This is a genomic window from Streptomyces sp. NPDC018693 (genome assembly GCF_044391385.1).
Taxonomy (GTDB): Bacteria; Actinomycetota; Actinomycetes; order Streptomycetales; family Streptomycetaceae; genus Streptomyces.
Window position 1 is genome coordinate 1 of the sequence record NZ_JBIRZZ010000011.1, and the last position, 115,343, is coordinate 115,343.

88 protein-coding genes (1 of these 88 running past the window's edge) are annotated in these 115,343 nt (G+C 71.5%); 35 read left to right on the forward strand and 53 right to left on the reverse strand.

The window, feature by feature from the left end; translation table 11 throughout:
- Positions 1 to 266 precede the first annotated feature (266 nt).
- From ACH5AC_RS26160 to thyX, 3 genes are all read right to left on the reverse strand, one after another.
- A complete protein-coding gene (locus ACH5AC_RS26160; RefSeq protein WP_398864616.1) occupies positions 267 to 1,952 on the reverse strand; it encodes a ribonuclease J in 1,686 nt (561 codons plus the stop codon).
- Between the two features lie 154 nt (positions 1,953 to 2,106).
- The gene (gene dapA / locus ACH5AC_RS26165) at positions 2,107 to 3,006 is read right to left on the reverse strand and encodes a 4-hydroxy-tetrahydrodipicolinate synthase (protein WP_398864617.1); all 900 of its coding nucleotides are present in this window, start codon (positions 3,004 to 3,006) and stop codon (positions 2,107 to 2,109) included.
- Positions 3,007 to 3,218: 212 nt separating this feature from the next.
- Positions 3,219 to 3,929 (reverse strand): FAD-dependent thymidylate synthase, encoded by a 711-nt coding sequence (gene thyX, locus ACH5AC_RS26170; protein WP_398864829.1) that lies wholly within the window; start codon positions 3,927 to 3,929, stop codon positions 3,219 to 3,221.
- 182 nt (positions 3,930 to 4,111) lie between these two features.
- Here thyX and ACH5AC_RS26175 point away from each other — a divergent pair, with 182 nt between their 5' ends.
- Positions 4,112 to 4,666 (forward strand): hypothetical protein, encoded by a 555-nt coding sequence (locus ACH5AC_RS26175; protein WP_398864618.1) that lies wholly within the window; start codon positions 4,112 to 4,114, stop codon positions 4,664 to 4,666.
- Between the two features lie 51 nt (positions 4,667 to 4,717).
- On the opposite strand, the gene ACH5AC_RS26180 is transcribed toward ACH5AC_RS26175, so the two are convergent.
- The 5 genes from ACH5AC_RS26180 to rpsO all read right to left on the reverse strand — a co-directional run bounded on the left by ACH5AC_RS26180 (position 4,718) and on the right by rpsO (position 10,192).
- Entirely contained in the window at positions 4,718 to 5,161 is a 444-nt protein-coding gene (locus ACH5AC_RS26180; protein ID WP_398864619.1) for a hypothetical protein, read from the reverse strand.
- A 13-nt stretch (positions 5,162 to 5,174) separates the two neighbouring features.
- Positions 5,175 to 5,927: a 4-hydroxy-tetrahydrodipicolinate reductase gene (gene dapB / locus ACH5AC_RS26185; protein WP_398864620.1), complete on the reverse strand. Its 753-nt coding sequence runs from the start codon at positions 5,925 to 5,927 to the stop codon at positions 5,175 to 5,177.
- A 76-nt stretch (positions 5,928 to 6,003) separates the two neighbouring features.
- The gene (locus ACH5AC_RS26190; RefSeq protein ID WP_398864621.1) at positions 6,004 to 7,383 is read right to left on the reverse strand and encodes a M16 family metallopeptidase; all 1,380 of its coding nucleotides are present in this window, start codon (positions 7,381 to 7,383) and stop codon (positions 6,004 to 6,006) included.
- The gene (locus ACH5AC_RS26195; RefSeq protein WP_398864622.1) at positions 7,380 to 9,602 is read right to left on the reverse strand and encodes a polyribonucleotide nucleotidyltransferase; all 2,223 of its coding nucleotides are present in this window, start codon (positions 9,600 to 9,602) and stop codon (positions 7,380 to 7,382) included. Before ACH5AC_RS26195 ends, ACH5AC_RS26190 begins: the two co-directional genes overlap by 4 nt.
- A 302-nt stretch (positions 9,603 to 9,904) precedes the next feature.
- The gene (rpsO, locus tag ACH5AC_RS26200) at positions 9,905 to 10,192 is read right to left on the reverse strand and encodes a 30S ribosomal protein S15 (protein WP_398864623.1); all 288 of its coding nucleotides are present in this window, start codon (positions 10,190 to 10,192) and stop codon (positions 9,905 to 9,907) included.
- A gap of 281 nt (positions 10,193 to 10,473) precedes the next feature.
- Between rpsO and ACH5AC_RS26205 the strand changes: the two genes are divergently transcribed.
- Positions 10,474 to 10,788: a DUF397 domain-containing protein gene (locus ACH5AC_RS26205; RefSeq protein ID WP_398864624.1), complete on the forward strand. Its 315-nt coding sequence runs from the start codon at positions 10,474 to 10,476 to the stop codon at positions 10,786 to 10,788.
- 76 nt (positions 10,789 to 10,864) lie between these two features.
- Here the strand turns inward: ACH5AC_RS26205 and ACH5AC_RS26210 are convergent, their stop codons facing one another.
- Genes ACH5AC_RS26210 through eccD form a run of 4 tightly spaced genes read right to left on the reverse strand, consistent with a single transcriptional unit; the run spans position 10,865 to position 13,745 of the window.
- Positions 10,865 to 11,143 carry a hypothetical protein gene (locus ACH5AC_RS26210; protein ID WP_398864625.1) on the reverse strand — a complete coding sequence of 93 codons (279 nt, stop codon included), beginning with the start codon at positions 11,141 to 11,143 and terminating at the stop codon, positions 10,865 to 10,867.
- Positions 11,140 to 11,745, reverse strand: a complete 606-nt coding sequence (locus ACH5AC_RS26215; protein ID WP_398864626.1) for a PQQ-binding-like beta-propeller repeat protein — start codon at positions 11,743 to 11,745, stop codon at positions 11,140 to 11,142. Before ACH5AC_RS26215 ends, ACH5AC_RS26210 begins: the two co-directional genes overlap by 4 nt.
- Positions 11,742 to 12,203, reverse strand: coding sequence for a hypothetical protein (locus ACH5AC_RS26220; RefSeq protein ID WP_398864627.1), 462 nt, complete (start codon positions 12,201 to 12,203; stop codon positions 11,742 to 11,744). The genes ACH5AC_RS26215 and ACH5AC_RS26220 overlap by 4 nt, the downstream gene beginning before the upstream one ends.
- 27 nt (positions 12,204 to 12,230) lie before the next feature.
- Positions 12,231 to 13,745: a type VII secretion integral membrane protein EccD gene (eccD, locus tag ACH5AC_RS26225; RefSeq protein WP_398864628.1), complete on the reverse strand. Its 1,515-nt coding sequence runs from the start codon at positions 13,743 to 13,745 to the stop codon at positions 12,231 to 12,233.
- A 236-nt stretch (positions 13,746 to 13,981) separates the two neighbouring features.
- On the opposite strand from eccD, the gene eccCa reads away from it, so the two are divergent.
- Positions 13,982 to 17,965, forward strand: a complete 3,984-nt coding sequence (gene eccCa, locus ACH5AC_RS26230; RefSeq protein WP_398864629.1) for a type VII secretion protein EccCa — start codon at positions 13,982 to 13,984, stop codon at positions 17,963 to 17,965.
- Positions 17,966 to 18,091: 126 nt separating this feature from the next.
- On the opposite strand, the gene ACH5AC_RS26235 is transcribed toward eccCa, so the two are convergent.
- The 4 genes from ACH5AC_RS26235 to eccB form a co-directional block, all read right to left on the reverse strand.
- Positions 18,092 to 18,394: a WXG100 family type VII secretion target gene (locus ACH5AC_RS26235; RefSeq protein ID WP_398864630.1), complete on the reverse strand. Its 303-nt coding sequence runs from the start codon at positions 18,392 to 18,394 to the stop codon at positions 18,092 to 18,094.
- Between the two features lie 26 nt (positions 18,395 to 18,420).
- Entirely contained in the window at positions 18,421 to 18,759 is a 339-nt protein-coding gene (locus tag ACH5AC_RS26240) for a WXG100 family type VII secretion target (protein WP_398864830.1), read from the reverse strand.
- A gap of 162 nt (positions 18,760 to 18,921) precedes the next feature.
- Positions 18,922 to 20,166, reverse strand: coding sequence for a type VII secretion-associated serine protease mycosin (gene mycP / locus ACH5AC_RS26245; protein WP_398864631.1), 1,245 nt, complete (start codon positions 20,164 to 20,166; stop codon positions 18,922 to 18,924).
- Between the two features lie 10 nt (positions 20,167 to 20,176).
- Positions 20,177 to 21,706 (reverse strand): type VII secretion protein EccB, encoded by a 1,530-nt coding sequence (eccB, locus tag ACH5AC_RS26250; RefSeq protein ID WP_398864632.1) that lies wholly within the window; start codon positions 21,704 to 21,706, stop codon positions 20,177 to 20,179.
- A gap of 194 nt (positions 21,707 to 21,900) precedes the next feature.
- Here eccB and eccE point away from each other — a divergent pair, with 194 nt between their 5' ends.
- From eccE to ACH5AC_RS26265, 3 genes are all read left to right on the forward strand, one after another.
- Positions 21,901 to 23,220, forward strand: a complete 1,320-nt coding sequence (gene eccE / locus ACH5AC_RS26255; RefSeq protein ID WP_398864633.1) for a type VII secretion protein EccE — start codon at positions 21,901 to 21,903, stop codon at positions 23,218 to 23,220.
- The gene (locus ACH5AC_RS26260; protein ID WP_398864634.1) at positions 23,217 to 24,065 is read left to right on the forward strand and encodes a hypothetical protein; all 849 of its coding nucleotides are present in this window, start codon (positions 23,217 to 23,219) and stop codon (positions 24,063 to 24,065) included. The genes eccE and ACH5AC_RS26260 overlap by 4 nt, the downstream gene beginning before the upstream one ends.
- Positions 24,066 to 24,400: 335 nt before the next feature.
- Positions 24,401 to 27,565 (forward strand): SCO5717 family growth-regulating ATPase, encoded by a 3,165-nt coding sequence (locus ACH5AC_RS26265; protein ID WP_398864635.1) that lies wholly within the window; start codon positions 24,401 to 24,403, stop codon positions 27,563 to 27,565.
- Positions 27,566 to 27,642: 77 nt separating this feature from the next.
- Here ACH5AC_RS26265 and ACH5AC_RS26270 read toward each other — a convergent pair whose 3' ends face one another.
- The 9 genes from ACH5AC_RS26270 to rimP all read right to left on the reverse strand — a co-directional run bounded on the left by ACH5AC_RS26270 (position 27,643) and on the right by rimP (position 39,878).
- Positions 27,643 to 28,587 (reverse strand): bifunctional riboflavin kinase/FAD synthetase, encoded by a 945-nt coding sequence (locus ACH5AC_RS26270; RefSeq protein ID WP_398864636.1) that lies wholly within the window; start codon positions 28,585 to 28,587, stop codon positions 27,643 to 27,645.
- Between the two features lie 129 nt (positions 28,588 to 28,716).
- Positions 28,717 to 32,724 (reverse strand): trypsin-like peptidase domain-containing protein, encoded by a 4,008-nt coding sequence (locus ACH5AC_RS26275; protein ID WP_398864637.1) that lies wholly within the window; start codon positions 32,722 to 32,724, stop codon positions 28,717 to 28,719.
- Positions 32,725 to 32,972: 248 nt separating this feature from the next.
- Positions 32,973 to 33,878 (reverse strand): tRNA pseudouridine(55) synthase TruB, encoded by a 906-nt coding sequence (gene truB / locus ACH5AC_RS26280; RefSeq protein ID WP_398864638.1) that lies wholly within the window; start codon positions 33,876 to 33,878, stop codon positions 32,973 to 32,975.
- A complete protein-coding gene (rbfA, locus tag ACH5AC_RS26285) occupies positions 33,875 to 34,324 on the reverse strand; it encodes a 30S ribosome-binding factor RbfA (protein WP_398864639.1) in 450 nt (149 codons plus the stop codon). The genes truB and rbfA overlap by 4 nt, the downstream gene beginning before the upstream one ends.
- Positions 34,325 to 34,357: 33 nt before the next feature.
- Complete coding sequence (locus tag ACH5AC_RS26290) at positions 34,358 to 34,651, reverse strand: DUF503 domain-containing protein (RefSeq protein ID WP_398864640.1); 294 nt, start codon at positions 34,649 to 34,651, stop codon at positions 34,358 to 34,360.
- 136 nt (positions 34,652 to 34,787) lie between these two features.
- The gene (infB, locus tag ACH5AC_RS26295) at positions 34,788 to 37,841 is read right to left on the reverse strand and encodes a translation initiation factor IF-2 (protein ID WP_398864641.1); all 3,054 of its coding nucleotides are present in this window, start codon (positions 37,839 to 37,841) and stop codon (positions 34,788 to 34,790) included.
- Positions 37,842 to 37,987: 146 nt separating this feature from the next.
- Entirely contained in the window at positions 37,988 to 38,284 is a 297-nt protein-coding gene (locus ACH5AC_RS26300; RefSeq protein WP_398864642.1) for a YlxR family protein, read from the reverse strand.
- A 101-nt stretch (positions 38,285 to 38,385) separates the two neighbouring features.
- The gene (gene nusA / locus ACH5AC_RS26305) at positions 38,386 to 39,372 is read right to left on the reverse strand and encodes a transcription termination factor NusA (protein WP_062156523.1); all 987 of its coding nucleotides are present in this window, start codon (positions 39,370 to 39,372) and stop codon (positions 38,386 to 38,388) included.
- Between the two features lie 2 nt (positions 39,373 to 39,374).
- A complete protein-coding gene (gene rimP / locus ACH5AC_RS26310) occupies positions 39,375 to 39,878 on the reverse strand; it encodes a ribosome maturation factor RimP (RefSeq protein WP_398864643.1) in 504 nt (167 codons plus the stop codon).
- Between the two features lie 182 nt (positions 39,879 to 40,060).
- On the opposite strand from rimP, the gene ACH5AC_RS26315 reads away from it, so the two are divergent.
- From ACH5AC_RS26315 to ACH5AC_RS26325, 3 genes are all read left to right on the forward strand, one after another.
- Positions 40,061 to 40,615 carry a hypothetical protein gene (locus ACH5AC_RS26315; protein WP_398864644.1) on the forward strand — a complete coding sequence of 185 codons (555 nt, stop codon included), beginning with the start codon at positions 40,061 to 40,063 and terminating at the stop codon, positions 40,613 to 40,615.
- Positions 40,612 to 41,130 carry a ferritin-like domain-containing protein gene (locus ACH5AC_RS26320; RefSeq protein ID WP_398864645.1) on the forward strand — a complete coding sequence of 173 codons (519 nt, stop codon included), beginning with the start codon at positions 40,612 to 40,614 and terminating at the stop codon, positions 41,128 to 41,130. The genes ACH5AC_RS26315 and ACH5AC_RS26320 overlap by 4 nt, the downstream gene beginning before the upstream one ends.
- Positions 41,131 to 42,019: 889 nt before the next feature.
- Positions 42,020 to 42,919: an aminoglycoside phosphotransferase family protein gene (locus ACH5AC_RS26325; protein WP_398864646.1), complete on the forward strand. Its 900-nt coding sequence runs from the start codon at positions 42,020 to 42,022 to the stop codon at positions 42,917 to 42,919.
- 134 nt (positions 42,920 to 43,053) lie between these two features.
- On the opposite strand, the gene ACH5AC_RS26330 is transcribed toward ACH5AC_RS26325, so the two are convergent.
- From ACH5AC_RS26330 to ACH5AC_RS26360, 7 genes are all read right to left on the reverse strand, one after another.
- Positions 43,054 to 44,757 carry a proline--tRNA ligase gene (locus ACH5AC_RS26330; RefSeq protein ID WP_398864647.1) on the reverse strand — a complete coding sequence of 568 codons (1,704 nt, stop codon included), beginning with the start codon at positions 44,755 to 44,757 and terminating at the stop codon, positions 43,054 to 43,056.
- A gap of 72 nt (positions 44,758 to 44,829) precedes the next feature.
- Positions 44,830 to 45,363 carry a GNAT family N-acetyltransferase gene (locus ACH5AC_RS26335; protein ID WP_398864648.1) on the reverse strand — a complete coding sequence of 178 codons (534 nt, stop codon included), beginning with the start codon at positions 45,361 to 45,363 and terminating at the stop codon, positions 44,830 to 44,832.
- 20 nt (positions 45,364 to 45,383) lie between these two features.
- Positions 45,384 to 46,232 carry a GNAT family N-acetyltransferase gene (locus ACH5AC_RS26340; protein ID WP_398864649.1) on the reverse strand — a complete coding sequence of 283 codons (849 nt, stop codon included), beginning with the start codon at positions 46,230 to 46,232 and terminating at the stop codon, positions 45,384 to 45,386.
- 169 nt (positions 46,233 to 46,401) lie between these two features.
- Complete coding sequence (gene ispG / locus ACH5AC_RS26345; RefSeq protein WP_398864650.1) at positions 46,402 to 47,559, reverse strand: flavodoxin-dependent (E)-4-hydroxy-3-methylbut-2-enyl-diphosphate synthase; 1,158 nt, start codon at positions 47,557 to 47,559, stop codon at positions 46,402 to 46,404.
- A gap of 170 nt (positions 47,560 to 47,729) precedes the next feature.
- Positions 47,730 to 49,022 (reverse strand): M50 family metallopeptidase, encoded by a 1,293-nt coding sequence (locus ACH5AC_RS26350; RefSeq protein ID WP_398864831.1) that lies wholly within the window; start codon positions 49,020 to 49,022, stop codon positions 47,730 to 47,732.
- An 8-nt stretch (positions 49,023 to 49,030) separates the two neighbouring features.
- Entirely contained in the window at positions 49,031 to 50,284 is a 1,254-nt protein-coding gene (gene dxr, locus ACH5AC_RS26355; protein ID WP_398864651.1) for a 1-deoxy-D-xylulose-5-phosphate reductoisomerase, read from the reverse strand.
- A gap of 1,014 nt (positions 50,285 to 51,298) precedes the next feature.
- Positions 51,299 to 53,230, reverse strand: coding sequence for an acyl-CoA dehydrogenase family protein (locus tag ACH5AC_RS26360; RefSeq protein ID WP_398864652.1), 1,932 nt, complete (start codon positions 53,228 to 53,230; stop codon positions 51,299 to 51,301).
- 321 nt (positions 53,231 to 53,551) lie between these two features.
- Here ACH5AC_RS26360 and ACH5AC_RS26365 point away from each other — a divergent pair, with 321 nt between their 5' ends.
- The 3 genes from ACH5AC_RS26365 to ACH5AC_RS26375 all read left to right on the forward strand — a co-directional run bounded on the left by ACH5AC_RS26365 (position 53,552) and on the right by ACH5AC_RS26375 (position 57,939).
- Positions 53,552 to 54,559, forward strand: a complete 1,008-nt coding sequence (locus ACH5AC_RS26365) for a LacI family DNA-binding transcriptional regulator (RefSeq protein ID WP_398864653.1) — start codon at positions 53,552 to 53,554, stop codon at positions 54,557 to 54,559.
- Between the two features lie 62 nt (positions 54,560 to 54,621).
- Positions 54,622 to 56,667, forward strand: a complete 2,046-nt coding sequence (locus tag ACH5AC_RS26370; RefSeq protein ID WP_398864654.1) for a TIM-barrel domain-containing protein — start codon at positions 54,622 to 54,624, stop codon at positions 56,665 to 56,667.
- Positions 56,668 to 56,751: 84 nt separating this feature from the next.
- A complete protein-coding gene (locus ACH5AC_RS26375) occupies positions 56,752 to 57,939 on the forward strand; it encodes a sulfotransferase family protein (RefSeq protein ID WP_398864655.1) in 1,188 nt (395 codons plus the stop codon).
- Between the two features lie 31 nt (positions 57,940 to 57,970).
- On the opposite strand, the gene ACH5AC_RS26380 is transcribed toward ACH5AC_RS26375, so the two are convergent.
- The 7 genes from ACH5AC_RS26380 to ACH5AC_RS26410 form a co-directional block, all read right to left on the reverse strand.
- Complete coding sequence (locus ACH5AC_RS26380; RefSeq protein WP_398864656.1) at positions 57,971 to 58,702, reverse strand: hypothetical protein; 732 nt, start codon at positions 58,700 to 58,702, stop codon at positions 57,971 to 57,973.
- 38 nt (positions 58,703 to 58,740) lie between these two features.
- Complete coding sequence (locus ACH5AC_RS26385; protein ID WP_398864657.1) at positions 58,741 to 60,942, reverse strand: glycosyl hydrolase family 95 catalytic domain-containing protein; 2,202 nt, start codon at positions 60,940 to 60,942, stop codon at positions 58,741 to 58,743.
- Entirely contained in the window at positions 60,939 to 62,921 is a 1,983-nt protein-coding gene (locus ACH5AC_RS26390) for a beta-galactosidase (protein WP_398864658.1), read from the reverse strand. The genes ACH5AC_RS26385 and ACH5AC_RS26390 overlap by 4 nt, the downstream gene beginning before the upstream one ends.
- On the reverse strand, positions 62,918 to 65,134 hold the full coding sequence (locus tag ACH5AC_RS26395; protein ID WP_398864659.1) for a WD40/YVTN/BNR-like repeat-containing protein: 2,217 nt from the start codon (positions 65,132 to 65,134) through the stop codon (positions 62,918 to 62,920). The genes ACH5AC_RS26390 and ACH5AC_RS26395 overlap by 4 nt, the downstream gene beginning before the upstream one ends.
- Positions 65,135 to 65,313: 179 nt before the next feature.
- A complete protein-coding gene (locus tag ACH5AC_RS26400) occupies positions 65,314 to 66,279 on the reverse strand; it encodes a carbohydrate ABC transporter permease (protein ID WP_398864660.1) in 966 nt (321 codons plus the stop codon).
- Complete coding sequence (locus ACH5AC_RS26405) at positions 66,276 to 67,310, reverse strand: ABC transporter permease (protein WP_398864661.1); 1,035 nt, start codon at positions 67,308 to 67,310, stop codon at positions 66,276 to 66,278. Before ACH5AC_RS26405 ends, ACH5AC_RS26400 begins: the two co-directional genes overlap by 4 nt.
- Before the next feature lie 26 nt (positions 67,311 to 67,336).
- A complete protein-coding gene (locus tag ACH5AC_RS26410; RefSeq protein WP_398864662.1) occupies positions 67,337 to 69,028 on the reverse strand; it encodes an extracellular solute-binding protein in 1,692 nt (563 codons plus the stop codon).
- 386 nt (positions 69,029 to 69,414) lie between these two features.
- Between ACH5AC_RS26410 and ACH5AC_RS26415 the strand changes: the two genes are divergently transcribed.
- Entirely contained in the window at positions 69,415 to 72,234 is a 2,820-nt protein-coding gene (locus tag ACH5AC_RS26415; RefSeq protein WP_398864663.1) for a glycoside hydrolase family 3 C-terminal domain-containing protein, read from the forward strand.
- A 181-nt stretch (positions 72,235 to 72,415) separates the two neighbouring features.
- On the opposite strand, the gene ACH5AC_RS26420 is transcribed toward ACH5AC_RS26415, so the two are convergent.
- The 3 genes from ACH5AC_RS26420 to gabT form a co-directional block, all read right to left on the reverse strand.
- Complete coding sequence (locus tag ACH5AC_RS26420) at positions 72,416 to 73,861, reverse strand: aldehyde dehydrogenase family protein (RefSeq protein ID WP_398864664.1); 1,446 nt, start codon at positions 73,859 to 73,861, stop codon at positions 72,416 to 72,418.
- A 97-nt stretch (positions 73,862 to 73,958) separates the two neighbouring features.
- A complete protein-coding gene (locus ACH5AC_RS26425; protein WP_398864665.1) occupies positions 73,959 to 74,660 on the reverse strand; it encodes a phosphatase PAP2 family protein in 702 nt (233 codons plus the stop codon).
- 554 nt (positions 74,661 to 75,214) lie between these two features.
- Complete coding sequence (gene gabT, locus ACH5AC_RS26430) at positions 75,215 to 76,549, reverse strand: 4-aminobutyrate--2-oxoglutarate transaminase (RefSeq protein WP_398864666.1); 1,335 nt, start codon at positions 76,547 to 76,549, stop codon at positions 75,215 to 75,217.
- Positions 76,550 to 76,787: 238 nt separating this feature from the next.
- Between gabT and ACH5AC_RS26435 the strand changes: the two genes are divergently transcribed.
- Both ACH5AC_RS26435 and ACH5AC_RS26440 read left to right on the forward strand, forming a co-directional pair.
- The gene (locus tag ACH5AC_RS26435; RefSeq protein WP_398864667.1) at positions 76,788 to 79,157 is read left to right on the forward strand and encodes an ATP/GTP-binding protein; all 2,370 of its coding nucleotides are present in this window, start codon (positions 76,788 to 76,790) and stop codon (positions 79,155 to 79,157) included.
- Positions 79,158 to 79,260: 103 nt separating this feature from the next.
- Positions 79,261 to 80,901, forward strand: coding sequence for a PucR family transcriptional regulator (locus ACH5AC_RS26440; protein WP_398864668.1), 1,641 nt, complete (start codon positions 79,261 to 79,263; stop codon positions 80,899 to 80,901).
- Between the two features lie 61 nt (positions 80,902 to 80,962).
- Here ACH5AC_RS26440 and ACH5AC_RS26445 read toward each other — a convergent pair whose 3' ends face one another.
- The 6 genes from ACH5AC_RS26445 to ACH5AC_RS26470 are packed head-to-tail and all read right to left on the reverse strand — an operon-like array spanning position 80,963 to position 88,131.
- A complete protein-coding gene (locus tag ACH5AC_RS26445) occupies positions 80,963 to 82,381 on the reverse strand; it encodes an NAD(P)/FAD-dependent oxidoreductase (RefSeq protein WP_398864669.1) in 1,419 nt (472 codons plus the stop codon).
- A gap of 22 nt (positions 82,382 to 82,403) precedes the next feature.
- The gene (locus tag ACH5AC_RS26450; RefSeq protein WP_398864670.1) at positions 82,404 to 83,204 is read right to left on the reverse strand and encodes an ABC transporter permease; all 801 of its coding nucleotides are present in this window, start codon (positions 83,202 to 83,204) and stop codon (positions 82,404 to 82,406) included.
- Entirely contained in the window at positions 83,205 to 84,134 is a 930-nt protein-coding gene (locus tag ACH5AC_RS26455) for an ABC transporter permease (RefSeq protein WP_398864671.1), read from the reverse strand.
- Positions 84,134 to 85,300 (reverse strand): ABC transporter ATP-binding protein, encoded by a 1,167-nt coding sequence (locus ACH5AC_RS26460; RefSeq protein WP_398864672.1) that lies wholly within the window; start codon positions 85,298 to 85,300, stop codon positions 84,134 to 84,136. Before ACH5AC_RS26460 ends, ACH5AC_RS26455 begins: the two co-directional genes overlap by 1 nt.
- Before the next feature lie 5 nt (positions 85,301 to 85,305).
- Complete coding sequence (locus ACH5AC_RS26465; RefSeq protein WP_398864673.1) at positions 85,306 to 86,556, reverse strand: PotD/PotF family extracellular solute-binding protein; 1,251 nt, start codon at positions 86,554 to 86,556, stop codon at positions 85,306 to 85,308.
- A 54-nt stretch (positions 86,557 to 86,610) separates the two neighbouring features.
- A complete protein-coding gene (locus tag ACH5AC_RS26470; protein ID WP_398864674.1) occupies positions 86,611 to 88,131 on the reverse strand; it encodes a gamma-aminobutyraldehyde dehydrogenase in 1,521 nt (506 codons plus the stop codon).
- A 211-nt stretch (positions 88,132 to 88,342) separates the two neighbouring features.
- Between ACH5AC_RS26470 and ACH5AC_RS26475 the strand changes: the two genes are divergently transcribed.
- Positions 88,343 to 88,912, forward strand: coding sequence for an NADAR family protein (locus ACH5AC_RS26475; protein ID WP_398864675.1), 570 nt, complete (start codon positions 88,343 to 88,345; stop codon positions 88,910 to 88,912).
- A gap of 589 nt (positions 88,913 to 89,501) precedes the next feature.
- Here the strand turns inward: ACH5AC_RS26475 and ACH5AC_RS26480 are convergent.
- Positions 89,502 to 90,239: a DUF4190 domain-containing protein gene (locus ACH5AC_RS26480; protein WP_398864676.1), complete on the reverse strand. Its 738-nt coding sequence runs from the start codon at positions 90,237 to 90,239 to the stop codon at positions 89,502 to 89,504.
- 184 nt (positions 90,240 to 90,423) lie between these two features.
- Here ACH5AC_RS26480 and ACH5AC_RS26485 point away from each other — a divergent pair, with 184 nt between their 5' ends.
- From ACH5AC_RS26485 to ACH5AC_RS26505, 5 genes are all read left to right on the forward strand, one after another.
- A complete protein-coding gene (locus ACH5AC_RS26485; RefSeq protein ID WP_398864677.1) occupies positions 90,424 to 91,539 on the forward strand; it encodes an adenosine deaminase in 1,116 nt (371 codons plus the stop codon).
- Positions 91,540 to 91,576: 37 nt separating this feature from the next.
- Positions 91,577 to 92,260: a glycerophosphodiester phosphodiesterase gene (locus ACH5AC_RS26490; RefSeq protein ID WP_398864678.1), complete on the forward strand. Its 684-nt coding sequence runs from the start codon at positions 91,577 to 91,579 to the stop codon at positions 92,258 to 92,260.
- Between the two features lie 560 nt (positions 92,261 to 92,820).
- Positions 92,821 to 94,482, forward strand: coding sequence for a LuxR C-terminal-related transcriptional regulator (locus ACH5AC_RS26495; protein ID WP_398864679.1), 1,662 nt, complete (start codon positions 92,821 to 92,823; stop codon positions 94,480 to 94,482).
- A 115-nt stretch (positions 94,483 to 94,597) separates the two neighbouring features.
- Entirely contained in the window at positions 94,598 to 95,500 is a 903-nt protein-coding gene (locus tag ACH5AC_RS26500; protein ID WP_398864680.1) for an alpha/beta fold hydrolase, read from the forward strand.
- A gap of 17 nt (positions 95,501 to 95,517) precedes the next feature.
- Positions 95,518 to 96,399 (forward strand): class I SAM-dependent methyltransferase, encoded by an 882-nt coding sequence (locus ACH5AC_RS26505; RefSeq protein ID WP_398864681.1) that lies wholly within the window; start codon positions 95,518 to 95,520, stop codon positions 96,397 to 96,399.
- Here ACH5AC_RS26505 and ACH5AC_RS26510 read toward each other — a convergent pair.
- On the reverse strand, positions 96,344 to 98,029 hold the full coding sequence (locus tag ACH5AC_RS26510) for an RNA polymerase sigma factor (protein ID WP_398864682.1): 1,686 nt from the start codon (positions 98,027 to 98,029) through the stop codon (positions 96,344 to 96,346). The two genes, ACH5AC_RS26505 and ACH5AC_RS26510, sit on opposite strands and share 56 nt — an antisense overlap.
- A gap of 169 nt (positions 98,030 to 98,198) precedes the next feature.
- Between ACH5AC_RS26510 and ACH5AC_RS26515 the strand changes: the two genes are divergently transcribed.
- A complete protein-coding gene (locus tag ACH5AC_RS26515; RefSeq protein WP_398864683.1) occupies positions 98,199 to 99,155 on the forward strand; it encodes a Scr1 family TA system antitoxin-like transcriptional regulator in 957 nt (318 codons plus the stop codon).
- On the forward strand, positions 99,103 to 99,216 hold the full coding sequence (locus tag ACH5AC_RS26520; protein ID WP_398864832.1) for a DUF397 domain-containing protein: 114 nt from the start codon (positions 99,103 to 99,105) through the stop codon (positions 99,214 to 99,216). Before ACH5AC_RS26515 ends, ACH5AC_RS26520 begins: the two co-directional genes overlap by 53 nt.
- On the opposite strand, the gene ACH5AC_RS26525 is transcribed toward ACH5AC_RS26520, so the two are convergent.
- The gene (locus tag ACH5AC_RS26525) at positions 99,173 to 99,730 is read right to left on the reverse strand and encodes a hypothetical protein (protein WP_398864684.1); all 558 of its coding nucleotides are present in this window, start codon (positions 99,728 to 99,730) and stop codon (positions 99,173 to 99,175) included. The two genes, ACH5AC_RS26520 and ACH5AC_RS26525, sit on opposite strands and share 44 nt — an antisense overlap.
- Before the next feature lie 119 nt (positions 99,731 to 99,849).
- On the opposite strand from ACH5AC_RS26525, the gene ACH5AC_RS26530 reads away from it, so the two are divergent.
- The gene (locus ACH5AC_RS26530) at positions 99,850 to 100,809 is read left to right on the forward strand and encodes a hypothetical protein (protein WP_398864833.1); all 960 of its coding nucleotides are present in this window, start codon (positions 99,850 to 99,852) and stop codon (positions 100,807 to 100,809) included.
- Positions 100,810 to 100,816: 7 nt separating this feature from the next.
- On the opposite strand, the gene ACH5AC_RS26535 is transcribed toward ACH5AC_RS26530, so the two are convergent.
- Positions 100,817 to 101,818, reverse strand: a complete 1,002-nt coding sequence (locus tag ACH5AC_RS26535) for a LacI family DNA-binding transcriptional regulator (protein WP_398864685.1) — start codon at positions 101,816 to 101,818, stop codon at positions 100,817 to 100,819.
- A gap of 173 nt (positions 101,819 to 101,991) precedes the next feature.
- Here ACH5AC_RS26535 and iolC point away from each other — a divergent pair, with 173 nt between their 5' ends.
- From iolC to ACH5AC_RS26580, 9 genes are read left to right on the forward strand one after another with little or no spacing between them, the layout of a single operon-like run.
- Positions 101,992 to 102,978 carry a 5-dehydro-2-deoxygluconokinase gene (gene iolC, locus ACH5AC_RS26540; RefSeq protein WP_398864686.1) on the forward strand — a complete coding sequence of 329 codons (987 nt, stop codon included), beginning with the start codon at positions 101,992 to 101,994 and terminating at the stop codon, positions 102,976 to 102,978.
- 7 nt (positions 102,979 to 102,985) lie between these two features.
- Positions 102,986 to 103,858, forward strand: coding sequence for an aldolase (locus tag ACH5AC_RS26545; protein WP_398864834.1), 873 nt, complete (start codon positions 102,986 to 102,988; stop codon positions 103,856 to 103,858).
- The gene (iolB, locus tag ACH5AC_RS26550) at positions 103,855 to 104,727 is read left to right on the forward strand and encodes a 5-deoxy-glucuronate isomerase (RefSeq protein WP_398864687.1); all 873 of its coding nucleotides are present in this window, start codon (positions 103,855 to 103,857) and stop codon (positions 104,725 to 104,727) included. The genes ACH5AC_RS26545 and iolB overlap by 4 nt, the downstream gene beginning before the upstream one ends.
- Positions 104,724 to 106,601: a 3D-(3,5/4)-trihydroxycyclohexane-1,2-dione acylhydrolase (decyclizing) gene (gene iolD, locus ACH5AC_RS26555; RefSeq protein WP_398864688.1), complete on the forward strand. Its 1,878-nt coding sequence runs from the start codon at positions 104,724 to 104,726 to the stop codon at positions 106,599 to 106,601. The genes iolB and iolD overlap by 4 nt, the downstream gene beginning before the upstream one ends.
- 12 nt (positions 106,602 to 106,613) lie before the next feature.
- The gene (locus ACH5AC_RS26560) at positions 106,614 to 108,104 is read left to right on the forward strand and encodes a CoA-acylating methylmalonate-semialdehyde dehydrogenase (RefSeq protein WP_398864689.1); all 1,491 of its coding nucleotides are present in this window, start codon (positions 106,614 to 106,616) and stop codon (positions 108,102 to 108,104) included.
- 34 nt (positions 108,105 to 108,138) lie between these two features.
- Positions 108,139 to 109,089, forward strand: coding sequence for a TIM barrel protein (locus ACH5AC_RS26565; RefSeq protein ID WP_398864690.1), 951 nt, complete (start codon positions 108,139 to 108,141; stop codon positions 109,087 to 109,089).
- 11 nt (positions 109,090 to 109,100) lie between these two features.
- Complete coding sequence (locus tag ACH5AC_RS26570; RefSeq protein WP_398864691.1) at positions 109,101 to 110,525, forward strand: sugar porter family MFS transporter; 1,425 nt, start codon at positions 109,101 to 109,103, stop codon at positions 110,523 to 110,525.
- 22 nt (positions 110,526 to 110,547) lie between these two features.
- Positions 110,548 to 111,567, forward strand: a complete 1,020-nt coding sequence (locus ACH5AC_RS26575; protein ID WP_398864692.1) for a Gfo/Idh/MocA family protein — start codon at positions 110,548 to 110,550, stop codon at positions 111,565 to 111,567.
- A complete protein-coding gene (locus ACH5AC_RS26580; protein WP_398864693.1) occupies positions 111,564 to 112,433 on the forward strand; it encodes a sugar phosphate isomerase/epimerase family protein in 870 nt (289 codons plus the stop codon). Before ACH5AC_RS26575 ends, ACH5AC_RS26580 begins: the two co-directional genes overlap by 4 nt.
- Positions 112,434 to 112,530: 97 nt before the next feature.
- Here ACH5AC_RS26580 and ACH5AC_RS26585 read toward each other — a convergent pair whose 3' ends face one another.
- On the reverse strand, positions 112,531 to 113,979 hold the full coding sequence (locus tag ACH5AC_RS26585) for a gamma-aminobutyraldehyde dehydrogenase (RefSeq protein ID WP_398864694.1): 1,449 nt from the start codon (positions 113,977 to 113,979) through the stop codon (positions 112,531 to 112,533).
- Between the two features lie 164 nt (positions 113,980 to 114,143).
- Here ACH5AC_RS26585 and ACH5AC_RS26590 point away from each other — a divergent pair, with 164 nt between their 5' ends.
- Together ACH5AC_RS26590 and ACH5AC_RS26595 are read left to right on the forward strand one after the other, a co-directional pair.
- Entirely contained in the window at positions 114,144 to 114,641 is a 498-nt protein-coding gene (locus tag ACH5AC_RS26590; protein ID WP_398864835.1) for an Lrp/AsnC family transcriptional regulator, read from the forward strand.
- Positions 114,642 to 114,660: 19 nt separating this feature from the next.
- Positions 114,661 to 115,343: the 5' portion of an aspartate aminotransferase family protein gene (locus ACH5AC_RS26595; protein ID WP_398864695.1), read on the forward strand. It continues 682 nt past the right edge of the window; only the first 683 of its 1,365 coding nucleotides appear in the window; its start codon is at positions 114,661 to 114,663; its stop codon lies beyond the right edge, outside the window.

The following is a 115,343-nucleotide window of genomic DNA, read 5'->3' on the forward strand; positions in this document are numbered from 1 at the left end:
TTCCGACTCTATCAGATCCTTTTCCGATCCGATTTCCTCGGTGCTTTCCGGGCTTCCGCTTTGTTTTCGCGGTTTCCCTTCCGGCGGTTCCGACTTTATCAGAAGTTCTGAGTCGGTTTTTCCGGCCCTCTGGAGGCTGATGCCTGGCGCGCAAGGCGTCCGGGCTTCCCCGTCGGGCGGAGCCGTAAACGTACTGGAGCGGGGCGCCCCGATGCAAATCGAGGCGCCCCGCTCCTAGTTCACGCGTACGAGGAGTCGTACGTCGCTCAGACCTCCACCACGACGGGGAGGATCATCGGCCTGCGGCGATAGGTGTCGGAGACCCACTTGCCCAGCGTCCGGCGGACGAGCTGTTGCAGCTGGTGGGGCTCGACCACACCGTCCTGGGCCGAGCGTTCCAGCGCCTCGGTGATCTTCGGGAGGACGTCCGCGAAGGCCGAGTCCTCGATGCCGGAGCCACGGGCCTGGACGTGGGGGCCGCCGGTGATCTTGCCGGTGGAGGCGTCCACGACCACGAAGACCGAGATGATGCCCTCGTCGCCGAGGATCTTGCGGTCCTTCAGGGCCGGCTCGCCGACGTCGCCGACGGAGAGGCCGTCGACGTAGACGTATCCCGCCTGGACCTTGCCGGAGATTCTGGCCTTGCCCTCGATGAGGTCCACGGCGACGCCGTCCTCGGCGATGACGATCCGGTCGTGCGGGACGCCGGTCATGGCGCCCAGCTCGGCGTTGGCCCTGAGGTGGCGCCATTCGCCGTGGACCGGCATCAGGTTCTTCGGGCGGCAGATGTTGTAGAAGTACAGCAGCTCGCCCGCGGAGGCGTGGCCGGAGACATGGACCTTGGCGTTGCCCTTGTGGACGACGTTGGCGCCCCAGCGGGTGAGGCCGTTGATCACGCGGTAGACCGCGTTCTCGTTGCCGGGGATCAGTGACGACGCCAGGATCACCGTGTCGCCCTCGACGATCCGGATCTGGTGGTCGCGGTTGGCCATGCGGGACAGGGCCGCCATCGGTTCGCCCTGGGAGCCCGTGCAGACCAGGACCACCTCGTCGTCCGGCAGGTCGTCCAGTGTCCTGACGTCGACGACCAGGCCCGCCGGGACCTTCAGATAGCCGAGGTCACGGGCGATGCCCATGTTGCGGACCATCGAGCGGCCGACGAAGGCGACCCGGCGGCCGTACTCGTGCGCCGCGTCCAGGATCTGCTGGATGCGGTGGACATGGCTGGCGAAGCTCGCCACGATGATCCGCTTGCGGGCGCCGGCGAAGACCTGGCGCAGGACGTTGGAGATGTCCCGCTCGTGCGGCGTGAAGCCGGGGACCTCGGCGTTGGTGGAGTCGCTGAGGAGGAGGTCGATGCCTTCCTCGCTCAGTCGTGCGAAGGCATGCAGATCCGTCAGGCGGTTGTCCAGCGGGAGCTGGTCCATCTTGAAGTCGCCCGTGTGGACCGCCATGCCGGCGGGCGTGCGGATGGCCACGGCGAGGGCGTCGGGGATGGAGTGGTTGACCGCGACGAACTCGCAGTCGAAGGGGCCGATGCGTTCGCGGTGCCCCTCGGCCACTTCGAGGGTGTAGGGGCGGATGCGGTGCTCCTGGAGCTTGGCCTCGATGAGGGCGAGGGTGAGCTTGGAGCCGATCAGCGGGATGTCCGGCTTCTCGCGGAGCAGGTACGGCACACCGCCGATGTGGTCCTCGTGGCCATGGGTGAGGACGATGCCCTCGATGTCGTCGAGGCGGTCCCGGATGGACGAGAAGTCCGGCAGGATGAGGTCGATTCCGGGCTGCTCCTCCTCGGGGAAGAGCACTCCGCAGTCGACGATCAGGAGGCGGCCGCCGTACTCGAAGACGGTCATGTTCCGGCCGATCTCGCCGAGGCCGCCGAGCGGGGTGACTCGCAGGCCGCCTTCGGGGAGCGGCGGGGGCGGGCCCAGTTCAGGATGCGGATGACTCAAAAGACTCTCCTCACCACGCGCGCCACGTACCGGTCGGGCACGTGGCGCGCGTGACGTTCGTGCAAAGCAGTTGTCGTGTGGGGTGCAGGCACCGGTGGCCTGCGTATTCAGTTGTGAAGTCCAAGCGCGCGCAGTCGTCGCGCGAAGTCTGGTGTTAGAGCTGTACCCCGCCTGCGGCAAGATCGATCTTGAGCTGCTCGACCTCTTCCGGAGTGCACTCGATCATGGGCAGGCGCAGGGGCCCGGCGGGCAGGCCCTGGAGGGCGAGCGCGGCCTTGGTGGTCATGACGCCCTGGGTGCGGAACATGCCGGTGTAGACCGGGAGCAGCTTCTGGTGGATCTCGGTGGCCTTCTGTACGTCGCCGGAGACGAAGGCGTCGACGAGGGCGCGCAGGTCGGGCGTGACGACATGGCCGACGACCGAGACGAAGCCGACCGCGCCCACGGAGAGCAGCGGCAGGTTGAGCATGTCGTCGCCGGAGTACCAGGCGAGGCCGGAGCGGGCGATGGCCCAGCCGGCGCGGCCGAGGTCGCCCTTGGCGTCCTTGTTGGCGACGATGCGCGGGTGCTCGGCGAGCCGGACGATGGTCTCGGTGTTGATCGGGACGCCGCTGCGGCCGGGGATGTCGTAGAGCATGACCGGCAGCCCGGTGGCGTCGGCGACCGCCGTGAAGTGCCGGTACAGGCCCTCCTGCGGGGGCTTGTTGTAGTACGGGGTGACGACGAGCAGGCCGTGGGCGCCGACGCGCTCGGCTTCGCGGGCCAGCTCGATGCTGTGGTGGGTGTCGTTGGTGCCGACGCCGGCCACGATCTGGGCGCGGTCGCCGACCGCCTCCAGTACGGCTCGTACGAGGTCCGATTTCTCCGCGTCGCTGGTGGTCGGGGACTCGCCGGTGGTGCCGTTGATGATCAGGCCGTCGTTGCCTGCGTCCACCAGGTGGGTTGCGAGCCGCTGAGCGCCGTCGAGGTCGAGCGCGCCGTCCGCCGTGAAGGGCGTGACCATGGCGGTGAGGACCCGCCCGAAGGGGGTCTGCGGAGTGGAGGTCGGAGCCATGGGTTACACGCTACTCGTTGCGCACCGCGCGGTCTGCCCTCGGGGTGGACGGAAGAGTCAGGACAAAGGTGGATCCCGGCACTGCCTGCTCGGGGGTTCAAGCAGTGCCGGGTCCGTTTGATCAGGCTAGATGAACTTCTCCAAATGCCGCAATACGGACACTTCAGGCAGGTGATCCGCACACGTGTGCCGCGCGGTGGAACAGGGCCCCGTTACGGGGCCACACGCCCGTTCGCATTGAAGGCGGCGTACGTGAGCGGCATGAGCTTCGCCCACTCGGCTTCCATCTTCTCGCCGACCATCTCGATCTCCCGCTGCGGGAAGGACGGCACCTTCGCCAGCTCGTGCTGGGTGCGCAGGCCGAGGAAGTGCATCAGGGAGCGGGCGTTGCAGGTGGCGTACATCGAGGAGTACAGGCCGACGGGGAGGACCGAGCGGGCGACCTCGCGGGCGACGCCCTCCGCGAGCAGCTTCTGGTAGGCCGCGTACGCCTGCTGGTAGGAGTCCTCCAGCACCGAGCGCACGGTGGCGTGCTGTGACGGGCTGCCGTCGACGAAGACGTACTTGCCGGGGCGCCCCTCCTGGACGAGCTTGCGAGACTCGTCGGGGACGTAGAAGACCGGCTGGAGCTCCCGGTAGCGGCCCGACTCCTCGTTGTACGACCAGCCCACGCGGTGCCGCATGAACTCGCGGAAGACGAAGATCGGGGCGCTGATGAAGAAGGTCATCGAGTTGTGCTCGAAGGGGCTGCCGTGCCGGTCCCGCATCAGGTAGTTGATCAGGCCCTTGGAGCGCTCGGGGTCCTTCTGCAGCTCCTCCAGGGACTGCTCGCCGAGGGTCGAGACGCGGGCAGCGAAGAGGACGTCGGCGTCCGAGGCGCTGGATTTCACCAGCTCAACGGTCACGTCACTGCGGAACGGCATGGGGGCATCGCCGGGAGTCACGGAAGGTCCTTCCCTCACATCTGTGCTTCGCGCCCACTGTACGGGGCGCCGTACACGTCCCCCGGACACCGACCCGTCCGGCCCCCGATGGTGGTGAGCCGGGACACGGACGGATAGCCTCACCGGGCACAGCCCACGTTCGGATCGAGTGAGGACCAGCCGTGCCCCTGCCCTTCCTGACGGCCGATCGCGCCTTCGAGACCACCGACGATGTCGCGCTGCCCCACGAGGACCAGGAGCGCTGGCGGCGCCCCTACCGCCCCGGGCCCTGGCGGGTGGGGCTGGCCGCGGTGTGCCTGCTGCTCGCCTCGTTCGTGCTGTTCGCGGCGGTCGTGATCGCGCTGACCGGGTCGCTGTCCGACGCCGGCACGGTTTTCGGGCTCTCCCTGGTGGTCATCGTCTGCGCCCTGCGGCTGCTGCGGGTGGGCGTGTGGGTGAGCGCGCGCGGGGTGCGGCACGTGGGCTTCTTCCTCACCCGTACGGTGCCCTGGGACCAGGTCGTCGCCGTGCGGACCGTACAGCAGCCGGTGCGCTGGCTGGGGCTGCCGCGCACCGTGCAGGGGCAGGCGCTGACCCTCGTACGTCAGGGGCGCGCGCCGCAGGACGCCGTGGCGCTGCTGACCACGCACAACGCGGACTTCCTGGCGCGCCCCGAGGCGTTCGACCGGGCGGCGGACACGGTCGAGGCGTGGGCCGCGGAGCACGGACGCCGCTGACCAGCGTGTGGGTGGGGCCCGGTCCCGTGTGCGGACCGGGCCCCACCCCTGTCAGCGTGCGGTTTGGCGCAGGGTGATGGCCCGCTGCATCGCCTTGCGGGCGCGCGGGGTGTCCCGGGCGTCGTGGTAGGCGACGGCGAGGCGGAACCAGGTGCGCCAGTCGTCGGGGGCGGCTTCCGTCTCGGCCTTGCGTGCGGCGAAGACCTCGTCGGCCGAGTCACGGTCGATACGGCCGCTGGGCAGCCGCTTCAGTTCGTCGACGGGCAGGCCGCCCTCGGCGTCGAGTTCGGCGGCGAGGGCGTTGGCCCTGCGGACGAACTGGGTGTTCTTCCACAGGAACCACACGCCGATGACCGGCAGGATCAGCACCGCCACACCGAAGGTGACGGTGATGAGCGTGCCGGACTGGATGAGCATGACGCCGCGGCTGCCGACCAGGAGGAAGTAGAAGACCAGGACGGCGGCCGTGACGGCGTAGGAGATCTTCGCGCGCATGTACGGGCCTCGGTCAGCCCAGGTCCAGGAAGTGCTCCAGGCCGAAGGTCAGGCCCGGAGTCGTCACCACCCGGCGGGCGCCCAGCAGGATGCCCGGCATGAAGCTGCTGTGGTGCAGGGAGTCATGGCGGATGGTGAGGGTCTCGCCCTCGCCGCCGAGCAGGACCTCCTGGTGGGCCAGCAGGCCGCGCAGACGGACGGAGTGGACCGGGACCCCGTCGACGCTCGCGCCGCGCGCGCCGTCCAGGGCCGTCTGCGTGGCGTCCGGCGCCGGAGCCGTGCCCGCCTCGCGCCGCGACTCGGCGATCAGCTGGGCGGTGCGCGTGGCGGTGCCCGAGGGGGCGTCGACCTTCTTCGGGTGGTGCAGTTCGACGACCTCCACCGACTCGAAGTAGGGCGCGGCGATCTGCGCGAACTTCATGTTGAGGACGGCCCCGATGGAGAAGTTGGGCGCGATGAGCACGCCCGTCTCCGGGGAGGCGGCCAGCCAGCCGTTCAGCTGTGCGAGGCGCTCGTCGGTCCAGCCCGTCGTACCGACGACGGCGTGGATGCCGTGGCCGACGCAGTACTCGAGGTTGGCCATCACCGAGTCCGGCGTGGTCAGTTCGACGGCGACCTGGGCGCCGGTCTCGGCCAGGGTCTCCAGCTTGTCGCCCCGGCCCAGGGCGGCGACCAGCTCCATGTCCTCGGCGGCCTCCACGGCCCGTACCGCCTCGGAACCGATCCGGCCCTTGGCACCGAGGACCGCCACGCGCAGCTTGCTCATCTTCTTGATTCCTTAACGGGGTTCCGTCATTCCGGGGTTCCGGGGTTTTCTGGGTTCCGGGGTTTTCGGGGTCTGATCAGGCCACGGCCTCGTGCAGTCGGGCCGCCTGCTTGTCCTTCAGCGGGCCGATGACCGACAGCGAGGGACGCCGTCCCAGGATGTCGCGGGCGACCGCGCGGACGTCGTCCGGGGTGACCGCGGCTATCCGGGCCAGCATGTCGTCGACGGACATCTGCTCGCCCCAGCACAGCTCGCTCTTGCCGATGCGGTTCATGAGCGCGCCGGTGTCCTCCAGGCCGAGGACCGTGGAGCCCTTCAGCTGGCCGATGGCGCGGTCGATCTCGTCGTCGGACAGTCCGTGCTCGGCGACGTGGTCCAGTTCGTCGCGGCAGATCTTCAGCACGTCGTGGACCTGGCTGGGGCGGCAGCCGGCGTAGACGCCGAAGAGGCCGCAGTCGGCGAAGCCGGAGGTGTACGAGTACACGCTGTAGGCCAGGCCGCGTTTCTCGCGTACCTCCTGGAAGAGGCGGGAGGACATGCCGCCGCCCAGGGCGGTGTTGAGCACGCCGAGGGCCCAGCGGCGCTCGTCGGTGCGGGACAGGCCGGGCATGCCGAGGACGACATGGGCCTGCTCGGTCTTGCGGCCGATCAGTTCGACGCGGCCGGCGGTGCGCAGGGCGCGGCTGCCGACGCGCGGGGCGAGGGGGGTGGCGTCCGGGTTCTTCAGGGCGCCGGCCTTCTCGAAGGCGGCGCGGACCTGTCGTACGACCTTGTTGTGGTCGATGTTGCCCGCGGCCGCCACAACCAGGTGGGTGGGGTCGTAGTGCTTCTTGTAGAAGCGGCGGATGCGGTCGGCGGTGAGGGCGTTGACGGTGTCGACCGTGCCGAGGACCGGGCGGCCGAGGGCGCTGTCGCCGAACATGGTGTGCGCGAACAGGTCGTGCACACAGTCGCCCGGGTCGTCCTCGGTCATCGCGATCTCTTCGAGGATCGCGCCGCGCTCGACGTCGACGTCCTCCTCGCGGATGAGGGAGCCGGTCAGCATGTCGCAGACGACGTCGATGGCGAGGGGCAGGTCGGTGTCGAGCACGCGCGCGTAGTAGCACGTGTACTCCTTTGCCGTGAAGGCGTTCATCTCGCCGCCGACGGCATCGACGGCGGAGGAGATGTCCAGGGCGGAGCGCCGCTGGGTGCCCTTGAAGAGCAGGTGTTCCAGGTAGTGCGTGGCGCCGTTGAGGGACGGCGTCTCGTCGCGGGAGCCGACGTGGGCCCAGATCCCGAAGGTCGCCGAGCGGACCGAGGGCAGGGTCTCGGTGACGATGCGCAGGCCGCCCGGGAGGGTGGTCTTGCGGACCGTGCCGATGCCGGCCGTGCCCTTGATCAGGGTTTGGGTACGGGCGACGGCCCGCGCCTCCGAAGAGGGGCGGGCCGTCACCTTGGTGCTACGGGACGTCACTGGTCGGCGTCGTCCTTCTGGTCGGCCTCGGAGCCTTCTTCGCCCTCGATGACGGGGACGAGGGAGAGCTTGCCGCGGGAGTCGATCTCGGCGATCTCGACCTGGACCTTCTGGCCCACGCCGAGGACGTCCTCGACGTTCTCCACGCGCTTGCCGCCGGCGAGCTTGCGGATCTGCGAGATGTGCAGCAGACCGTCCTTGCCGGGGAGCAGGGAGACGAAGGCGCCGAAGGTGGTCGTCTTCACGACCGTGCCCAGGTAGCGCTCGCCGACCTCGGGCATCGTCGGGTTGGCGATGCCGTTGATCGTGGCGCGGGCGGCCTCGGCGGAGGGGCCGTCGGCGGCACCGATGTAGATGGTGCCGTCGTCCTCGATGGTGATCTCGGCGCCGGTGTCCTCCTGGATCTGGTTGATCATCTTGCCCTTGGGGCCGATGACCTCACCGATCTTGTCGACCGGGATCTTCACGGTGATGATCCGCGGCGCGTTCGGGGACATCTCGTCGGGCCGGTCGATGGCCTCCATCATCACGTCGAGGATGTGGAGACGGGCGTCACGGGCCTGCTTGAGGGCGGCGGCCAGGACGGAGGCCGGGATGCCGTCCAGCTTGGTGTCGAGCTGGAGGGCGGTCACGAACTCCTTGGTGCCGGCGACCTTGAAGTCCATGTCGCCGAAGGCGTCCTCCGCACCGAGGATGTCGGTGAGGGTGACGTAGTGCGTCTCGCCCTCGATCTCCTGGGAGATCAGGCCCATGGCGATACCGGCGACCGGGGCCTTCAGCGGCACACCGGCGTTCAGCAGCGACATGGTGGAGGCGCAGACCGAGCCCATGGACGTCGAACCGTTGGAGCCGAGGGCCTCGGACACCTGCCGGATCGCGTACGGGAACTCCTCGCGGGTCGGCAGGACCGGGACGAGCGCGCGCTCGGCGAGGGCGCCGTGACCGATCTCGCGGCGCTTCGGGGAGCCGACGCGGCCGGTCTCGCCGGTGGAGTACGGCGGGAAGTTGTAGTTGTGCATGTAGCGCTTGCGGGTCACCGGGGAGAGGGTGTCCAGCTGCTGCTCCATGCGGAGCATGTTGAGGGTGGTGACGCCCAGGATCTGGGTCTCGCCACGCTCGAACAGCGCGGAGCCGTGAACCCGCGGGATGGCCTCGACCTCGGCGGCGAGCGTACGGATGTCCGTGACGCCGCGGCCGTCGATGCGCTTCTTCTCCTTGATGACGCGCTCACGGACCAGGGTCTTGGTCAGCGAGCGGTACGCGGCGGAGATCTCCTTCTCGCGGCCCTCGAACTCCGGCAGGAGCTTCTCGGCGGCGAGCGCCTTGACGCGGTCCAGCTCGGACTCGCGCTCCTGCTTGCCGGCGATGGTCAGCGCGGAGGCGAGCTCCGGCTTGACGGCGGCGGTCAGCGCCTCCAGGACGTCGTCCTGGTAGTCCAGGAAGATCGGGAACTCGGCGGTCGGCTTGGCGGCCTTCGCGGCGAGGTCGGCCTGGGCCTTGCACAGGACCTTGATGAAGGGCTTCGCGGCGTCCAGACCGGCCGCGACGACCTCCTCGGTCGGCGCGTCGGCGCCGCCCTCGACCAGCTTGATGGTCTTCTCGGTGGCCTCGGCCTCCACCATCATGATCGCGACGTCGCCGTCCTCCAGGACGCGACCGGCGACCACCATGTCGAAGACGGCGTCCTCGAGCTCGGTGTGCGTCGGGAAGGCGACCCACTGGCCGCGGATCAGCGCGACGCGGACGCCGCCGATCGGGCCGGAGAAGGGCAGACCGGCCAGCTGCGTGGACGCGGAGGCGGCGTTGATCGCCACGACGTCGTACAGGTGGTCGGGGTTGAGGGCCATGATCGTGGCGACGACCTGGATCTCGTTGCGCAGGCCCTTCTTGAAGGACGGGCGCAGCGGGCGGTCGATGAGGCGGCAGGTGAGGATGGCGTCCTCGGAGGGCCGGCCCTCACGGCGGAAGAAGGAACCGGGGATCTTCCCGGCCGCGTACATGCGCTCCTCGACGTCCACCGTCAGGGGGAAGAAGTCGAGCTGGTCCTTGGGGTTCTTGGAGGCGGTGGTGGCCGACAGCACCATGGTGTCGTCGTCCAGGTACGCCACGGCGGAGCCGGCGGCCTGCCTGGCCAGGCGGCCCGTCTCGAAACGGATGGTACGGGTGCCGAAGGCGCCGTTGTCGATGACGGCCTCGGCGTAGTGGGTCTCGTTCTCCACTAGCGTTTTCTCCTCGTCTTCGTCCCCTGGGCTGCCCGTGTGGCAGGGGGACGGTGGCGGAGAAGCGCGCCGTGCTGTGCGGGCCGGTCTTCGATCGAAGCACCCGGGGCTCGCTTCCCCCCGGGGGCCACTACCGAGGACCGGCGGCGGCGTGGTGCGCTCCTCCTCGTTCTGTGTCGTACGTACTGCGTTTGCGTTGTGCTACCACACTACAAAGCGTGAGTGACACTCCGCATGTTTCCGCACGTACGGCAAAGGGAGCGGTCCCCGATCGTCCCGGGAACCGCTCCCCTCACGGCGTCTTACTTGGCGCCCGCCGCACCGCGGCGGATGCCGAGGCGGTCGACCAGCGTACGGAAGCGCTGGATGTCCTTCTTCGCCAGGTACTGCAGCAGGCGACGGCGCTGACCGACCAGGATCAGCAGGCCACGGCGGCTGTGGTGGTCGTGCTTGTGGGACTTGAGGTGCTCGGTCAGGTCGGAGATCCGACGGGACAGCAGGGCGACCTGGACCTCGGGGGAGCCGGTGTCACCCTCCTTGGTACCGAACTCGGCGATGATCTGCTTCTTCGTAGCGGCGTCGAGCGACACGCGTACTCCTCATGGTCTGTGAGTGGCCACCGAGTGCCCCCGGTCTGCTTCTCGGGGGAGCTTCCGTGACTCGGAAGGCGGGGATCCGCTGAGCGCTACCTCCAGGGCTCCCTTGGGAGGCTCCGGGGGTGCGTACACAAACGGCCGAGGGCAAGGGTACCAGCCTGGGGCGATGCGCCTGTCCGAGAGGCTGGATCGTCCGACAAAACGCTCAGTGGCGGTGTGGTGACGGCTAGGGTGACCGGCGGATCATTCATACGTCGTGAGAGGACCGCTCCACCATGGCTGAAGCGCCGGACCAGGCAAGGGAAACGGACGAGGAACGCAAGGCCCGCAAGGAACGCGAGCGGGACGAGCTGTACGCCCTCGACATCTCCGGCGTCGAATGGCACTGCGCGCCGGGGACCGAGGAGCACGAGGAGCGGGTCGAGATCGCCTACCTCCCCGAGGGCGCGGTGGCCATGCGGTCGTCCCTCGACCCGGACACGGTACTGCGGTACACGGAGGCCGAGTGGCGGGCGTTCGTGCTGGGGGCTCGGGACGGGGAGTTCGATCTGGAGCCGACGCCGCAGAACGGGGGCGTCGCGGCCGAGTAGTGGATGGGGCGAGGGGGTGGCGGCGCCGACCACCGGGGAGACCGCACCGGCGCCCCCCGTTCGCTCAGCCCCTCACTCAGCCGTTCGCCTTGAGGCTCTGGATGCCGAGGACGAACCAGATCCACTGCTTGGGCTTGCCGGTCGGCCCGTTGGCGACCTTGACGCCGAAGAAGAGACGGCCGTTCTGCACGATGACGTCGTGGGAATCCGTCAGGATGAACATCGCGGCCTCCTCGGGAAGGCTGAAGTACCGGTACGGGGTCTCCTCACCGCTCTCCGGGTCGAGGCTGACCAGGGCTGTCGGCGTGATCCGGTCCTCGCTGGTGCGCAGGGCCAGCAACTGGTCGCCGCTCATCCGGAGACGACCAGGTAGTCGAGGTGGGACGCCCCCACATATGTGCCGTTCTGGAAGCCGATCGTGGCGCGGTGGCGGCCCTTGTCGTCGAGGGAGAGCAGATCGGTGATGGCGGTCCCGCCGGCGGACACCGCCAGGACGGGCGGTTCGGCCGAGGGGATCCCGAGCAGGAGGGCACCTCGTGCGGCGGTGTACGTCCATGAGGTCCTGCCGGTGGCGAGGTCCACCCTGCGCACCGAGTAGGTGCCGCCGCTCGTGTCTCCCTCGGTCCAGCACACCTGGCGGATCAGCAGCCCGCGTCCGCCCGCGGCGCCCTCGTCCTTGCAGGAACCAGTGGCGGTCGTACGCCAGCTCTGCTTGCCGCCGTCCATGTCATGGGCGCTGGTGCCGCCGCCCCAGGTGACGACGACCGTGCCGCGGGTCAGGGTGACGCTCGGTGTCCGCTGCGGGGCGCTCGCGAGGGAGCCCGAGGTGGAGACCGGGATGGTGTGCGCCCAGGTCTCCTTTCCGTCGTCGAGGTCGAAGAAGGCGACGTGGTCGCAGTGGGCTTCCTCGCGGTCGCTCGCCCTGTACAGCACGGCGGTGCGGTTCTCGACGGTCACGCGCGGGTGTAGCCGCAGATCGGGCCGCCGAGGCGGAGTTTCCAGCGCTCGTCCTGCTCGCCGGGTGAGGCGTCGCTGCCGATGGCGCAACCGACGAGCGTCCGGTTGACGCCCTTGGCGAGGATCCTGTCGGTGGCCCACATGCCCGGCATCTCGACGTGCTCGCCCGGGCTCATGGTGTCCGTGGAGTAGCGGAAGGCCATCGCGCCGGTGGTGCTCGCCGGCCGCTGCTCGACCGTCTCCCGGATGTCCAGGCGGCTCTGCGCGGCGGGCTGCGGCTTGCGGTCGGGCTCTGGGCCGCCGTCGCCGCCCCGCATGAGCCAGGTGCCCGCGCCCAGCGCCGCGACCAGGAGTACGGCGGCCGCCGCCAGCAGTCTCGCCGTACGGCGCTGCTTGCGGCGGTTCTCCGCGGCAAGCGTCGACTGGGTGTGGACGGAGGGGGGTGGGCCGAAGCTCATGCGAAGTCCTTCTGCTTCACGTCCGACTCAGCCCGTCATCGATCGAACTGTCGCGTACACATCGAAGACGGCGAGGGTCAGGGGCACCAGCGTCAGCAGGACGAAGCCTTCGGCGATCTCCATGAAGCGGCCCCAGAAGGGGCTCAGACCGCTGCGCGGCACGATGAGCCCGATCGCGGTGACGAGGGCGGCTGTCGCCGCGATGGCCGCGACCAGCCAGATGGTGCGGAGGTCGAGGTCGGCGCGGTCCCCCATGAGGGCGTCGCGCATCAGGGAGGCCGGCGGCTGGAGGGCGAGGCCGAGTCCGAGGAGGACGAGGGAGCCGAGCCCCGCGGCAAGGGCGGGAGCGATCTGGGCGGTGTAACGGAAGAGCTGGGCGCGCATCAGCAGGGCCGTCCCTGTCGCGAAGGCGAGGAGCCGGGCCCAGAGGTCGTCGGAGAAGCCGAGCACGCCTGCGGAGACGACGGCGACCAGCGCGCAGCCGCTGACCAGGCCGACGAGGAGTTCGTGCCCGCGCCGGGCCTGGGCGGCGATCCGGTCGGCGTCGGCCGGTTCCGGGGGCTCGGGGTCGGCGGTGTACGCCCCGCGCGGGGCGCTGTTCGGCGGGTCGAAGCCGATGGGCAGGCGGGCGAACCGCATCGACAGCCCCGGCAGGAAGGCAAGCGAGCCGACGGCGACGGGGGCGCACAGCGCGGCGGTCTCGGTCGGGCTCCAGTGCGCGAGCAGTGCCGCGAAGGCCGCGAGCAGTCCGATGGCCGAGGCGAAGACGAACGCGACGAACGGCCCGTCCCTGCGCGGCGAGCAGAGCGTGAGAACCACGGAGGCGACCAGGACCGCGGCACAGGCGAGGAGGAACTGGAGCTTTCCGACGCCCTGTCCGTCGGCCAGGGGCAGCAGTCCGGAGCCGGCCACGCCCGCGTTCGGGAGGGCGCCGAGGCCCAGGGCGACGGCCGAAGCACGGTCGTCGTAGACACGGGCGCGTACCGCGGCGAAAACGGTCAGGGTCAGGCCCACGACGGCGGCGAGGATGCCGGGCAGGCTGTGCATGTCGTGACGCGGGCCGGAACTCCAGGCGACGAACGCCAGCAGCGCTGCCAGGACACCGCCGCCCACCAGGCCCGCGACCTTGGTGAGTTCGCCGCTCCACAGCGTGCGATCACGGGCGACCGCAGCGGCGACCGCCTCCGACACGTCGTCGAAGACGGCGGGTGGCAGCGACGCGGAGAAGGGCCGCAGGGTCAGCAGCTCACCGTCGAGGATGCGCTGTGCCGCGAAGGAGCGCGAGCTGTCGAGGACGGCGCCGTCCCGGCGGACCAGGTGGTAGCCGACCGGTGCGCCTTCCGCGGGGCTCTGCCGGGACAGTCTGAGGATCTCAGGGTAGATGTCGGCGACCGGGATGTCGTCGGGCAGGGCCACGTCGATCCGGCTGTCCGGCGCGACGATGGTGACCCTGCAGAAGCCGATGCCGGTTCCCGGTCCGGCAGGGGCTGCCGGACCGGCTCCTGCGGTCCCGCCGGCTCCCGCGGAGGCCGTCATGCTCACCTGCTGCTCCCCCTCAGTGATGTCCGTGAAGCGCCGACGGTCCAGGGGGTTCCGCGCAGACGCATCGCACGTATCGCCCTGGTTCCCGCCCCCGTTCGCATGTGCTCACGCGAACATCCCGCACCCTACCGCCCACCGGTGTCATGGGCAGTCAGTAGGATCACGCGGCGGCCTGTGTCCGCCCGACACGGGGAGGCGGACGGAACATCAGGGCCCGACAAGGGAATTGGTGAGCAGTGAGCCACATCGTCGTGAAGCGCCCGCCTCGGGCGCTGCCGCCCGAGGTGCCGACAGGGGAGGTCGTCCTCCAGCCTCCGCCCGAACTGCCCCGGGGGCATCAGGAGAGCGTGCTTCTCCAACTGCTGCCGACCCTCGGCATGGGCGGCTCCGTGGTCTTCTTCTTCACGAACGGCCAGCCGTTCATGAAGATCATGGGAATGGTGATGATCGCCTCGACGGTGGCGATGGCGATCGCGATGGTGGTCCGCTTCCGCCGTGGCTCCCAGGGCCAGCTCGCCGATCTGCGCCGCGACTATCTGAACTACCTGTCCCGCACCCGGCGTTCCGCACAGGACACGGCGCGGGCGCAGCGCGACGCGCAGTTCTACCTCCATCCGTCGCCCGATCAGCTGTGGGCCTTGGTGGCCGAGGGAAGCCGGGTGTGGGAACGCCGGGCGGGCGACGAGGACTTCGCCCAGGTGCGCGTCGGACTGGGGTCGCAGTCGCTGGCCACCGCGCTCATCGCGCCCGAGACGGGCCCCGTCGCCCAACTGGAGCCGCTGACCGCAGGAGCGATGCAGCGCTTCCTCGCCCTGCACGGCACCTTGGACGGTCTGCCGATGTCGGTGTCGCTGCGGGCCTTCTTCCATGTCACGGTCGGTGGTGACCCTCAGTCCGTACGATCCTCCCTGCGGGCGCTGACCGGTTCGCTCGCCTCCCTGCACTCCCCGGAGGACCTGGTCGTCGCGGTCGCCGCCGGACCGGGCTGTCTGGCGGACTGGGAGTGGGCCAAGTGGCTGCCGCACGTCGAGGCACGCGGTGTCCTGGACGGGGCGGGTACTCGTCGGCTGATCAGCGGCGACCCGCGCGAGGTGGAGGGTCTGCTGGCCTCGCGTCTGAGCGGCAGGCCGCGATTCCATCCGAACGCGGCGCCGCTGCCTGAGGAGCCGCACATCGTCGTCGTCCTCGACAATGTCTCGCTGCCGCCGGACTCGATGCTGGCCGGCCCCGAGGGACTGCAGGGTGTGACCCTGATCGAGGTCGTATCCGGGGACCGGGCGGGGATCCGCGGCGACCTCTCCATCGTCGTGCAGCCCACGTCGCTGCACCTGGAGTCGGCGCACGGACTTGTCTACGAGGGGACGCCCGACACCCTGTCGTACGAGTCCGCCGAGGCGTTGGCCCGGCAGCTCGCGCCGCTGCGGATGGCCACGGGTGGGGAGGACGAGGAGCCGTTGCTGGCGAATCTCGAGTTCACCGACCTGCTCAATCTCGGTGACGCGGCGTCCGTCGACACCCGGCGGACCTGGCGCCCGCGCGCGCAGTCCGAACGGCTGCGTGTCCCGATCGGTCTGGGCGAGGACGGCCGTCCGGTGCTGCTGGACCTGAAGGAGGCCGCGCAGGGCGGCATGGGCCCGCACGGTCTGTGCGTGGGTGCCACCGGCTCCGGCAAGTCGGAGCTGCTGCGTACGTTGGTGCTCGGGCTCGCGGTCACGCACTCCTCCGAGACGCTGAACTTCGTGCTCGCGGACTTCAAGGGCGGTGCCACCTTCGCGGGCATGTCGCAGATGCCGCATGTGGCCGCCGTGATCACGAACCTCGCGGACGATCTGACCCTGGTCGACCGTATGGGTGACTCCATCCGCGGCGAGCTCAATCGCCGTCAGGAGTTGCTGCGGGACGCGGGCAACTACGCCAACATCCACGACTACGAGAAGGCACGTGCCGCGGGCGCGCCCTTGCAGCCCGTTCCCTCGCTGGTGATCGTCATCGACGAGTTCAGCGAGCTGCTGACGGCGAAGCCGGACTTCATCGAGATGTTCGTCCAGATCGGCCGGATCGGGCGGTCCCTGGGAGTGCATCTGCTGCTGGCGTCGCAGCGGCTGGAGGAGGGGCGGCTGCGCGGTCTGGAGACCTATCTGTCGTACCGGATCGGTCTGCGCACCTTCTCGGCAGCGGAGTCACGTGCGGCGCTGGGTGTGCCCGACGCCTATGAGTTGCCCAATGTGCCCGGTTCCGGGTTTCTGAAGTTCGGCACGGACGAAATGGTGCGGTTCAAGGCGGCGTATGTGTCCGGGGCGTACCGCTCCGGCTCGCAGCAGGCCGCCACGGCGGGTGGCCCGCTGCCGGTGGAGCGGCGGCCAGTGCTGTTCACGGCGACGGAGGTGCCGCTGCGGTACGTTCCGCTGCCGCCGCAGCCTGCGGCGGATGCCGACGAGCCGGACGACGCCCTCGCCGACACAGTGCTGGACGTGATCGTGCGCCGGCTGGAGGCGCAGGGTCCGGCGGCCCACCAGGTGTGGCTGCCGCCGCTGGACAGCCCGCCTTCGCTGGACGGCCTGCTGCCGGGGCTCACGGCGGTGCCGGGGCGGGGCCTGACCCAGCCGGGGTACGAGGGAGCGGGGCGCCTGGTCGTGCCGGTCGGTCTGCTCGACAAGCCGTACGAGCAGCGCCGGGATCCGCTGTGGCTCGACTTCTCCGGCGCGGCCGGCCATATGCAGATCGTCGGTGGTCCGCAGTCCGGCAAGTCGACGCTGCTGCGCACGCTGATCTGCTCCTTCTCGCTCACCCACACACCGCACGAAGTGCAGTTCTACGGACTCGACTTCGGCGGGGGCGGCATGGTGGCGGTGGCCGGACTGCCGCATGTGGGAGGGGTCGCCTCGCGTCTGGACCCGGAGCGGGTGCGGCGTACGGTCGCCGAGGTGTACGGCGTGATGACGCGCCGGGAGGAGTACTTCCGGGCGTCCGGCATCCCCTCGATCGCGGACTTCCGGGCGCGCCGGGCGCGCGGCGACATCTCGGTCACGGACCAGCCGTGGGGGGATGTCTTCCTCGTCGTCGACGGATGGCAGGCGTTCCGTACGGAGTACGAGGGACTGGAACCGGTCGTCCTGGACATCGCGGCCCGGGGGCTCGGGTTCGGCATTCACGTGATCCTCACCGCGTCGCGCTCGATGGAGGTCCGCTCCAACCTCAAGGACCACCTGATGAACCGCCTGGAGCTGCGGCTGGGCGACACGATGGACTCCGAGATCGACCGCAAGGTGGCGGTGAACGTCCCGACCGGGGTGCCCGGCCGAGGGCTGTCGCCGCAGAAGCTGCACTTCATGGCGGCGGTGCCGCGCATCGACGGGCTGACGTCCGACACGGACCTCGCCGACGCCACCGCGGCGCTGGCCACGGAGGCGGCACGGCACTGGCAGGTGCCCGGTGCGCCCGAGGTCCGGCTGCTGCCCCGTCTGCTGCCCGCGGGTCAGCTGCCGCCCGGAGACCGTTTCCCGGAGCGCGGTGTGGCCTTCGCGTTCGACGAGGACAACCTCGAGCCGGTTTTCGTCGACTTCGACCAGGATCCGTTCTTCCTGGTCTTCGGGGAGAGCGAGTCGGGCAAGTCGAACCTGCTGCGGCTGCTGATCCGGCAGGTCTCCCAGCGATACCCGGGAGATGTGGCGAAGTTCTTCGTCGTGGACAACCGGCGGTCGCTGCTGGGCGTCACTCCGGACTCGCACCTGGCCGAGTACATCCCGATGTCCAACCAGATGGATCACCACATGGTGGCGCTGGCGGACCTGATGAAGCGCCGGACACCGACGGCCGAGGTGACCGCGCAGCAGCTGCGGGAACGCAGTTGGTGGCAGGGGCCGCAGGTCTTCGTGGTCATCGACGACTACGACCTCGTCTCCACGTCCAGCGGCAATCCGCTGAGCGGTATCACGGAGTTCCTGCCGTTCTCCCGGGACGTGGGGGTCAGGTTCATCATCGCGCGTTCGTCGGCCGGCGCGGGGCGGGCCGCGTACGAGCCGTTCATGCAGCGGATCAAGGAGCTCGGTGCCCAGGGTGTGGTCCTCGCGGGAGATCCCTCGGAGGGCGATGTGCTGGGCGGGGTGCGGCCGCGTCCGATGCCCGCGGGGCGGGGGACCTTCGTGTCCCGGCGGAAGGGCAAGCCGCTGGTCCAGACGGGACGTGTGGAGGACGCCGAGGGTGCGGGGGGCGCGGGATGAGGTGGGCGACGGCTGCCTGAGGCGGCGATGGGGTGGGCACCTCCCGTGCGTGCCCACCCCGGGTGCGCTGCTTCGCGCGGGTTCCAGTCGCTCGGCGCGCGGCCGCTCCGCGTCGCGCCCCGTCGGCTAGAGGTAGTAGCTGGCGGCCTTCTTGTCGCCGCCGAGGTAGTCGCCGCCGGCGCTCTGCACGACGCGGGCGATGGCGACCAGCGCGTCGTGGATGCCCTGGGCCTCGGTGTCCCACGCCTTCTGCTGAATGGTGAACGTCTCGTGCGCCTGGCCCTCCCACTGACCGGCGATGCCGTCCACCTTGGCCTTCATCGCCGCGAGGCCGTCCTCGAGCTGCTTGGCCTCGTCGGCCAGTCTGGTGGCCAGCACGTCGAGTCCGTGATAGCTGACCGACGTCACACCGTTGTTGTTCACACCCATGTCTGCTCCCTTGATCGTGGGGTCGTTCAGAAGCCGGAGAGTGCCGACTTGGCGCCGAGGTTCACGTCGATGCTCTGGACCTGCGCGCGCACCGCGTCATCGGTCTGGGTGTTGATCTTGCTGTTGGTGTCCATCGCCTCGATGAACTGCGCCAGGATGTTGCCGATCTTGACAATGCGCTGGTTGATCTCGGTCTGCTTGCCGTCGAACGCGCCGGCGCCGATACCCTGCCAGTACACCTCGATGCCGTCGATCGTCCCCTGGAGCCGCTGCAGCTGGCCCCTGATTCCCTCGAAACCCTCCACGAGCTCTTTCTTGAGGTGGAAGAACGGGTCTTCTTCCAACCTCTGACGGTCTGTCACCATGGTCACCTCTCTGTCCCCGTTGTCCCCCCGTACCGTGCGGTGCCGCCGGCTCCGGAGGTGTCTCTGCCAAGAGTGCGCGTTCGCAACGCCATCACCTTAACCGCTCCCCCTGACACCCCCAACTGCCGTACCAGGCAGGCTCAGTGACTGTGACGTGCCACGTCAGGCAGTCTCGCCCACCCGGCCCCTTCTGCGCCGGGCGTCCCGGACGGCGACCGATGTCCCGCCGAGCGCCCCCACCACGACCGTCGCTCCGACGACCACATAGGTCGCCAGCCGGGCGTTGCGTTCGTCGGCGGTCTCGCCCAGCCGGAGTTCGGCCGGGGTCGGGGCCTGCCCCTTCGCCAGACCCTCACGGGGATCCGGGGACTCGATCGGACGGTCGTCCTCGGTCAGGGCGCGCACCGGGTCCACCACGCCCCACCCGACGAGCCGGTCACGGCCGGCGATCGAGCGCTCCGCGGTCTGCTCGATCTGCGCGACGATCTGGCGCGCAGTCCAGTCCGGGTGCTTCGCCTTGATCAGTGCCGCGACGGCCGCCACATAGGGCGCGGAGAAGCTCGTACCGTTGTCGGAGCCGTGGCCGCAGGTCGGAACAGTGGAGACCATGTCGACACCGGGAGCGGCGACCCCCACGAAGTCACCGGACTGGGAGAAGGCCGCGCGTTCGTTGTTGCGGTCGGAGGCGGCAACGGCCAGGACACCCTCGTAGGACGCCGGATACGTCTTCTTGACGTTGCCGCCGAGGCCGTCGTTGCCCGCGGAGGCCACGACGACGATGTCGCGTTCCAGTGCCTCGTCGACGGCCCGCTTGAGGTCGGGCGCCGGCTCCACCGCGTTCGAGGTGTCCTGGGAGATGTTGATGACGCCCGCGCCCTTGGCGATGGCGTGGCGGATGGCGTCGGCCAGTGTCTTCGCCGTGCCGTGGCCTTCGGCGTCGTTCTGTTTGACGGGGATGATCGTCGACTCGGGGGCCAGTCCGACGAAGCCCGTGCCGTCGGCGGGGCGCGCGGCGATGATGCCGGCCACGCGCGTGCCGTGGCCGACCGTGTCCGTCGTGCCGTCGGCCCTGCCGCGGTCGATCGCCTCTCCCTTGTCGTCCTTCGAGGGAAGGAAGTTGGCGCCCAGGGACGCATCCACGGCGGGGGTGAGCTGTGGGTTCCGTGTGTCCACACCCGTGTCGATCACCGCCACGCGTACGCCTTTGCCCTTGGACTGGCTCCAGAGCTCGTCCAGGAGGACGCGTTGCAGGGCCCAGGGGCGGCCAGGGTACTTCTTGTTGGGGGGCGCGCACGCCGCGTCCGCCGCGCCGGCCGGTACGACGGCGGCCGTGCTCGCGAGGAGCGTCGCCGCCGCGATCGCCGGGACGCGGGCCGCCCGGGAGGCGACCCTGGGTGTGTGTGCCATGCCGTTCTCCCTAGGAACCCTGGGGCTGGCTCGCCGCCGCCGTCGACAGACGTGGGCCCGTCGGCAGGAACAGGGACCAGGCGGCGGGTACCGGAGCGGGGTCCACGTCGGCGTAGCCCAGGCGGATCTGGGCGAGCTGGGCCTCCTGCTGGAGCTTCTTGCGCCGCTCGTCCGTCATGCCGATGCCCGCGTCGTCGGTGGCGCTGTCGGCGTTGGACTGCATGGCGTAGCGCAGGCCGGTGTCGGTGACCAGGAAGACGCCGCCCGCCTTGGTCTCCTCGCCCTGGAACTGGCGGTAGAGCAGGCCCGAGCCGGGGGTGACATACGCACTGGACGAGCCGATGGGCAGGGGGGCGGGAAAGTCGGAGCCCGCCCAGGTGCTGAGCGTGGTGGTGCCGTCGTCCTTGTCGACGTCGCGCAGTGTGTTGCAGACGGTGTTGCGGCTACCGTCGGCGGCGCTCGCTTCGTTCACCGCCTTCGGTGCCGAGGTGGGCCATGTGCGGTCCGCGGCGAACGCGGTCTCGGTGGGCACGAACGCGCCCGCGCTGACGTCGAGTGCCTTGCCCGCCTGGCCGAGGCTCACCAGTTCCCGGCTGTTGAGGAGCAGTTTCGCGGTGAAGTCCGAGACCGGGGAGACCTTGCCCGGTTCGACGAGGTAGTACCGCTCGCTGTCACCGTCGGGGGCCTTGAGGACCATGCCGACCTTGTTCGCCTCGGCGGGGAGACTGCCGGTGATCTCCGCCGGGGCGCCGATCTGTCCCGTGAGCTCAGGGAACGCGACCGGGTCGCCCGAGTGGAGGGTGGCCAGCCATTCCTGGGAGACCCTCTGGGGGTCACGGCCTGATCCGACGAGGGTGCGCAACAGGAGCTCGTCGTCCTTGTCGACCTGGTACGAGGTGCCGGACGCGTCCACGACGAGCCGGGTGCCGTCGGGCGCGGCGACGTACAGCAGTTCGCCGCCGCGCAACTTCTCGCCACGGCCCTCGGTCCTGTCCATGTCCCGGGAGGCGAGGACGAAGGCCGCCTTCTGGATGGCCCCGCCCCCGCTGCTCGGCCGCTCGCAGACGGCCCAGCGCTTCTTCGCGCCCGCTTCCTTCGCCGACGGCAGACGGTCGGGGGCGTACGGGATGCCGACGGTGACGCCGTGCGGGATCCTGCCGCTGTCGAGGACCGACTCGTCGACGGTGACCACTTCCCCCTTGCCATCGTCCAGGAGGAGTTTCGCCGACGCCATGTTGAGGACGGGGTGCAGCTGTGTCTTGCCGTCGGTCTTGAGTACGACGTACCGGGTGGTGGACTCGCTGGCGATGATCACCTTCTCACCGGGCTTGTCCCACCCTTGCGGCGCGGTCGGCTTGAACATGCCCCAGGCACCGAAGGCCGCCATGACGACGACGCCGACGATGACACCCGGCACGACGGCGCGCAGCGGACGCGGAGCACCCTCCTCCGAGCCCTCTGGTGACGACTGGACGAAGGCGGCGAGCATACGACGCTTCGCAAAGGTGTAGGCGTTGAGCTGGTCCCGCCGAGATGCCATCTATGTCCGTGTCTCCCCGTGTGCCGCCGGTTGACGCGGGGGCCGACGTCCCCCGTCCTGCGTTGTCAGACCGGCCCCCTACTATGCCTTGTATCAGGCGCGACTTGTGGGGCGGGTAGGGTACTGGCGCCCTCAAGGGCCTTGTGCGGTGCTGGAATTCCAGCGCTTTTGAAGCGAGACGGGGGGATGGAGTGATGGCTTCCGGGACACGGCCGCGGTCGCGGACGCGGGGTGCCTCCGCGCCCCCGACGCCGTCGCGGCAGCCGTCCTCGCCCGTCCCCGCTCCGCGCGGCCGAGGCGTCGATCTCACACTGCGAGCCGGACGCACCGGCTCGTTCCGGCTGCAACGCGTCGTTCTGCTCGAACTGGCCGCCGCTGTCCTGCTAGTCGGGTGGGTCGTCGCCCCCATGGCGCTGGCCCTGACCGCGCCCGTCGCCCTCTTCCTCGTGCTCGGCGCCTTCGTACGCCGGCGGGGCCGCTCACTGCCCGAATGGATCGCCACGGCGCGGGCGTTGCGGGCTCGGCAGCGGCAGGCCGTGAATACGCGCATACCGCCGGACACGGAAGCCGGACTCAGCCCGGTCACCGAGTGCGATCCCAGTCTGCGGACATACACGTACGACGGCCGGGACCAGCAGGCCGTCGGACTGATCGGGGACGGCACGTTCGTCACCACCGTGCTGCACGTCGAGGCCGGCGCGACCGCGCTGCGGGCCGAGCGCACCCGGCAACCGCTGCCGCTGGGCCTGGTCGGCGACGCCCTTGAGGTGGACGGCATCCGGCTGGAGTCTGCGCAGGTCGTGCTGCACACCCAGCCCGCGCCCGCACTGAGCCTGCCGCAACAGTCCGTCGCCGTCGCCAACTACGCGCCCTTGCAGGAGCAGACGGGTGCGCCGGCGGTACGTATCACCTGGATCGCGCTCAAGCTGGATCCCGAGTTGTGCCCGCAGGCCGTGGCCGCGCGCGGTGGCGGGCTCCTCGGAGCGCAGAAGTGTGTCGTCCGCGTGGCCGATCACCTGGCGAGCCGTCTGACGGGGGCCGGTTTCCGTGCCACCGTGCTGAACGAGGAGGAGTTGGTCGCCGCCCTGGCCACCTCGGCCTGCGCGAATCCACTGGTGACCGCGGACGCCGGGCGGACCGGGACGCGGGAGCGGCGAACCGAGGAGTCAGACCGCAGCTGGCGCTGCGACAACCGCAGGCACACAACGTACTGGATACGCCGTTGGCCCCGACTGGGCGGCGACGGCGGGCTGTCGCTGCCGCAGCTCGTGGCCCGCGTCACCACCGTACCGGCGCTGGCCACGACCTTCAGCCTGACCCTCGCCCGCGGGGAGGCGAAGGACGTGTCGCTCTGCGGCCATCTGCGGGTGACCGGGCGCGGAGAGGAGGAGCTGGCGGCGGCCCGGCGGGCGCTGGAGGGCGCGGCCCGGGAGGCGGGCGTGGGGCTCGCCCGCCTGGACGGGGAACAGTTGCCCGGGATGCTGGCCACTCTGCCTCTTGGGGGTGTGCGGTGACAGCTGCGACGACTCGGCCGGCGGGTGGTGTGGGGGTCTACGGTCCTCAAGGAGGCACAGGAACCCACGGTGTTCAAGGCGACCCCGGTGGCCACGGCGATCAGGGCGACGGCCCGTCCTCAACGGGACGGTGGACCTGGGAGCGGCTGCGCAGTGGTTTCGGACTTCTCGGGCCTCGCCACGCACGGCACAGCGTGACGACGCGCCACCTGGACGCGCTCGCCCTACCCATAGGCGACGACGGTGTCGTGGCCGGGGTGGACGCCGAGGGGCAGCCCGCTGTGCTGGGGCTCAGCAGACCCACCCCGTACGACGTGGTGTTGATCGGCGGTCTCTGGACCGCGCAGGTGCTCGCCCTGAGGGCGGCGGCGACCGGGGCTCGGGTCGCCGTGGAGACCGGGCGGGCCCATGCCTGGGCTCAGATGGTGCACGCCATGGGGGGCGGACAGAACGGGCTGGCCGTGTACGACGTGGGGCGCGTGCCGCCGCAGGGTGCGTCGGCCGGTACGCCCGTGCTGGTGGTACGGGACTGCGGCATGCGGCCGCCGCGTGGCCGTGTCGTGTCCGGGCCATGGCAGTCGGTGCTGACGCTCCTGCCGTATCTCAGTCCGGTCGCACCGCGGTTGGTGCGGCAGGCGCGGCTCGTGGGCGTGCAGCGGGTCTCCCCGGATGAGGCGGCCGAGCTGGGGCGCACCATGGCGCTGAGCCGGTACGAGCTGGAGTCGCTGCCCTCGCTTCCCGACGGCGTCACGCTCTGGTGCGCCGATGGTGACCGGCGGTATGTGATGACGCAGCCCACGGATACCGAGGTCGGGCTCTTGGGTTCGCCGCGGAGAATCGACTGAGGGCGGGCGGGACGGCAACACCCGGCCACGTTTGAACAGTTGGAGTCCTTTCACCCTATTTGGCGGCGAGTGCACGCTTCTGGGCAAGTCGGCGTGCGGCAACCGGGCGTTGAGGGGTGGGCAGGCATGCCCGAGTGGGGCGGCTGATGATTAGGCTGGGTGCGGGCGCGATGTCAGGACCCGTGGACACGGCGTCGGCGGCCCAGGGAAGACATAGGGACGGCACCGTGCTCACTGTCCGGACCGTCCCGGTTTCGTGCAACTTCGGACGATATACGAACGACACAGGGCCGCCCGGCACGGTATGAGGGTGAGCGGCCGCACCAGGAGGAATTGTGAGCAGCGATCGGGACGGGATCCGCGGGGGCTGGGCCACACCCGGCGATGACCAGCCCGACGCGGAGTCCGACATCGAGATGACGGGCGAGTTCACCATCGACTACGCGCCGCCTGCCTGGTACACGCAGAGCACGTCCGGAGGTGGCGGGGGTGGTACGCCGGGGGCGCCGCCTGGTGGGGAGGCGGGGGCGCCAGGCGTTGGTGGGCCCGCCGCCGGAGGGCCGGCTGCCGATGGGTCGGCCGGCGGGGTGGTTCCGCCGGTGACACCCGGTGACGCCGCGCCGTATGCTCCGCCGGTTCCGCCGGGGCCGGGGGCGCCTTTCGTGCCAGCGCAGGCGCCCGCGCCTGGGCCGGCGCCGTTCGCCGCTCCTGCGCCACCCGCGCCCTTTGCTCCACCTGCGCCCCCTGCTGCTCCTCCGGCTGCGCCCCCTGCTGCTCCTCCCGCTGCCGAGGCTTCCGTTGCCGTGCCCGGGATTCCTCCGGAGAGCGGGTTCGAGCTGCGGCCGCCGCAGCCTGTGCAGCCCGCCGTCGCGCCGGTGGGCGAGCAGGAGAGCGGCTCCGGTTCGGGTGATCTGGAGAGCGGGGCCACGATCAGGTTCTCGCCGGCCGCGCTGAAGCAGGGGATCGCGGAGCAGCTCGCGGGGGCGGCGGCTGCGCCCACCCCTGCGGACGGGGGTGAGCAGGCGGGGGATGCGGACGCCGCCTCCGAGGCTCCCGCCGAGGCGTCCGACCAGGCGGACGCCGAAGCGCCCGCCGAACCCGAGGTCACCTTCCCCACCTTCCCGGTCTTCTCCGTGGAGGACGCCGAGTCCTCTGCCGAGGGTGAGGAGGCCGGTTCCGCGAGCGGTGCGGGCGCGGAGGCGACCGATGACGGTGAGGCTCAGGGCGCCGGTGACGCGCAGAACGTGACGGCGGCAGAGGCGGAGGCAGAGGCGGCCGCGGCAGCTTCCGAGCCCGTTTCCTCCACCGACCCCGAGGCGCCCTCGGCTGCCCCCGAGCCCGTTTCCTCCACCGACCCCGAGGCGCCCTCGGCTGCCCCCGAGCCCGTTTCCTCCACCGACTCCGCGGCGGCTCCGGAGTCCCCCGAGTCTCCCGAGCCGGTGGACCCCGCCGCGCAGAGCCCGTGGGCTCCCCCGCCGGCCCCGCAGAGCAATGTGCCCCCGCTGCCGCCGTCGTACCAGCCCGCCGCGCCCGCTCCCGCCGCCGAGTGGCCCGCACAGCCGCAGCCCGCGCATGCCGCCGCCCAGGCCCCGGCGGCGGCAGCCGCGCAGCCGCAGCCGCCCGTTCCGCCACAGGCCCCGGCCCAGCCACAGGCCCCGGCCCAGCCACAGGCCCCTGTCCCGCCGCAGGCGCCCGCACCCGTGCCCGCGCCGGGCCCGCAAGGTGCACCGGCCACCCCGCCCGGCTCCGAGGCCGCCCCCGCCGCGCCCCAGCCCACCCCCAACGCCCAGCCCGGGTACGGCTTCCCGCAGCCCCCCGCGCCGAACACCGGGGCCCCCGCCGCGCAGTCGGGCGCCCCCAACCCTCCGGTCCAGCCGAGCGGCTACGGCTTCCCGCAGCAGCCCCCTGCCCCCAACACCCCCGGCGGCTACGGCTTCCCGCAGCAGCCGGGGCCCAACACCGCACCCCCCGCCCAGCCGGGCATCCCCAACCCCCCGGCCCAGCCGAGCGGCTACGGCTTCCCCCAGCAGCACGGGGGTCCGCACGCGGCCCAGCCGAACCCGGCCGCGGCTCCCCCTGCGCCTCAGCCGCAGCCTCAGCCCCACCCCCAGGCGCCCGCCGGTGCCGGCGCGCAGCACGGGTACGGCTTCCCTCAGCCGCCCGCGCCCAACCCCCCGGCCCAGCCCACCGGTTACGGCTTCCCGCAGGGCCAGCCGGGGCAGCAGCCGCCCCACGCCCCGACCGGCGCCGTCGACCCGCGCACCGGGGCCGCCTGGCCGCAGCCCGTTCAGCACGACCAGCGGCAGCCGGTCAACCCGGGGGCCGCGCCGCTCGGTTACACCGCGGCCGTCGAGCTGTCCTCGGACCGGCTGCTCAACAACAAGAAGCAGAAGGCCAAGAGCAGCCGGCCGGCCGCCGCGGGCGGGCGGTTCAAGATCGGCGGGAAGAAGGAGGAGGCCGAGCGGCAGCGGAAGCTGGATCTGATCCGGACGCCGGTGCTGTCCTGCTACCGAATCGCCGTCATCAGCCTCAAGGGCGGCGTCGGCAAGACCACGACGACCACCGCGCTCGGCTCCACGCTCGCCACCGAGCGGCAGGACAAGATCCTGGCCATCGACGCCAACCCGGACGCCGGTACGCTCGGGCGGCGCGTGCGCCGGGAGACCGGGGCGACCATCCGTGACCTCGTCCAGGCGATCCCCTACCTCAACTCCTACATGGACATCCGGCGGTTCACCTCCCAGGCGCCCTCCGGCCTGGAGATCATCGCCAACGACGTCGACCCGGCCGTGTCCACGACCTTCAACGACGAGGACTACCGCCGCGCCATCGACGTGCTGGGCAACCAGTACCCGATCATCCTCACCGACTCCGGCACCGGTCTGCTCTACAGCGCCATGCGCGGTGTGCTCGACCTCGCCGACCAGCTGATCATCATCTCCACGCCGTCCGTGGACGGTGCGAGCAGCGCCAGTACGACGCTGGACTGGCTGTCCGCGCACGGGTACGCCGATCTCGTCGCACGGTCCCTCACCGTGATCTCGGGTGTCCGCGAGACCGGCAAGATGATCAAGGTCGAGGACATCGTGGCCCACTTCGAGACCCGCTGCCGCGGTGTCGTGGTCGTCCCCTTCGACGAGCACCTCGCCGCCGGTGCCGAGGTCGACCTCGACATGATGCGGCCCAAGGTGCGGGAGGCGTACTTCAACCTCGCGGCGATGGTCGCCGAGGACTTCGTACGCCACCAGCAGATGCACGGTCTGTGGACCAGCGACGGCAACCCGCCCCCGGTCGCCGCGCCGCCACTGCCGGGCCAGGCCATGCCCGGACAGCCCTACCCACAGCAGCCGCAGGGCGGCTACCCGGCGGCACCCCAGCCCCAGCCCGGGCAGCCGTACGGCCAGCCGTACCCGCCCCAGCAGCCCGGTCAGCCGTATCCGCAGCAGCCTCAGCAACCCCAGCAGCCGTACCCCGGCCATCCCCAGCCGCCGCAGCAGTAACTCCCCGGCAAGAACGAGGGCGGCCGGTGTCCGAAAGACACCGGCCGCCCTCGCCGTTCCGTCGGCCCCGCGAAGCGCTACGCCTGCGCGATCAGCTCCTTGCACCGCCGCACGTCCTCGGCCATCTGCTCCAGCAGCGCCTGCAACGTGTCGAACTTCGCCTGTCCGCGCACGAAGGCCAGGAAGTCGACGGCGACATGCAGGCCGTACAGATCGAGCCCGACCCGGTCGATGGCGTATGCCTCCACCGTGCGCTCCGTGCCGTCGAACTGCGGGTTCGTGCCGACGGAGATCGCGGCGGGCATCGCCTCGCCGTTCGCGTGCAGCCAGCCGGCGTAGACGCCGTCGGCCGGGATCGCGGTGTGCGGGAGCGTCTCCACGTTGGCCGTGGGGAAGCCGAGTTCGCGGCCGCGCTGCGCGCCGCGCACGACCACCCCCTCGACGCGGTGCGGGCGGCCGAGGATCTCGGCGGCGCCGGTCACATCGCCCTCGGCGACCAGGCGCCGGGTCAGCGTCGAGGAGAACGGCCGGCCGCCGCCCGCCTCACCGGTCACGAACAGGTCCACGACCTCGACCTCGAAGTCGTACACCTTGCCCTGCTCGGTCAGGAACTCCACGTCGCCCGCGGCCCGGTGGCCGAAGCGGAAGTTCGGGCCCTCGACGACCGCCTTGGCGTGCAGCTTGTCGACGAGGACCTTGACGACGAAGTCCGCCGGGGACAGCTTCGAGAACTCGGTCGTGAAGGGCAGGATCAGCACGGCGTCCACGCCCAGCTCGCCCATCAGCTCGGCCCGACGGTGGTGCGGGGCGAGCAGCGGCGGGTGGCTGCCGGGGCGGACGACCTCGCTGGGGTGCGGGTCGAAGGTGACGACGACCGACGGCACGCCCAGCTCACGGGCGCGGTCCACGGCATGCTGGAGGATCAGCTGGTGCCCGCGGTGGACGCCGTCGTACGAGCCGATGGTGACGACGCTGCGCCCCCAGTCCTGGGGGATGTCCTCCAAGCCACGCCAGCGCTGCACTGTGACCGCTCCTCGAACCCGTGTCCGTATCTGTCCTTACCGCTTACGCAGGTTCTAAGGGTGCCATGCCGGGTGCCCGGTGCTCTCATCGGCATCGGAGCTGTGATCCGGCGCACGTGCCCGTACGGGTCACGCGGGCACCCGTACGCCCGCCAGGTTCTCGATCATGCGGCGAGCGCTGGGGCCGACCACGGCGGCCCACTCCTCCGGCTCGCCGGTGAGCCAGCCCGTCACCCGCGCGGCGAATCCGGGCACATGACGGCCCAGGTCGACCAGGCCCCGGTCGAAGAGGGTGGCACCCTCCGGGGTGCGGACCAGGAGGAGCCCGGTGCGGTGCACCAGGGCGCGCGCCTCCTCACCCTCGTACGGGGCGATCGCGTGCAGCACGGCCGCCAGCACCGACGGCTCCCGCTCGTGCGCCAGCTGGAACCTGCGCAGCTCGTCGCGCAGGGGCCGGGACTCAGGGGTGCCGGGCACGGCCAGTACGGCGGCCAGGGCGGCCCGCACCCGTACGGGACCGCCGTCCAGCAACCCCGTGACCAGCGGGAACAGCACCGCGCGGGCGGCGTGCCCGTGCTCCAGGCGCCGGTCCACGTACGCGGCGACGTCGGCCGCCGTCTCCGGGCGGTGGTCCAGCGCCTCCCGGACGAGCGCGGCGACCCTGCCGGCCGGCGCGGGGGTGGTGACATCGGCGAGCGCGCGCAGCGTCCGGCCGGTGTCCGCGTCCGGGCGGCGCAGCCGGGTCCGGAAGGCGTCCAGGACCGGCTCGGGGTGGGTGTCGAGGGCTGCGAGGAGAGCGCTCGCCGGCAGCTGGGGATCGCCCGCGGCGAAGCGGTCCAGGGTCTGCGGGAGGTACCGGGCGCGCGTCTCCGGATCCCGTACGAGCAGGGCGAGCGCGCCGCTGTGCAGGGTGACGTCGGCGGGCCGGGCGAGCAGCGCGAGGGCCGCGTAGCGCAGCAGGTGGCGGTCGGCGTCGGTGCGGACATGGGCTGCGGCGCGCAGTCCGTACGCCACCGCCGCGACCCGGCGGGCCGGCCGCTCGTCGTGCGCCCAGCGGTCCACCGCGCGGCACAGCGCCGACGGCTCCTCCTCGGCCAGCACCGCCAGCAGCTCGTCGGCCCGCCGATGCCCACAGCCGACCAGCACCTCGGTCAGCTCGTCCAACGCGCGGTGCCGGTGCGTGTGCAGCAACGCCTGCGCGGCCGTCGCCACGGTGGCGTGCGGGGTCGCGGGCAGCGGGCGCTCGTCGTCGAACCAGCGGGTGAGGTGCGGTTGTACGGCAGTGGGGTCGGCGGCGAGCAGCCGCGCGACGGCGTCGAGGTAGCGGGGGGTACCGGTGTCCTGCGGGGCGGGGTCGGCCAGGACCAGTCGGCGCAGGACGTCCAGGCGGCTGTCGACGGGAAGGCTGACGGAGGTCCAGAAGTGGGGCGCGAACTCCGGGGGGACGCGGGATGGGGGTGGGGGCTCGGTCGGTGCTGCGGGGATGTGCGGCGGCCGGGCCGACGTCTCGTCCGGCGACCGCCGATGGGCCGGGATCCGGTGCGGCGGCGCGTCCTCAGCTCGCGGCCGGTGGGCCGCGATCCGGTCCGGCGTCACCATCGCCACTCGGTGCCCGTGCGCCGCACCCCCGTCCGGCATCGCCTCCCCCGATCCCCGCCCATGCGCCGCACCCCCGTCCGGCATCGTCTCCCCCGATCCCCGCCCATAGGCCACAACCCCATCGGGGATCGCCTCCCCCACTCGCTGCCCATACGCCACACCGCCGTCCGACATCGCCTCCCCCGATCCCCGGCCATACGCCACACCCCCGCCCGACACCGCCTCCCCCACTCGCTGCCGATGCGCCGCGATCCGGTCCGCGAGCAGGCGCAGTTCTTGGGTGTAGGGCGTGGCGTCCGGTACTCGTAGCAGGGTCTCGGCGAGCAGGCGGGAGGCCCACCAGGTGTCCGGGGCGGCGTCCCATGCCGCGATCAACTCCCGCAGGCGGAGGGCGAGTTCCGCGGGTCCCTGCTGGCGGGCGAGGTGGAGCAGGGACTCCACGACCGGTCCGATGCGGTGGCGCGGGACGGGCAGCGGGTGCCGGGAACGGGGTGTGCGGGGGCGGTGGACCAGGGCGCGCAGTGCCTCGTCGAGGTCGAGGTGCATGCCCTGGATCCAGTCGGCGAGTTCCTCGTGGGCGAAGCGGAAGCCGCTGCCCGCGGGGACGAGCAGGCCCTCGGTGAGCACGGCGGACGCCCAGCCGGTGCCGCCGCCGAGGCGGGCGGGGGCCTGGCCCCAGGGGAACACCGCCTCGAACGACGCGCGGTCCAGCTCACCCCGGCCGGGGCCGAGGCTGCGCCGCGCGGCCTCGTGCACCTGACCGGACACCTTGGCGGCGAGGCGGCGTACGGCGGTGCCGCGCAGGCCGTTGTCGGCGGCGAGCCGGACGGCGATGCGCAGGCACATCAGGTCGAGGTAGGCGGCGAGGACGTCGTCGCGGTCGACGGGCGGCTGCTGCTCCAGGTGCGGGCAGGCGGCTCGGACCTCGGAGAGGAGGCGGAGGGTGAGGGGGTGACGGGCGGCGGGGTCGGTGAGGGCGCCGTCGGGGAGGGCGTAGCGGGTGCGGGCCTCGGCGGCCTCGGGCGGGGTGAGGTCGGCGAGGTGGACGCGGGGTGGAAGGGATTCGCCCCCGCCGCCCCTACCCGTCCCATCCCCAGGGGCTTCGCCCCTTCGACGCCACCAGGGGGCTGCCGCCCCCTGGACCCGCGCTTCGGCCTGAACGGCCTCGTCCTCAATCGCCGGACGGGCCGAGATGACCAGCCGTTCCTCGTCAACAGAAGCCGGATGAACCGAATGATCTGGCTGTTCCTCGACATTCGGCCGGTACAGCATCCCCTCCGGGAACTCCGCCCCCGCCGCCTCCCAGTACTCCGGGCGGCACGCCACGATCAGGCGGGCGCCCGTCTCGTGGAGCCAGGTCGCTGTGCCGTGGGTCCAGGTCGGGAGGCGCTGAGCGAGGACGGGGGGCATCTCCTCGGGGCCGTCGAGGAGGAGGTAGAGGGTGCGGCCGGCCGCGGTGGCCAGGTGGGCGACGCGGTCCGGGCCGATGTCGCCGAGGTCGTCGGCGGACTCGGGGCGGGACGCGGCGACGATACGCGCGGCCCGCGCCAGCGCCCGGTGGGCCGCGTCCGCGATCGACGTGTCCGCGTCGCCGAGGTCCGCGCCGCGCAGCCACAGGGTGGGCGTCGGTTCCGGCCCGCGCCCGCGCCGTGCCGCGAGGGCCGCCAGTTCCGTCGTACGACCGCTGCCCGGGGCCCCGACGAGGGCCAGGACGGCCGCGGACCGGCTCGCGGCGAAGGCGGCGAACTCCCGCGCCGGTGCGGCGCGCTCCACCGGCTCCACCGCCGCGCCGACGAGCCCCGGCTGGGCGGTCGGTGGGCCGTCGGAGCCGACGGAGGTCGCGGTGAGCTCCAGGACGCCGGCGAGGTTGAGGTCGGTGCCGTAGGCGGGGACGGTCGCCGCGTTGCGGGCCAGGAGGTCGGCCAGGGCGTCCGGGCCGGCCGGGCGGAGCGGGACCGCGAAGCCGATGTCGTTGTGGCCGGAGTGCAGGGCCGTGCCGAGGACTGCGACGACGGCGCCGGTCGCCGCGTCCAGGACCGGTCCCCCGGACGCCGGGCCGCCCAGCCGCAGCGCGTCCCGCCCGGCCGTGCCGATCGCCAGTTCCAGGGCGTCGTCGAGGAGGTGGAAGCGGTCGGTGGCCGTGTACGTCGCGGAGGTCGCGGCCAGCACCCGCGCCTCACGCCAGCGTCCGGCGGCGATCCGCACATAGGTACCGCGGTCGACGCGGTCCCGCACGGTGATCGGGAGCGGGTCCCCGCCCAGGCCCTCGGTGCGGATCAGGGCCAGGTCGCGCTCCGGCAGCGCGGTGACCGCGTCGGCCGGTACGACGCAGGTGCGGTCCCCGGGGCCGTGCAGGACCAGGCGGGCCAGGCCGTCGACGGCCTCGTGGCTGGTGACCACGGTGCCGTGGTGGTCGGCCACGAAGCCGGTGCCGCGGGTGCGGCCTGCGAGGTCGCGGATGCGCACGAGGGATGTGTCGGGGCCGGAGCCGGCCGTGGAGGCCGTGGCCTCCGTGGTCGGTGGGACGGTTCCCGCCATCGTCGTACCTCCCGCCGCGCGCCCTACCTGTGTTCGACGGTAGGCGGGTGTTGATCAGCGGGACAGATCGCCGGACGAAAGCGCCCCCTTGCGCTCCCTCGGTTCACTCCGAGCGCCCGCCCGGACGGGTGAACGGAAGGGGGTCCTTGGATACACCCTAGGGTGGGGGAACCGAGGGGGGACCGTGGAGCGGCGGGGACGTACCCCGTGTCCGCCGCTCCACGGACAGGCCGTCAGCAGCCATGGCCCTACGCGAGGACGGTCAGGCTCTTCGCCTTGCCCTTCTGTTCCTCGACCAGGGCGAGGAAGCGGCCCTCGGGGTCGAAGACGGCGACCGGGCCGGCGCCCGCGTACTCGTCGGGCATCTCCAGGCGGACGCCGTTGGTGAGCAGCCGGGCTCGCCTGGCGTCGACGTCCCAGCGCGGGAAGGCGGCCGAGGCCGCCTCGGCGATCGGCATCACGGTCAGCTCCTGCTGGAGCTGGTCGAGCGTCCTGGCCGTGTCCAGCTTGTACGGGCCCACGCGGGTGCGTCGCAGGGCCGTGAGGTGGCCTCCGACGCCCAGGTCGGCGCCCAGGTCGCGGGCGAGGGCGCGGATGTAGGTGCCGGAGGAGCAGACGACGGAGACGACCAGGTCGAGGACTGGCGTGCCGTCCTCGGCGACGGCGTCCCGGACGTCGTGGACCGTGAAGGAGGAGACGGTGACCGGGCGGGCGGGGATCTCGAAGTCCTCGCCCTCGCGGGCCCGCTTGTAGGACCGTACGCCGTCGATCTTGATGGCGCTGACCTTGGACGGGACCTGCATGATGTCGCCGGTGAGCTTGGCGATGCCGGAGTCGACGGCGTCGCGGGTGACCTTCGAGGCGTCGACCGACCCCGTGATCTCGCCCTCGGCGTCGTCGGTCAGGGTCGTCTGGCCCAGGCGGACCGTGCCCAGGTACTCCTTCTCGGTGAGGGCGAGGTGCCCGAGGAGCTTGGTCGCCTTCTCCAGGCCGAGGACGAGGACGCCCGTCGCCATCGGGTCGAGGGTGCCGGCGTGGCCGACGCGGCGGGTGCGGGCGATGCCGCGCATCTTGGCCACGACGTCGTGCGAAGTGAAGCCCGACGGCTTGTCGACGATGACAAGGCCGTCGGGCGCGGTGGTCTTGCGGTTCATTCGGCGGTGTCGTCCGTCTCGTCGTCACCGGGCTTGCGGTACGGGTCCGCCTCGCCGGCGTAACCCGCGCCCGCGGACGCCTCACGCACCTTGGCGTCAGAGGCGCGCGCCTTGTCGAGGAGGTCCTCGATGGTGCGGGCGTTGTCCGGGAGGGCGTCGGCGACGAAGGTGAGGGTCGGCGTGAACTTCACGCCGGCCGCGCGCCCGACCTCGGAGCGCAGGATGCCCTTCGCGCTCTCCAGGCCCGCCGCGGCGGCCTTACGCTCCTCCTCGTCGCCGTACACCGTGTAGAAGACGGTCGCCTCCCTGAGGTCACCGGTGACCCGGGTGTCCGTGATGGTGACGTGCGAGCCGAGCCGCGGGTCCTTGATCCCGCGCTGCAGCTTCTGGGCCACCACCTCTCGGATGAGGTCCGCCAGTCTCTTGGCCCGCGCGTTGTCGGCCACTGGTCCGTCTCCTTAAGTGTCTTGCTCGTTGCTTCAGTCTTCGTCGCTGTGGAGTCTGCGTCGAACCGAGAGCAGCTCCACCTCGGGCCGCCCGGCGACCAGCCGCTCACAGCGGTCCAGTACGTCGCTGAGGTGCCCGGTGTCCCCCGAGACGAACGCGAGCCCGATCTGGGCCCTGCGGTGGAGGTCCTGGTGGTCCGTCTCCGCCGCGCTCACCGCGTACTTGCGCTGGAGCTCGGCCACGATCGGACGGACCAGGGAACGCTTCTCCTTGAGCGAGTGGACGTCGCCGAGGAGCAGATCGAAGGACAGAGTCCCCACATACATGTGTTGTCCGGATGTCCCGCCGGTTCGGGGTACGGGCGCCAGGCTTCCGCGGCGCCGATACGGGAACCGTACACGCAACGGCCAGGGCCGATCGACGGAAATAATCTCCGCCGACCGGCCCCGGTCGCGTGTCAGGTCACCCGCGCGGCTTCTCCCGCATCTCGTACGTCGCGATGACGTCGTCGACCTTGATGTCGTTGAAGTTGCCGAGGTTGATACCGCCCTCGAACCCTTCGCGGATCTCGGTGACGTCGTCCTTGAAGCGACGCAGGCCCTCGATGTTGAGGTTCTCCGCGACCACCTTGCCGTCGCGGATGAGGCGCGCCTTGGTGTTGCGGCGGACCTCGCCCGAGCGGATGAGGACACCGGCGATGTTGCCCAGCTTGGACGACTTGAAGACCTCGCGGATCTCCGCCGTACCGAGCTCGACCTCTTCGTACTCCGGCTTGAGCATGCCCTTGAGGGCCGCCTCGATCTCCTCGATCGCCTGGTAGATGACCGAGTAGTACCGGACGTCCACGCCCTCGCGCTCCGCCATCTGCTGCGCACGGCCGGCTGCCCGGACGTTGAAGCCGATGACGATCGCGTCGGAGCCCATGGCCAGGTCGATGTCGGACTCCGTGACCGCACCGACGCCGCGGTGCAGGACGCGGATGTCGACCTCTTCGCCGACGTCCAGCTGGAGCAGGGAGGACTCCAGGGCCTCGACGGAACCAGAGGCGTCACCCTTGATGATCAGGTTCAGCTGCTGGACCTCGCCGGCCTTGAGCACCTTGTCCAGGTCCTCCAGGGACACACGGCGCGTGCGCTTGGCGAAGGCCGCGTTGCGCTCACGGGCGGCGCGCTTCTCGGCGATCTGACGGGCCGTACGGTCCTCGTCGACCACCAGGAAGTTGTCGCCCGCACCCGGGACGTTGGTCAGGCCCAGGACCTGGACCGGCGTCGACGGGCCCGCCTCGGCGACGGTGTTGCCGTTGTCGTCGAGCATGGCGCGGACTCGGCCGTAGGCGTCGCCCACGACCATCGTGTCGCCGACCCGCAGGGTGCCTCGCTGGACGAGGACCGTCGCCACGGCACCGCGGCCGCGGTCGAGGCGGGACTCGATCGAGATGCCCTGCGCGTCCTGGTTCGGGTTGGCCCGCAGGTCGAGCGAGGCGTCGGCCGTGAGGATCACGGCCTCCAGCAGGCTGTCGATGTGCAGGCCCTGCTTGGCGGAGATGTCGACGAACATGGTGTCGCCGCCGTACTCCTCGGCCACCAGACCGTACTCGGTCAGCTGACCGCGCACCTTGGTCGGGTCGGCGCCCTCGACGTCGATCTTGTTGACCGCGACGACGATCGGCACATCGGCGGCCTTGGCGTGGTTGAGCGCCTCGACCGTCTGCGGCATGACGCCGTCGTTGGCCGCGACGACCAGGATCGCGATGTCCGTCGACCGGGCACCACGGGCACGCATGGCGGTGAACGCCTCGTGACCCGGGGTGTCGATGAAGGTGATCGCGCGGTCCTCTTCGTTGACCTGGGTCGAGACCTGGTAGGCACCGATGTGCTGGGTGATGCCGCCGGCCTCGCCCGCGATGACGTTCGTCTTGCGGATGGCGTCGAGGAGTCGGGTCTTACCGTGGTCGACGTGACCCATGACGGTGACGACCGGCGGACGGACCACCAGGTCCTCCTCGTCGCCCTCGTCCTCGCCGAACTCGATGTCGAAGGACTCGAGCAGCTCGCGGTCCTCCTCCTCCGGGCTGACGATCTGAACGTTGTAGTTCATCTCGTCGGCGAGGAGCTGCAGCGTCTCGTCGGAGACGGACTGCGTGGCGGTGACCATCTCGCCGAGGTTCATCATCACGGCGACGAGCGACGCCGGGTTGGCGTTGATCTTCTCCGCGAAGTCGGTGAGCGACGCGCCGCGGGAGAGACGGATGGTCTCGCCGTTGCCGCGCGGCAGCATCACGCCGCCGACGCTCGGGGCCTGCATGGCCTCGTACTCCTGGCGCCTCTGCCGCTTCGACTTGCGGCCACGACGCGCGGGACCACCGGGACGGCCGAAGGCGCCCTGCGTGCCACCGCGGCCACCGGGACCGCCGGGACGGCCACCGAAGCCGGGACGGCCACCGCCGCCACCGCCGCCACCGGGACCGCCGCCGAAGCCGCCGCCACCGGGACGGGCGCCGAAGCCACCGCCACCGCCGGGACGGGCACCGCCGCCACCGGGACGGGCGAAGCCGCCGCCACCGGGACGACCGGCGCCGCCGCCGGGACGACCCGCACCGCCGCCCGGACCACGGCCGCCGGGGCCGGGACGCGGGCCGGCAGCGGGACGCTGCGGCATCATGCCGGGGTTCGGACGCGGACCGGCCGGGCCGGGACGCGGGCCGCCGCCCTGCGGGCGGGGCATGCCGGCCGGGCTCGGACGGGCACCGCCGGGAGCCTGCGGACGGGGACCGCCGCCCTGGGCGCCGGGCGCCTGGGGACGCGGGCCGCCGCCGGGGGCACCACCGGGGCCGCCGGGACGCGGGCCACCCTGCGGGCGGGGAGCCTGCGGGCGAGCCATACCGGCGTTGCCGCCGGAGGTGAAGGGGTTGTTGCCCGGACGCGGACCGGCCGGACGGGCGCCCGGACGCGGTGCGCCGGCGCCACCCTGGCGCGGGCCCTGGGCGGGACGCTGTCCCTGACCGCGGTCCTGGCCAGGTCCGCCCGGACGGGCACCACCGGGCTTCGGGCCGGGACGGGCACCGGGACGCGGGCCCTGGGCGGCGGGCGCCTGGGGAGCCGGGGCCGACGGCGGAGCGGTGAACTCCGGGGCGGCCGGGGCGGGGCGCGGCGCGGGCTTGGGGCCCGGCACCGGACGCGGGCCCGGGGTCGGGGCGGCCGGGGCGGGGGCCGCCGGAGCGGCGGGCGCCTGGGCCACGGAGGGCTTGGGGGCGGCCGGCCGCGGGGCAGCCGGACGTGCCGCCTGCGCCGGGGAGGGCGCGGGGGCGGGCTTGGGGGCGGCCTTGCGCGGGGCGGGCTTGGCGGACTTGCCGCTGCCGCCGCCCTGGAAGGCGTCAGTCAGTTTGCGTACCACCGGCGCTTCGATCGTCGAAGACGCCGAACGGACGAATTCACCGAGTTCCTGGAGCTTGGCCATGACGACCTTGCTCTCCACACCGAACTCCTTGGCGAGTTCGTATACCCGGACCTTAGCCACTTCGCTCCTTTTAGGTCCGGGTTGCGGCCGGACCGTCGCTACTTCATGGGCGTACTCATCGCGTACTCATCGAGTGCTCATCGCAATCTCGACCTGCTTTCGACTCGCGAGGTACCAGGGCCGCACGGGGTTCCGTACGACGCTTCTTACGGTGTTGCCTGCTCAGCAACTGTTGTCTGCTCGACGTACCGGCGCAACGCCTTTGTGTCGAGCGCGCCCGGGGCACGCAGTGCCCGGGTGAACGCCCGGCGGCGGACCGCCTGGTCGAGACAGACCACGGCGGGGTGTACATAGGCACCCCGGCCGGGCAGCGTACCGCGAGGATCAGGGACACACTCGTCCTCGATCGCCACGATGCGCAGCAGATCACTCTTGGCCGCTCGCTCCCGGCACCCCACACAGGTGCGTTCAGGGCATGCTCCGGCGTGCGTCCGGCCAGACACAGCTAAGTCTACCTCCCCGTACGGTCCTCACCCTTTTGGGGCAGGAATCGAACAGTTGCCGCGAGTAATCTGTCGTGATCCAAGCGCTTCGCGTCCGGGATCTATTCCCCGGCCTGCTCGGTGTCGGGCCGGATGTCGATGCGCCAGCCGGTCAGACGGGCGGCGAGGCGGGCGTTCTGTCCCTCCTTGCCGATCGCCAGTGACAGCTGGTAGTCGGGCACGGTCACCCGGGCGGACCGGGACGCCATGTCCACGACCTCGACCTTGGACACCCGCGCGGGCGACAGCGCATTCGCCACCATCTCGGCCGGGTCGTCCGACCAGTCGACGATGTCGATCTTCTCGCCGTTCAGCTCGCCCATGACGTTGCGCACCCGGCCGCCCATGGGGCCGATGCAGGCGCCCTTGGCGTTCAGGCCGCTGCGGGTGGACCGTACGGCGATCTTCGTGCGGTGGCCGGCCTCACGCGCGATGGCGGCGATCTCGACGGACCCGTCGGCGATCTCCGGCACCTCCAGGGCGAAGAGCTTCTTCACCAGATTGGGGTGCGTACGGGAGAGCGTGACCGACGGTCCGCGTACGCCCTTGGCCACCCGGACGACGTACGAGCGCAGACGCATGCCGTGCGGGTACGTCTCGCCGGGGACCTGCTCCTGCACCGGCAGGATGGCCTCCAGCTTGCCGATGTCGACGAGCACGTTCTTCGGGTCGCGGCCCTGCTGGACCACGCCGGTGACGATGTCGCCCTCGCGGCCCGCGTACTCGCCGAGCGTGGCGTCGTCCTCGGCGTCGCGCAGGCGCTGCAGGATCACCTGCTTGGCGGTGGTCGCGGCGATCCGGCCGAAACCGGACGGCGTGTCGTCGAACTCCCGGGGCTCCTGGCCCTCTTCGAGGTCCTCGGGGTCCTCCTTCGCCCACACGGTCACATGTCCGGTCTCCCGGTTGAGCTCCACGCGCGCGTGGCGGCGGCTTCCCTCGGTGCGGTGGTAGGCGATGAGGAGGGCCGACTCGATCGCCTCGACCAGCAGGTCGAAGGAGATCTCCTTCTCCCGTACCAAGCCCCGCAGGGCACTCATGTCGATGTCCACGGCTACGCCTCCTCTGCTTCTTCGTGCTTGTCCTTGCGGCTGAACTCGACCTGCACGCGCGCCTTGGCGACATCCGCGAAGGCGAGTCTGCGTGCGGTGGGCTTGCGGCCCTTGACTCCCGGCACCTCCAGGTCGACGCCCTCGTCGTCGACCTTCAGGATCCTGGCCACCAGGTCGCCGCCCTCGGTGAGCTGGAACTTCACCAGGCGGCCGGTGGCCCGTACGTAGTGGCGGTGCTCGGTCAGGGAGCGCTCCGCTCCCGGCGTGCCGACCTCCAGGTCGTACGCCCCCGCGCCCATCGCGTCCGTCTCGTCGAGCTTCGCCGAGAGCGCGCGGCTCACATCGGCGATCTGGTCCAGGTCCGCCCCGGTGTCGGAGTCGACGACGACGCGCAGCACTCTCTTGCGTCCTACGGAGTCCACGGCGATCTCCTCGAGATCGAGGCCCTGTGCCGTGACGAGCGGTTCGAGCAGTTCTCGCAGCCTCTCGCTGGGGGTGGTGCTCATCCGGGTGACTCCTCGGCCGCGTGTGCTGTTGTGGGATGGGTCGCGTGTCTGGTCAAAGGGTATCCGGTCGCGGGGAGTGTTGCCGTCCACCTGGGCACGGAGAGTGCACGGTACGGTGATCACGGGCCCGCGGCCCGCCTTCTGAAGCCTTCCGCCGTACGAGCTCCCCGAGGACGTCTGCAGTGCCGTACCCCTCGCCGCCGCGCACCCTCTCGGGGCCGCGCAGAAGATCCCTGTTCGCCACGGCCGCCGGGGCCGCCCTGCTCATGGGCTGCTCGCCGGGGTCCGGCGGTTCCTCGGAGGAGGAGAGCGCGGGCGGCCCCTCGGTGAGCGACCGGGTACGCGCGCGTGCGGCGCGGGACAGCGCCGCTCTGTCGGAGCGCTACGCCGCCGTGCTCGCCGCGCATCCAAAGCTGGCGGGGCGGCTGTCGCCGCTGCGGGCGGAGGTGGTGCGGCATGTGGAGGCGTTCGGGGACGTGGAGAAGGGCGGCAAGAAGGACAGGCAGAAACCCTCCCCGTCACCTTCCCCCTCCCCTGCCCCTTCGGCTGCTACGACGGCCCCCGTGCCCGTGGACGAGAAGGCCGCCCTGGCCGGTCTCGCCGAGGCCGAGCGGGCGCTGGCCGACGCCCGGACGACCGCGCTGCTGGAGGTGCCGGGCGAGCTGGCGCGGCTGTTGGCGTCGGTGGCGGCGGCCGGTGCGGCGCACGCGTTTCTGCTGACGGAGGGGGCCCGATGAGCAGGGCGAGCGAGGAACTTCAGGCACTGCAGGCCGCGCTGGCGGCCGAGCACGCCGCCGTGTACGGGTACGGCGTGGTCGGCGGGCGGATCCTTGAGGGACGGCGCACGGAGGCGCGGGCGGCGTACGACGCGCACCGGGCGCGCCGGGACGCGCTGGCCCGCGAGGTGCGCGACCGGGGTGCGACGCCGGTCGCGGCGAGCGCCGGGTACGCGCTGCCGTTCCCGGTGGCGGATTCCGCGGCGGCGGTCCGGCTCGCCGCCGAGCTGGAGGACCGTGTGGCCGGGGTCTACTCCGACCTGGTGCGGGCGTCGGCGGGGGCGCGGCGGCGGGAGGCGGCCGGGGCGCTGCGGGAGGCGGCGGTGCGGGCGGTGCGCTGGCGCGGCGACAGCGTAGCCTTCCCTGGGCTGGCCGAACGGGCGGGCAACACGGCTGCGGCCGGCGCGTCGGCTCCGCCGTCGGGCCGGACATCGCCCCCGGCACCGGGCTCCTCTCCGGCGACGCCGCCGGAGTGAGGGGGCAGCAGGGCCGTCGCCACGGCGTTGAGACGGCCGCCGGTACGGCGTCTGGCAGGCCGTCGACACGACGTTGAGACGGCCGCCGGTACAGCAGGGTTCAGGCTGCCGAAGCGGCCTGAAGCGGGCCGTTCCGTGCGGCTTGGCTTAGGGCCGTCATTGCGGCCTGAGGCAGGCCGTCCATGCGGCCCGAGACAGGCCGTCGGTGCGGTCTGGAGCAGGGCCGTGGGTGCGGCCTGAGGCAAGCCGTCCGTGTGACGGCAAGCAGGCCGTCCGTGCGGTCCGGAACAGGCCGTCCGTGCGGCCTGAGGCAAGCCGTCCATGCGACGGCAAGCAGGCCGTCCGTGCGGTCCGGAACAGGCCGTCCGTGCGGCCTGAGGCAAGCCGTCCATGCGACGGCAAGCTGGCCGTCCGTGCGGTCCGGAACAGGCCGTCCGTGCGGTCCGGAAGCAGGGCAGCCCGTGCGGTCCGAGACAGGCCGTCCGTACGGCCTGGAGCAAGCCGCCCCTGTGGCGGGAAGCAGGCCGTCCGTACGGCCTGGGGCAGGGCTGTCGGTGCGGTCTGAGGGCCGCCCGTGCGGTCCGGAGCAGGCCGTCCATGCGGTCCGGAAGCAGGGCAGCGCGTGCGGTCCGAGACAGGCCGTCCGTACGGCCTGGAGCAAGCCGCCCCTGTGGCGGGAAGCAGGCCGTCCGTGCGGCCTGGGGCAGGGCTGTCGGTGCGGTCCGGAAACAGGGCCGTCCGTACGGCCTGGAACAGGCCGCCCCTGTGGCGGGAAGCAGGCCGTTCGTGCGGCCCGAGGCGGGCCGTCCGTGCGGTCTGGGGCAGGCCGTCTGTGTGACGGGAAGCAGGTCGTCGGTGTGGCCGGGGGCAGGAAGGGAACGACTCGCGCATGGCTTTCGAACCGCCGCAGCGTCTGGTGAGGGCGCTCGGTGAGACGGCACCGGACGGTGACGCCTGGTTGGAGAAGCTGCCGGAGGCGGCGCAACGGGCTGTCGCGCTACGCGAGTTGACCGTCGAGCGGGTGCAGGTGCCGGGCGGCCGCAGCAGCCTGGTGCTGCTGGTGCGGCGCGCGGACGGAACCCCGGCCGTGCTGAAGCTGGCCCCGCCCCGGTTCCGGCCGGGGGCGGAGCGGGCCGCGCTCGCGCACTGGGGCGGCCTGGGCGCCGTAGAGCTGCTGGAGGAGGCGTCCCCCGACGGGGCGCTGCTGCTGGAGCGGCTGCACCCTGATGTGTCGGTGCGGTCGCTGCCGGAGGCGAAGGCGCTGCTGGAGGCGGCGGGGACGCTGCGCCGGCTGTGGGGGGCGCCGCCGGCCGGGCACGCCTTCGAGACGGTGGCCGGGCGGACCGGGCGGCAGGCGGAGGTGATGCGGGCGAGCGCGGAGCGTGACCCGGAGGTGGCGCCTCTCGTGGAGACGGCGCTCGCGGCCCGCGCGGAGCTGTTGGCCGGGCCGCCGGAGGAGCTGCTGCTGCACGGCACGTTCCGGCAGAGCAAGGTGCTGGCCGGGGAGCGGATGCCGTGGCTGGCGGTGGGGCCTGACCCGGTGGTGGGCGAGTGCGCCTTCGACCTGGCGCGGCTGGTGCGCGACCGGGTGGAGGACCTGATCGCCTCGCCGTCCGGGGCGACGACCACCCGGCGGCGGGTGAGGAAGCTCGCGGAGTCCCTGGAGGTCGACCAGGAGCGGCTGCGCGGCTGGACGCTGTTCCGGGCGGTGGAGTCGGGGGTGCGGGCGCGCCGGGTGGGGCGCGAACGGGACGCGGAGCTGCTGCTGGAGTTCGCCGGCTGGCTCTGAACCGCGCCGGCCCGGCTGGTGGCGACCGCACGTGGGACGTCCTGAGGGCGCGGTCGCCATTCCGGCGAGTACCCAGGTCGCGGGAGCGTAGACAGGGGCCCGAGGGTGTGCCTCGGGCCCCTGTCCCGCGGGTCTCAGGCCGTCAGGCGGGCGATCGCCTCGTCGACGGTCAGTTCCTCGCGTTCGCCCGTGCGGCGGTCCTTCAGCTCCACGACGCCCTCGGCGGCGCGGCGGCCCGCCACCAGGATCTGGGGTACGCCGATCAGCTCGGAGTCGGTGAACTTCACGCCCGGGGAGACGCCCGCCCGGTCGTCGACGAGGACGCGCAGGCCGACCGCGGCGAGCTTCTCGGAGACGTCGAGAGCGAGTTCCGTCTGCAGGGCCTTGCCGGCGGCGACGACGTGGACGTCGGCCGGGGCGACCTCGGCGGGCCAGCACAGGCCCTTGTCGTCGGCGGTCTGCTCGGCGAGGGCGGCGACCGCGCGGGAGACGCCGACGCCGTAGGAGCCCATGGTGACGCGGACCGGCTTGCCGTGCTGGCCGAGGACGTCGAGCTTGAGGGCGTCGGCGTACTTGCGGCCCAGCTGGAAGATGTGGCCGATCTCGATGGCGCGGTCCAGCTTCAGGCCGGTGCCGCACTTCGGGCAGGGGTCGCCCTCCTGGACGACCACGACGTCGACGTACTGGTCGACCTCGAAGTCACGGCCCGCGACGACGTTCTTCGCGTGCATGTCCGGCTTGTTGGCGCCGGTGATCCAGGCGGTGCCGGGGGCGACGCGCGGGTCGGCAAGGTACGTGACCTTCTCGCCGAGGCCCTGCGGGCCGACGTAGCCCCGGACCAGGTCCGGGCGGCCCGCGAAGTCGGCCTCGGTGACCATCTCGACGGTCGCCGGGGCGAAGTGCGCCTCGACCTTGTCCATGTCGACCTCGCGGTCACCGGGCACGCCGACGGCGATGATCTCGCCGTCGACCTTGACCAGGAGGTTCTTCAGGGTGGCGGAGGCGGGGACGCCGAGGGAGGCGGCCAGGGTCTCGATGGTGGGTGTGTCCGGCGTCGGGATCTCCTCGGCGGCCGGCACACCGTCGGCGTCCATCGGCTTCAGCTCGTACGAGATCGCCTCGGTGTTCGCCGCGAAGTCGCAGTTCGGGCAGTCGGCGAAGGTGTCCTCGCCGGCGTCGGCCGGGGCGAGGAACTCCTCCGACTTGGAGCCGCCCATCGCGCCGGCGGTCGCCGCGCAGATGCGGTAGTCGAGGCCGAGGCGCTCGAAGATCCGCTGGTACGCCTGGCGGTGCAGGGCGTACGACTGGGACAGGCCGTCGTCGTCCAGGTCGAAGGAGTACGAGTCCTTCATCAGGAACTCACGGCCGCGCAGAATCCCGGCGCGGGGGCGGGCCTCGTCCCGGAACTTGGTCTGGATCTGGTAGAGGATCACCGGCAGGTCCTTGTAGGAGGACGCCTGGTCCTTCACCAGCAGGGTGAAGATCTCCTCGTGGGTCGGGCCGAGGAGGTAGTCGCCGCCCTTGCGGTCCTTCAGGCGGAACAGTTCGGCGCCGTACTCGTCCCAGCGGCCGGTCGCGTCGTAGGGCTCACGCGGCAGCAGGGCGGGGAGCAGGACCTCCTGGGCGCCGATGGCGTCCATCTCCTCGCGGACGATCCGCTCGACGTTGGCGAGGACCTTCTTGCCGAGGGGCAGCCAGGTCCAGACGCCGGCGGCGGTACGGCGGACGTAGCCGGCGCGGACGAGCAGCTTGTGGCTGAGGACCTCGGCGTCGGCCGGGTCGTCGCGCAGCGTCTTCGCCATCAAGTTCGACATGCGCTGGACCGGTGCGTTCGCCATGGTTCTCGTACTCCTGCCGGGTAAGGGTGATGGCTAGGAGGTTAGCGGGGGGCGTGGCCCGGCCGGAAATCCTTACTTGCGCAGCAGGGGGAGGTGGGCGCCCATCACGGCGTACGGGCGGGGGGCGCTGGGGAAGAGGACCTGGCGGGCGAGGTCGCGGTAGCCGAGGGAGCGGTAGAGGGCGCGGGCGGGGCTCTCGGTGTCGATCGCGGAGAGGATCGAGCGGGGCTGGGTGGCGCTGTCGGTGATCGTGGTGATCAGGGCGCGGCCCGCGCCGCGGTTCTGGTACGCGGGGTGGACGTGGAGTTCGGTGATCACGAACGAGTCGTCCAGCCAGTGCTCGTGGCCCTGGGCCCGCAGGTAGGGCTCCACGACGGTGGACCACCAGTGGGTGCGGTCGTTGGGCATGCCGTAGACGAAACCCACGAGCCGGCCCTCGGATGTGGTGGCGCCGAGGGCCCTGGCGCCCGGGTTGGTCATGTGGCGCAGGACGATCTGGCGGCGGACGGCGACTTCGTCCGGGCCCAGACCGAAGGCCACGGCTTGGACCGCCAGTGCCTCGTCTACGTGGGCGGGGAGGTCCAGGGGGCCGATGGCGAGGTCCATGGCGGGAGCGTACAGGGGGGTCAGAACAGCACGCTCATGAAGGCGCCGACCTCCTGGAAGCCGACGCGGGTGTACGTCCTTCTCGCGGCCGTGTTGAAGTCGTTGACGTAGAGGCTGACGACCGGGGCGACGTCCGCGAGGGCGTAGCGCAGGACCGCGGTCATGGCGGGGGCCGCCAGGCCCCTGCCCCGGTGTTCGGGGGCCACCCAGACGCCCTGGATCTGGCACGCCCGGGAGGTCGCGGCGCCGATCTCCGCCTTGAAGAGGACCTTGCCGTGCTCGTCGAAGCGGGCGAAGGAGCGGCCGGAGCCGACGAGTTCGGCGACCCTGGCCTGGTAGAGGAGGCCGCCGTCGCCGGCCATCGGGGAGACGCCGACCTCCTCGGTGAACATCGCCACGCAGGCCGGCATGATCCGTTCCATCTCGTCCTTGCGGACGCGGCGGACGTACGGGTCGGGGGTGATGTGGGCCGGCAGGCGGTCGGTGACCATCAGGGGCTGGTGGCGGCGGACGTCGCGGGCGGGGCCCCAGTGGGGTTCCAGCAGGCGCCACAGGGCGGCGGTGGGTTCGGCCGGGCCGACGACGGAGGAGCAGCGGCGGCCGGCCCGGCGGGCGCGGTCGGCGAAGGCGCGGACGGCACGGGGGGTGGCGCAGATGGGGACGAGATTGGCGCCCGCGTAGCACAGGGACGTCAGCATGCCGTCCTCGTACCAGCCCCACATCTCGCCGCCCAGGCGCCAGGGGTCGAGGCCGGCGACCTGGACACGGGACGTCACGAAGGCGTTCGCGACGGGCTCGCGGTCGAGGACGGCGAGGGCGGCGTCCAGGTCGCTCGGTTCGAGGACCCGGGAGGTGGTCTGGGTCAACACGTGCGGGGCCCTCCGGGGGAACTGCTGGTTTCCGCACTGTACCTGCGGATGCTGGGGCACGCCGCCCTGCGCCCATGAGCTCGGAGGGGTTCTGTGAGTGCGCGAGTGCGGGTTGTACGGGGCTGGTCGCGCAGTTCCCCGCGCCCCTTGGGGGCTGCCCCAAGCCTGGTCAGCCCGCCACCGACACCGACGGCTCCCCGCTCGTCACGCCGTCCGCCTCCATCTGCTCGGCGATCTTCATGGCCTCTTCGATGAGGGTCTCGACGATCTTGGACTCGGGGACGGTCTTGATGACCTCGCCCTTGACGAAGATCTGGCCCTTGCCGTTGCCGGAGGCGACGCCGAGGTCGGCCTCGCGGGCCTCACCGGGGCCGTTGACGACGCAGCCCATGACGGCTACGCGGAGGGGGACCTCCATGCCCTCCAGGCCGGCGGTGACCTCCTCGGCGAGCTTGTAGACGTCGACCTGGGCGCGGCCGCAGGACGGGCAGGAGACGATCTCCAGGCGGCGGGGGCGCAGGCCGAGGGACTCCAGGATCTGGCTGCCGACCTTGATCTCCTCGACCGGCGGGGCGGAGAGGGAGACGCGGATGGTGTCGCCGATGCCCTGGGAGAGGAGGGCTCCGAAGGCGACCGCCGACTTGATGGTGCCCTGGAAGGCCGGGCCGGCCTCCGTGACGCCGAGGTGGAGGGGGTAGTCGCACTGGGCGGCGAGCTGCTTGTACGCCTCGATCATCACGACCGGGTCGTTGTGCTTGACGGAGATCTTGATGTCGCGGAAGTCGTGCTCCTCGAACAGGGACGCCTCCCAGAGGGCGGACTCGACGAGGGCCTCCGGCGTCGCCTTGCCGTACTTCTGCAGCAGGCGCCGGTCCAGGGAGCCCGCGTTCACGCCGATGCGGATCGGGGTGCCGTGGTCCTTGGCGGCGCGCGCGATCTCCTTGACCTGGTCGTCGAACTTCTTGATGTTGCCGGGGTTCACCCGGACCGCCGCGCAGCCCGCCTCGATCGCGGCGAAGACGTACTTCGGCTGGAAGTGGATGTCGGCGATGACCGGGATCTGCGACTTGCGCGCGATGACCGGGAGCGCGTCGGCGTCGTCCTGGGTGGGGCAGGCGACGCGGACGATCTGGCAGCCGGAGGCGGTCAGTTCGGCGATCTGCTGGAGGGTGGCGCCGATGTCGGACGTACGCGTCGTCGTCATCGACTGGACCGAGACCGGCGCGTCTCCGCCCACCGCCACGGATCCGACCTGGATCTGCCGGCTCCGGCGGCGCTCGGCGAGCTTGGTCGGAACGGACGGCATGCCGAGAGAAATCGCAGTCATCTGCTGTGCAACCCCAAGTCGTGGATCAAGGTCCGGTCCCGTGTCAGCGGCGGGCTCCGAGCTCCGAGATTACGGCACAGGCTTGGGGCAGAGCACATCCCGGCCGTAAACCCACCCGATGGAGGACGGCCCGGCAGGGAGCCTGCCGGGCCGTCGCGAACGCCGTGTGGCTAGGAGATTCTCACCGGGTTAACCACGTCCGCGATGAGGACGAGGATGGTGAAGCAGATGAAGATCCCGGCCACCACGTAGGCCACCGGCATCAGCTTCGCCACGTCGAACGGTCCCGGGTCGGGCCGGCGCAGCACCTTGGCGGTGTTGCGGCGCAGCGACTCCCACAGCGCGCCCGCGATGTGCCCGCCGTCGAGCGGGAGCAGCGGGAGCATGTTGAACAGGAACAGGGAGAGGTTGAAGCCGGCCAGCAGCATCACGAACATCGCGACCTGCTGGGAGGCGGGGATGTCGAGGGTGGCGATCTCACCGGTGACCCGGGCCGCGCCGACGACGCCCATCGGGGAGTCCGGCTCGCGGGGTCCGTCGCCGAAGGCGGCGTCCCACAGGGCGGGGATCTTGGCGGGCAGCGCGGCGAGGGCGTCGACGGCGTCGCCGACCCGGTCGGTCATCCAGGTCACGGACTCGCCGAAGTCCTGTTTGACGACGCCGGTCGCCGCGCTGAAGCCGAGGAAGCCGGCCTTGACGAACTCGCCCTCGACGTACGCCCCGGTGGAGTCCTTCTTGGCGACCTCGTTGGTGGCGATGGTCGCGTTCAGGGTCACTTCCTGGCCGTCGCGGTCGACGACGATCGCCACGTCCTTGCCGGCGCTGTCGCGGATGAGGTCGGAGAGGGTGTTCCAGTCGTCGGTCCTTACCCCGCCGAAGGCGACGATCCTGTCGCCGGCCTTCATGCCGGCGGCCTCGGCCGGGGACTTGGGGTCGGACGCCTTGCACTCGTCGCGGTTCTCGGTCTGCGAGATGACGCAGGGGGAGACGGAGCTGACGGTGGTGGTCTGCTGCTGGATGCCGAAGCCCATCAGCACGGTGAGGAACAGGCCGATCGCGAGGACCAGGTTCATGAAGGGGCCGGCGAACATGACGATGACGCGTTTCCACGGCTTGCGCGTGTAGAACAGGCGCGTCTCGTCGCCCGGCTTGAGCTCCTCGAAGGCGGCCGAGCGGGCGTCCTCGATCATGCCGCGCCAGGGTGAGGTGGAGCGGGCCACGAGCCGGCCGTCGTCGCCCGGCGGGAACATCCCGATCATGCGGATGTAGCCGCCGAGCGGGATGGCCTTGATGCCGTACTCGGTCTCGCCCTTCCTGCGTGACCAGACGGTGGGGCCGAAGCCGACCATGTACTGGGGGACGCGGATGCCGAAGAGTTTGGCCGTGGACAGGTGTCCCAGCTCGTGCCAGGCGATCGACGCCAGCAGGCCGACGGCGAAGACCGCTATGCCGAGGAAGAACATCAGGGTCGTCATGCACGGGCCTCCGCCGTCTGTGCCGCCAGTTCCCGGGCCCGGTCGCGCGCCCAGGTCTCCGCTTCGAGGACGTCCGACACGGTGAGTGAGGTTCCCGTGACGGGGGTGCCGTGCTCGTCGACCACCCGGGTCACCGTCTCCATGATCCCGTTGAACGGCAGCGCGCCCCTGCGGAACGCCTCGACGCACTCCTCGTTGGCGGCATTGAACACCGCCGGGGCGGTGCCCGCGAGCTCACCCACGTGCCGGGCGAGGTTCACCGAGGGGAACGCCTCGTTGTCCAGGGGGAAGAACTCCCATGTCGACGCCTTGCTCCAGTCGAAGGCGGGCGCGGCGTCGGGGATGCGCTCGGGCCAGCCGAGGCCGATGGCGATCGGGCCGCGCATGTCGGGGGGCGTCGCCTGGGCCAGTGTCGATCCGTCCGTGAACTCAATCATCGAGTGGACATACGACTGCGGGTGCACGACCACCTCAATGCGGTCGAAGGGAATGTCGTAGAGGAGGTGGGCCTCGATCACCTCCAGGCCCTTGTTGACGAGAGTCGCGGAGTTGATGGTGATCACCGGGCCCATGGCCCAGGTGGGGTGGGCGAGGGCGTCCTCGACGGTGACGTGGGCCAGCTGTTCCCTGGTACGGCCGCGGAAGGGGCCGCCGGACGCGGTGACGACCAGCTTGCGCACATCGGCGCGGGTGCCGGCCGCGAGAGCCTGGAAGAGGGCCGCGTGCTCGGAGTCGACGGGGATGATCTGGCCGGGCTTGGCGAGCGCCTTCACCAGGGGGCCGCCCACGATGAGCGACTCCTTGTTGGCGAGCGCGAGGGTGCGGCCCGCCTCCAGGGCGGCGAGGGTGGGGGCGAGGCCGATGGAGCCGGTGATGCCGTTGAGCACGGTGTGGCAGTCGGAGGCGGCGAGCTGGGTGGCCGCGTCCGGGCCGGCCAGGATCTCGGGCTGCGGCTCACCGCCGTACTCGCTCTTCAGCGCCTCTCGCAGGGCCGGGACGACGTCCTCGCGGGCGACCGCGACGGTCCGCACCCGCAGCTTGTACGCCTGCTCGGCGAGGAGCGCGACCCGGCCACCGTTGGCGGACAGGCCGGTCACCCGGAAGCGGTCCGGGTGGCGCAGCACGAGGTCGATGGCCTGGGTGCCGATCGAGCCGGTGGAGCCGAGGATCACCACGTCCTTCGGGCCGTCGCCCGCGACGGGGTCGTAGACGAGGTGCGGGTCGGCGAGGGGGGCAGGACTGTCGCTCATGACCCCCATTGTGTCCGCAACGACTGCGCGCCAGGACAGGGTGTCCCTCTCCCGGGTGCTCGCGAGTCCACCGCGGCCACTCCCAGAACGCCCCGGCAGCCCCCGATCCCTCGGCGGCCACCACGCCGGCCGGGGTCATTCCGAGCGGGCCCGGGTCATCCCGAGCGGGGCCAGGTCCTTCCGTGAGCAGCAACGGGGTGAGGCCCGGGACGAGGTCGAGGTGGAGCAGCCGGGCCGAGGCATCCCAAGCGAGCCTGGCGGCTCCCGGGGGCCACAGCGCATACCCCACCAGACCCACCCCACGGCCGACGCCCCCACCGCCCTGCGCGCCTCCCGGAAGCCACACCGCATACCCCCACCACCAGACTCACGACCCCGGAGACCCACAGCCGACGCCCCCACCGCCCCGGCGACTCCCTGAGGCCCACGGCGGATGCCCGGCCATCCCCCACGCCCCCACAGCCCACGACGGCTGCCCCCACCGTCCCCGCGCACCCCGGAAGCACGGCGCACGCCCCCACCATCCCCACGCCCCCCCGGGGGACCACGACGGCAGGCCCCCCACCAGACCCACGACCCCGGAGACCCACAGCCGACGCCCCCACCGCCCCGGCGACTCCCTGAAGCCCACGGCGGATGCCCGACCATCCCCACGCCCCCGGCGGCCCACGGCGGCTGCGCCCACCGTCCCCACGCACCCGGAAACACGGCGCATCCCCCCACCAGACCCACGACCCCGGAGACCCACGGCCGACGCCCCCACCGCCCCGGCGACTCCCTGAGGCCCACGGCGGATGCCCGGCCATCCCCACGCCCCGGCGGCCCACGGCGGCTGCGCCCACTGTCCCCGCGCACCCCGCAAGCACGGCGCACGCCACCCTCCCCACGCCCCCCGGGGGCCACGACGGCAGGCCCCCGTCCCGGTGGTTACCGCGGCCTTGGGAGGCTTGCGGGCTTGGGGAGTTTCCGAGGGGTGCCGGTGGCGCTCGGAGGGACCCCCGCCGGGATGTTCGGTCAGCGGATCGGGCGGTGGACGTTTTGCTTCGTCGACGGGCCGGGGGTGGCGTCGGCGATCCAGGGGCCGGCGCCGGAGGGGTCGATGACGCCCTGTTCCAGCCACTCGTAGGTGCCGGTCATGACGCCCTTGACGACCTTGCGGTCCAGGTCGTCGGTGTTGGCCCAGAGGCGGCCGAAGAGTTCCTCGACGCGCAGCCGGGACTGGTGGCAGAAGGCGTCGGCGAGCTGGTACGCCTCGCGGCCGTTCTCGCCGCGGCCGCGCAGCAGCTCCGCGCGCACGCAGGCGGCGCTCATGGCGAAGAGCTCGGCGCCGATGTCGACGATCCGGCCGAGGAAGCCCTGCTTGGTCTCCATCCGGCCCTGCCAGCGGGACATGCCGTAGAAGGTGGCGCGGGCGAGCTTGCGGGCGTGCCGCTCGACGTAGCGCAGATGCGGGGAGAGGTCGATGCCGTGCTTGAACTGGTGGTATGACGACGGCAGCTGGCCGGGGCCCGCGACCAGCTTCGGCAGCCACTTGGCGTAGAAGACGCCGGCGTTCGCGCCCGCCCTCGCCTTGTCGGACAGGGGCTTGTCGGGGTCGATGAGGTCGCCGGCGACGGAGAGGTGGGCGTCGACGGCCTCGCGGGCGATGAGGAGGTGCATGATCTCCGTGGAGCCCTCGAAGATGCGGTTGATGCGCAGATCGCGCAGGACCTGTTCGGCGGGGACGGCGCGTTCGCCGCGGGCGCGCAGGGACTCGGCGGTCTCGAAGCCGCGGCCGCCGCGGATCTGGACGAGCTCGTCGGCGATCCGGCAGCCCATCTCGGAGGCGTAGAGCTTGGCGAGCGCGCCTTCGATGCGGATGTCGTTGCGGTCCTCGTCGGCCATCTGCGCGGCGAGGTCGGTCACGGCCTCCAGGGCGAAGGTGGTGGCGGCGATGAAGGAGATCTTGGTGCCGACGGCCTCGTGGTGGGCGATGGGCTTGCCCCACTGCTCGCGGGCCGCCGACCACTCGCGGGCGATCTTCAGACACCACTTGCCGGCGGCGACGCAGGACGCGGGCAGGGAGAGCCGCCCGGTGTTCAGCGTGGTGAGGGCGATCTTCAGGCCGGCGCCCTCGGGTCCCACGCGGTTGGCGGCGGGGACGCGGACCTGGTGGAAGCGGGTGACGCCGTTCTCGATGCCGCGCAGGCCCATGAAGGCGTTGCGGTTCTCGACGGTGACGCCGGGCGAGTTGGTCTCGACGACGAAGGCGGTGATGCCGCCCTTGTGGCCCTCGGACTTCGGCACGCGGGCCATGACGACGAGGAGGTCGGCGACCACGCCATTGGTGGTCCACAGTTTCACCCCGTCGAGGACGTAGTCGTCCCCTTCGGGCACGGCGGTGGTGGCGAGGCGGGCCGGGTCGGAGCCGACGTCGGGCTCGGTGAGGAGGAAGGCGCTGATGTCGGTGCGGGCGCAGCGCGGCAGGAAGCGTTCCTTCTGCTCCTGGGTGCCGAACATCTTAAGCGGCTGGGGCACGCCGATCGACTGGTGGGCGGAGAGCAGCACGCCGATCGCGGGGCTGGCCGAGCCGACCAGGGCGAGCGCCTTGTTGTAGTAGACCTGGGTGAGGCCGAGCCCGCCGTACTTCGGGTCGATCTTCATGCCGAGGGCGCCGAGTTCCTTGAGCCCGTTGATCACGTCGTCCGGGATCCGGGCGTCCCGCTCGATCACGGCCGGGTCGATCTTCGTCTCGCAGAAGTCGCGCAGCTTGGCGAGGAACTCCTCGCCGCGCTGGACGTGCTCGTCGGCCGGGACGGGGTGGGGGTGGATGAGGTCGAGCCGGAAGCGGCCGAGGAACAGTTCCTTGGCGAAGCTGGGCTTGCGCCACTCCTGTTCCCGGGCCGCCTCGGCGACCTGACGGGCTTCACGCTCCGTGACCGTGGGCTGGGAGGGTGCTGCGGACATGAGGTTCACCTCGCCGCGAAGAGGGATCAACGGGACTGTGCGTCACCGACCGGTGCTACTGGATCGTTGGTACCCGAATCCGCGCGGACCCACCACCCCTCGCGCGGCCGTTCGGCCGATACCACCCGGTACCGTTCCGCACAGAGGCCCGCACCGGCGCCCACCGGGACACCCACGAAAGACCCCCGTCGAAGAAAGCTATCGAAGCGCTTCGACATCCTATGGACACCCACCCCCACTGAAGCTACTGTCGAACCACCCTCACCCGCCCTTGTTCACCACGCGCACTGTCGAAGCGCTTCACAAAACTTGGAGAGCTGGATGGTCACCCTCGCCGAGGTCGCCCAGCACGCCGGAGTCTCGGCGAGCACGGTGAGCTATGTCCTCAGCGGCAAGCGGTCCATCTCCGCCACCACCCGGCAGCGGGTCGAGCAGAGTATCCGGGAACTGGGATACCACCCGAACGCCGGCGCCCGCGCGCTGGCCAGCAGCCGCTCCAACATCATCGCGCTGATGGTCCCGCTGCGCACCGACATGTACGTACCGGTGATGATGGAGATCGCCATCGCCGTGGCGACGACCGCCCGCACCCACGGGTACGACGTGCTGCTGCTGACCGGCGAGGAGGGTCCCGACGCGGTGCGCCGGGTGACCGGCAGCGGGCTCGCCGACGCGATGATCCTGATGGACGTCCAGCTCGACGACGAGCGTCTGCCGTTGCTGCGGGGCACCGACCAGCCCTCGGTGCTGATCGGCCTGCCGGCCGACACCGGCGGCCTGACCTGCGTCGATCTGGACTGGAGCGCGACCGGCGCGCTGTGCGTGGCGCATCTGGCCGAGCTCGGCCACCAGGACATCGCCGTCATCGGCGAGGCCGCCGCTGTCTACGAGCGGCACACCGGGTTCGCCGAGCGCACCCTCGACGGGCTGCGCACCAGGGCCCGGGAGCTGGGCCTGCGGGTGCTGCACCGGCCCTGCGAGGGCGGGTACGACGCGATGGCCGCGACACTCGCCCGGATCTTCGACGAACGGCCGGACACCACGGGCTTCGTGGTGCAGAACGAGTCCGCCGTCGAGCCCCTGCTGGCGCTGCTGCGGCAGCAGGGCCGGGCCGTGCCCGAGGACGTGTCGGTGGTCGCGATCTGCCCCGACCAGGTCGCCGTGGAGGCGTCGGTGCGGCTGACCTCCGTCGCTGTTCCCGCCCAGGAGATGGGGCGGCATGCCGTGGAGCGGCTGGTGGCCAAGCTGGAGGGGCGGGGCGGTGACGAGGTCGTGCTCATCGCGCCCGAGTTGACCGTCAGGGCCAGTTCGGGACCCGCCGCCCTCTGATCCGTAGGTACCCGTGTGACCCCCGCGGGGGCACCGTCATGTCCTCATCCAGGAGTACGCCCGTGAATCAGCCTGCCGAAACGCAGCCCAAGGTCAGCCTGGCACAGTCCTCCCCCACCGTCGGCACGTTCCGTGAGCGGGAAGGGGCGCTGGAGTGGAGCGGCCGTCAGGAGACCCTCCGGATCGAGCCGTGGGGGCCGGACGCGGTCCGGGTCCGGGCGCGGCTCGGCGGCCCCGTTCTGGAGGGTCTGCCGGGCGCCCTGCTGGCGGAGGCGCCGGCCACCTCGTCGACCGTCAAGATCGAGGACGGCACGGGCCGGCTCACGGTCGGCGCGCTCACCGTCGAGGTGGACGCCGAGGGCCTGATCCGCTTCCTGCGCAGCGACGACGGCACCGAGATCCTCGCCGAGGAGCGGGCCCACTTCTGGTGGCCGGGCTCCCGCCTCTACACGGCCGTCGGCAACGGCCACCACCGTCTGGAGCAGCGGTTCGCCGCCTACGACGACGAGCAGCTGTACGGCCTGGGCCAGCACCAGCACGGCCGGCTGAACCAGAAGGGCCTGGTGCTCGACCTGATCCAGCGCAACTCCGAGGTCGGCATCCCGGTGCTCGTCTCCAGCCGCGGCTACACCCTGCTGTGGAACAACCCGGCGATCGGCCGCGTGGAGCTGGCGCACAACGGCACCCGCTGGGTGGCCGACTCGGCCCGCCAGATCGACTACTGGATCACCGCGGGCACCCCGGCCGACGGTCAGCGCCGCTACAGCGCGGTGACGGGCCGTACGCCGATGCTGCCGGAGTGGGCGGCGGGCTTCTGGCAGTGCAAGCTGCGCTACCGCACCCAGGACGAACTCCTCGCCGTGGCACGGGAGTACAAGCGCCGGGGCCTGCCGATCTCGGCGATCGTGTGCGACTTCTTCCACTGGACGCACCTGGGCGAGTGGAAGTTCGACCCGAAGGAGTGGCCGGACCCGGCGGCGATGGTCCGCGAGCTGGACGAGATGGGCATCAAGCTCGTCGTGTCCGTGTGGCCGTCGGTGTCCCCGCTGTCGGAGAACCACCCGGTGATGGAGCAGCGCGGCTACTTCATCGGCACCCAGTACGGCCCGATGGCGCACGCCGACTGGCCGGACAAGGGGGTCGCCTCGACGGTCCAGGTGGCGTTCTACGACGCGACGAACCCCGAGGCCCGCCAGTTCCTGTGGTCGAAGATCAAGGAGAACTACCTCGACCCGTACGGCATCACCGCCTTCTGGCTGGACGCCTGCGAGCCGGAGCTGAAGCCGGGCTTCCAGGAGAACCTGCGCTACTGGGCGGGGCCGGGCCTGGAGGTCGGCAACATCTACCCGGCCGACAACGCCCGCACCTTCGACGAGGGCCTGCGCGCCGCGGGCGTGGACGAGGTGATCACCCTCAACCGCTCGGCGTGGGCGGGCAGTCAGCGTCATGGTGCCGCGCTGTGGTCGGGCGACATCGGCACCGACTTCGCGACCCTGCGCAGCCAGATCGCGGCCGGCCTGAACACCGCCCTGTCGGGCATCCCGTGGTGGAACACCGACATCGGCGGCTTCCACGGGGGCGACCCGGACGACCCGGCGTACCGGGAGGTGATGGTCCGCTGGTTCCAGTTCGGCGCGCTGTCCCCGCTGATGCGGCTGCACGGCTTCCGCGACCCGGGCATGCCGCTGGGACCGGAGATGACCGGCGGTCCGAACGAGGTGTGGTCGTACGGGGAGGAGGCCGGCGCGATCCTGGAGAAGTACCTGCGGCTGCGCGAGCGGCTGAAGCCGTACGTGCTGGAGGTCATGCGGGAGGCCCACGAGGAGGGCCTGCCGGTGATGCGGCCGCTGTTCCTGGAGTTCCCGGACGACCCGGGGACCTGGTCGGTCGACGACGCGTACCTCTTCGGCCGCGACCTGCTGGTCGCCCCCGTGCTGACGGCGGGCGCCCGGGAGTGGACGACGTACCTCCCGGCGGGCGCGCGCTGGACGGACGCGTGGACGGGCGAGACGTACGAGGGCGGCACGCACGCGATCGTGGACGCCCCGCTGGACCGGATCCCGCTGTTCCTGCGGGACGGGGCGCGGCTGCCTGTTGCAGGCGAGTAAAACTGTCAACGGCTGTCAACTACCGTGACTAGCCGGCGAGTTACTGGGGAGGGCATGGATACGTCGATGAAGGGAGCCGTACCCGTGTCCTCCGCCCCGCTCGCCCTCACCGTGGCCAACGCGCTGCTCCGACCGGGCTTCGGCTCCCGCCACGCCCCCGACCGGGTCTTCGACCGGCTGGTGGCGAAGGCGGGGCAGGCCGACGGGGACGAGGAGTTCGTGGACGGCTTCCGGTTCCTGCTGCGGCACTGGGCCGCGGACGACAATCTCACGCCGGTCGGCTGGATGTCGGCGCAGGCGCATGTCCGCCGGCATCTGGAGACCCGCGCCCGGATCCGGCGGCTGATCGCCGAGAACCCGGCGATCGCCGAGGAGCCGATCGAGCGTCCGGTGTTCGTGGTGGGGCTGCCGCGCACGGCCACCACGCTCACCCATGGCGTGCTGTCGCTCTCCGACGACCACCGGTGTCCCCTGCTGTGGGAGCTGCTCACGCCCGATCTGGAGGTGCCGCCGAACCGGCGGCGCAAGGCGTTGGCGCCGGCGCGCTGGCTGGTGGGGGCGAGCGATCTGTTCGCCCCGCGCTTCCGGGACATCCACCCGATGGCACCGGAGGGCCCCGAGGAGTGCACCTTCGCCCTGCCGCACACGATCATGCCGCTCTCCCAGGCCCGGATCCCCGCCTACCGGGAGTGGTGCCACCAGCGGGACTACGTGTCCGACTACCGGCATCTCAAGCAGGTGTACCAGGTGCTCCAGTACGGCCGTCCGCGCCGCCGCTGGGTGCTCAAGTCGCCCCTGCACACGGAGAACCTGGACGCGCTGATGACGGTCTTCCCGGATGCCACGCTGGTGTGGACCCACCGCGACCCGGCCGCCGTGGTGCCGTCGTTCTGCAGTCTGATCGAGCACGGCCGGGCCACCACGGTCCGCCGCGTCGACCTGCACGAGATCGGGGAGACCTGGCTGTCGCTGCTCAGCCGCGCGGTCGAGCGGGGTCTCGCGGCCCGCGCGGCCATCCCCGGGGAGTCGCTGGTGGACGTGCCGTACTCCTGGCTCGGCTCGGACCCTGCCGCGGGCGCGCCCAAGCTGTACGCCGCCGTCGGCGCCCGGTGGACCGACGCGGAGGCCGCCCGGCTGCCCGCGGTCGCCGCCCGGCCCAAGGGCACCCGGCCGCACCGCTACGACCTGGCCCGCTACGGCCTGACCCGCGCCGACGTCGAGTCGGCGTTCGCCGGCTACAACGCGCTGCGGGCCGAGGTGGACCGCGCCTGACGGCGCGGCCGCACCCCGCCCTGAGCCGACGTCAGCTGTTGGTGATGCTCATGCTGTTGGTGCGGAAGTCCAGGCCACCGGACGACGAGGTGATCTCGAAGCCGAACTGGACGTCACCGATGGTCTCGTTGCCCATCCACCGCTTGGTGTCCTTGATCCAGTTCAGCACGGGCAGGATCTGCACGGAGCCGGAGGTGGAGTCGGAGGTTCGCAGGAACGAGATGACCTCCCAGGAGGTGCCGTCGGTCCGGTAGGCCCGGCCCTTGTAGACGTCCCAGGTGTGGCCGCCGAGCGAGACGCGCTCCTGGTAGCTGCCGAGCGCGCCGACGGCGCCGTTGTAGTTGACCCAGAGCATGATCTCGTAGTCGTGGTCCGTGTCCCAGATGTCGTACGAGGTGTTGTACGCGCCCGAGGACGGGACGGTGACGTTGTAGCTGCTGTTGAGGGAGCCGAGGGAGGTGATCGACCTGTTGATCACCTTCTTGGCGTTGGGGTAGGACTTGATGCCGCCGGTGTTGGGGTGGTTGGCCCAGACACCCCAGTTGGTACCGGAGTTGGCCCAGACGCACTGGCTGCCGTAGCCGGTGCCCCAGATGTTGTTGTAGAGCGTGTAACCGTCGAGGCTGGTGTTGCCCCACCGGTCGCAGGAGCTCCAGATGGCGGCGTGGGCGGGGGCGGAGGCGAGGCCGACGACGGCGCCCAGTGCGAGCGCCGGGGCGAGCATCGCCTTGGTGATCCTGCTCCTGAGTGTGTGTGTTGCCATGGCGTCCCTTCCATGGGTGGGGGGAGGTGCGTGGGGAGTTACCACGCCCCCAGGGTGAGGACGTGGTCTTCTCCGGCGACGAGGTCGAGCGGCTGTGCGCCGGAGGAAGTCCGGACTTCGATGCGGTGTGTGCGGTGCGGCTTCAGGACGGCTCGGGCGCCTCCGGGGCGCCAGGTGAGGTCGAGTTCGGCGCCGAACCGGGTGCGGATGCCGGTCAGTTCCCCGGCCGCGAGGGTGGGGGGAGGTGCGGGGAGGAGGACCAGGCGGTCGGGGGTGGACTGGACGAGCGCCTCGATGAGGACGGCGGGCAGGGTGTGGGCGGCGTCCGCGTTGTAGACGTCGCGGCGGGGGTAGTGCGCGCTCATCAGGGAGGCGTGGAAGAAGTCGCCGTCCAGGACGTTCGCGAGCGCTTGGGCGACGCGGTGGCCGTCGCGCAGGCGGGCCGCGATCAGCGCGTGGTGGAGGTGGCCGTGTGCGGAGTCGTTCTCGGCGCCGCGCAGCTGGAGGGCTCGGTGGGCGGCCTCGGCGAGGCCGGGGGTGTCGTAGGGGTTGATCTCGTCGAGCGGCCAGACGCCGTAGAGGTGGCTGAGGTGGCGGTGGTCGTAGGAGTCGTCGAGGCCGGGCCAGGCCCATTCGGCGAGCGCGCCGTCGGCGTTGATCCGGTGCGGCGGCAGCCGGTCGGCCAGCGCCCGCCAGCGCCCGGCCTCCGGGGTGTCCGGGTGGTAGTCGGCGGCGGTGCGCAGGGCGTGCCGGGCGGCGGACAGGTCCATGGCCGCGTTGATCGCGCCCCAGCTCGCGCCCGCCGGCCGGTTCTCGGGCGAGTAGGAGGGCACGACGACGAGGTGGCCGTCGGTGTCGGTGCGGGTGAGGAAGTCCTCGTAGAAGCGGGCGACGTCGGCGAGGGCGGCGGCGGTGCGCGGGTCGCGCTCGCCGCGTGTCTCGTCGTGGTCGACGAGCGGTTTGAGCAGCCAGTCGGCGCCCGCGGTCCACAGGTGGTGGGGGTACTCGCGGCTGAAGTGGTACGAGTGTCCCGACTCGCCGTCGCTGTGGGCGGGCGCGACGACGCCCCGGGCACCGAAGACGGCTCGGGCGTTGTCCCGCCAGTCCGGCAGCTGCCGGTGAACCAGGTTGGCGTGGGCGGCGGTGACCTCGGGGAGGGCGGCGGCCGCGGCGGAGGCGGTCTGGAGGTTGAGGTTGGCGTTGTTGGTGAAGGCGCCGGACCAGGCCGTGTTCCAGTCGCCGGTCCACAGGGCGGTCAGGCGGGGTGGGAAGAGGCCGCTGGCGGACAGCAGGTGGTAGCGGCCGGCCGCGAAGAGGCGCTCCAGCAGGGCGGGGCTGCCGGTGTGCTGGAGCAGCTCGCTGCCGGGCAGGGCGCGTTCGGCGGGGTCGGCGCGCAGGTCGAGGGTGACGCGCAGGTAGGCGGTGCGGTGCGCGGGCAGATGCCGGGCGAGGAGGTCGTCGTACGAGCTTGCCGCCAGCAGGGCGCGCAGGGCGCGGCTCTCGGCGGTGATGTCGAGTTCGCCGGTGTGCCGGTGGACCCGGGTGAGCAGCAGTACGGCGCCGGCGTCCTCGATCCGTAGGCCCTGCGGGCCGAGGCGGGCGGTGCCGCCGGTGACGGCGGCCACGGTGATGCCGGTGACGGCGAGGTCGCTGTCGGGGTAGCGGGCGCGCAGGGTGAGCTGGGCGCCCTCGGGGGTGAGGACGGAGCCGTGGCCGACGCCGAGCCCGGCGGGCGCGCCGGGCAGCCGGTGGTCGAGGGTGATGTCGAGGACGGGGCCGGGGGCGGTGACGTGCTGGACGATGACGTCGTCGGCGCGTGAGACGAAGACGCGGCTGCGCCAGTCGCCGCAGGTCGCCTCGGTGACGCCGGTGGTGAAGTCGACGGAGCGGCGGTAGTGGGGGCCACCGCCGTTCTCGCGGGTCAGGCGGACCTGGAAGGCGGGGTGGAAGGGTTTCACCCATTGCAGCGGGCGGCCGTCGGTGAAGCCCTCGGCGGCGGTGAGGTCCCCGGCCAGGAGGCGGTCCTGGAGAGCGGGCAGTTCATCCGCCAGCTGGGGTGCCCGGGCTCCCTCGGTGCCGTTGGGGCGGACCAAGGTGTGATGGGTGACGATGACACGGTCGGCGTTCGGATCACCGAACACGAGGGCGCCGTGGTGGCCGTTGCCGGTGAGGAAGGCGTCCTCCCAGCGGGCGGCGGGCTCGGGCTCCCAGGTGGCGTGGACGGGCAGGGTACTGGTCACGGCCGCAGCACCGCCACGCCGTAGCGGCCCAGGGTGAGCCGGTCCGTGACGGAGGTGTCCGTCAGCAGGTCGCGGTGGGCGCCCGGGACGTCGACGGTGACCGGCTCGCGGTTGTGGTTGAGCAGGAAGAGCAGCTCGCCGCGGCGCACGGCCTCCACGCCGGCCGGCAGGCCGTCCAGCACCGGGCGGGCACCGGCGTCGGCGGCGATCCGGCCGAGCAGGGCGCGCAGCGCGGCCGGCTCGGGGAGGGTGGAGAGGTACCAGGCGCGGCCCCGGCGCAGCACGGCGGGCAGTCCGTCCAGCTCGCCGCCCTTGTAGGGGATCGTCTCCTCGGCCGTGTCCGGGTCGGCCTCGATCTCCTCCGACCACAGGGTGCCGTCGAAGCCGTCGCAGGCGGCGGTCTGTCCCGTCTCCAGGGGCCACCACTCGTGCAGGGTGCGGATGCCGAACAGCCCGCGGAGCCGGGCGTCCATGCCGCCGGGGCGGACCCGGTCGTCCTGGTCGGCGACGCCGGTGAGGAAGCCGCTGACCAGGGTGCCGCCCTGGTCGACGTACGCGAGGAGGTTGTCGATCGCCGCGTCGGTGAGGGCGTACAGCTGCGGTACGACGACCATCCGGTAGCCGGTGAGGTCGTGCTCGGGGTGGGCGAAGTCGGTGGTGAGCCCCCCGTCCCACAGGGCGCGGTGCCAGGCGTGCAGCAGGTCCGGCAGATCGAACCGGGTGGACAGGCGGCCGTCCTGCTCGCCCGCCCACCAGGAGTGCCAGTCGTGCAGCACGGCGATGTCCGACTCGATGCGGCTGCCCGCCACCTCGGCGGCGATCCGCCCCAGCTCCGCGCCGAGCCGCTTGACCTCCTGGAAGGTGCGGCCCTGCTCCCCCGCGTGGCTGACCATGCCGGAGTGGAACTTCTCCGCGCCCTGACGGGACTGGCGCCACTGGAAGTAGCAGACGGCGTCGGCGCCGCGCGCCACGGCCTGGAAGGACCACAGCCGGTTGAGGCCGCGCGGCTTGGGGTGGTTGGCCCCGCGCCAGTTGACCGGTCCGGCCGCCTGCTCCATGAGCATCCAGGGGCCGCGTGCCTGGGAGCGGGTGAGGTCCTGCACCAGAGCGCCGTTCTGGGCACCCCGGGGCCCGAGCGGCTGGGCCGGGTCGGGATAGATGTCGACGGAGACGACGTCCTCCTCCTCGGCCCAGCGCCAGCCGTCCTGGCCGGTCCACAGCGGCATGAAGTTGCTGGTGACCGGGATGTGCGGGGTGTGCCCGCGGACGATGTCCCGTTCCGCCCGGTAGCACTCCAGGAGCATGTCGGAGGTGAAGCGGCGGAAGTCCAGCACCTGGGTGGGGTTCTTCATGTAGTGGGCGTGGCGGGCGGGGAGGATCTCCTCCCAGTCGCCGTAGCCCTGGCTCCAGAAGGCGGTGCCCCAGGCGTCGTTGAGGGCGTCCAGGGTGCCGTACCTGTCCTGGAGCCAGCGCCGGAAGCGGGCGGCCGCCTCGTCGCCGTGGTCGAAGGTGCAGTACTCGTTGTTGATGTGCCACAGGGTGAGGGCGGGGTGGCCGCCGTAGCGGGCGGCCAGGTCCTCGGTGATGGCGGCGGCGTAGCGGCGGTAGGTGGCGCTGGAGTGCGAGAAGTGCTGGCGGCCGCCCCACCATTCGGTGCGGCCGTCGGCGTCGCGGGGCAGGGTGTCGGGGTGCAGTCGGCCCAGCCATGGGGGCGGGGAGGAGGTCGGGGTGGCGAGGACCACCCCGATGCCGTTGTCGTGCATCAGGTCCATCAGCCGGTCGAGCCAGCCGAAGTTCCGCTCCCCCGGCCGCGGTTCGAGCGTGGACCAGGAGAAGACGCCGAGGGTGACGGAGTTGACGCCGGCGTCGCGCATCAGCCGGACGTCGTCGTGCCAGGTCCGCTCCGGCCACTGCTCGGGGTTGTAGTCGCCGCCGAAGAGGATGCGGCCGCGGGTGGCGTCGGCGAGGGTCGGCTTCACGCGGGCTCCCCGTACTGGACGCCGCGACCGTTGGTCGCAAGGTAGACCCGGCCGTACACGCGCGGGTCGCCGGTGATGGTCTCGCCGATCCAGCCCCACTGGTGCTGGTCGTCGTTGACGCGGGTCCACGTCCTCGCGCCGTCGTCGGAGCGGTAGACGGCGGTGATCGTCTCGGTGGAGCCGACCATGTAGACCGCAGGGTAGTCGGCGCCGTCGGCGGCCTTGCCGAAGCCGAGGGTGTACGAGGCCCAACAGCTGTCGACCTTGGTGAAGGCCGCGCCGCCGTCGGTGGACCGGTACAGGCCGTTCCACTTCACGCTCAGCCACAGGTCGCCGGAGCGTCCCGGCGCCGCGACCAGCTCGAACTGGCTGTCGCCGGAGGGCAGTCCGGTCGCGCGCGGAGTGAAGGTACGGCCACTGTCAGTGCTGGCGTATACCGTTCCTGTGTCGGTGTCGTACGCATAGAAGCGCGTCGGGTCGGCCGGGTCGGCGACCGGCGTGGCGCCGTTCGGGAAGGAGGCGACCTCGGTCCAGGTGGCCCCGTTGTCCGTCGAGCGGAACGCCGGGTACTTGGTGCCGTCCCCGTGAACGAGGACCCACAGCAGCGCACTGCCGTCGGCGTTGGTGGCGATCGGTCCCGGCGCGTCCTTGGCAATGGCGGGCTGGGTCGGGAAGGGCGCCCAGGTCTGCCCGCCGTCGTTCGACCAAGCGCCGTTGCCGTGGTCGCCCCAGCCGGTGCGCACGACGTACGACGGCTTGGCGGCGGCCTGGGCGAGTCCGGTCGCCGATCCGAAGATCGGGTTCGAGGCCATGCCCCGCGAGGGGGACGCCGTGAGCGAGTCGTGGTACATCACGCCGATGTCCCCATTGCCGCTGATCAGGTGGGCCGGGCCGGTCGGCGGCGAGATCAGCTGACGCACGGACGCCTCCTCCAGGCCACGGATCTGCGGGGCCCAGTTCCTCAGATCGCGGGTGCCGTAGATGGTGGCGCCGGTGCCGTAGAGGACGTGCTGGGAGTCGTACGGGTCGAGGGCGACGGCCTGGATCCACCAGCCGAACTTGGGCTCGGCGTTGCCCCACTTGAGATACGGGGTCTCCGACACGTCGAGGACGGCGGTGTCCTTGAGGGACGTCCAGGTGCGGCCGCCGTCGATGCTGCGGAACACGGTGTCGACCTCGGCCCAGCGATTGTTGGTGGAGACGACGACCGTGCCGGGGCGGCGGGCGTCCACGGCGACGCCGCCGTACCCGAAGGCGTCCGTGGAGCCGTCGCCCGCGCTCCCGCCGGGCTTCACCGGCGTGACCTCGGTCCACCTGTCCCTGCCGGTGGCGAGCTTGTGCACGCTGCCGTCGGACTGACCGTTGGGGCCGGGGCCGTTGGCGTACGTCACGTACAGCTCGCGGGTGAGGCCGTCGTACGCGGCGCGGATCGGTACCTTCGCGGAGGCGCCGGAGGGCTGCCTGGGGACGGCCCGCCAGGTGGTGCCGTCGGTGGTGCGGTACAGGTTCGGGGTGGTGCCGTCGGAGTCGCCCCAGCCGGCGTAGACGGCGCGGTCGGCGGCGACCAGGAGGGTGACACCCTGGCCGTTCGCGCTCGGGGTGTCGGGGAAGGAGGTGACGGCCTGCCAGGTGGCGCCTCGGTCGGTCGACTTGAGGAGGCCGTCGTGGCGGGTGCCGAGCCAGAGGACGTCGCTGTCGCGCGGGTCGACGAGCAGGCGCTCGCCCGTGCCCCGGCCGTCCTCGTTGGCGCCGAGCTTCACGGGGAGGTCGGTGCGGGTCCAGGTGGCACCGCGGTCGTCGGAGCGCAGGACGGCGCCGTTGGAGGCCCAGGACTGGGTGTAGGTGCCGAGGGCGAGGTAGAGGCGGTTCGGGTGTGCGGGGTCGACGGCCATCGCCTCCACCCCGAGGAGGTTCCAGTCGGGGTCGCCGAGGTGGTCGGTCAGCGGGATCCAGGTGGCGGCGCGGTCGTCCCAGCGGTAGGCGCCGCCGATGTCGGTGCGGGCGTAGGCGAGTCCGGGTACGGAGGGGTGGAAGAGGATGCCGGTGACGAAGCCGGTGCCGCCCATGACGACGTTGCGCCAGCGGTAGGGGGCGCCGGATTCCGCGGCTTCCGCTGCGCGGGCTTGGCCCTGGAGGGTCGGGAGGCTCGTGAGGGCGGTCGCCACGGCGGTTCCGGCGAGGACGGTACGACGGGACAGGGGGGACGCGTGCATGACATACCTCGTTGTATGGGGTTGCCAGGTGAACGTGGGTGGGCGCTGGGGTGGGGGTCCGCAGCTACCGTGAGTGGACCGGCCTAAGGGGCGCGGGGAACTGCGCGACCAGCCCCCCGCGCGCACCCGGACCGGCGACCGGACCAGCCACCCCGCTCGGACCGAACCGGCGCCGGGCTTCAGCCCTTCACCGCACCCGTGAGCATGCCCTTCTTGAAGTGCTTCTGGACGAACGGGGACAGGACAGCCACCGGCAGCAGCGCCATCACCATCACCGCCATCTGGATCGCCACCGCGGACAGCTGCCCCGTGTTGACCTCGGTCGCCAGCCCGACCGGCCGCTCCTGCTTCTGCACCAGCTGGATCATGACGTTCTGCAGCGGCATCATGTCCTGGTCGGTCAGATAGATCGACGCGTTGAACCAGGCACTCCAGTACCCGACCGCGTAGAAGAGCGCGATGACCGCGATCACGGCCCGGGACAGCGGCATCACGATCTTCCACAGGATCCGCCAGTCACCGGCCCCGTCGATCCGCGCGCTGTCGATCAGCTCCTGCGAGATGTTCATGAAGAACGCCCGCAGCACCAGGATGTTGAAGACACTCACCGCGCTGGGCAGGATCAGCGCGAGGTACGTGTCCGTCAGCCCCAGTGCCTGCACCAGCAGATACGTGGGGATCAGCCCCGCGCCGAAGAACATCGTCGCGAGCAGCGTCATCAGGATCCACCGGTGCCCGAGCGACCCGATGCGGGACAGCCCGTAGGCGCACAGCACGGACACCGTCATGCTGAACAGCGTGCCGACGACCGTGACCCCCACGCTCACCAGCGCGGCCCGCTGCACCTGGCCGCCACTGAGCAGCTGCTCGTAGGCGACGAAGGTGATGCCCTTGGGGATCACCACCAGGCCGCCCGCCTCGTCGATGGTCTCCTTGGTCTGGAGGCTGGTGACGATGACGATCCACAGCGGGAAGAGGATCGCGAAGCAGGCGAAGAACAGGGCGATGCCCTTGCCCGCGAGGCCGGCCTTGGACGGCTCCTCCTCCCAGACCGGGCGGGGCGGCGCCTGCCACCAGCGCTGCTTGGCCGCCGGCCCGCTGTCGGCCGTCCTGTCGCCGGAGGCTTTGTCGAGAACCGCGGTCACTTCTTGTACACCCCCTGCTCACCCATGAGATGGGCGACCTTGTTCGCGGTCAGCACCAGCGCCAGGCCCACCACACCCTTGATGAGTCCGGCCGCGGCGGCATAGCTGAAGTCCTGGTTGCGGATGCCGTTCCACCACACGTAGGTGTCGAGGACCTCGGAGGCGCCTGGTCCCACGGCTTGCCGTTGCAGCAGCAGTTGTTCGAAGCCGACGGTGAGGGCGTCACCGACGCGCAGCACCAGCAGCAGGGCGATCACCGGCCGCAGCGCGGGCAGGGTGATGTGCCACATGCGGCGCCAGCGGCCGGCGCCGTCCATGGCGGCGGCCTCGTACAGGTCCTGCGGCACGGACGACAGGGCGGCGAGGAAGACGATGATGCCCCAGCCCGCGTCCTTCCAGATCATCTCGCCGGTGACCAGGAACTTGAAGGTGTCCGGGTTGGTCATCACGTCGATGCCGTCGTAGCCGTGCCGGCGGAGGGTCTGGGAGATGATGCCCGCGCCGCCGAAGATCTGCATGAAGACGGTGACGACCAGGACCCAGGAGAAGAAGTGCGGGAGGTACATGACCGCCTGGGCGACCGCCCGGACCCGGGGCCTGACCACGCTGTTGATGAGCAGCGCCAGCGCGATCGGGATCGGGAAGTACAGCACCAGCTGGAGGAAGAACAGCACGAAGGTGTTCTGCACCGCGTGCCAGAAGGCCGAGTCCGCGAAGATCCGCTCGAACTGCTCGAAGCCGATCCAGGGGCTCTCGAAGATGGCGACGAAGCCGTTCTCGCTGAGATACGGGTCGTAGTCCTGGAAGGCGACCACATTGCCCAGGATCGGGATGTAGTTGAACACCAGGACCAGCAGCACCGTCGGCAGGACCATCAGGAGCAGCGTGCGGTCACGCCTGAATCTGAGCCGGAAGCCCAGCTTCCCCGAGCGCTTCTCGTCGCTCGGCCGGGGCCCGGCGGCGCCGGATGCCGCCGGGGTCTTCGTCGTCTGAGCCTCGGCCTTGGACCGGGGCACCGTGCTGTGGGACACGGCCTTCTCCTTGCCTCAGCCGCGGGTCAGCTCGCCGAGCCGTTGTCGTCGAGCAGCTTCTGGTACCAGTCGCGCAGGCCGTCGCCGCCCTGGCTCTTCCAGTCGGACACCGCCTGCTGCACATCGCTGATCTTCTTGCGGCCGCGCACGACGTCGTCCTCCAACTGCTCGAAGTCGTCGGCGAGGTTGGTCCAGCGGTTGGGTTCGGTGATGGTCAGCCCGAAGAAGGGGCTCTTCTTGGTGAAGGCGCCCATGCGCTGCTGCCACTCGACGGTCCCCCGGGTGATGTCGGGGAACTCCGGGCGGGCCATGAACGCGGCCGGGTCGCCGGTGTAGTCGAAGGCGCCGTTGACCTCGTTCACACCTTGTTCGGTCTTGACCGGCAGGCCGTCCTTCATCTCGAAGTCGATGCCCTCGACGCCGTAGTTGGTGAGCATCCACTCCTTGGTGCCGTACGGGGCGGCACAGAAGTTGGCGATGGCGAGGAAGTCCTTGATCTGCTGCTCGGACGCTTTGTTGCTGATGAAGGTGAAGATGTTGGCGGGCTGGCTCGCCCAGAGGGTCGGGTCACCGCCGTCGGGGCCGAAGTAGTCGAAGACGCCCATCTCGAAGTCCGGGTTGGAGGTGCGCTGTTCGGAGGTCGCGCCCCACCAGCCGGAGATGTTGCCGTTGAAGACGAGGGTCTGGCCGGCCGTGAACCGGTCCTGAGGGTTGCCGCCCGTCTTGCCGGAGATGGCGTCCGGGTGGACCACCTTCGCCGCGTAGAGCTTGCGGGTCCACTCCAGGGCTTCGAGGTACTCCTCGGTCTCGATGCGGTTGACCAGCTTGCCGTCGACCAGGCCCCACCACAGCGCCTTGTCGCCGCCCGAGAAGACGCCGAAGATGTTGAACGCCGACCACTTCATGTCGTCGCAGGCCCACAGCTTGTTCCTGGCGTCGGTGGCCTCCTTCGCCCAGGACAGGAACTCGTCCGGGCTCTTCGGGGGGGTGTAGCCCTTCTGATCGAAGAGGTCCTTGCGGTACATCGGCGCGATGTCGCTGACGTACGAGGCGGGCATCGGTATCGCGCGCAGCTGGCCGCCGAAGATGGCGCGCTGCCACGCCTCGGTGGGTACGGCCGCGAGGTTCGGGTAGTCCTTGACCTTGTCGCCGGACAGGTAGGGGCCGAGGTCGGCGAACTTGGCGTTGATGGCGCTGGGGATCCGGCCCATCATGTTCCAGCCGGGGACGACCACCGCGTCGGGGATGTCGCTGGAGGCGAGGACCGCGCCGAGCTTCTGGTCGTAGGTGACGCCGTCCTGGTTCTGCCAGGTGACCTCGACGCCGATGGCCTCGTTCATGGCCTTGTAGTACGGGTTGTCGCCCTTCGGCGGGGTCCCCCAGAAGGGAGAAAGGATCTTCAGCTTGCCGCCGCTGCCCATCTTCTCCGCCACCGAGGTCTTCAGCTCGGCGAGGGGGATGGCCTTGGTGAAACCGACCGCGGAGCCGTTCTTCGAGGGGATGTCGGGGGTGACGACGCTGGAGGCCACGAAGGTCGGAAGGAGCTTCTGGGCGTCCTTCCCGGAGGTGGTCCCGTCCTTGCGGCCCTTCTGTCCGTCGCCGCCGCACGCGGCGAGCAACGGCATGCCTCCCGCCACCGCTGCGGTGACGACCGCGGTGGAGGCGAGGAAGCTTCTCCGGCTGGGCCCGGAGGAGACGGAAGCGGCGTTCGGCGTCATTGCGTCAACCCTTCATGGCGCACCAGGACACCCGGCGGTGGCCGTCGGCTGTGGTGTCGTGTCTGGAACTGGCTGAGCTGAAGCGTTCCCCCCGGCCTTGGACGTCGCAGGACTGCCCACCTCCCCGGTGGCGGTCCCTGGTCGAACGAGGCAGTCGAAGCGCTTCGATGTTGCTGTGAGGTTAAGTGAAGCCATGGGGGGGCACAAGGGTCGATGGGAGAATTCCTCGGAGGCGTAAGGCCCCTCGCTCCGGATGTGCGGTACTTGAAATAACGGTACGGAGACGAACTTGTTGCGCCGGGATGTCTTGACACCCACCCTTGCGTCGACTGAGCATCGAAGCGCTTCGAAAGCGTCTCCCCGCTCCATTGCAAAGGGAACCCCACGTGACCGCATCCATGCCGCCCGCCCTGCCCTTCCGCGATCCGCAGCTGCCGTTCGCGAAGCGCATCGACGATCTGCTGTCGCGGCTGACGACGGCCGAGAAGATCTCCTTCCTGCACCAGTTCAGCCCAGCCGTCGAGCGGCTCGGTCTCGCCCCGTTCCGCACCGGCCAGGAGGCCCTGCACGGCGTGGCATGGATGGGCCCGGCGACGGTCTTTCCGCAGGCCGTGGGCCTGGGCGCGACCTGGAACACGGACCTGGTCCGCCGGGTCGGCGAGGCGGTGTCCCGGGAGGTCCGGGCGATGCGCGCCCGCGACGAGCGGGTGGGCCTCAACGTCTGGTCGCCGACGGTCAACCTGCTGCGCCACCCCCTGTGGGGCCGCAACGAGGAGGGCTACTCGGAGGACCCGAAGCTGACCTCGGCCATCGCCGTCGCGTACACGCACGGACTGCGCGGAGACCATCCGACGTACTGGCGCACCGCCCCGGTCCTGAAGCACTGGCTGGCGCACAACAACGAGACCGGCCGTGACGTCACCTCGTCCTCGGTCCGCCCGCGCGTGCTGCACGAGTACGACCTGCGCGCCTTCCGCGAGACGGTCGAGGCGGGCGCGGTGGCCGGGGTGATGCCCGCCTACAACCTGGTCAACGGCCGCCCCAACCACGTCTCCCCGTATCTGCGTGAGCACCTGCGCGCCTGGACCGAGGAGGAGCTGCTGGTCTGCTCGGACGCGAGCGCGCCCTCCAACCTGGTCGACTCCGAGCACTACTTCGACACCCACGAGGAGGCGACGGCCGCCGCGCTCGTGGCCGGCGTGGACAGCTTCACCGACCACGGCACGGACGGCTCGAAGATCGCCGCGCGCGTCCAGGGCGCCCTCGACCAGGGCCTGCTGACCGAGGCCGACCTCGACACGGCGGTCCGCCGCCAGCTGTCGGTCCGCTTCCGCCTGGGCGAGTTCGACGGGTACGACGAGCCCGGTGCCTTCGACACGCCCGAACACCGGGCCCTCGCCCAGGAGGCCGCCGAACAGGCGATCGTCCTGCTGCTCAACGACGGAGTGCTGCCACTCGCACCCGACACCCGGATCGCGGTGGTCGGCGTGCTCGCCGACGAGTGCAAGCTCGACTGGTACAGCGGCACCCTGATCCACCGCTCGACGCCCCTGGAGGGCCTGTACGAGCGGTTCGGGGCCGACCGGGTGGAGTTCGCGGAGGGTGTGGACCGGGTCCGCCTGAAGACCTCGGCCGGTACCTTCCTGCACGTGCCGGAGGCGGACGCGGCCGACGCGGTGCGCGGCGCCGAGGGCGCCCTGGACCCGGCCCTGCTGGCCGGCCGTACCGATCTGCCGCCGCTGACCACGGACGCCGAGGGCACCGAGCTGGCGCTCGTCGGCTGGGGCGAGGGCCTGCTCACCCTGCGCGCCCCCGACGGCCGCTATCTCTCGGTCGCCGAGGACGGCTTCCTGCGCGCCTCCGCCGACCAGCCGGGCGGCTGGGTCGTGCAGGAGACGTTCCGTCTCGAACCCCACGACGGCGGTCACCTCCTCAGGCACGTCGGAACAGGCCGCCCTGTGTCAGTCGGCGCGGACGGTGTGAAGGTTGCCGACGATGACGACGTGAGCCCGGAGGTCTTCGAGCTGGTCGTCGCCGAGCGCGGCGAGGAGGCGGTGGCCCGCGCCGCCGCGGCGGCCGACGTGGTCGTGGTGGTGGCGGGCAACGACCCGCACATCAACGGCCGCGAGACCGAGGACCGTACGACCCTGCGGCTGCCCGACCATCAGGAGCGCCTCCTGGAGGCGGCCCGCACGGCGAACCCGCGCACGGTGCTGGCACTGGTGTCGGCCTACCCGTACGCCTTCGAGCCGGGCCGGCTCTCGGCCGCCCTGTGGACCGCACACGGCGGCCAGGCGGCCGGCACCGCCCTGGCCCGGGTCCTCGCCGGTGACGTCTCCCCCGCGGGCCGCCTCCCGCAGACCTGGTACGCGGACGACGCCGACCTGCCCGACCTGCTCGACTACGACGTGATCGGCTCCCGCCAGACCTACCTGTACTTCGAGGGCACCCCCCTCTTCCCCTTCGGCCACGGCCTGTCGTACGCCTCGTTCGGCTACGCGGACCTGTCGGTGGAGGTCGCCGGGCATGGCCTGCGGGTGACCTTCACGGTCACCAACACAGGCGATGTGACCGCCGACGAGGTGGCCCAGCTGTACTCCCGCGCGGCGGATCCGTCGGCCCCCCGTCCGCGCCGCGAACTGCTGGCCCACCGCCGTCTGACCCTCGCCCCCGGCGAGCGGGCCGAGCTGGCCTTCGACGTCCGCCTGTCCGCCTTCGAGTTCTGGGACGTGGCGCGCGGCGCCTGGCGCCTGGAGCCGGGCCCGTACGACGTCCTCGTGGGCTCCTCCAGCGAGGACATCCGCCTGCGTACGACGGTCACGCTCGACGGCGAGCCCGCGGCCCCCCGCCCGGTGCTGAGCCACGGCCTGTCCGCCGCCGACTTCGACGAGCAGAGCGGCGCGGACATCGTCGACCGTACGAAGGTCTCGGGCGACGCGGTGACCCCGGCGTCCGGCGGCACGGCCGAGCTGGTCTACCGCGCCTGCGACTTCGGCGGCGGCACGAAGGCCGTGACGGTCGAGGTCTCCGGAGAGGGTGAGGCGGAGCTGCTGGTGAACGGCCACACGGCCACCATCACGGCGCACACGCCGGACCCCTACGCCTACACCACTGTCGAGGCCCCCCTGCCCGCCGAGGGCGTCCACGACCTCCACCTCAGACTGCGCGGCCCTCTGCGGCTCGCGCACGTCGGCTTCTCCGGTTGAGGGTCCGGAGAAGCCGACACCAAAAGAAGGGGTCCGGCACCGGAAGGCATCGGTGCCGGACCCCTTCGCAGGGACAGCGATCTCGCGTCACTCACGACTGTACCTGAAAATGGTTCCCATTAGCCAGGGGTCAGTCGTGCCAAAAGCACCCGCACGACCGTCGTCTCCCGGTCCGGGTCGGTCAGAGAGCCAGACCCGTGAGGACCAGGACGCGCTCGTAGGTGTAGTCGTCCATCGCGTACTTGACGCCCTCGCGGCCGACGCCGGACTGCTTGGCGCCGCCGTACGGCATCTGGTCGGCGCGGTAGGACGGTACGTCGCCGATGACGACGCCGCCGACCTCGAGGGCGCGGTGGGCCCGGAAGGCGGCCTGGAGGTCGTGGGTGAAGACGCCCGCCTGGAGGCCGTACTTGGAGTCGTTGACGGCGGCGAACGCCTCCGCCTCGCCGTCGGCCTTCTGCACGGTGAGGACCGGGCCGAAGACCTCCTCGCAGGCGAGGGTGACATCGGCCGGTACGTCGGTGAGGACGGTCGGCGCGTAGGAGGCGCCGTCGCGCTTGCCGCCGGTGAGGAGGGCGGCGCCCGCGCTCACCGCCTCGTCGACCCACGACTCCACGCGCTTGGCCGCGTCCTCGCTGACCAGCGGACCGACGTCGGTGGCGGCGTCGGAGGGGTCGCCGGTGATTTGCGCCTCGACGGCGGCGACGATGCGCGGGAGCAGGCGGTCGTACACCGAGGCGTCGGCGATGACCCGCTGCACCGAGATGCAGGACTGGCCGCCCTGGTAGTTGGAGAACGTGGCGATGCGCGTGGCCGCCCAGTCGAGGTCGGCGTCGCTCGCGAAGTCGCCGAGGACGACCGCGGCGGCGTTGCCGCCCAGCTCCAGGGTGAGGTGCTTGCGCGGCACCGAGTCCATGATCGCGTAGCCGACCTTGTCGGACCCGGTGAAGGAGATCACCGGCAGCCGCTCGTCCTGGACGAGCGCGGGCATCCGGTCGTTGGCGACCGGCAGCACGCTCCAGGAGCCGGCCGGCAGCTCGGTCTCGGCCAGCAGTTCACCGAGGATCAGGCCGGACAGCGGGGTGGCCGGGGCCGGCTTGAGGATGATCGGCGCGCCGACGGCGATGGCCGGGGCGACCTTGTGGGCGCACAGGTTCAGCGGGAAGTTGAACGGCGCGATGCCGAGCACGACGCCCTTGGGGAAGCGCCGGGTCAGGCCGAGTCGGCCCTGGCCGCCGGCGTCTGTGTCGAGCCGCTGGGCCTCGCCTCCGTTGAAGCGCCGGGCCTCCTCGGCCGCGAACCGGAAGACGGAGACGGCACGGCCGACCTCGCCGCGCGCCCACTTGACGGGCTTGCCGTTCTCGGCGGAGATCAGCTGGGCGATCTCCTCGGTGCGCTCGGCCAGCCGCCGGCTGACGTGGTCCAGGGCGGCGGCGCGGACGTGCGCCGGGGTGGCGGCGAACTCGCCCCGCACGGCGTACGCGGCGGCCACGGCCTCCTCGACCTGCGCGTCGGTCGGCACGCTCACCGTGCCGACCAGGCGGCCGTCCCACGGGGAGGTGACGTCGAAGGTGTCCTCACCGGTGGCCTGGCGGCCGGCGAGCCAGAAGGCGTGGGTGGAAGTCATTGGTGATTCCCGGCCCTTCCGCGTTTGGGGGTGTGTGCTGGGGCTTTCGGGTCCACGGTAGGGGCGGGGAGGCGGCGGGGCGGTTGTCCGGGGCGTACTAGTGGCGGGTAGAGGTGCGCCGGTTTGGCGCGGTGGGGACGGGCGCGCGACGCAACACCAACCACACCAACCCCACCAGCATCACACCCAGACACCAGCTGGCCACCACATCGAGCGGCCAGTGGTAGCCCCGCCGCACCAGCCCGTACGACACCCCGAGCACGAGCAGCAGCGCCGCGGTGACGGCCAGGCGGCGGGCGAGCAGCGTGCCGAGCCAGGGCAGCAGCACCAGTGCGGCGGCCCCGTACGCGACCGCCGCGGTGGCCGTGTGCCCGGACGGGAAGTACCCGGTGGCGGGTGGCTCGACGGGCGTCGCCGGCCGGTCGGTCCACGCCTTCACCGGTACGACGGTCAGCGGCACCAGCGCCATGACGGCGAGCGCGGCGACGGGCGGCAGCCACCAGCGCGCCACACCGGCGCCACGCCGACGCAGCCCGGCATAGCCCGCCGCGACCGCCAGCGCCGGCACCGCGACCTGCACATTGCCGAGGTCGGAGAGGAACTCGGAGGCCCTGTCGACCTCGACCAGGGCGCCGCTGAGCCGCTCGTCCAGATCCAGCAGCGGCCCGCCGACGAGGACCTGCCAGGTGAACAGGGCGAACAGGAGGGCGGGCAACCCGAACAGGGCGGCGAGGGGAAAGGCGCGTCGGCGGACCGTCTCCGGCTCCTGCGTCTCCTGCTGCGGCGGACTGGTCGTCATGGGTTCCAGCTTGTCAGGAACTCTGAATCACCTGCCGGCGAGGTCGGCCCGGGCAGGGGCGCGGTCGGCACCGAGGGCGTCCGGCACCGTGACGGCGTCCTCCGCGATCCGGGCGATCGGGTACGGCTGTTCGTCGTACGCCCAAGGCCGGCCGACGCCGGACGCCTGGCGCCCGTGATCAGCAGGAGCTCAAAAAGAAAGACCCCGGTCTGCGCCGGGGCCTGTCAGGAAGAAGGAGGAGGAATGAAATGGAGGAAGGAGGTCGGCCACCCCGGAACAGGGGGGGGTGGTTCCGAGGTGGCCGTCCGGATCGGAAGTGCCGCGCGCCCCGGGGGGTTTGGGGCGGGCGGCCGTCCGATCGGTGAGGAGATCCGGAGCCTCACGGCCCCGGTGTGCGCGAGGGCACGACCAGGTCGAAGCTGGGGAGGCCCGGCCTGGTGCCGTCCACAGTCCCCTGTGGGCGGGGTGTATCTCTCATCTGCCTAGAACCTACGGCAGGGTCAGGCCGGACGACAGGGTCCATTCCGTCCCGCCATCCACCTCGCACACCTTCTTCACACGCTCTGCAGCGCCTGCTCGATGATGTCCAGGCCCTCGTTGAGCAGGTCGTCGCCGATCACCAGCGGCGGCAGGAAGCGCAGCACATTGCCGTAGGTACCGCAGGTCAGGACCAGCAGGCCCTCGGCGTGGCACGCCTTGGCGAGCGCGGCGGTCGCCTCAGGGTTCGGCTCCTTGGTCGTACGGTCCTTGACCAGCTCGATGGCGATCATCGCGCCGCGGCCGCGGACGTCGCCGATGACGTCGAACTTCTCTGCCATGGCGGTGAGGCGGGACTTCATCGTCGCCTCGATCGACTTCGCCCTGGCGTTGAGGTCCAGCTCCTTCATCGTCTCGATGGAGCCCAGCGCGCCCGCGCACGCCACCGGGTTGCCCCCGTACGTGCCGCCGAGGCCGCCCGCGTGCGCGGCGTCCATGATCTCGGCGCGGCCGGTCACGGCGGCCAGCGGCAGACCGCCGGCGATGCCCTTGGCGGTGGTGATCAGGTCGGGGACGATGCCCTCGTCCTCGCACGCGAACCACTGGCCCGTACGGCAGAACCCGGACTGGATCTCGTCCGCGACGAAGACGATGCCGTTGTCGTTGGCGAACTTCACGATCGCCGGAAGGAAGCCCTTGGCGGGCTCGATGAAGCCGCCCTCGCCGAGGACCGGCTCGATGATGATCGCGGCGATGTTCTCCGCGCCGACCTGCTTGGTCATCTGGTCGATGGCCTGCGCGGCGGCCTCGGGGCCGGCGTTCTCGGCGCCGGTCGGCCAGCGGTAGCCGTAGGCGACCGGCACCCGGTAGACCTCGGGGGCGAAGGGGCCGAAGCCGTGCTTGTACGGCATGTTCTTCGCGGTCAGCGCCATGGTCAGGTTGGTGCGGCCGTGGTAGCCGTGGTCGAACACGACGACCGCCTGGCGCTTGGTGTAGGCGCGGGCGATCTTGACCGCGTTCTCGACGGCCTCGGCGCCGGAGTTGAACAGGGCCGACTTCTTGGCGTGGTCACCCGGGGTGAGCTCGGCGAGCGCCTCGGCGACCTCCACGTAGCCCTCGTACGGCGTGACCATGAAGCAGGTGTGGGTGAAGTCGGCGAGCTGCGCGGAGGCGCGGCGTACGACGGCCTCGGCGGAGGCGCCGACGGACGTGACCGCGATGCCGGAGCCGAAGTCGATCAGGCGGTTGCCGTCGACGTCCTCGATGATGCCGCCGTCCGCGCGCGCGGTGAACACCGGCAGCACCGAGCCCACCCCCTGCGCGACCGCGGCGACACGGCGGGCCTGCAGCTCCTGCGACTTGGGGCCGGGAATGGCGGTGACGACGCGGCGCTCCTGCGGAAGGGCGGTCATGCGGGGCTCCTGGGGGTCTTGCGGGCACTTGTCTTCTTTTCTCGCAGGCTAGGGCGGGTCATGAGGGGTGGGCATGCTCCATGTGGGCGTTTTCCCGACGCCCCCTTGTCCGCCATGGACATAGCCAACCGAACCCCGATTCACCCACCCCCGGCCGCGTACCGGTGAACTCCCCTTGCCGGGGCGTTAGATTGACCGCTGATGGTGGACGGAACGGCTGGTCAGGGGGCAACGCTCGATGGACAGGGACGGCACGCAGGACACACGCGGCACCGCTGACCGCGCGATCCCCCGCCCGGCCGGCCCTCCACCCCTGGTCCCACCCCCGCCGCAGCACCGCCCTGACGTGCGGACACCGGTCGCCGAGTGGCTGGACGCGCCGCGCGCGGAGGCCGGGCCGGGTATCTGGCGGTTCCGGTACACGGCACCGCCCCCGCCGTCACCGAGCCGCAAGCTGGCGCCGGAGACCGTGCTCGGCCTGGCCATTCCCCTGATCGTCGGCGTCATCCTGCTGACCCTGTGGGCAGAAGGGCTGTTCCCGTACAAGACCGCGCTGATCCGCGTCCTCACCCCGGACGACTGGTGGTACGCGGGCACGGTCTGGCCCCGGGACAACACGGCATGGGAGCCGCTCGCCGCGCTGCACACCATCGACAGGGGCTTCTACATCGTGGTGGTCTGCGTCATGGGCTACCTCGGCAGCTGGACGACCTTGTTCCGGCACCTCCTGGCGCGCTGGCAGCAGCCGACCCGTGCGGTCATCACGGCGGTGAGCGCTCTGGTCATGCTGGCCCTGGTGTGGCCCCGCGCCTTTCCGCTCGTCGACGGCAACCCCCTGCCGATCGCCGATACCGTCTTCACGTTCGTCGCTCTTGTCGCCGGTGGCTGGGAAATCGTCGCATCGCCGCTGGTCACCTTCACGCTACGGACTCTGATCACGCTCGCCGTCCTGTACCCCTTCGCCCGCGCAGGCGACTGGATCCCCCTGCTCAAGCAGTGGCGGTCCACCCGGGCCGCGGGCCCTCGCCCCTCCGCCACTCCCACCACCGCTCCCCGCTCCCAGTGGCCCGACCTCCGGGACGTCGGTCAGCACGAGGCCGCTGATCTGCTGGCCTCCGAGGTCGTGGGCGGGCGGATGAACGACGTCGACTGCACGCGGGTCAGCCACGCCTTCGCGGCCGCCAGGCGCGACGCGGAGCTGGCCGGCTTCCGGGACACCGTGCTGCGGTACGCCGGTGCTGCCTGGACGCATCCCTCCGGGCAGCGGGACCTGGGCCGGCGGGACGCGCGGCATGATCTGCTCGTCGGGCAGGTGCGGATCGGGCGGTGGGTGGCCGGGGAGCGGGCGCCGCGGGCGTATCACGACGCGGGGGCGGCGCTCGGGCCGGAGGTGTTGGGGACGTCGTTGCTGGCCGTGGGCCCGTCCGGGTCGGGGAAGACCCGCACGCTCGTCGAGCCGGTGACCGAGGCGCTGGCGCTGCAGGCGCTCACGGGACGGTGCGCGGTCGTCGCCGTGTCCGCCCCGGGTCGCCCGCTCGGCGCGGACGCCGCCTTCGACGTCGTCGTACGGATCGGTGACCCCGCGTCCGTGTACGACCTCGATCCGTACGCCGACTCCGACGATCCGGACGAGGCGGCCGACATCCTCGCCGAGGCGCTGGTCGGCGACCTCGACACGGTCGGCGGGCAGAGCGCGGCCACCGCGCTGGCCCAGCTGCTCGGCCCCTACCGGGCGGCGCACGGACGCTTCCCGACCCTGCCGGAGCTGCGCGAACTGCTGGAGGGGGAGGAGAGCGCGCTGTCCGCGCTGCGGGAGGCGCTCGCCGCGCGCGGCGACGACGTCATGCGCCGCGAGCTGGACGCGCGCGTCCGGCAGACCGGCACCCCGGGCGACGCCGGCCGCGCCCTGGCCGACCGGCTGGCACTGCTGAACCGGCCGGTGTTCGCGGACTTCTTCGGCGGCGGCACGGCCCGGCCGTTCTCGCTGCGCGCGATCGCCCACCACCCGCTGCGCGTCCGGATCGACCTGCCCGAGCGCGGCCACGAGGAGGCCGGCCGGCTGATCACCCGGCTGGTCCTCGCACAGTTCCACACGGTCGTACGGCACTCCGGGCGCGCCCACTTCGCCGGGCTGGTCCTCGACGACGCGACCGGCGCGGTCACCGCCGAGTCGGTACGCCGCATCCAGCGGCTGCGCTCCCAGAACGCGGGCGTGCTGCTGACCCTGCGCTCGGTCGGCGACGTCCCGGAGGCGCTGCACGGCCCGCTGTACGGGGCGGTCGGCTGCCGGATGGCGTTCTGCGGGATCACCACCTGGGACGGCAGCCGGTTCGCGCAGACCTGGGGCACCGAGTGGGTGGAGACCACGGAGGTCGCCAAGCACACGGTCTTCGCGGACCAGCCGATGACCCGGGCCATCCACGCGCTGCGCAAGCTGGTGACGGGCAAGGCGGTGACGACGGACGCGGTGACCGTGCGGCAGGTGGAGCGGGAGCGGTGGTCGGCGTCGCAGCTGGCGCACGAGGTGCCGCCGGGGCACGCGGTGCTGTCGCTGACCCGGGTGGACGGTGAGCACACGCCTCCGCTCCTGGTCGACCTGCGGGGCTGAGAAGACGCGCCGGGGACCCCTCCAGTGAGGCAGAATCGCCCTAGGCCCTTCATACGCTGCGGCCAAGTGATCAAACCCGCTCCCTCGCTGACCTGAAGGTCCCATGCCGCCCACCCTCGCCTCGCTCGTCCACCACTCCGCGCTCAAACTGACCGTGCGCGCGGGCGAGGACCGCCTCGACGTGCCCGTGCGCTGGGCGCACGTCAGCGAGCTCGCCGACCCCGTGCCGTACATGGAGGGCGGGGAGCTGCTGCTGATCACCGCGCTGAAGCTGGACGCCGAGGACCCCGAGGCCATGCGGCGCTACGTACGGCGGCTGGTCGGCGCCGGGGTGGTCGGGCTGGGCTTCGCCGTCGGGGTGAACTACGAGGAGATCCCCAAGGCGCTGGTCGACGCGGCCGAGGAGGAGGGGCTGCCGCTGCTGGAGGTGCCGCGCCGCACCCCGTTCCTGGCGATCAGCAAGGCGGTGTCGGCGGCGATAGCAGCCGACCAGTACCGGGCGGTCACGGCCGGCTTCGCGGCGCAGCGCGAGCTGACCCGGCAGGCGCTGACGGCCGGCCCGGAAGGGCTGCTCGCCGCGCTCGCCGCGCAGGTCGACGGCTGGGCGGCGCTCTACGACGCCTCAGGGGCCGTCGTCGCGACCGCACCGGAGTGGGCGGGCCGCAGGGCGGCTCGGCTGACCGCCGAGGTGGAGCGGCTGCGGGAGCGGGCGGCGCCCGCGTCGGCGGTGGTCGGCGGCCCGGAGCACTCCGACCACGACGACCGGGTGGAACTGCACTCGCTCGGCACCGGCCGACGCCCGCGCGCCGCTCTCGCGGTCGGCACGGCCGCCGCCCTCGGCACGGCCGAGCGCTACGCCGTCCACTCCGCGATCGCCCTGCTCACCCTCACCACCGAACGCTCCCGCTCCCTGCACGCGGCCGAACAACGGCTCGGCACGGCAGTGCTGCGCATGCTGCTCGCAGGCGAGCCGGACCACGCCCGGGCGGTCGCCGGAGACCTGTACGGGGAACTGCTCGACGCCCCGTTCCGAATCCTCGTCGCCGAGTCGGCCTGGGCGAAGGCGCCCTGGACACCGGCTCAGTCTGCGCCCACCCCCGCCACTCCGGCCCCGGGCGACCCGCTGGACGGCCTCACCGAGGCGGTGGAGTCGGCCGCGGCCCGCTCCGGCGAGGCGGTCCTGGTCGTACCGGAAGGAGCAGGCCGGCTCGTCGTCCTCGCGGCGGACGGCGGCGCCGCGGTCACCGCCTGTACGGAGTACGCGGCAGCCCTGGAAGCCACCCGGACCGTCGGCGGCGTACGCGAGGCGATGGAGGACGCGGAGCTGGTCGTGGGCCTCTCGGCGCCGTCCGGTCCGATCGCTGCGGCCGCCGCCTACAAGCAGGCCGAGCAGGCGCTGTCGGTGGCGCGACGGCGGGGCAGGGTGTGTGTGGAGCACGAGCAGCTGGCCGCCGGTTCGGTGCTGCCGCTGCTCGCGGACGACGCGGTGAAGGCGTTCGCGGACGGTCTGCTGCGCGCCCTGCACGAGCACGACGCGACCGGGCGCGGCGATCTGGTGGCCTCGCTTAGGGCCTGGCTGTCCCGGCACGGCCAGTGGGACGCGGCGGCGGCCGACCTGGGCGTCCACCGCCACACCCTGCGCTACCGGATGCGCAGGGTGGAGGAGATCCTGGGCCGCTCGCTGGACGACCCGGACGTCCGGATGGAGCTGTGGCTGGCGCTGAAGGCAACAGCAACGGACTGACGAACGTTCACCGCAGCGTCGACATCAGGGACGCGCCGGTGCCGACCAGCGGGCGGCGGTCTCAGCTGTCGAAGCCCAGCCCCAGCCGGTCCATGGTCCGCAGCCACAGGTTGCGCCGCCCGCCGTGCGCGTCGGCGCGGGCCAGTGACCACTTGGTGAGGGCGATGCCGGTCCAGGCGAAGGGCTCCGGCGGGAAGGGCAGCGGCTTGCGGCGGACCATCTCCAGCTCGGTCCGCTCGGTCCGTTCCCCCGCCAGCAGGTCGAGCATCACTTCGGCGCCGAACCGGGTGGCGCCCACGCCGAGCCCCGTGTAGCCGGCCGCGTACGCCACCTTGCCCTGGTGGGCCGTGCCGAAGAACGCCGAGAAGCGCGAGCAGGTGTCGATCGCGCCGCCCCACGCGTGTGTGAAGCGCACCCCCTCCAGCTGCGGGAAGCAGGTGAAGAAGTGCCCGGCGAGCTTGGCGTAGGTCTCGGGCCGGTCGTCGTACTCGGCGCGCACCCGGCCGCCGTACGGGTAGATGGCGTCGTAGCCGCCCCACAGGATCCGGTTGTCGGCGGACAGCCGGAAGTAGTGGAACTGGTTGGCCGAGTCGCCGAGCCCCTGCCGGTTCTGCCAGCCGATGGCGTCGAGCTGCTCGGCGGTGAGCGGCTCGGTCATCAGCGCGTAGTCGTACACGGGTACGGTGTACGACCGCACCCGCTTCACCAGGTTCGGAAAGACGTTGGTGCCGAGGGCGACCTGGCGGGCGCGGACCTGTCCGTACGGGGTGCGTACGGCCATTCCGGCGCCGTACGGCTTCAGGGTGAGCGCGGGGGTGTGCTCGTAGACGCGGACGCCGAGCCGCAGGCAGGCCCGCTTCAGGCCCCAGACCAGTTTGGCGGGGTGGACCAGGGCGACGCCCCGGCGGTCGTACAGGCCCGCCTGGAAGGTCGGGGAGTCGACCTGTTCGCGTACCGCGTCGGTGTCCAGGAACTCCACCCCGTCGGCGAGGCCCCGGCGCTCCATCTCCTCGTACCAGTCGCGCAGTTCCCACGCCTGGTAGGTCTCGGTGGCGACGTCGATCTCGCCGGTGCGTTCGAAGTCGCAGTCCAGGGAGTGGCGGGCGACCGCCTTCTCGATCTCGTCGAGGTTGCGGGCGCCCAGCTCCTGGAGTCTGTGGATCTCGTCCGGCCAGCGGGTGAGTCCGTTGGGCAGGCCGTGGGTGAGGGAGGCGGCGCAGAAGCCGCCGTTGCGGCCCGAGGCGGCCCAGCCCACCTCGCGGCCTTCGAGCAGGACCACGTCCCGCCGCGGGTCGCGCTCCTTGGCGATGAGCGCGGTCCACAGTCCGCTGTACCCGCCGCCGACGACCAGCAGGTCGCAGCTCTCGGCGGCGGTGAGGGCGGGTTCGGGGCGGGGCCTGCCGGGGTCTTCCAGCCAGTACGGGACCGGCTGGGCTTCGGAAAGGGATTTCGTACAGTGATTCATGGCGCTTGGGGCCATGATTTCAACTCCCTACAGGGGTTTATGCCTTCTGCTTGTTTCTGCGGTTGCTGATGACCATGGAGGTCAGGACCAGCAGCACGGCGATGAGGAACATGGCCGTACCGATGACGTTGATCTGCACGGGTGTGCCGCGCTGCGCCGAGCCCCAGACGAACATGGGGAAGGTGACGGTCGCACCCGAGTTGAAATTGGTGATGATGAAATCGTCGAAGGAGAGCGCGAAGGCGAGCAGCGCGCCGGCGGCGATTCCGGGGGCGGCGATCGGCAGGGTGACCCGGAGGAAGGTCTGGAACGGGCCGGCGTAGAGGTCCTGGGCGGCCTGTTCCAGCCTCGGGTCCATCGACATGACGCGGGCCTTGACGGCCGTCACGACAAAGCTGAGGCAGAACATGATGTGGGCGATCAGGATCGTCCAGAAGCCGAGCTGGGCGCCCATGTTGAGGAACAGGGTGAGCAGCGAGGCGGCCATGACGACCTCGGGCATCGCCATCGGCAGGAAGATCAGCGAGTTCACGGCGCCGCGGGCGCGGAAGCGGTAGCGGGCGAGCGCGAAGGCGATCATGGTGCCGAGGGCGGTGGCGCCGAGGGTCGCCCAGAAGGCGATCTGGAGGCTGACCGAGAGCGAACCGCACAGACCGGAGACGCCGCACGGGTCTTTCCACGCGTCGGTGGAGAACTGCTGCCATTCGTAGTTGAAGCGTCCCTTCGGTTTGTTGAAGGAGAACACCGTGACGACGACGTTCGGCAGCAGGAGATAGGCGAGCGTGAACAGTCCGGCGATGACCACGAGATGGCGCTTGAGCCAGTTGACGAAGGGCATTTAGACCAGATCCTCCGTCCCGGACCTGCGGATGTAGAAGGTGACCATGAAAAGGATCGCGGCCATCAGGATGAAGGAGAGGGCCGCGGCCGTCGGATAGTCCAGGACGCGCAGGAACTGCGTCTGGATGACATTGCCGATCATGCGGGTGTCGGTGGAGCCGAGGAGTTCGGCGTTGACGTAGTCGCCGGAGGCCGGGATGAAGGTCAGCAGCGTGCCGGAGACCACGCCCGGCATCGACAGCGGGAAGGTGACCTTGCGGAAGGTGGTGACCGGCCGGGCGTAGAGGTCGCCGGCCGCCTCGTGCAGCCGCCCGTCGATGCGCTCCAGGGAGGTGTACAGCGGCAGGATCATGAACGGCAGGAAGTTGTACGTCAGGCCGCAGACCACCGCGAGCGGGGTGGCGAGCACCCGGTCGCCGGAGGTCATGCCGAGCCAGCTGGTGACGTCCAGGACGTGCAGGGTGTTGAGGACCTCCACGACCGGGCCGCCGTCCGCGAGGATCGTCTTCCAGGCGAGGGTGCGGATCAGAAAGCTGGTGAAGAAGGGCGCGATCACCAGGATCATGATCAGGTTGCGCCAGCGGCCCGCGCGGAAGGCGATCAGATAGGCGAGCGGGTAGCCCAGCAGCAGACAGAGGAAGGTCGCGGTGCCGGCGTAGAGCACCGAGCGCAGGAACTGCGGCCAGTAGTCGCCCAGCGCGTCCCAGTAGGTCGCGAAGTGCCAGGTGACCTTGTAGCCCTCTTCCAGGGAGCCCGTCTGCACGGACGTGGACGCCTGGTAGATCATCGGCAGCGCGAAGAAGACGACCAGCCAGAGCAGTCCGGGCAGCAGCAGCCAGTACGGCGTCCAGCGGCCGCGCCTGCGCGGGGGCTTCTTCTCGGGTGCGGCGGGGGTGAGAGGCGGCGGCGCCTCGGTGATCGTCGACATCAGGCGGCCGCCTCTTCCTCGGTACCGGCGGCGTCGACTGTCCCAGCAAGCAGGGACTGGGCCGCGTCCAGCCCGAAGGTGTGCGCCGGGCTCCAGTGCAGGACCACGTCGGCGCCGGGCACGAGGCGGCCGTCGCGCTCGACGTTCTGGACGTAGACCTGGAACTCGGGGCAGGCGGGGGTGTCGATGACGTACTGCGTCGATACGCCGATGAAGCTGGCGTCGGCGATCCTGCCGGTGACGCGGTTGCGGCCGCCGGGGATCTCGCCCGCGTCGTCGGCGTGGGTGAGGGAGATCTTCTCGGGGCGGATGCCGACCAGCACCTTGCCGCCGGTCGTGGTGGGCGCGGCGCAGCGGGCCTCGGGCAGGACGAGCTTGCCGCCGCCCGCCCTCAGGACGATGTCGTCGCCGCTCTTGGTGTCGACCTCGGCCTCGATGAGGTTGGAGGTGCCGAGGAAGTTGGCGACGAACGTGGTGCGCGGGTTCTCGTAGAGGTCGGCGGGCGAGCCGAGCTGTTCGACGCGGCCGGCGTTCATCACGGCGACCGTGTCGGCCATGGTCATGGCCTCCTCCTGGTCGTGGGTGACGTGCACGAAGGTGATGCCGACCTCGGTCTGGATGCGCTTGAGCTCCAGCTGCATCTGGCGGCGCAGCTTCAGGTCGAGGGCGCCGAGCGGCTCGTCGAGGAGGAGCACCTTGGGGTGGTTGATGAGCGCGCGGGCGACGGCGACGCGCTGCTGCTGGCCGCCGGAGAGCTGGTGCGGCTTCTTGCGGGCCTGCTCGCCGAGCTGGACCAGGTCGAGCATCTCCTCGACCTGCTTCTTCACGCTCTTGATGCCGCGCCGGCGCAGGCCGAAGGCGACGTTCTCGAAGATGTCGAGGTGCGGGAAGAGAGCGTAGGACTGGAAGACCGTGTTCACCGGGCGTTTGTGGGGCGGCAGCGCGGTCACGTCCTGGTCGCCCAGCGAGACCGTGCCGCTGGTGGGCTCCTCCAGGCCGGCGATCATGCGCAGGGTGGTGGTCTTGCCGCAGCCGGATGCGCCGAGCAGGGCGAAGAAGGAGCCCTGGGGCACGGTCAGGTCGAGCGGGTGGACGGCGGTGAAGGCGCCGTAGGTCTTGCTGATGCCGGAGAGGCGGACGTCGCCGCTGTTGTCTGTTGTCTTCATCGTCGTCACGCCCCAGTCAGCTTCGCGAACTTCTCTTCGTACTTCGTCTCTTCCTCCGCGCTCAGCGAGCGGAAGGCGCGCGACTTGGCCTGCATGGCCTTGTCGGGGAGGATCAGCGGGTTGTTCGCCGCGTCCTCGTCGATCTTCGCGAGCTCTTCCTGCACGCCGTCGACGGGGCACACGTAGTTGATGTACGCGGCGAGTTCGGCGGCCGCCTTGGGCTCGAAGTAGTAGTCGATGAGCCGTTCGGCGTTGGTCTTGTGGCGCGCCTTGTTGGGGATCAGCAGGTTGTCGCTGGACGTCAGGTAGCCGCTGTCCGGGATGAGGAAGTCGACGTCGGGGTTGTCCGCCTGGAGCTGGACGACGTCGCCGGCCCAGGCGAGGCAGGCGGCCATGTCGCCCTTGGTGAGGTCGGCGGTGTAGTCGTTGCCGGTGAAGCGGCGGATCTGGCTCTTGTCGACGGCCTTCTGCAGGCGGGCGATGGCCGCGTCGTAGTCGTCGTCGCTGAACTTCCCGGGTTCCTTGCCCATGTCGAGGAGGGTCATGCCGACGGTGTCGCGCATCTCGGTGAGGAGGCCGACCCGGCCCTTGAGCCTGGGATTGTCGAGCAGGTCGGAGAGCGACTTCACCTCGGCGCCGTCGAGGGCCTTCTTGTTGTAGGCGATGACGGTGGAGATGCCCGTCCAGGGGTACGAGTAGGCGCGTCCCGGGTCCCAGTCGGGTGACCGGAACTGGCTCGACACGTTGGCGAAGGCGTGCGGCAGGTTGGAGGCGTCCAGCTTCTGGACCCACCCGAGGCGGATGAGGCGGGCGGCCAGCCAGTCGGTGACCACGATGAGGTCGCGGCCGGTGTCCTGGCCGGCGGCGAGCTGCGGCTTGATCTTGCCGAAGAACTCGTTGTTGTCGTTGATGTCCTCGGTGTACTTGACCTTGATGCCGGTGCGCTCGGTGAAGGCGTCGAGTGTGGGATGGTGTTTGCCGCTGTCGTCGACGTCCATGTACTCGGTCCAGTTGGAGAAGTTGACGGTCTTCTCCTTGTCCGAGTGGTCCTCGGCGGACGTGCCGCCCTCGGTCCTGCCGGCCGCGGGGATCCCGCAGGCGCTGAGCGCCCCGAGTCCGCCCAGTGTCAGCGCGCCGCCCGTGGAGGCGCGCAGCAGCGACCGGCGGGTCATGGCCGCGCGGCCGTTGCTCAGGCTGCGCCGCACGGCGGCGGCTCGGGCCGGTGTCAGGCGGTCGTCGGGCTCGTACTGCTCCATGCGCGTGGTGCCCTTTCGGGAGGGTGGGCGGCCGCGGGTCAGGCGGCCTGTCTGCTATCGGTCCCCGAAGACGGTGCGGTGCCAGTCCTTCTCGGCCACCGCGGTGTTGTCGAACATGACGTGCTTGATCTGCGTGTACTCCTCGAACGAGTACGGTGACATGTCCTTGCCGGAGCCGGACTGCCGGTAGCCGCCGTGCGGCATCTCGCTGATGATCGGGATGTGGTCGTTGACCCACACGCACCCGGCCTTGATCTCCCGTGTCGCGCGGTTCGCCCGGAAGACGTCCCGGGTCCACGCGGACGCGGCCAGCCCGTACGGGGTGTCGTTGGCCAGGGCGATTCCCTCGTCGTCGCCGTCGAAGGGCAGGACCACCAGGACCGGGCCGAAGATCTCCGACTGCACGACCTCGCTGTCCTGGGGCGCGTCGGCGATGAGGGTGGGGCGGTAGTAGGCGCCGTTCTCGAGCTCGCCCTGGGGAGCCTCGCCGCCGGTCACCACGCGCGCGTAGGCGCGTGCGCGGTCGACGAACCCGGCGACGCGGTCGCGGTGGACGTGGGAGATCAGCGGGCCGAGATCGGTTCTGGCCGCGAAGGGGTCGCCGACGCGGACGGTCTCCATGAGGGCGGCGGTGCGTTCCAGGAAGGCGTCGTACAGGGGCCGCTGCACGTACGCGCGTGTGGCGGCCGTGCAGTCCTGCCCGCTGTTGATGAGCGCGCCGGCGACCGCGCCGTTGACCGCGGCCTCCAGGTCGGCGTCGTCGAAGACGACGAAGGGGGCCTTGCCGCCCAGCTCCAGGTGGATGCGCTTGACGGTGGCGGTGGCGATCTCGGCGACCCGCTTGCCGACGGCGGTGGAGCCGGTGAAGGAGGTCATGGCCACGTCCGGGTGACCGACGAGGTGCTCACCGGCCTGCTTCCCCGTGCCGGTGACGATGTTGACGACCCCGTCCGGGATCCCGGCGTCGGTGGCGGCCTGGGCGAACAGCAGCGAGGTGAGCGGGGTCAGCTCGGCGGGCTTGAGCACGATGGTGTTGCCCGCGGCGATCGCCGGGAGGATCTTCCAGGCGGCCATCTGGAGGGGGTAGTTCCAGGGGGCGATGGAGCCGACGACGCCGATGGGTTCGCGGCGGACGTACGAGGTGTGGTCGCCGGAGTACTCCCCCGCGGACTGCCCCTGCAGATGCCGGGCCGCCCCCGCGAAGAAGGCGGTGTTGTCGATCGCCCCCGGGACGTCGAACTCCCGGGTCAGCTTGAGCGGCTTGCCGCACTGGAGCGACTCGGCGCGGGCGAAGTCCTCGGCGCGCTCGGCCAGCACGGCGGCGAACCGGTGCAGGGCCTCGGAACGCTCGGCGGGGGTGGCTCCGGACCAGCCCGGGAAGGCGGCGCGGGCGGCGGTCACCGCCGCGTCGACATCGGCGGGGCCGGCCAGCTCGTACGTGTAGACCTCCTCGCCGATGGCCGGGTCGACCACGGCGTGGGTGCGGCCCGAGGTGCCCTTCGTCAGCCGGCCGGCGATGTACTGCGCGCCGGCCGCGAGTCGTTCCTGTGCGGGGAACCGGTCCCGGTTCTGCATGTGGCTCTCCTCCGCCGTCGCCCCTGCGGTGCGCGGGGCGGGTGGCGTAGCTCCAGCTCGATTTGAGTGCCGATCCTGACAGAGGGGCGGCACTCCAACAAGGGATTCCGTTGTTGCCTTTTGGTTACGCGACGGAATCTGTCGACCAGGTGTCGAGTCGTCGCGGAAGACCCGGGACGGTTTGTCAGTGGCGCGTGCCACACTCGCGGGCATGAGTACGAGCACGGGGAAGATCGGATCGCTGGAGGAGCTGGTCGGGGCGGTCCGGGCGGGGGCCCGCGTCAAGTATCTGCACTTCTGGGGGCACCGGCCGCGGCCGGACGGAAGCCTCGGTGCGAGCTGTCTCAGCCAGTGGTGGCCGTCGCCGTTCACCGTCGACGGCGTCACCTATGCGACGGCCGAGCACTGGATGATGGCGGGCAAGGCGCGGCTCTTCGCGGACCCGGAGGCGGAGCGGCGGGTGCTGGCCGCCGACCATCCGTCACTGGCCAAGAAGGAGGGGCGGCTGGTTCGCGGCTTCGACGAGACGGTGTGGGAGCGGGAGCGGTTCCGCATAGTCGTCGAGGGCAGCGTCCACAAGTTCGCCTCGGACCCCGCCCTGCGCGCCTTCCTGCTCTCCACCGGCGACCGCGTGCTGGTGGAGGCGAGCCCGCTGGACCGCGTCTGGGGCATCGGCCTCGCAGCCGACGACGAGGCGGCGTCCGACCCACAGCGCTGGCAGGGCCCGAACCTCCTGGGCTTCGCCCTGATGGCAGCACGGGAGCGGTTGCGCGGGGCATGAGCCCTGGCGTCGGCGGTACGGGCTGTGCGAGGCGGGCTGATCCTTCGGCGCCGACGATTAGGGCCGCGCGGACGCCTCAGCCTTGGGCGCCGACGGTTCGGAAACGCGGGGCCCTGGGCCGTCAGCGCTGGTGGTCCGGGAACACGGGGGGCCTGAGCCCTCAGCGCCGACGCTGGGGCCGCGCGGACGCCTCAGCCCTCAGCGCCGAGGGCTCGGGAACACGGGGCCTGGGCCTTCTGCGCTGGTGGTCCGGGAACGCGGGCGTCTGGGCCTTCAGCGTCTACGATCCAGGCCATCCGGCGTACGAGCCCCCGCCTCCGACCGCCCAAGCCACCCGGGGGCCGAGTCTCGGCCCCCGAGGGTCCAGACCACCCCGGAACGAGCACCGGCCATCGGCGCCGTTCAGCCCATCGGGGCAGGCCGGGCCCCCGACCACCGACGTCCAAGCCATTACACCCGGGCACAAGCGCCGACCGTCGGGCCGTTCATGCCATCCGAGGACCGAGCCCTCGCCACCGGGCGCCCAAGTCACTCAGGGTCAGAGCTCCGGCGGTCCAGGCGCCAGCCGAAGCCATCGGGCGCCGTGTGTTCAGGCGGTGGCGAGGAGGAGCACCATTCCGATGCCGAGGACGAAGCCCGCGGCGCCGCAGATGATGCCGGCCAGGGCGTGGCCCGGGTTGGACGCCTCGCCGCGGTTCGCCTTGGCACGGCCGATCACGCCGAAGATCACCGCGAGCACGCCGAGGACGATCGCGAGGGGCCAGAGGCAGAAGCCGGCGGCCGCGACGATGCCGCACACCATCGAGGCGATACCCATGCCGTTGCTCTCGGGCCGCAGCCCGGGCCAGCCGTAGGGTCCCGGAGGGGGCGGGTAGCCGTACCCGGGAACGCCTGGATAGCCGTACGGCAGGTGTCCCGGACCGTCCGGGGCGATGGGCGGCGGTGGTACGGCGCCGTCCTGGCCGTACGGGGGCGCGAAGGGGTTCGGTGGCGGGTAGGAGCTGAGCGGCGCGCTGAGGGCGGGCGGGGCGAAGGGGTTGGCCGGGGGGTGGGCAGGGCCGTCCGGCAGGGGCGTCGGGCCGGGGAGAGAGATGATCGTTTGCTGGCCGTGAACAGGGGGCGGCGGTGCGGGCTGGTGCTGCACGGCCGGCGGCGGGACCGAGGCCAGGGTGGTGCCGGGGCCGGGTGCCGCGTCCGTCGGCTCCGGGGTCAGCGGGGTCCCGGCCTTGTCCAGCCGTACGTGCGAGGCAGCCATGTCCTCGGCCGGTGCCGGTCCGGAGGCCGCCGCGTGCTCCGGCGCCTCGGGTGCGGGCGCGTCGTCGGACATACGCGGATTCCCCCTTCGTCGGATGTGCCGTCATGGTACGGGCAGGCCCTGTCCCCGCCGGTCCCGGCCTAGGATGATCCCGAGTCACCGATCAGCCGATCACCGCGTCCCGCCCGCCGACGCCAGGCCACCGCCAAAGCCACCGCCGAGGTCGCCGCCGGGGACGCCGTCCCGGGGAGGACCCTTGACCGACCGCAGCGACGCACTCACCGGCCCCACCGCGCCCGCCACGCCGACCGGCCCCACCAGCGACATCGCCACCGGCGCAGCACGCGACACGCACGCCTTCATCGCCGGACTGCCCAAAGCCGAACTGCACGTCCACCACGTCGGCTCCGCCTCCCCCCGCATCGTCTCCGAGCTGGCCGCCCGGCACCCCGACTCCAAGGTCCCCACCGACCCCGAGGCGCTCGCCGACTACTTCAGCTTCACCGACTTCGCGCACTTCATCGACGTCTACCTGTCCGTCGTGGACCTGATCCGCACCCCGGAGGACGTCCGCCTGCTGACCTTCGAGGTGGCCCGGGAACTGGCCCGACAGCAGGTGCGCTACACCGAGCTGACCATCACGCCGTACTCCTCCACCCGGCGCGGCATCGACGCGCGCGCCTTCATGGACGCGATCGAGGACGCCCGCAAGGCGGCGGAGGCCGAGTTCGGGACCGTACTGCGCTGGTGCTTCGACATCCCCGGCGAGGCCGGCCTGGAGGCCGCCGAGGAGACCGTACGGCTCGCCACCGACGACCGGCTGCGCCCGGAGGGCCTGGTCTCCTTCGGCCTCGGCGGCCCCGAGATCGGCGTACCGAGGCCGCAGTTCAAGCCGTACTTCGACCGCGCCATCGCCGCCGGGCTGCGCTCCGTACCGCACGCCGGGGAGACCACCGGCCCCCAGACGGTGTGGGACGCGCTGACCCACCTGGGCGCCGAGCGCATCGGCCACGGCACCAGCTCCGCGGGGGACGAGAAGCTGCTCGCCCATCTCGCCGAGCACCGCATCGCCCTGGAGGTGTGCCCGACGTCGAACATCGCCACCCGCGCGGTCCGCACCCTCGACGAGCACCCCCTGACGGACTTCGTCGAGGCCGGCGTCCTGGTCACCGTCAACTCCGACGACCCGCCCATGTTCGGCACCGACCTCAACAACGAGTACGCCGTCGCCGCCCGCCTCCTCGACCTCGACGAGCGCGGTCTGGCCGACCTCGCGAAGAACGCGGTGGACGCGTCCTTCCTGGACGAGCCCGGCAAGGCGCGGATCAGGGCGGAGATCGACACGTACACCGCCGACTGGCTCGCCCCCTGATCTCCACCCCAGCCGCCGGTCCCCGCACAATGGCCCCATGCAGACGCTGACTGCCGTGGCCCATCGCGGCGACCCCTACCGTTTCCGGGAGAACACGCTCGACTCGCTGCGATCCGCGCTGCGCCTGGGCGCGGACGCGGTGGAGGTCGACGTACGGCTCACCAGGGACGGTGTGCCCGTACTGCTGCACGACGAGACCCTGAAGCGGCTGTGGGAGCAGGACCGGCCGCTGCTGTCGCTGTCGGCCGCGGAGGTGCGGGGGCTGACGGGCGGCGCCGTGCCGACGCTGGCCGAGGCGCTGGCGGCGACCGAGGGCAGCCGGGTGATGCTCGACCTGCCGGGCACCCGCGAGGTGCGGGTCGCCCGCCGGATCGTGGACGCCGTACGGGAGGCCGGTGCGGAGGACCGCGTGTACTACTGCGCCGACGCCCGGGCCATGCTCGCGGTGCGCGCGGCCGACCCGTCCGCCGAGATCGCCCTGACCTGCACCAGCCTCGCTCCCCCGCGCCCGGTCCTGGTCGACGCGGTCCGCCCGCGCTGGCTCAACTACCGCTGGTCCCTGGTCAACCGCGCCCTCGCCGCCCGTGTCCACCACGACGGCCTCCTCCTGTCCGTCTGGACCCCGGACACCCGCCGCACCATGCGCCGCTTGATCGACCTGGGCGTCGACTCGATCACCACCAACCGCGTCGACGTCCTGACGGCCCTGCGCACCATGTGACCGACCTCGCCGAAGACACGATCACCCCGGCACCGCCGAACCTGAAACCGCCCCGCACATGGCTCCCCGGACTCGGCGGCCCCCGGACGACCCCGCGCCACCGACCCCAACCGCCCCGCACACGCCCCCCGACTCGGCGAAACCCGAGACGACCCGGGCCCCAACCACCCCGCACACGACCTCACCGCCCTCGGCGAAGCCCCGACACGCCCCAACCCCAGCAACCCCAACCGCCCCACAAACGACCCCTGGACTCAGCGAAACCTCCAACGACCCCGCGCCACCTACCCCAACCAACCCGCACACGCCCCCGACTCGGCGAAACCCGAGATGACCCGGGCCCCAACGACGCCCCCAGGCCCCACCGGCCGGCCCCACCGGCCCCACACCACCGGCCCCACCGGCCCCACCGGCCCCAACCGACCCGCACACAACCCCAGCGGACCCGGCAAGGCCCCGGACGCCCCCCACCCCGCCCCGTACTGCGCACGTCGGCGGCCCCTCGTACGGTGAAACGAGGAGCAGTGGCCCCCTCTTGTCCCCCCGCCGAGGAGCAAGCGATGGCGGAACCCGCGACGCCGGCCCCCGATGCGCTTGCGGCGGGTCGCGACGCGTTCGGGCGGCGTGCCTGGGCCGAGGCCCGAGAACGGCTGTCGGCCGCCGACGCGCGGGCGCCGCTCGACGCACCGGACCTGGAGCGGCTCGCCATGGCCGCGTACCTCGACGGACACGAGGACGGCGCGGTCGAGACCTGGGAGCGGGCCCAGCTCGCGCTGTGCGAGGCGGGCGAGGTCGGCCGGGCCGTGCGGTGCGTCTTCTGGCTCGGCATCACCCTCGCCCGGTACGGGAACCACGCCCTCGCCGGCGGCTGGTTCGCCCGTGCCGCCCGGCTCCTGGAGGAGTCCGGCGAGGACTGCGTGGAGCGCGGCTACCTCCTGGTGCCGAGCGCCCTGCGGGCCCTGGGGAGCGGCGACTTCGAGGGGGCCCGTGCCGTCTGCGCCGAGGCCGCGCGGATCGCCGACCGGTACGGCGACCCCGATCTGGTGGCCCTCAGCAGGCTCGGCCAGGGCCAGGCGCTCGTCGCCGGCGGCGACGCGGCCCGGGGCACGCCGCTGCTCGACGAGGCGATGGTCGCCGTGACGACCGGCGAGGTCTCCCCCATCGCCGCCGGCCTCGTCTACTGCGCTCTGCTCCTCGCCTGCCGGGACACCTTCGACGTCCGCCGCGCCGCCGAGTGGACCGACGCCCTCAGCCGCTGGTGCGCCGCGCAGCCCGACCTCAAGCCCTACCGCGGACAGTGCCTCGTCCACCGCTCGGAGATCATGCAGCTGCGCGGCGAGTGGACCGATGCCCTGGCCGAGGCGCGGCAGGCGTGCGCCCACATGGCCGGCCGGACCGCCGACCCCGCGCTGGGCATGGCCCAGTACCAGCGGGCCGAACTGCTCCGGCTGCGCGGCGCCTTCACGCACGCCGAGGAGGCGTACCGTCAGGCCGACCTGTGGGGCCACTCGCCGCAGCCCGGCCTCGCCCTGCTGCGGCTCGCCCAGGGCCGTACCGACGACGCCGTGGCGGCCGTCCGCCGGGTGGCGGCGCAGGCCGAGGGGGACCGGGTGCGGCGCGCGCGGGTCCTCTCCGCGTACGTAGACATCGTCCTGGCCGTCGGCGACACCGCAGCCGCCCGGGAGGCCGCCGACGAGCTCGGCAAGGCGGCGGACGACCTGGCCTCGCCGTATCTGCGCGCGGTCGCGGCCGGTGCCCGGGGCGCGGTGCTGCTCGCCGAGGGGGACCCCGAGGGCGCGGGGGAGGCGCTGCGGGCCGCCCTGGCGGCGTGGCAGGAGCTGACGGCCCCCTACGAGGCGGCCCGGACCCGCGTGCTGATGGCCGAGGTCTGCGCCCGGCTCGGCGACCACGACAGCGCCGGGATGGAGCTGGACGCCGCCCGCGCGGTCTTCGCGCGGCTCGGCGCCGCGCCGCAGCTGGCGCGCGTCGACCGGCTGTCCCACCGGGCGTCCGGGGCCCGCGCGCCCGGCGGGCTGACCCCGCGCGAGGTGGAGGTGCTGCGGCTCGTCGCGGGCGGCGCCACCAACCGGGAGATCGCCGCCACGCTCGTCATCAGCGAGAAGACCGTCGCCCGCCATCTCGACAACATGTTCACCAAGCTCGGTGTCTCCACCCGGGCGGCGGCCACCGCCTACGCGTACGAGCACGGTCTCGCCCGATGACCGCGTGGGTGATCCGACCCACGCCATGAGAAAGCGCCGGAATGCGCAATCGACCCGATGTGCCGGTACTGCCGATCCTCCGAGACTCTTCATGAAGTCATAGAGGAGGCAGGCCATGAACAGGACCAGGCCCCATACCGTGACGCACCCGAGCGGACAGTCGGCCAGGGAGCAGCTGCTGACGGCGATCCCGCTCACCGAACACCGGCGCGACCTGGCCGGCGTGTCGACCGCAGTGCTGGAGGGCGGCAGCGGCCCCCCGGTGATCCTGCTGCACGGCGTCGGACAGTCCGCCGTCGTGTGGATCCGGGTGATCCCGGAGCTGGTGGCCGACCACCGGCTGATCGTCCCCGACCTGCCGGGCCAGGGCGCCTCCAGGATCCAGGAGGCCCGGCCACCCACCGCCGACCTGGTGCTGGAGTGGCTCGCGGCCCTGATCGAGGCCACCTGCGCCGAGCCGCCGGTCCTGGTCGGACACAACATCGGCGGCCCCATCGCCGCCCGGTTCACCGCCGGCCACGGCGAACTGGTCGCCGGCCTGGTCCTCGTCGACGCGTTCGGCCTGGGCCCCTTCCGCCCGACCCCCACCTTCGCGCTCTCGGTCGCCGCCTACCAGATGCGCACCAACGAACGCACCCGGGACCGCATGCTCGGCCGCTGCATGGTCGACATCGACGCCGTCCAACGCGACCTGGGCGACCACTGGGACGGCATCGCCGACTACGTGCTCGACCGCGCCCGCACCCCGGAGGTGAAGGCCGCCGGCCGCACTCTGCTGAAGGAGTTCGCGCTGTCGGCCGTACCCGACACCACCCTCGACCGCATCGACGTCCCCACCACCCTCGTCTGGGGCCGCGAGGACCCCGAGACCCGGCTCAAGTACGGCGAGCGGGCCGCCGCCCGCCACGGCTGGCCGCTGCACATCATCGACGACTGCGGCGCCGACCCCGACCTGGAGCACCCCGACGCCTTCGTCGCCGCCCTGCGCACGGCGCTCCCCACCGGACCCGACCAGTGAGAAGAGGGAGTACGACGATGACCGCCCCCACCACCGACGGAATCCGCGCCGCCTGGGACGCCCTCGCCCCCGGATTCGACCGGTACACCACACCACACACCATGGAGTTCGGCGAGCGACTGCTGGACCGGGCCCCCGTCGGCCCCGGCACCCGCTTCCTGGACGTGGCCGCGGGCAGCGGCGCCCTCGCCCTCCCGGCGGCCCGCCGGGGCGCCCAGGTCGTCGCCGTGGACATCTCCCCGGCGATGGTGGAGCGCCTCGCCGCCCGCGCCCGCGAGGAGGGCCTGGCGCAGGTGCGCGCCCTGACCATGGACGGCGAGCGTCTCCAACTGGACGACGGCACCTTCGATGTCTCCGCGTCGCTCAACGGCGTGTCCGTCTTCCCGGACCTGCCGCGCGGGCTCTCCGAGATGGTCCGTGTCACCCGGCCCGGCGGCACGGTGCTGGTCGCCGCGTTCGCGCGGCCGCAGCGCGCCGAGTTCATCGCCTGGACCGTGCGGGCCATCCGGGCGGCCGTGCCCGGCTCGGCGCCGCTGCCCACGGACCCGCCCCCGCTGCCCTTCCAGGTCGCCGACCCGGACCGGTTCGCGGCAGTGCTGCGCGCGGCGGGCCTGGCGGAGGTGACCGTCCGTCAGGCGGTGCTGGACACGGCGTTCGCGTCCGCCGGGGAGCTGCTGGACGTGGTCCGCCACAGCCACCCGGTCGGCGCCCAGTGGGTCACCGGCCTCACCGCCGAGCAGGCCGCCGACGTCCGGCAGATCCTCGACGGCATGCTCCGCGAACGCTCGGGCGGCGCTCCCGGCGCCGTCCTGCACACGGACATGAACGTGGGCACGGGCGTCGTCACACCCGCGAGCGCTGAGGCACCGTCGCCGGATCGTCCGGCGTCTCACGGGTGACGTACTGCGGTACGGGCGTGTCGTCGCCGCCGGTGTCACGGACCAGGCCGTAGCGGAGGGAACCCTGCGGCGGCCCGGACCGGATGTCCTTCTCCACGTCCGTCCATGTGCTGGTGAACACCGTCAACCCATACGACGCCCCACGCTCGTTCACCGTGAGGGTGACACTGCCGTCGACGTAGAAGAACTCGTTCTGCCACATCTGCTGGGTGCCCTCGGGCAGCACGGTGTAGCCGGTGTCGGGGCCGCCCATGCCGGTGACCCGGCCGCCGTCGGCGCTCTCCCCGGTGACGTCGTCCATCCGGCGGCCGCCGCCGGACGCGACGTGGAAGAGCTTGCCCGTCAGGCCGGTCCAGGTGGGCATCACCAGCCCGCCGGCCCGGTCGTGGGGAGCGATCTGCCACCGCACCAGGACGTATCCCCGTCCGCTCAGCGTCACGCTGTCCCCGCGGTGCTGCATCACGGCCCTCGGGCCGCCCGTACTGGTGATCCCCGACTCGGGGCGGCGCGGCAGGGCGCCCGGCGGGGTGTTCGGATCCGGGGCGCTGTCGACGGCGTCGACGACACTGCCGTAGACACCGGTCTTCAGATGGGTCACGGAGGGCGACGGGGACGGCGAGGCGGACGGCGACGGCGGCGGGGCGGCCGAGGGGGGTGGTGCCGCCGGCGTGCCGGTCGCCGTGGGGGCCACCGAGGCACGGGCGGGGGGATCGTCCGGGGTCTGTACGACGACGTAGGCGCCGCCCGCCGCGAGCGTCGCCCCCGCCGTCACCGCTACGGCGGGCTTGGTGAGCGCGGTCAGCACCTTCGCGGACCAGCCCGCCGAGGCGGCCGCGGCCGCCGTCTTGCCGCCGAGGGCGAGGGAGAGCGTGAAGCCGGCCGGGACGGGGACCAGGGCGATGCCGACGAGGAGGCGCTCGGCGGGGACGACGGAGGTGCGGGTGTCGCCGCAGTAGCCGCAGCCCCTCAGGTGCCGGGCCAGCCGCTTGCGCCAGACGGAGTCGGGGCGGCCGTGCCAGCGCGCGGTCAGTTCCCGCAGGTCGGGGCAGGCGCCGTCCAGGGCGCGGACGATGCCGCGGGAGACCTCCAGGCGCTGCTTCATCCGCTGGACGCGGACGGCGGCGTGCTGCCGGGTGATACCGACGGCCGCCGCGAGCTCCCGCCGGGTGAGCTCACCGGCGACCTCCAGCCACCACAGCGACAGCAGTTGCCGGTCCTCGTCGTCGAGCCAGCGCACCGCCTCCGCGACCTCACGTCGCTGCCCCTCCAACTGCAGCCTCAGCACGGTGAGTTCGGCGAAGTCCGCGGTGTTGTCCGGCGTGCGGCCGCTCTCGTCGAGCCGCCGGTCCGTCCTCCGGCGGGCCCGGTCCCGTATCTGCCGCATGGCGATGGCCACCAGCCAGGAGCGGAAGCTGTCCGGGTCGCGCAGGGCGCCGATGTTGTCGACGGCGCGCAGCATCGTCTCCTGCACCACGTCGTCGACATCGGCGTGACCGTTCAGCGCCCGGCCGACGATGTTGTAGACCAGCGGCAGCCATCCCGCGACCAACTCGTCGAGCGCCCGCCGGTCACCGGCCTGCGCCGCGGCGATGGTGGCGTGCCACTGCCGCCCCTCCACATCCGTCCTCATGCCCACACCTTCTCAGCCGGGCCCGAGCTGTTGACAATCCCGGGGATCACAGTGGGGGGACGCCTGGGAGAGGAGGGCGATAACACTTTTTCGCCCACGCGGACATCGAGAGACGACTACTCTGTGCACACCGAACGTCACTCAGGGGAACATCAGTACAGGGGAGGCCATGAGTCGACGCAACGCCGAAGGAAGCACCGGAGTGAGCACCGCGGCCGTGTTCGGCGAGTTGCTGAAGCACTTCCGCGAGGCCGCGTGCCTCACACAGGAGGCGCTGGCGGCCCGGATCCCGTGCGACCGGTCCCATGTCGCCCGCATCGAGGCGGGCACGAGGGTGCCGACGGACACGTTCGCGAAGAACTGCGACGAGCTGCTCGGCACCGGTGGAGTCCTGCTGCGGCTGTGGGGAAAGATCGACTGGTATCCGGAGGTGCAGCATCCGGACTGGTTCCGCCGCAGGGCCGAGATGGACGAGGAGGCCGTGTCGCTGCGGGAGTACCAAGAACGCGTCATCCCGGGCCTGTTGCAGACGCCGGGCTATGCGCATGCGCTGTTCTCGCGGGACACGAACGCGGATCAGGTCGAGGATCGCGTCCGGGCCCGACTCAGCCGCCAGCCGCGCTTCCTGACCGACGACGGTCCGCTGTACATCGCCATCCTGGACGAGAGCTGTCTGCGCAACGGGGTGGGAAACCCGACGGTCATGCGTGACCAATGCGCGCATCTGCTGAGCGTCGGACAGCGACCCAACATCCGTATCCAGGTGGCCCCGGCACGCCTCTTCGGGCTCGTTCGCCCTTGGGGCTCCATGTCGCTGATCGAACTGCCCGATGAGCGGTGGGTGTATTCCGAGACCCTGGATCGCGGCCATTTCCACAACGATCCGGCCACCTACGCGCGCTACAGCCAGATCTATGATGTGCTCAGGGCGGACATCCCGTCAGCCCGCGAGTCCGCAGCTCTGATCAGCGACTTGATGGAGGGTTACGAGCAGCATGGACAGGCACGAACTCACCGCGGCGACCTGGATCAAGAGCAGCTACAGCGACAGCAACGGCGGCAACTGCATCGAAATAGCCCCCGGTTTCCCCGCCGTCGTCCCCGTCCGCGACAGCAAGAACCCTGACGGCCCCACAGTGATCGTCAGCCGCTCGGCCTGGCTGTCGTTCGTCCGGACGGCGCGGTAAGCCACGACACAGGGGAGTTCGCCGTCAGCGCCTCCAGCCGCTTGATCTTCTGCCGTACGACATACAGCGGGATCACACCGAACACCCCGAAGGACATGTCGATGACGGTCCACCAGAACGGGATGCCCCGGAGCGGGCCGCAGATCAGGGCGAGCGGGATGATGCCGGCGCAGGCGATCATGCCGAACTCGATGACCCAGATGTTGCGGACGGGGTCGCGGTAGGGCCCGTAGAAGGCGACCGCGATGACGAGGTGCGCGAAGGCCAGCCAGTCCGTGCCGTAAAGCATGAAGGGGTACTCGGCGTCGACGACGTCGAGGCCCTGGCGCACACGCTCGATCCAGTCCATGAGCCCGGGCAGATGCTCGGGCACGGACAGGGCCCGCAACGCCTCCTCCGTCCAGCGGAGTTCATGGACCAGCGGGAATGCCGTGGCCCCGCTGAGTACCAGGCAGACGACGAAGAAGACCAGCCATGCGCGGATGCCCTTGAGAAGGGCGGCTCTGTCGCTCATGGGGTGAGCCTACGCCTGCTTTTGAACGCGTTCAAAAGTGCCCCCCGCCCGGAGACGCCTGGAGACACTCGTTGCCTGGTACCCCCTAGGGGTATAGGGTATGCGTCGTGGACACCTCGATGAGCCCCCTGAAGAAGATCGGCGCCTTCACCGCAGCGCTCGCGGTGGCCTTCGGCGCGGCCTACGGCATCGGCAGCGCGGTCGGTCCGGTCGGCGCCGACGCGACGGAGAACGCCGCGCACTCGTCGTCCGACGGGCACGGCACGGCGGGCGAGGACAACGGGAAGGGAGAGCCCGGCACTTCCGCCGCACTCCCCGGCGGCCTACAGGTCTCCCAGGACGGCTACACCCTCGACCTGGCGACCAGGACCGTCCCGGCCGGCCGCGAGAGCACCCTGCGCCTCGTCATCCGCGACGCGAACGGCGACCCGGTGACCGCGTACCGCACCGAGCACGACGCGCAGCTGCACCTGATCATCGCCTCACGCGAGCTGACCACCTACCGCCATCTGCACCCGACCCGCGCCGCCGACGGCACCTGGAGCACGCCGGTCGACCTGCCGACGGCCGGTGGCTACCGCGTCTTCGCCGACTTCGTCCCGGCCACCGAGAAGGAGGGCCTGACCCTCGGCGCGGACCTGGCGGTCACCGGCGCCTACCCGGCGACCGCGCTGCCCGCCGCGTCCCGCACCGCGACGGTCGACGGCTACCAGGTCACCCTCGACGGCCCGCTGACCCCGGGCCGGGAGAACGACCTGACCTTCGAAGTCACCCGCGCCGGAAAGCCGGTCACCACCCTCCAGCCCTACCTCGGCGCCTACGGCCACCTGGTCGCCCTGCGCTCCGGTGACCTCGCCTACCTGCACGTCCACCCGCACGAGGAGGCCGAGGGCAGCGCGACCTCCGGCCCGGAGGTCGCCTTCGCGGCGAACGTGCCGAGCACCGGCACCTACCGCCTCTTCCTGGACTTCAAGGTCGACGGCAAGGTCCGCACGGCGGCCTTCACGGTCGTAGCCGGAACAGCGGCGGAGCCGCAGGCGCCGTCCGAGACCCACGCCGAGGACGGCCACGGCCACTGACCCCGGGTCAGGCCGGCCCCCCAAGGGCCGGCCCGCTCGTCCCCCGGATCACCAGCTTGGGATCCAACACCGCCTCCCGGGGCGGAAGTTCGCCGTCGTCCAGCCGCTCCACCGCGAACCGCACCGCGTGCTCCGCCATGAGGACCGCGTCCTGCCGGACGGTGGTCAGGCCGATCGGCATCAGATGGGAGAGGTGGCTGTCGTCGTAGCCGACGACGGACACCTCCCGGGGCACGTCGACGCCCGCCCGGGTCAGGGCCATCAGCACACCCCACGCACACCGGTCGTTGCCCGCCAGGACCGCCGTCGGCAGCGGCCGCCCGCTCTCCCGCTCCGTCAGCAGCAGCCGGCCCGCCTCGATGCCGGACGCCTCGGTGTGGTCGCCGGGGATCACCCGGATCTCCGGGTCCAGTTCGTGCCGCCGCATGGCCGCCCGGTACGCGCGCCGCCGCTCGGCCGAGCCGGGGCCGCGCCCGCCGTCGATGTGCACGATCCGGCGGTGCCCCAGTTCCACCAGGTGGTCCATGGCCTGCCGTACGCCCTTGCCCTCGGCCGAGTGCACGGAGTCGACCCGGGACTGCGCCACCCGGTGGCCGACACAGACCGCCACCGTGCGGTGACCCAGCTCGTCGAGGTCGGCGGCGGGCATGTCAGGGCCGAGCAGGATCACCGCCTCGCAGCGGTGGCTGAGCAGCGCCTCGACCGCCTTGGTCTCGCCCCGGCCGTTGACGGTGGCGGAGAGCAGGACGTCGTAGCCGTGGCGCTCGGCCTCCGGGTAGATGCCCTCGATCAGGTCGGCGTGGAAGGTCTGGTGGACGGTGAACATCACACCGAGCGTGCGACTGCGGCCGCGCGCCAGCAGCCGGGCCGCGCTGTCGGGCCGGTAGCCGATCTCGTCGGCCACCCTCAGCACCCGCTCACGGGTCTCCTGGCTCGCTCCCGGCTGATCGCGAAAGACGATCGACACGAGGGCGCGCGACACCCCCGCCCTCTCGGCGACGTCCGCCATCGTGGGCCGCCGACCGCCCGACGCATTCACCTCAGCACCCACCCTTCGACGCCGCTCACCATACGGCAGCGCGGAAATCTCCTGGCAACCAGCTATTGACATGACATTTGAACGGGGTCATCGTACTCGGACTAGAGCGCGCTAGTAGAGCGCGACAGAAGGGAAATCGTGTGATGCCGTTCGAAGTGCTGACCATGGGACGCGTCGGGGTGGACGTGTATCCGCTCCAGTCGGGTGTGGGGCTGGCGGAGGTCGCCTCGTTCGGCAAGTACCTCGGCGGCAGTCCGACGAACGTCGCCGTGGCCGCCGCGCGGTACGGGCGTTCCGCCGCCGTCATCACGAAGACGGGACGGGACCCCTTCGGTGACTTCGTGCGGGCGGCGTTGGAAGGCTATGGCGTCGACGGCCGTCTAGTCGGTACGTCGGACATCGCGCCGACTCCGGTGACGTTCTGCGAGATCTTCCCGCCCGACGACTTCCCGCTGTACTTCTACCGGCTGCCGAAGGCCCCCGACCTGGACATCCGGCCGGAGGAGCTGGATCTGGCCGCCGTACGCGAGGCCCGGGTCTTCTGGATGACCGGGACGGGGCTGAGCGAGGAGCCGAGCCGGTCGGCGACGCTGGCGGCCCTCGCCCACCGGGCGAAGTCCGGGATCACCGTCTTCGACCTCGACTGGCGGCCGGTGTTCTGGAAAGACACAGCCTCGACCGACCCGGACCGGGCCCGTACCCACTACGCCGAGGCCCTGCGCCACACCACGGTCGCGGTCGGCAATCTCGACGAGTGCGAGGTGGCCACCGGTGAGCGTGAGCCGTACGCCGCCGCTAAGGCGCTGCTGGCGGCCGGTGTGGAGCTGGCCGTGGTGAAGCAGGGCCCGAAGGGCGTGCTGGCGATGGACCGGGACGGCTCGACCGCCGAGATCCCGCCGGTGCCGGTGGACGTGGTCAACGGGCTCGGCGCGGGTGACGCCTTCGGCGGGGCCCTGTGTCACGGCCTGCTGTCCGGCTGGGACACCCGGCGGACCGTGTCCTTCGCCAACGCGGCGGGCGCGATCGTCGCGGGCCGGCTGGCGTGCTCCGAGGCCATGCCGACCGAGGCCGAGGTCGAGGCGAAGCTCCGCGAGGCATCCCTCGCCGTCACCGACGAACGAAAGGCGTGAGGACGTGCTGTCCGACGAGAACGTGACCCGGATCGTGGGCGCCCGGGTGAGCGACCCCGGTGCCATCGCGGCGGCGGCCGCGCGCCGGGTGAGGGCGACCTCGCCGCTGGGCGGACACGGCAAGGCGATGATCATCGCCGCCGACCATCCGGCGCGCGGCGCCAACGGCGTGGGCGGTGACCCGAACGCCATGGCCGACCGGTTCGAGCTGCTGGACCGGCTGTGTGTGGCGCTGGAGCGGCCTGGTGTGACGGGCGTGCTGGGCACCGCCGACATCCTGGAGGACCTGCTGCTGCTCGGCGTCCTCGACGGCAAGAGTGTCTTCGGGTCGATGAACCGGGCCGGGCTCGCCGGGTCGGTGTTCGAGATCGACGACCGGTTCACCGGCTACGACGCCGAGACGATCGCCGCGATGGGCTTCGACGGCGGCAAGATGCTCACCCGGATCGCGCTGGGCGACGCGGCCACCCCGTCCGTGCTGGAGAACACCGCCCAGGCGGTCGACCAGCTCAACGACCGGCGGCTCATCGCCATGGTCGAGCCCTTCCTCTCGGTGTGGCAGGACGGCCGGATCCGCAACGACCTGTCGACGAACGCCGTGGTCAAGTCGGTCACCATCGCCTCGGGGCTGGGCCGGCGCACCGCCTACACGTGGCTGAAGCTGCCGGTGGTGCCCGACATGGAGCGGGTGCTGGCCGCCTCCACCCTGCCCGCCCTGCTGCTGGGCGGCGAGGTCACCGACCCGGACGCGGCGTTCGCCTCCTGGGGCAAGGCGCTGAAGCAGCCCACCGCGCAGGGTCTGGTCGTGGGCCGTTCCCTGCTCTACCCCCACGACGGCGATGTCGCCGGTGCCGTGGACCGGGCGGTGAGTCTGCTGTGAGCGCCAAGTACCACCTGCCGGCGGGCACTTCGGCCGACGGGCCCTACGACCTCATGGTCACGCCGGAGTCAGCCGGCTGGGGCTACTCCGGCCTGAGGGTCCTCACCTTGAAGCCCGGCGAGGCCCACGCCCTGTCCACGTCGGACTCCGAGTTCCTGGTGCTGCCCCTGAGCGGCGGCTGCACGGTCACCGTCGACGGGCAGTCCTTCGAACTCGCCGGTCGGACCAGGGTGTTCGACTCGGTCACCGACTTCGCTTACCTGCCGGGCGAGTCGGAGGCCCTGATCAGCAGCGCGACCGGCGGCCGGTTCGCGCTGCCCTCCGCCCGTACCGAGCGGGGAGGTCACTCGGCTCGGTACGGGCGCAAGGAGGACGTGCCCGTGGAGCTGCGCGGCGCGGGCGCCTGCTCGCGGCAGGTCAACAACTACTGTCTGCCGGGCACCTTCGAGGCCGAGCAGCTGCTGGTGTGCGAGGTCCTCACCCCGGGCGGCAACTGGTCGTCGTACCCGCCGCACAAGCACGACGAGGCCCGCCCGGGCGAGGAGTCGGAGCTGGAGGAGATCTACTACTTCCAGGTCTCCGGTGGCGAGAACGGCTTCGGCTACCAGCGGGTCTACGGCACCCTCGACCGCCCCATCGACGTGCTCGCCGAGGTCCGCTCCGGCGACACGGTCCTGATCCCGCACGGCTGGCACGGCCCGTCGATCGCCGCCCCGGGCTACGACCTCTACTACCTCAACGTCATGGCCGGTCCCGGTCAGGAGCGTGCCTGGCTGATCTGCGACGACCCCGCCCACGGCTGGGTCCGCGCCACCTGGGACTCCCAGGACGTCGACGACCGGCTGCCCTTCGGAGGGGGCGAGCGATGACCACCGTACGACTGACCACCGCCCAGGCCCTGGTGCGCTTCCTGGCGAACCAGTACAGCGAGCGCGACGGCCAGGAACAGCGGCTGATCCCCGGCGTGTGGGGGATCTTCGGGCACGGCAACGTGGCCGGGATCGGGCAGGCTCTGCTCCAGGCGGCCGTCACCGAAGAGGCGGATCTCCCCTATTACCTGGCCCGCAACGAACAGGGCATGGTGCACGCCTCCGTCGCCTACGCGAAGATGCGCGACCGGCTGGCGACCTTCGCCTGCACCGCCTCGACGGGCCCCGGATCGACGAACATGATCACGGGTGCGGCCCTGGCGACGACCAACCGGCTGCCGGTGCTGCTGCTGCCGTCCGACATGTTCGCCACCCGCGCCGCCGACCCGGTGCTCCAGCAGTTGGAGGACACCCGGGGCGGGGACGTCACCGTCAACGACGCCTTCCGCGCCGTGTCGAAGTACTTCGACCGGATCTCCCGGCCCGAGCAGCTGATCCCGGCCGCGCTGGCGGCCATGCGGGTGCTGACCGACCCGGTGGAGACCGGCGCCGTCACCCTGGCCCTGCCGCAGGACGTGCAGGCGGAGGCGTACGACTGGCCGGTGTCCTTCTTCCGGCGCCGGGTGTGGCACGTGGGCCGACCGGTGCCGGAACCGGCGGCGGTCGAGCGGGCCGCGCGGCTGCTGCGTCAGGCCAGGAGGCCGCTGATCGTCGCGGGCGGCGGAGCCGTCTACTCCGGTGCCGAGACCGAGCTGCGGGCCTTCGCCGAGGCCACCGGCATCCCCGTCGCCGACACCCACGCCGGCAAGGGCGCGGTGCCGTGGGACCACCCCTGCGCCGTCGGTGGCATCGGCTCGACGGGTTCGTACGCCGCGAACGAGCTGGCCCGTGACGCGGACGTCGTCGTCGGTATCGGCACCCGGTACTCCGACTTCACCACCGCCAGCCACACCGTCTTCGGCAACCCGGACGTCACCTTCGTCAACCTCAACGTGGCCCGCCTCGACGCCGTCAAGCACTCGGCGGAGCCGCTGGTGGCCGACGCCCGCCTCGGCGTCCAGGCGCTCGCCGGGGCGCTCAGGGACTGGGAGGTCCCCGCCGGGTACCGCGAGCACACCCGACGGCTGATAGCCCGTACCCGGGAGATCGAGGACGGGTGCTTCCACCTGGGCCACGGTCCCCTCCCGGCCCAGACGGAGATCCTCGGCGCCCTCAACGACGTCCTCGACGACCGTGCCGTCGTCATCAACGCGGCCGGTTCCATGCCCGGTGACCTGCAGCAGCTGTGGCGGGCCCGCGATCCGAAGGCGTACCACGTCGAGTACGCGTACTCCTGCATGGGCTACGAGGTCGCCGCCGGTGTCGGCGCGAAGATGGCCGACCCGAGTCGCGAGGTCGTCGTCCTGGTCGGTGACGGCTCGTATCTGATGATGGCTCAGGAGATCGTGACCATGGTCTCCGAAGGGCTGAAGGTCGTCGTCGTCCTCGTCCAGAACCACGGCTTCGCCTCCATCGGCGCCCTGTCGGAGTCGCTGGGCTCGCAGCGGTTCGGCACCAAGTACCGCTACCGGGACGGCGGTTCGGGCCTGCTCGACGGAGATGTGCTGCCCGTCGACCTGGCCGCCAACGCCGCCAGCCTCGGCGCGGACGTCCTGCACGCCACCACCGTCGACGAGTTCCGTGCCGCGATGGAGAAGGCGAAGGCCGCGACCCGCACCACGGTCGTGCATGTCGAGACCGACCTGTACGGCCCGAACCCGCCCGGCCACGGCTGGTGGGACGTCCCCGTCAGCCAGGTCTCCGCCCTGGACTCCACCCGTGCCGCCCACGACACGTACGCCGCGCACAAGCAGACCCAGCGCCACTACCTGTAAGGACCCGCCCCCGTGAACACCATTCCGCACTGGATCAACGGCACCCCGGTCGCCGGCCCGGACACCCAGCCGGTCTTCAACCCCGCCACCGGAGCCGAGCAGGCCCGGGTCGTCCTCGGCGGCGCCGCGGACGTGGACGCGGCCGTCACCGCCGCCGCGAAGGCGTTCGAGACCTGGTCCGAGTCGTCGCTGACGCGGCGCACCCAGGTCATGTTCGCCTTCCGGCAGCTGCTCCTGGAGCACGAGGAGGAGCTGGGCCGGATCATCTCGGCCGAGCACGGCAAGACCGTCGACGACGCGCGCGGCGAGATCGTGCGGGGCCGGGAGGTCGTCGAGTTCGCCTGCGGTCTCGGTGACGTCCTCAAGGGCTCCTTCTCCGACCAGGTCTCGCGTGGCGTGGACGTGCACGACTTCCGCCAGCCGCTCGGGGTCGTCGCCGGGATCACTCCCTTCAACTTCCCCGCGATGGTGCCGCTGTGGATGCACCCCATCGCCATCGCCACCGGCAACACCTTCGTGCTCAAGCCGAGTGAGCGCGACCCGTCCGCCGCGAACTTCGTCGCCGAGCTGTACCGGAAGGCCGGTCTGCCCGACGGTGTCTTCAACGTGGTGCACGGCGGCAAGGACGCGGTCGACGCGATCCTCACCCACCCCGGCATCGAGGCCGTGTCCTTCGTCGGCTCGACCCCGATCGCCACGTACGTCCACGAGCACGCCCGTGCCCACGGCAAGCGGGTCCAGGCCCTCGGCGGCGCCAAGAACCACGCCGTCGTCCTCCCCGACGCCGACCTCGAATTCGCCGCGAACCACATCACCGCAGGCGCCTACGGCTCCGCGGGCGAGCGCTGCATGGCCGTCTCCGTCGTGGTCGCCGTCGGCGCGGCGGCCGACGGACTCGTCGAGGTCCTGCGGCGCAAGGCCCGCGAGGTCAAGGTCGGTCCCGGCGACGCCCCCGGCACCGAGATGGGCCCCCTGGTCACCAAGGCCGCGCAGGAGCGCGTCGAGAACGCCGTCGGCACCGCCGCCGCGCAGGGCGCCACGATCGTCGTCGACGGGCGCGGGCTGAAGATCGACGGCCACGAGAACGGCTTCTTCACCGGCCCGTCCCTCCTCGACCACGTGACCACCGAGATGGACGCCTACCAGGAGGAGCTGTTCGGTCCGGTCCTCGCCGTCGTCCGCGTCGACAGCCTGGACGAGGCGATCGACCTGATCAACGCCAATCCCTACGGCAACGGCACCGCCCTGTTCACCGCCTCCGGCGAGGCCGCCCGTCGCTTCCAGCGAGGCGTCAAGGTCGGCATGATCGGCGTCAACGTGCCGGTGCCCGTGCCGATGTCCTACTACTCCTTCGGTGGCTGGAAGGACTCCCTCATCGGCGACTCCCCCATTCACGGCCACGAGGGCATCCGCTTCTACACCCGTCCCAAGGTCGTCACCACCCGCTGGCCCCAGCAGGCCCAGTCCGTGACCGCCGGCTTCACCTTCCCCACCTCCAGCTGACCCCCCGGTCCCCGATCTTCCCTAAGGACACGCCATGGCAACGGCGCCATCCACTCCCCGCGTCATCGCGGGCAACCTCTGTCTCGGCTCGGCCCCGGACTCCTGGGGCGTGTGGTTCCCCGAGGACGAGCACCAGGTGTCGTACGTCCGCTTCCTCGACGAGCTCGCCGAGGCCGGTTACCAGTGGCTGGAACTCGGCCCGTACGGCTATCTCCCCACCGACCCGCAGCGGCTGAAGGAGGAGCTGGACGCGCGCGGCCTGAAGGTCTCCGGCGGTACCGCCTTCGGCGCGCTGCACCGGCCGGAGGCGTGGGACGAGATGCTCGCCCATGTCCGTCAGGTGGCCGCGCTGACACAGGCGGCGGGCGCCCACCACCTGGTGTTCATCCCGCCGATGTACCGGGACGAGAAGACCGGCGAGTTCACCGAGTCGCCCGAGCTGACCGCCGAGCAGTGGGCGGGCTTCGGCAAGGCCGCCGACCGGCTGGGCCGACTGCTGCTGGACGAGTACGACGTACGGCTGGTGATCCATCCGCACGCGGACAGCCACATCCAGACCCAGCCGGAGATCGAGCGGCTGCTGGGCGAGTCCGACTCCCGCTACACCAACCTGTGTCTGGACACGGGGCACGTGGCGTACGGCGGCGGCGACAACCTGGATCTGATCCGCCGGTTCGGTGAGCGGGTGGGCTATGTCCACATCAAGCAGATGGACCCGGAGATCCTCGCCCAGGTCGCGGCCGAGAAGCTGTCCTTCGGGGAGGCCGTCAAGCGCGGGGTGTGTGTCTCGCCGCCCGCGGGCGTGCCGAAGCCGGCCGACGTGGTGGCCGAACTCGCCAAGCTGGACGCCGAGTTGTTCGTGATCGTCGAGCAGGACCTGTATCCGTGCGCTCCGGAGGTGCCGCTGCCGATCGCGGTGCGCACCCGTGAGCACCTGGCTGGCTGCGGTCTCACCGGCACCCGACGCCCGAGCGGCGCGCGGTAAGGGGGCGGCCGATGGACGTCAGGGACGACGCGACTCAGGCCCCCGCCGTCACGAGCGACGACACCCCGCCCGCCGTCAGGCGACGCCTGCGGCTGATCACGGTCATCGCCACCTTCGGCGGCCTGCTCTTCGGCTACGACACGGGCGTGATCAACGGCGCCCTGCCGTATATGACCGAGGACCTCGGTCTGACGCCGTTCACCGAGGGCATGGTCACCAGTTCGCTGCTGCTGGGTGCCGCGCTGGGCGCGGTGACCGGCGGCCGGCTCTCGGACCAGCGGGGCCGGCGGCGGGCCATCCTGCTGCTGGCGGTGCTGTTCTTCGTCGGCGCGCTGGGCTGCACGCTGGCGCCGACCACCGCGGTGATGGTGGTGGCACGGTTCATCCTGGGTCTGGCGGTGGGTGGCGCGTCGGTGACGGTGCCCGTCTACCTCGCGGAGATCTCCCCCGCCGAGCGGCGCGGGGCGCTGGTCACCCGTAACGAGCTGATGATCGTCAGCGGGCAGTTGCTGGCCTTCACCTTCAACGCGGTCATCGCCCGGGTCGGCGGCGAGTCGGGCGGGGTGTGGCGCTGGATGCTGGTCGTGGCGACGCTCCCGGCGGTGGTGCTGTGGTTCGGCATGCTGGTGATGCCGGAGAGCCCGCGCTGGCTGGCCTCCCAGACCCGCTTCGGCGAGGCCCTGGAGGTGCTCAAGCAGGTGCGTGAGCGGCAGCGCGCCGAGGCGGAGCTGGCGGAGGTGTCCGCGCTCGCCGCGAAGGAGGCGCAGGAGAGCCTGGGCGGCTGGCAGGACATGCGGTCCACGCCCTGGCTGCGCAAGCTGATGTTCGTGGGCTTCGGCATCGCGATCGTGCAGCAGATCACCGGTGTCAACACGATCATGTACTACGGCACCCAGATCCTCACCGACGCGGGCTTCGCCTCGGACAGCGCGCTGACCGCGAACATCGCCAACGGTGTGATCTCGGTGCTGGCCACCTTCGTGGGCATCTGGCTGCTGGGCCGCGTCAATCGCCGGCCCATGCTGATGGTCGGTCAGCTGGGCACCACCACGGCCCTGTTGCTGATCGGCGTCTTCTCCCTCGCCCTGCCGTCCGGTGACGCCCGGGCGTACGCGGTGCTGGCCATGACGGTCACCTTCCTCGCCTTCCAGCAGGGCGCGATCTCGCCGGTGACCTGGCTGATGCTGTCGGAGATCTTCCCGATGCGGATGCGTGGCTTCGGGATGGGCGTGGCGGCCGTGGTGCTGTGGCTGACCAACTTCGTGATCGGCCTGGTCTTCCCGTCGCTGGTCGACGGGATCGGGATCTCCAACACCTTCTTCCTGTTCGTGGTGGCGGGCCTCTTCTCCCTCACCTTCGTCAAGCTCTACGTCCCCGAGACCAAGGGACGGACCCTCGAAACCCTCGAAGCCGAACTCCGGGCGCGCTTCTCCTGACCTTCTCTCCAAGGAGTTCACCATGACAGTACGTGTAGGGGTCATCGGCGCCGGAATGATCGGCCAGGACCACATCCGCCGCCTCACCGAGGTGGTCACCGGGGCCCGCGTCACCGCCGTCACCGACATCGACGCCGAGCGTGCGGCCGAGGTCGCCGGCCGGGTGGGCGCGGTGGCGCTGCCCACCGGCGCGGACCTCATCGCCTCCCCCGACGTGGACGCCGTCCTCGTCACCTCCTGGGGTCCCACCCACGCCGAGCACGTCCTCGCCGCGATCGCCGCCGGCAAGCCGGTGTTCTGCGAGAAGCCCCTCGCGACCACCGCCGAGGACTGTCTGCGCGTCGTCGACGCCGAGCGCGCGCACGGCCGCCGCCTGGTCCAGGTCGGCTTCATGCGCCGCTTCGACACCGGCTACCGGCAGATGAAGGAGGTTCTCGCCTCCGGCGCCCTCGGCACCCCGCTGATCGTGCACTGCGCGCACCGCAACCCGACCGTCCCGGACGCGTACACGTCCCCGATGGCCGCGCAGGACACCGCCGTCCACGAGATCGACGTACTGCGCTGGCTGCTCGACGACGAGATCGTCTCCGCGCAGGTCGTCACCCCGCGCGCCACCGGTAAGCGGTTCGAGCATCTCAAGGACCCGCAGATCATGTACTTCGACACCGCGAACGGCGTCCGGATCGATCTGGAGGTCTTCGTCAACTGCCAGTACGGCTACGACATCCAGTGCGAGGCCGTCGGCGAGGAGGGCCTGGTCCGGCTGCCCGAGCCCGCGGCCGCCGGGGTCCGTACGGCGGGCCGGCACAGCACCGCCGTACCGCAGGACTGGAAGGCGCGTTTCGTGGACGCCTTCGACACCGAGTTCCGCGAGTGGATCGCCTCCGTCGAGGCGGGCACCGAGCCCACCGGCCCGTCCGCGTGGGACGGCTACGCCGCCACCGTCATCACGGACGCCGCCGTGAAGTCCCTGGAGTCCGGCGGTGCCGTCGTCACCGTCGACATGAAGCCCCGACCCGCCTTCTACGGAGGCACCGCATGAAGATCGCCCTCGACCCGTACATGTTCCGCGCGCTGCCGATCGACGACATGGTGCGCACCGTCGCCGAACTCGGCTACGAGTACATCGAGTTGTCGCCGCGCGACGACTTCATGCCGTTCTTCCTGCACCCGCGGGCGGACGACGAGCGGATCGCCGAGCTGAAGAACTCGCTGCGCAGGCACGGCGTTCAGCTGTCCTCGGTGCTGCCGCTGTACAAGTGGTCGTCCCCGGACGAGACCGAGCGGCAGGCGGCGGTCCGCTACTGGAAGCGGATGATCGAGATCACCGCGGACCTCGGCTGCACCCTGATGAACTCGGAGTTCAACGGCCGCCCCGAGCGGGCCGCCGAGAGCGAGGCCGCGTTCTGGCGGTCGATGGAGGAACTGCTGCCCCTGTTCGAGCGTGAAGGCATCGCCCTGAACCTGGAGGCCCACCCGGACGACTTCTGCGAGGAGAACACCCCCGCGGTCGACCTGGTCCGCGCGATCAACAAGCCCTGGGTGAACTACCTCTACTGCGCGCCGCACTCCTTCCACCTGTCCGGCACCGCGCAGGTCGGCGCCGACATCGCGGCGATGATGCGCTACGCGGGCGACAAGCTGCAGCATGTGCACATCGCGGACTCCTTCAACCACAAGGGGTCCAGCGGACTGCGCTACATCCTCAACCCGCCCGGCACCACGGCCCGGATCCACCAGCACCTGGACATCGGCCAGGGCGAGGTCGACTGGGACGCCTTCTTCGGCACCCTGCGCGAACTGGGCTTCGACGGCGTGGCGACGGCGTGCGTCTTCGCGTGGGAGGAACGGGCCCGCGAGTCGTCGGCGTTCATGCTGGACCGCATCCGCAAGGAACTGGCGGCGTAGAGCACAGCCGGCCCGGAGCCACTGGACTCCGGGCCGGCACCGCCGACCCAGGGGCGCGGGGAACTGCGCGACCAGCCCCCACGCACCCGCACCCGAACTACCCGTCCAGCGACGTCATCACATGCTTGATCCGCGTGTAGTCCTCGAAGCCGTACCCCGACAGATCCTTGCCGTAGCCGGACTTCTTGAAGCCGCCGTGCGGCATCTCCGCGACCAGCGGGATGTGCGTGTTGATCCACACGCAGCCGAAGTCGAGCTTCTTGGACATCCGCATGGCACGGGAGTGGTCCTTGGTCCACACGGAGGAGGCGAGCGCGTACTCGACGCCGTTGGCCCACTCCACCGCCTGCTCCTCGTCCGTGAAGGACTGGACGGTGATGACCGGCCCGAAGACCTCCTTCTGGATGATCTCGTCGTTCTGCTTGAGCCCGGAGACGACGGTCGGCGCGTAGAAGTAGCCCTTGTCGCCGACCCGCTGACCGCCGGCCTCGACCTTGGCGTGGGCGGGCAGCCGCTCGATGAAGCCGGAGACCTGCTTGAGCTGGTTGGGGTTGTTCAGCGGCCCGTACAGCACGTCCTCGTCGTCCGGCTGCCCGGTCTTCGTCTCTGCGGCGGCCTTCGCCAGGGCCGCCACGAACTCGTCGTGGATGGACTCCTGTACGAGGATGCGCGTCGCGGCCGTGCAGTCCTGACCGGCGTTGAAGAAGCCCGCCACCGAGATGTCCTCGACGGCCTTGGCGATGTCGGTGTCCTCGAAGACGACGACCGGCGCCTTGCCGCCCAGCTCCAGGTGGACCCGCTTGAGGTCCTTGGACGCGGACTCCGCGACCGACATGCCGGCCCGCACCGAGCCGGTGATGGAGGCCATCGCCGGGGTCTCGTGCTCGACCATCAGCCGGCCGGTGTCCCGGTCGCCGCAGATGACGTTGAAGACGCCCTTGGGCAGGATGGAGCCGATGATGTCGGCCATCAGGACGGTCGAGGCGGGGGTCGTGTCGGACGGCTTCAGCACGACCGTGTTGCCCGCGGCGATCGCCGGGGCGAACTTCCACACGGCCATCATCATCGGGTAGTTCCACGGCGCGACCTGCGCGCAGACGCCGACCGGCTCACGGCGGATGATGGACGTCATCCCGTCCATGTACTCACCCGCGCTGCGCCCCTCCAGCATCCGCGCCGCACCCGCGAAGAAGCGGATCTGGTCGACCATCGGCGGGATCTCCTCGGACCGCGTGAGCCCGATCGGCTTGCCCGTGTTCTCCACCTCGGCCGCGATCAGGTCCTCGGCGCGCTCCTCGAAGGCGTCCGCGATCTTCAGCAGGGCCTTCTGGCGCTCGGCGGGCGTGGTGTCGCGCCAGCCGGGGAAGGCCGCGGCGGCGGCCGCCATCGCGGCGTCCACGTCCGCCTGCCCGGACAGCGGCGCGGTCGCGTACGCCTCGCCCGTCACCGGGTTGACCACCTCGGTGGTCCGTCCGTCGGCGGCGTCCCGGAATTCACCGGCGATGTAGTTACGTAGTTTGCGCAGCCGACCCAGCTCGGTACTCACTGCCGGCCCTCCAAGTGATGTGTCCAGTACTTGAGACACCCAGCCTAGTCGGAGGCCCGACGTTTTCAACACCCCTGATCGGAGCAGGGCTACGAATTCCGCAGGTCTCAGTCTCGTAAACAACGAATTTCATCGATCTGGCCTTGCGCAACTGTCGAGACGTCGTGCACAGTGAGGTCGTGGCCAGTCGAAGCGCAGAGCAGAAGAGCGGCACCCCCCACCTGGATGCCGTCAGCCTCGCCATCATCGAACAGCTCCAGGAGGACGGCCGCCGGCCGTACGCCGCCATCGGCAAGGCAGTGGGCCTGTCCGAGGCGGCCGTGCGCCAGCGCGTCCAGAAGCTGCTCGACCAGGGCGTGATGCAGATCGTCGCCGTCACGGACCCGCTCACCGTGGGCTTCCGGCGGCAGGCGATGGTCGGGATCAACGTCGAGGGTGACGTCGAGGCGATAGCCGACGCGCTGACCGACATGGCGGAGGTCGAGTACGTGGTGATGACCGCGGGCTCGTTCGACATCCTCGCCGAGATCGTCTGCGAGGACGACGACCACCTGCTGGACGTCATCAACAAACGCATCCGGGCGCTGCCGGGCGTGCGCTCCACCGAGAGCTTCGTCTACCTGAAGCTCAAGAAGCAGACCTACATGTGGGGAACCCGATAACCGTGAGGACCCGATAACCGTGAGCACCAAGGACCTCAGCCGCACCGCGTACGACCACCTGTGGATGCACTTCACCCGCATGTCCTCGTACGAGAACTCCCCCGTCCCGACGATCGTGCGCGGCGAGGGCACCTACATCTACGACGACAAGGGCAGGCGCTACCTCGACGGTCTCGCGGGTCTGTTCGTGGTCCAGGCAGGTCACGGCCGTGTGGAGCTGGCGGAGACCGCCTTCAAGCAGGCCCAGGAGCTGGCGTTCTTCCCGGTGTGGTCCTACGCCCACCCGAAGGCGGTCGAGCTGGCGGAGCGGCTGGCCCACCACGCGCCGGGCGACCTCAACAAGGTCTTCTTCACCACCGGCGGCGGTGAGGCGGTGGAGACCGCCTGGAAGCTCGCCAAGCAGTACTTCAAGCTGGTCGGCAAGCCCACCAAGCACAAGGTGATATCCCGCGCGGTCGCCTACCACGGCACCCCGCAGGGCGCGCTGTCCATCACCGGCCTGCCCGGCCTGAAGGCACCCTTCGAGCCGCTCGTCCCGGGCGCGCACAAGGTGCCGAACACCAACATCTACCGCGCGCCGATCCACGGCGACGACCCGGAGGCGTTCGGCCGCTGGGCCGCCGACCAGATCGAGCAGCAGATCCTCTTCGAGGGCCCGGACACGGTCGCCGCGGTCTTCCTGGAGCCGGTGCAGAACGCGGG

Bases quoted from the DNA above. Each gene is read 5' to 3' on its own strand.
- dapA (WP_398864617.1), bottom strand. From the start codon at position 3,006: ATGGCTCCGACCTCCACTCCGCAGACCCCCTTCGGGCGGGTCCTCACC.
- thyX (WP_398864829.1), bottom strand. From the start codon at position 3,929: ATGCCGTTCCGCAGTGACGTGACCGTTGAGCTGGTGAAATCCAGCGCC.
- ACH5AC_RS26180 (WP_398864619.1), bottom strand. From the start codon at position 5,161: ATGCGCGCGAAGATCTCCTACGCCGTCACGGCCGCCGTCCTGGTCTTC.
- dapB (WP_398864620.1), bottom strand. From the start codon at position 5,927: ATGAGCAAGCTGCGCGTGGCGGTCCTCGGTGCCAAGGGCCGGATCGGT.
- ACH5AC_RS26205 (WP_398864624.1), top strand. From the start codon at position 10,474: ATGGCTGAAGCGCCGGACCAGGCAAGGGAAACGGACGAGGAACGCAAG.
- ACH5AC_RS26210 (WP_398864625.1), bottom strand. From the start codon at position 11,143: ATGAGCGGCGACCAGTTGCTGGCCCTGCGCACCAGCGAGGACCGGATC.
- ACH5AC_RS26220 (WP_398864627.1), bottom strand. From the start codon at position 12,203: ATGAGCTTCGGCCCACCCCCCTCCGTCCACACCCAGTCGACGCTTGCC.
- ACH5AC_RS26235 (WP_398864630.1), bottom strand. From the start codon at position 18,394: ATGGGTGTGAACAACAACGGTGTGACGTCGGTCAGCTATCACGGACTC.
- ACH5AC_RS26240 (WP_398864830.1), bottom strand. From the start codon at position 18,759: ATGGTGACAGACCGTCAGAGGTTGGAAGAAGACCCGTTCTTCCACCTC.
- mycP (WP_398864631.1), bottom strand. From the start codon at position 20,166: ATGGCACACACACCCAGGGTCGCCTCCCGGGCGGCCCGCGTCCCGGCG.
- eccB (WP_398864632.1), bottom strand. From the start codon at position 21,706: ATGGCATCTCGGCGGGACCAGCTCAACGCCTACACCTTTGCGAAGCGT.
- eccE (WP_398864633.1), top strand. From the start codon at position 21,901: ATGGCTTCCGGGACACGGCCGCGGTCGCGGACGCGGGGTGCCTCCGCG.
- ACH5AC_RS26275 (WP_398864637.1), bottom strand. From the start codon at position 32,724: ATGGCGGGAACCGTCCCACCGACCACGGAGGCCACGGCCTCCACGGCC.
- truB (WP_398864638.1), bottom strand. From the start codon at position 33,878: ATGAACCGCAAGACCACCGCGCCCGACGGCCTTGTCATCGTCGACAAG.
- ACH5AC_RS26290 (WP_398864640.1), bottom strand. From the start codon at position 34,651: ATGTATGTGGGGACTCTGTCCTTCGATCTGCTCCTCGGCGACGTCCAC.
- rimP (WP_398864643.1), bottom strand. From the start codon at position 39,878: ATGAGCACCACCCCCAGCGAGAGGCTGCGAGAACTGCTCGAACCGCTC.
- ACH5AC_RS26320 (WP_398864645.1), top strand. From the start codon at position 40,612: ATGAGCAGGGCGAGCGAGGAACTTCAGGCACTGCAGGCCGCGCTGGCG.
- ACH5AC_RS26325 (WP_398864646.1), top strand. From the start codon at position 42,020: ATGGCTTTCGAACCGCCGCAGCGTCTGGTGAGGGCGCTCGGTGAGACG.
- ACH5AC_RS26330 (WP_398864647.1), bottom strand. From the start codon at position 44,757: ATGGCGAACGCACCGGTCCAGCGCATGTCGAACTTGATGGCGAAGACG.
- ACH5AC_RS26335 (WP_398864648.1), bottom strand. From the start codon at position 45,363: ATGGACCTCGCCATCGGCCCCCTGGACCTCCCCGCCCACGTAGACGAG.
- ispG (WP_398864650.1), bottom strand. From the start codon at position 47,559: ATGACTGCGATTTCTCTCGGCATGCCGTCCGTTCCGACCAAGCTCGCC.
- ACH5AC_RS26350 (WP_398864831.1), bottom strand. From the start codon at position 49,022: ATGTTCTTCCTCGGCATAGCGGTCTTCGCCGTCGGCCTGCTGGCGTCG.
- dxr (WP_398864651.1), bottom strand. From the start codon at position 50,284: ATGAGCGACAGTCCTGCCCCCCTCGCCGACCCGCACCTCGTCTACGAC.
- ACH5AC_RS26360 (WP_398864652.1), bottom strand. From the start codon at position 53,230: ATGTCCGCAGCACCCTCCCAGCCCACGGTCACGGAGCGTGAAGCCCGT.
- ACH5AC_RS26365 (WP_398864653.1), top strand. From the start codon at position 53,552: ATGGTCACCCTCGCCGAGGTCGCCCAGCACGCCGGAGTCTCGGCGAGC.
- ACH5AC_RS26380 (WP_398864656.1), bottom strand. From the start codon at position 58,702: ATGGCAACACACACACTCAGGAGCAGGATCACCAAGGCGATGCTCGCC.
- ACH5AC_RS26395 (WP_398864659.1), bottom strand. From the start codon at position 65,134: ATGCACGCGTCCCCCCTGTCCCGTCGTACCGTCCTCGCCGGAACCGCC.
- ACH5AC_RS26410 (WP_398864662.1), bottom strand. From the start codon at position 69,028: ATGACGCCGAACGCCGCTTCCGTCTCCTCCGGGCCCAGCCGGAGAAGC.
- ACH5AC_RS26420 (WP_398864664.1), bottom strand. From the start codon at position 73,861: ATGACTTCCACCCACGCCTTCTGGCTCGCCGGCCGCCAGGCCACCGGT.
- ACH5AC_RS26425 (WP_398864665.1), bottom strand. From the start codon at position 74,660: ATGACGACCAGTCCGCCGCAGCAGGAGACGCAGGAGCCGGAGACGGTC.
- gabT (WP_398864666.1), bottom strand. From the start codon at position 76,549: ATGACCGCCCTTCCGCAGGAGCGCCGCGTCGTCACCGCCATTCCCGGC.
- ACH5AC_RS26435 (WP_398864667.1), top strand. From the start codon at position 76,788: ATGGACAGGGACGGCACGCAGGACACACGCGGCACCGCTGACCGCGCG.
- ACH5AC_RS26440 (WP_398864668.1), top strand. From the start codon at position 79,261: ATGCCGCCCACCCTCGCCTCGCTCGTCCACCACTCCGCGCTCAAACTG.
- ACH5AC_RS26445 (WP_398864669.1), bottom strand. From the start codon at position 82,381: ATGGCCCCAAGCGCCATGAATCACTGTACGAAATCCCTTTCCGAAGCC.
- ACH5AC_RS26450 (WP_398864670.1), bottom strand. From the start codon at position 83,204: ATGCCCTTCGTCAACTGGCTCAAGCGCCATCTCGTGGTCATCGCCGGA.
- ACH5AC_RS26455 (WP_398864671.1), bottom strand. From the start codon at position 84,134: ATGTCGACGATCACCGAGGCGCCGCCGCCTCTCACCCCCGCCGCACCC.
- ACH5AC_RS26460 (WP_398864672.1), bottom strand. From the start codon at position 85,300: ATGAAGACAACAGACAACAGCGGCGACGTCCGCCTCTCCGGCATCAGC.
- ACH5AC_RS26465 (WP_398864673.1), bottom strand. From the start codon at position 86,556: ATGGAGCAGTACGAGCCCGACGACCGCCTGACACCGGCCCGAGCCGCC.
- ACH5AC_RS26470 (WP_398864674.1), bottom strand. From the start codon at position 88,131: ATGCAGAACCGGGACCGGTTCCCCGCACAGGAACGACTCGCGGCCGGC.
- ACH5AC_RS26475 (WP_398864675.1), top strand. From the start codon at position 88,343: ATGAGTACGAGCACGGGGAAGATCGGATCGCTGGAGGAGCTGGTCGGG.
- ACH5AC_RS26480 (WP_398864676.1), bottom strand. From the start codon at position 90,239: ATGTCCGACGACGCGCCCGCACCCGAGGCGCCGGAGCACGCGGCGGCC.
- ACH5AC_RS26490 (WP_398864678.1), top strand. From the start codon at position 91,577: ATGCAGACGCTGACTGCCGTGGCCCATCGCGGCGACCCCTACCGTTTC.
- ACH5AC_RS26495 (WP_398864679.1), top strand. From the start codon at position 92,821: ATGGCGGAACCCGCGACGCCGGCCCCCGATGCGCTTGCGGCGGGTCGC.
- ACH5AC_RS26500 (WP_398864680.1), top strand. From the start codon at position 94,598: ATGAACAGGACCAGGCCCCATACCGTGACGCACCCGAGCGGACAGTCG.
- ACH5AC_RS26505 (WP_398864681.1), top strand. From the start codon at position 95,518: ATGACCGCCCCCACCACCGACGGAATCCGCGCCGCCTGGGACGCCCTC.
- ACH5AC_RS26510 (WP_398864682.1), bottom strand. From the start codon at position 98,029: ATGAGGACGGATGTGGAGGGGCGGCAGTGGCACGCCACCATCGCCGCG.
- ACH5AC_RS26515 (WP_398864683.1), top strand. From the start codon at position 98,199: ATGAGTCGACGCAACGCCGAAGGAAGCACCGGAGTGAGCACCGCGGCC.
- ACH5AC_RS26525 (WP_398864684.1), bottom strand. From the start codon at position 99,730: ATGAGCGACAGAGCCGCCCTTCTCAAGGGCATCCGCGCATGGCTGGTC.
- ACH5AC_RS26530 (WP_398864833.1), top strand. From the start codon at position 99,850: ATGAGCCCCCTGAAGAAGATCGGCGCCTTCACCGCAGCGCTCGCGGTG.
- ACH5AC_RS26535 (WP_398864685.1), bottom strand. From the start codon at position 101,818: ATGGCGGACGTCGCCGAGAGGGCGGGGGTGTCGCGCGCCCTCGTGTCG.
- iolC (WP_398864686.1), top strand. From the start codon at position 101,992: ATGCCGTTCGAAGTGCTGACCATGGGACGCGTCGGGGTGGACGTGTAT.
- iolD (WP_398864688.1), top strand. From the start codon at position 104,724: ATGACCACCGTACGACTGACCACCGCCCAGGCCCTGGTGCGCTTCCTG.
- ACH5AC_RS26565 (WP_398864690.1), top strand. From the start codon at position 108,139: ATGGCAACGGCGCCATCCACTCCCCGCGTCATCGCGGGCAACCTCTGT.
- ACH5AC_RS26570 (WP_398864691.1), top strand. From the start codon at position 109,101: ATGGACGTCAGGGACGACGCGACTCAGGCCCCCGCCGTCACGAGCGAC.
- ACH5AC_RS26575 (WP_398864692.1), top strand. From the start codon at position 110,548: ATGACAGTACGTGTAGGGGTCATCGGCGCCGGAATGATCGGCCAGGAC.
- ACH5AC_RS26580 (WP_398864693.1), top strand. From the start codon at position 111,564: ATGAAGATCGCCCTCGACCCGTACATGTTCCGCGCGCTGCCGATCGAC.